This is a genomic window from Avibacterium paragallinarum (assembly GCF_011765605.1).
Lineage (GTDB): Bacteria > Pseudomonadota > Gammaproteobacteria > Enterobacterales > Pasteurellaceae > Avibacterium > Avibacterium paragallinarum.
The window spans coordinates 914,174-1,029,516 of record NZ_CP050316.1 but is presented as its reverse complement, the minus strand read 5'-3'; the positions used below and the strand labels follow the sequence as shown (position 1 = coordinate 1,029,516).

Sequence of the window (115,343 nt, the reverse complement as noted above, 5' to 3'; positions counted from 1 at the left end):
TCAAGTTCTTCTTTTAATTGTTCCGCTCCACGTACTGTCATTGGAATCTGTTGCATAATCAATCCTTGTTCCTTTTCTAACTAAAATAAACCCACAACGAAGTCATACCTCTTCGTTATCACAAATAAAAATTCTACCCTAACCCGAGAAATAATTTTACTCAGAATTAAATCCTCTATATTATTGTTCTTCTATAAAAAAATAGCAACTAAGATGGCTTCTTATATCTAAAATAATAAGGAATTAGATGAAACTCCAACATATTTATTTATATCCAATAAAATCAACACAACCTTACGAAGTTTCTCAGGCTGTTGTTTATCCCCAAGGGCTTAATTTTGATAGAGAATTTATGCTCACTGAACTTGATGGCACATTTATTACAGCAAGAAAAGATGCCCTGCTTTATTCATTTTCGGCTTTCCCTACTCCATCTGGTCTGTATATTCAATACAAAAATTATTCCGATATTCAAGTTGAATATCAAGATTTTCAACAAATCCAGCCCTGTGAAGTATGGCATAATAATTTTCGATCTTTCGTCGCCCCTGAAGAGATTAATCAATGGTTTAGTAAAATCATTGGAAGATCAGTACAATTACGCTGGCTAGGTAAAAACTCACAGCGAACTATAAAACGCTACCCTAATCACCCCCTTTCTTTTGCAGATGGTTATCCGCTATTACTTACGACAGAGTCTTCATTCAATGTAGTTCAACAATCTTGCCCAATTTCAATTTCTGCCCTACAGTTTAGACCTAATATTATTATTGAAGGATTATCACCTTTTGAAGAACAGCAATGGGAAAAAATTCAAATTGGTAATGTTATTTTTTTACATAGTAAACCTTGTGAGCGTTGTACATTGATCACAAGAAATCTACTGGATAAATATCAAATGGAGCCTAAAATGGAGCCATTCAGAACATTGAAAAAAATGAATACAAATGAGCAAGGAATGCCTTTATTTGGAATCAACCTAATTCCACTTAGCACTGGCACCATCAGAAATGGGGATGAGGTAAAAGTTTTATCTTATCGTTAAATTAAGTGCGGTATTTTTCTCAAGTAAAATATCGCTATTTAACTAATAAATCTATCAGAACTAATTTTTTAAATATTTCTCAATCAACTCAGCCATTTGCGTAGCGGGGAAATGGTTTGCTTGCCGTAAGCAATGAACAACGCTTTGTTTGTTTTCATCGGATTGATTTTGGCTCAATTTATATTTGCCTTCAATCTGTTCAATCACAATTTTAAATCCGATAATGCCTCGACATTCTGATTGAATATAGCTCTCTGGGGCATCACTGAGTTGCCAAGGCGGGGTTGTTGTTCAAAGTGATGCGTTTGCTTGGCTAGGATCGCTCTCTTTCGCTTAAATATGGCGATTATCATTCGCCTGTTGCAAAAGCTGGCGGCTTTCTTTGAGGAATTGCTCGGAATAGTCGCCAAACCAGTCGCGAACTTGGTTAAAGGCTTGGGTAAAGCCTTGTTTATCCCCTTGTTCAAAGAATTTGAGGCTTTCTTCATAACTTTGTTTTAAGCTTTCAATCACAGCGAGATTTTCGGGTTTATCCATAATAATATCCGCATACAACGCCCCGTCTTGAGCAAATAAACGCCCAATCATCGCCAATTCTAAGCGATAAATCGGTGAAGACAACGCGAGCAATTTGGCTAAATCCACTGGTTGCTTAGATAAATGCAAACCATTGGCGAAGGTAGCAAAATGGCGTAAGGCTTGAATATAGGTCATACTTTGATCGTGTTCGCTGGCGTCCACTTGGTAGATTTTCGCTCCCCAAATGCTAATTTGATCAAGCAACCACTGATAACGTTCAGGAAAACGCCCATCACAACGCACGACCACTTGTTTTGCCATACTGGCAATATCAGGCCCAAACATTGGGTGCAAGCCCACCACTGCCCCTTTATGCACAGCTAACATTTTAGCCAGCGGAGCTTTTTTCACTGAGGTGAGATCCGTCAGCAACATTTCTTCATTGAGATAAGGGGCTAGACGTTCGATAGTTTCCACCGTATTCACAATCGGCACAGACACAATCACCACATTCGCCCCCGCTAAGATCTGCTCGGCTTTGTCCCAATCGTTTCGCCCTAAATTTTCAACGTGGTAGCCTGAAAGTTGCAAATAACGCCCAAATAGCCCGCCCAGTTTCCCGTTTCCGCCAACAATGACGATTTTTTTGATATGCGGATTGACCGTTTTAAAGCCAAACTGATTTTCACGGCTATAAGACTCTCGCATTAAACGGCGTAGCACATCTTCGATCAAATCAGGGGGAACGCCAAGATTTTCCGCCTCTTGCCGTCTGGCTTGCAACATCGCCGCTTCTCGCTCAGGTACATAAATCGGCAAACCTTGCTGATGCTTAATTTCTCCCACTTTTTTCACCAAAGCAAGCCGTTTGGCAAAGAGATGTAATAATTCGTGATCCAGCTCGTCAATTTCTGTGCGTAATGCGTTTAATGCGTCCACCTGACTGTCCTTATTTCTTTACAGTGATTTTGATTTATTGGCTAATGCGTGCGTCATTTGGCGTAAAAGTTGCTCACTTGTCGCCCAATCAATACAGGCATCGGTGATCGACACGCCATATTGCATTTCGCTCACAGGTTGCTCCGCCGATTGATTGCCCGCGTTAAGATGACTTTCTAACATTACACCAATAATCGACTGATTGCCATTCACAATTTGCTGAATGACATCTTCTGCCACAATCGGCTGGCGACGGTAGTCTTTATTTGAATTGCCGTGGCTACAATCCACCATAATCGCCGCTTCTAGCCCTGCATTTTGTAGCTCTTGCTCCGCTTGTTGCACAAATTCCGCTTGGTAATTCGGTGCTTTGCCGCCGCGTAAAATAATATGCCCGTCAGGGTTGCCTGCCGTATGCAATAAATTCACTTGCCCTTGCTGATTAATGCCGATAAAACTATGTCCCATTGCGGAGGCTTTCATTGCGTTAATCGCGGTGGCGATACTGCCGTCAGTGCCGTTTTTAAAACCCACAGCCATTGATAAGCCTGAGGCTAATTCGCGATGGGTTTGAGATTCCGTGGTTCTCGCCCCAATCGCCGACCAGCTAAATAAATCCGCCATATATTGCGGTGTAATCGGGTCAAGGGCTTCGGTTGCCAGTGGCAAGCCCATTTCTGCCAATTCTAATAATAATTGGCGGGCAATGTGCAAGCCGTGTTCCACATCAAAACTGCCGTCAATTTTTGGATCATTAATCAACCCTTTCCAACCTACGGTAGTGCGGGGCTTTTCAAAATACACCCGCATTACGATGTAGAGCTGGTCTTTCACTTCGTCCGCCAGTGCTTTTAACTTTTTCGCATAATCAATCGCTGCCAAGGGATCGTGAATGGAGCAAGGCCCAATCACCACCAACAAACGCGGATCTTTTTTATGAATGATATTGGCAATATCTCGGCGAGATTGTTCAATTTGCTGACGTAAATGAGCGGGCAGGGGTAATTTGGCTTTTAGCTCGCTTGGCGTGATTAACACTTTTTCATTCACAATATTCACATTATGGATACTATCTTTATGAGCGACATTGTTCATTTTGCTTTCCTATTTGCTTTTTTATGTTTCATTGTTTTTGTTTCATTGTTTTTGTTTCATTGCCTTTACGTCTATTAATTAGAGTGTAAATTTTTATATACAACAAATGTAAGGTATAAATTACACTTAAATTTTCCCAAGTTCAACTTCTTTTTACGCAACGGCAGAAAATTTTTGCCAAATTGGCGGAATGGTTTCAGGCAAATGGAGGGAACGCCCTAGTTCAATCCAACCGCAAGGAAAGTGAAAATCTGACCCTACCGAGCCATAAAGCCCCTGTTCCACTGCCCAACGAGCAAGCAATAACCGCTGATCTTTGGTTTGCCCACAGCCAGCTACCTCAATGGCATCGCCGCCACTTTGTGCAAAATCGGCAATCAATTTTTTAATCCATTTTGTGGTTAAGGTGTAGCGTAACGGGTGTGCTAACACCGCTTGCCCGCCCGCCTGATGAATAACCTCAATAGCAGTGGGAATATCCACCCACTCCGCTTTAACATAGGCAGATTTTCCTTGCGAGAGATACTTTTTAAAGGCTTGATTGATATTGGATACCTTGCCGATTTCCACTAAATAGCGGGCGTAATGGGCTCTGGTTACTTCCCCTTGGGTAAATTTTTTCGCCCCTTCAAAGGCATTTTCAACACCGATCTTAGCCAGTTTTTCGCCAATTTTTACCGCTCTTTCTAAGCGTTTCTCCGCTTGTTGTTGTAAAAGTGCGGTCATTTTTGGGTGCGTTTTTTCAAAATCTAATCCCACAATGTGAATGGCTCGATTTTCCCACTGGGTAGAAATCTCAACGCCATTAATCAGCCGCATTCCCAATCGATCAGCCTGAGCCTGAGCTTCGTCCAAGCCTGAAATGCTATCGTGATCCGTCAAGGCTAACACCGAAACCTGCTGTTCATAGGCACGTTGCACCACTTCACTTGGGCTTAACACCCCGTCTGAAGCGGTGCTGTGGCAATGTAAGTCATAAATTTGATTCATTCTGTTTCCTAAATAAAAAGGGTAATAATCCCGCGTTTTGCTTTTTAAGGGCACTCGATTTCAAAGGAATACCGCATTAGCTTGCTTTGCCGTACTCATTGTAGTGCCAGCGGATCAATGTTGAACCTAAACGACGATAATTTTAACGCTCAAGGCTTTCGTCTAACTGTTTTAGTTCAAATACAATGTAGCAAAGTAAGGGAATGAGCAACACCCTCTGATGTTGAAAACAAGCAACGATAAAAGTGCGGTGCGTTTTTCAAGCGTTTTTCCGCAAAAAATAGGGGCGGACGCATTCGTCCACCCGTTTTATCGCTAAGGTGATTGCGAGAACAAGGCATAATTAAATATGCTTCACTAACTCACGAATTAACGCAGGGCCGTGATAAATCAAGCCCGAATACACTTGCAGAAGCTCTGCCCCTGCGGCGATTTTTTCTTTCGCACTAGCAAGGCTATCAACGCCGCCGCTGCCGATAATCGGGATTTCGCCTTGTAACTCTTGCTGTAGTCTTGCGATGATTTGGGTGCTTTTTTGTTGCAACGGTTTTCCGCTTAGCCCGCCAATTTCTTGAGCGTGTTTAAGCCCTTGCACATTCTCCCTTGCAATGGTCGTGTTGGTGGCGATCACACCGTCAATGTTGTTACGGCGTAAAGTATCGGCGATTTGTACTAGCTCCGCCTCTGTCAAATCGGGGGCAATTTTCACCGCGATCGGCACATATTTGTTATATTGGTTCGCCAAAATCTGCTGACGAGCCTTAATGCTTCGCAACAAATCCTCCAACGCGTCGCCATATTGCAACTGGCGTAAATCAGGCGTGTTGGGCGATGAAATATTCACCGTGATGTAATCCGCATAGTTGTAGGCTTTGTTTAAGCAATAAAGATAATCCTCTTTACCGCGTTCAATGGGGGTAATTTTATTTTTCCCAATGTTGATGCCGATAACCCCGTCAAAGTGCGATTTTTTCACATTTTCAATCACATAATCAATGCCGCGATTATTAAAGCCATTACGATTAATAATCCCCTCCGCTTCAACAAGGCGGAACTGGCGGGGCTTCGGGTTGCCCTCTTGCCCTAAAGGCGTTACTGTTCCTACTTCAATAAAACCAAAGCCCATTGCTCCAAAGCCATCAATGGCTTCGGCGTTTTTATCTGCCCCCGCGGCAAGCCCAATGGGATTTTTAAATTTAATCCCCATAACGGTTTTTGCTTGGCCTTGCGGACAAAGAAAGAGGGTTTTGAAGAGTTGGTTAAAGGGCGGTTTTCCCGCTAATTTTAAGGCTTGAATGGTGAAATTGTGGGCGTTTTCCGCATCAAGGGAAAACAAGGCTTTTCTAATTAAAGGGTACATACTCATTGTCTCTCTGGCTCGTTTATCTCACTGGATAGTTAAACTGCATTGTCGTTTGATTTCAAGATAGGTGTTAGTTTGTCTTATTTTGAATCGAAACAACGGTAAAAAAGTGCGGTAAAAAATTACCGCACTTTTGTTTGCTACATTATTGAAGTGCTTTTTCGATTTTCTCGAATAGATCTCGAGATAAATTTTCCACTTCGCTTAATCGCTCTAAGGCTCGTTTCATCAAAGTTTGACGCTGTGCATCATAACGTTTAAAGCGAATCAACGGTTCAATTAATCTTGATGCCACTTGCGGATTGGTTTCGTTTAGGCGGATTAAAATATCCGTTAAGAACCGATAGCCCGAGCCGTCCGCCATATGGAACGCACGCGGATTTTGCCCCGCAAAGCTACCAATCAACGCACGCACGCGGTTTGGATTGGTAAAGTTAAAACTTGGGTGATCCATTAATTGCACCACATTATGCAAGACTTCCGCATTCGGGCGGGTGGCTTGCAAGGTGAACCATTTATCCATTACCAAGCCATCGTGTTGCCATTTTTGTTCAAAATCACTCAACAATTCCTCACAACAAGGAAGCTGTGCTTTGGTCGCAGCCGTGAGTGCGGCAAGGCAATCTGTCATATTATTGGCATTCATATAATGTTTATACACTAAATTATTGCCTAAATGGGTGTATGCCAAGTAGCTTAAACATAAATTCCGCAAGGCTCGCAACGCAATATCTTGTTGGGTTATTTGGTAACTTTCAAGCTGAATATGCTGATAAATGCGGAATAAATCCCCTTTCAAATGTTCCGCAAGGGTACGCAACATAAATTCACGCACCACGGCGATACCTTCAGGATCGATCGTTTTAAACAGCTCGGCAAATTCGGTTTCTTTCGGCAAGGTGAGAATTAAGGTGGTTAACTCAGGATCTTGTTGATAATTTTCCAGCACTTGATGAAGTGCGGTCAAAATTTCGCTCGAAAATGCCAAGCTTTGCCCTTGCTGATAATTGGATAAGTTACGACGTAACTCGTTATTAAACAGCATTTGTGCTGCGTCCCAACGAATAAAATCATTTTTCGCGAATTTAAGCAAAGTGATGAGCTGTTTTGTGCTGTAATCATAATCCAATTTCACAGGGGCTGAGAAATCGCATAACAGTGCTGGCACGGGGCGAGCATAAAGATTATGAAACTCAAAGGTTTGATGTTGTGCGGTAATATTCAGCACATCGCTCACCACTTCCCCATTATGTTGCAATGACTGCTCAACGCCGTTCTCATCATAAAGGGCAATTTTTAATGGAATATGTAAATTCACTTTTTCCATTTGATCTGCCGTCGCAGGGGTGTTTTGCGAAACCTGTAAACGGTAAATGTGATTGCGTTCATCATAGCTGTCGCTGATGGTTAATTCAGGCGTACCTGATTGGCTATACCAACGGCGGAATTGGGTTAAATCCACGCCTGTGGCTTTTTCCATTGCAAGAATAAAATCTTCACAAGTAGCCGCTTTGCCATCATTTTGAGCAATATATTCCCGCATTCCCGCTTGGAAGCCTTGTTCGCCCAATAAGGTATGCAACATTCTGATCACTTCCGCCCCTTTTTCATACACGGTTACGGTGTAGAAATTATTCATTTCAATCACTTTTTCAGGGCGGATTGGGTGCGACATTGGGCTTGCATCTTCAGCAAATTGCACGGTACGCAAAAATTTCACATTGTTAATACGATTTACGGCACGGGATCCCGTATCAGAAGAAAATTCTTGATCGCGGAATACGGTCAGCCCTTCTTTTAAGCTCAGTTGAAACCAATCGCGACAGGTTACACGGTTGCCTGTCCAGTTATGGAAATATTCGTGTGCGATCACGCTTTCAATCGCCAAATAATCTTCATCTGTGGCGGTTTGTGGGTTGGCTAGCACAAATTTTGAGTTGAAAATATTCAACCCTTTGTTTTCCATTGCACCCATATTGAAGAAATCCACCGCGACGATCATATAAATATCTAAATCATATTCTAGCCCGAAGCGTTCTTCGTCCCACTTCATTGATTTTTTCAGGCTTTGCATCGCCCAATCGGCACGATTTAAGTTGCCACGATCCACATAAAGCTCAAGCAACACTTCACGCCCGCTTTGTGTGGTAAAGGTATCTTGCAACAGATCAAAATCCCCTGCCACTAAGGCAAACAAATAGCTTGGTTTTGGGAACGGATCTTGCCATTCCACCCAATGCCGTCCGTCATCAAGATCACCACTGGCAATACGATTACCATTAGAAAGCAAATAAGGATACTGGGCTTTATTCGCAGTAATTTTCGTGGTGTAACGAGCAAGCACATCAGGGCGATCCAACATATAAGTAATTTGGCGGAAACCCTCCGCTTCGCACTGAGTACATAATGCCTCACCAGATTGATACAGCCCTTGCAATGAGGTATTTTCTGCAGGTTTTAGGTAAGTTGTAATTTCAAGCTGAAATTGATCCGCACTTACGCCCGTTAAGTCTAGCGTTAAACTTTCGCTATCTTGTTGATAATGTTTGAAATCTTCCCCGTTTAAACGAATGGCGGCGAATTGAAAACTGTGTCCGTCTAAACGCAATGTGGTGCTTTCTGGGTTCAAGCGTTGATATTGGCTTTTCGCCGTTACAATGGTCTTTTCAGGATCAAGTTGGAAATCCAAAAAAATATCCGTTACGGTGAAGTCAGGGGTTCGATAATCTTTTCTATATTTTGCTTTAGTCTGCATAATGATACCTAAATTGGACTATTTTTCTTTCCATTGTGCTGGAAAAATAGACGCTTTTAAAGATAAGAAAAACTTCGCTTAGGATATGATTTTTAGCGAAAAGTTGCAAGAAAAACCCATTTCGCCTTATGGGTTTACTGTGGGTTTAACATTCTCATTTTCCCTTAATTATTAATAGGCTTTCAAACTTGGAAAATCATCGCCGCTAAATTTATGAACGATACTACGCATAAAACTAAGCAAACGTTTGCTTGGTGTAAAAATCCTATGCTAGACTATCGCCATTTTTCACAGAAAGGAAGTATTATGCCAAATCAAAATGTTGAAATTGCCATTGTAATGGGATCAAAAAGCGACTGGGCAACAATGCAAGAAGCCGCACAAGTTTTAACCGACTTAAATGTGCCTCACCACGTTGAAATCGTTTCTGCTCACCGAACCCCTGATAAACTCTTCCACTTTGCCGAAACCGCTGAGCAAAAGGGCTACAAAGTCATTATTGCGGGAGCGGGCGGTGCGGCTCATTTACCTGGAATGATCGCAGCAAAAACCCTTGTGCCTGTGTTGGGTGTTCCCGTGAAAAGTGCCACTTTAAATGGTGTGGATAGTCTTTATTCTATCGTGCAAATGCCAAAAGGCATTCCTGTGGGAACATTAGCCATTGGTTCTGCAGGTGCGGTTAATGCGGGATTACTAGCGGCTCAAATTTTAGCACGTTTTAACCCTGAATTGGCTGAGCGTTTACACCAATTCCGCCAAAATCAAACGCAAATGGTGTTGGATAATCCTGATCCTAGATTGGAATAGCCTATTGCGATTCATTATATAAAGTGGGCATTTCCTGTTTAAAACTCAATCTAAACCAAAGGGAAATGCTTATTTTTCTTCTAACTCCATTCCCATTCTACACCCCATATCAGCCCCCGCTTCGCAGGCTTGTGCAAAATAGGCTTTGGCTTTTTGTTGATCTTTTGGTACACCAAACCCCTCTAAATAATAACCGCCCAGTGCGACTAAGGCTAATTCATTACCCTGTTCAGCTGATTTTTTCAGCCATTTTCGTGCTTGCTGATAATCTTGGGCTACGCCGTTGCCTTGATGATACATCATTGCAAGGTCGTATTGTGCGTCTGCCTCGCCTTGCTCTGCAGCGGCTTGAAACCACTTCACGGCTTGGCGATTGTCCTGTTTCCTCCCTTGCCCCTGAGCATACATCAATGCCAAATTATATTGTGCATCTGCCTCTCGTTGCTTTGCGGCTTTTTCAAACCATTTTGCCGCAAGCGCATAATCTTGAGCCACGCCCTCGCCCCGATAATAACTCAACGCCAAAAAGTATTGGGCTTTAGCTAAACCCTGTTCCGCCGCTTTTTGAGTCCATTTAAACGCTTGGAAATCATCTTGTTTTACCCCCTTACCCTCGTGATAAGCATTCGCCAAACTAAACTGGGCTTCCGCTACCCCTTGCTCAGCGGCTTTTGCATACCATTTAGCCGCTTGTTGGAAATCTTGCTTTACTCCCATTCCCTCGTTAAACATCGCAGCCAACATAAATTGTGCCCCACATTGCCTTGTTCTGCCAATGGCGGGAATAATTTCGCTGCCTTGTGCCATTCACCACGATCCGCTGCTTCAAAGGCTTGTTGCAACGGCTCACCGCCTGATAATATAGCTTGCTCAATTAAATCATCATTGAGTTGTGCAAACACAGGAGTTGCTCCCAACACAGTAAAAGACAACAACACCATAGCCAATAAATTTCTACTTAATTTCATCTCGTTTCCTAGTTAATTTTTCCAATGTCTTTCAACGCAATAATCCGCAGCCTTTTCGCCCACTTGCTCCATACTTTGCTCAAATTGCTTAATGGTCATCTCACCTTGATTTAAGCGTTGTTCCAACTGCATTTTATCAAATTCTGTTTGCATTTGTGAAAGCAAACAACCGCACCAAGTAGCTTTTGAAATATCCATCAATTTTGCAAGTTTACCTATTTTGCTTTCATCATCGCTACATTCTTGATAAATGGAATAAGTCATTTCCGCTTTCAACTCAGATCCCCAATTCCCTGCTTGCACTAAAGGGGCGAAAGCAAGGCTTAAAAGTGCGGTTGTTTTTTTCATTGTTTTTCCTCTTGGTTGAATACAAGCTAAAAAGGCTTATTTAACGCCTTTCTCATTCAGCTCTCGATATTATCACAGCCCTTTTGACTCCCTGCATCACAGGCTTCGCCAAAATAGACTTTCGCTTTAGACTGATCGCTTTCCTTTTCGCCTAGCAAGATCAAGATTTTTGGCTCTTTACTCGCCACCATTTCCTCTTCTAATTGCTCAATTTTATCTTTCATTCCTACAACATAAATTTTTAAATTCAATAACATAGCAAAAGGCTTTTTCCTAATTTTTTGCACTATCCCCCTTATATCACATCTAGGTAATATTCATACACAGCATTTACAACAGCAACTCTTAATGTTCCCATTTCTGTAAAATTCACTTTTTCTCCTAAAAAGTCTGCTACCAAATTAATTGATAGCAAAACTTTTTCATTAATATAGTCAGAGATTTTTGCAGTATTTCCAGACTCCCAGTCATCTAAATAATTAATTGGCAAATCTACAAGTGATGAAGTTTCATATAATGCTAATACCTCATCACTTCCATAATTACGTAAACAATATAACTCATAGGAAAGAAAGCGATCCAAACTGTATAATTCATCAGTACTTGTTTCCAAAATATTTCTTTTAATATCATAAGCAATTAAGTAAGCAAGATTACCAAATTGATTTGCCGTTGCATATTGCATTACGGCAAAAACAAACAACTCTTGCTGTTCTTCTACTGATAGCTTTTTTTCTCCGTTAAGACCAATAATTCTGGCTGAAACTTCTGCTTTAGAATGCCCTAAATTGTGTGCTAATTGAAAATATTTTCGAGCTAAACGATAATTCGGAGTGATTTTCCCTACTCCATCTAAATAAATCAAGCCTAAATTATAAGCTGCGGAAGGGTGCTGCTCACAAATTTGCTTAAATAATGCTATCGCCTTATCTAACTGATCACCTTTAGCTAAAGCCTTAACACCCTCATTATATATATTTTTACTGAATCATCTTGATCCGTCCAAATATTTTGAAATAATTTTTTAAACATAATTACTCCTTAAAAATTAAAGTTAGTCTGTTCATTATGATGAAAAATAGATTCTTTATTATATAAATTAAACTGCTGAGAAAAACCTATGGGATCTTCTATAAAATCTTTTACTGATTCATTTTCATAAAGTGATACACATAATGCCAATGTTCTTGCTTGACAACTAAATGATTTTTTAGGGTTAAACTCTATATCACTAAATGCCTCAAATTTACTTTCAAAAAATTTTTCTCTTAAATCCAAATTTCTATCTGAAAATAATACATTCAAATATAACCAGTCATAAAATAGACTTTTAGGTTCTAAAGGATAATTTTTTTGATTAAATGTAAATTTAATTAAATTTCCACTTTTTCTTAAGCGTTCATCTTTCTTAGCCTCTCTTGGCATAATTGTTAATAAATCACGAAAAGGTCCTCCTTTTTCAAAAACTTTACTGCTTTGAAATAGGTTTTCTACAGGATACCCCTTAATATTTTTTAAAAAAAATGCACTAAGTTGTATACCAATATCCTGCTCTGATTTACTTGATGCTTCTAAAATATGAGAAAACCCTTGTTTTCTCGCTTCATTATGCAAACTATTTATTGAGCGTTTTCTTACCTCTCTACTCATTCCCATATGCCAATCAAATGATATTTCACGTTCTATTACACCAATATCATTCCTATTTGGAATAAAAATAGGACGAATTGATTTCCCAATACTTTTATTTTTCATTAATATTTACCCTAAAATAAAATAATACATATTATGATAATTAAAATAATCACACATATCCCTTCAAAACTATCTCCACTTGAATAACTTGATTTGCTATGATTATTTTTTAAACTATCATTTCTACTGGTTTCTCTTGAATAACCTAGCTTACTATAATTAGATCTATTAGCTTTCAAACTATTATCGGTCGTTATTAGCTCCTTTTCCACTTCTTGTGATAGTCTTTCTTTAAACTTGGTTAGTCTATCTGATCTCGCTGTCTGTATTGTTGAACCAATGCCATCACTAACTGAGTTAGTATTAGTAGTTAATAAACTTTTAACTTTAATAGGTTTAGGAGGGTCCGTAATAAGTAAATTTTTATCCTGTTCCAAAGAATTTCCTAAAAGTTCTTTATTTTTAAGTGTGTCTTTTAATTCAATATTCCCATCTAATAATACTGATTCAATAGAAGATAGATATTCCAAAATTTCTTGATAACTTAAAGGTATATTTTGATCTTCTATAATGTATTTGATGTATTCAGGTTCAATAATATCTAAACATTGTACCTCAGCCTGATCTGATGTTGTTTCACAATTTTCTAACTCCATATTCCAGCTACGATGAATATCCTGTGGTTCTCTACCTGATTTTTGATAAGTTATAACATCAGAAAATAGATTTTCCAAGGCTTGCTCCGTTGAAAAGAGCGTTCTTTCCATACTTCGATAGCTCGCTGTAGCAGCATTATGTGGATAAAAAAGACAATTCTTTTTATATAAAATCGCAGGATCAATTAATAACAAGCAAAGATCAACCCCTTGCTTTCTCTTCATATCAAACATCCATTTATTTGGTTTACTAATAGATAAACAAATTGCATTTTTATTTTGATCATAACGAAATGAATCCGTAAAAATAGCAGTATGATCTAATAAATTTCTCGGTTTCAACCCTATACGTTTAATTTCTTTTAAATTTTTTCGAGGAGTAAAATGACATAACCAGCGAATATTTCTTTGTTTAATAATTTCGCTGATTAACAACTGTTGTGGATCTAATATATCTAAATGGTAAAAAAAATTTTTTGCCATATATCTAACCTTATTTATAATAGAAATTGTTATATATAAATTCTGACTAATCTAAATAAGATAATAGGGTAATAGGATAAGAAAAATCCTATTACACATTATTATTCCTTATTTTAATAACTAACTTAAACAGGTTAACTAAGGCTCTTTCTTTGAATCAATGCCTGATACAGAAAACAAAATAAAAAGTAGAACTAAATTAATTAGTGGGACTAATATAATCAATACCCATTTTTTTGATAAGAAAAGATCATTCAATCTTCTAATAGAAAAAGAAAAAAATATATAACTGAATAATAAAAAATAGAAAAAAGAGAAAAAAGTTAGACTTCCTAATATTAAAATACCTAATAAATCATAGCCATATAGCATTTCCCCTAACCGTTCTATAAAAAAGAGAAAACTTATAAATAAAAAAATTGCAATAAAAAGGCAAGGTGTAAAATAAAGGAAATATTTTCCTCTTCCCACTTTTCCATCAAAACTAAAAAGTTGTTCATAAATATTTTCAAATCCTTTATTTGTTAATAATTGTTTAAACATTGTGCTTCCTTATTATTTAGAGAATAGAGAACATAAAAAATTTTCCTTTCGGCAAAGGGTTTTGTTCTCTCTGTAAAGAGAGAACAACAGGGAGTATACTCCCTTGAAATTGTTGAATATTTAACCTAATTTTAAGGGTGGGGAAATGCTAAAAATGGTAATAACAATATCGGTGGGGTAGCCTGTCATTTTAATCGCCTTATAATAAAAAAGTGTTAGAGAGAAGCGATAAAAAATACAAACTATCGAAGGTTAAAATGCCCCCTTCGAGGCAAATGATTATGTCTTGCTAAGGTGGAAAGCTGTTCTCTTTTTACCCTTCAGTTAGGTGCGGAGGGATAAAATGTGAGTGCCTCAATAACGCTGAAACTCACTTTCTCCCCAACGCTGAAATAGTTCTCGCTCAAGCTCGATGCCAAATTGATCGCATAGGCGGTTAATGCTTTGGTTGATGATGTCATCAATGCTTTCAGGGCGATGGTAAAAGGCGGGCATTAAGGGCATTATGGTTGCCCCAATTTCAGCCGCTTGCGTCATTAAACGTAAATGCCCTAAATGTAACGGGGTTTCTCGCACGCAAAGGAAAAGCGGTTTGCGTTCTTTTAAGCACACATCAGCGGCACGGGTAATTAAATCATCGGTATAACTGTGCGCAATCCCCGATAAAGTTTTGATTGAACAAGGTAAAATCACCATTCCTAAAGTGCGGTATGATCCTGAAGAAATTGCCGCACCAATATCCCGCACGTCGTAGGTTTTATCCGCAAGGGCTTTCACCGCTTGAATGCTATAATCCGTTTCTGCCGTGAGGGTTTGTTTGGCAGCATTGCTGATAATCAGGTGGGTTTCGATATTGGTTTGGGATCGCAAAACTTCAAGCAGGCGTACCGCATAAATCGCCCCAGAAGCCCCTGTGATCCCAATAATTAAACGTTGTTTTGTCATTAGCTCTCGTTGTGCATTTCAAGATTGGTTGCGTCTTTTTCACGCTTTTTCTTTGCACTATCATTGCGTAAATCCGCAATTTGGTCAAGATATTCGGCGGTAATATCGCCTGTAATATATTCGCCTGTAAACACAGAACAATCAAAGCCTTTAATTGCTGGATTCTCTTGTTGTACGGATTGAGTAAGAGCATCTAAATCTTGGAAAATCAATTTGTCCACGCCGATGAGCTTCGCGATCTCGTCCACATCCCGTCCATAGGCGATCAGCTCGTGTTTGGTTGGCATATCAATGCCGTACACATTGGGATAGCGAATTTCTGGGGCGGCTGAAGCAAAATAAATTTTCTTCGCTCCCGCAGCTCGTGCCATATCTACAATTTGTTGCGAGGTTGTGCCACGCACAATAGAATCGTCCACTAACAGCACATTTTTCCCTTTAAACTCAGAAGAAATGGTGTTGAGTTTACGGCGTACCGCACTGGCACGTTGAGTTTGCCCTGGCATAATAAAAGTGCGTCCTACATAACGATTTTTTACAAAGCCTTGACGATAAGGTTTGTTTAAAATATGGGCAATGCGTAAGGCAATATCGTTGGAAGTTTCAGGAATGGGGATCACTACATCAATATCTAAATCTTGCCATTCACGGGCGATTTTTTCCCCTAAACGCTCGCCCATATGTACTCTTGCCCCATAGACAGAAACGCCGTCAATGTAAGAATCTGGGCGGGCAAAATAAACATATTCAAAAATACAAGGGTTGAGCTTTGGATTGTCTGCACATTGCTGGGCGTAAAGTTTGCCGTCAAAGGTGATATACACCGCTTCGCCCGGCTGAACATCACGCACAAATTCAAAGCCCACCACATCTAACGCTACGCTTTCAGAGGCAAACATATATTCTGTTTTGCCTTTTTCCTCGCGTTTGCCTAGCACCAATGGGCGAATGCCATTCGGGTCGCGAAAAGCCACCATTCCGTGTCCGATAATCATTGCGATGCAAGCATAAGCCCCACGAATGTCATTGTTCGTAGCTTTAATGGCGTGGAAAATATCTTCGGCGGAAAGGTGTTGGGTGTAAATGTGGTCGAGGTGGTAAGCGAGAATATTAAGTAGCACTTCAGAATCTGAATTGGTATTGACGTGTCTTCTCGCCCGTTCAAATAAGGTTTTCTTCAGCTGTTCCGAATTGGTTAAATTGCCATTATGCACTAAGGTTAGGCCATAAGGCGAATTGACATAAAAGGGCTGAGCCTCTGAAACGCTTGAACTTCCCGCTGTCGGATAACGAACGTGTCCAATCCCTGCATTGCCTTGCAAACGCAACATATGCACTTGTTGGAAAACATCGCTCACCAGCCCATTGGCTTTGCGTAAGCGAAAACGATTTTCATCGTCAATGGTTACAATTCCTGCGGCATCTTGCCCGCGATGTTGCAACACAGTTAAGCCATCATAAATAGCTTGGTTTACTGGACTTTGACCGATAATACCGACAATACCACACATTTCGTGTTATCCCCTATTGAGTTAATGTTGAGTTTAATAAACTGGAATTTTCCTGAATTTTTTGGAAGAACCATTCCACAATAAAACCAAAGTGCGGGATTAATTTTGACTCTTTCCATACATCACTTTGTGCAAAACCTGTAAAGGTATCAACAAAGAATAATAAGGCAGCAACGATGAGGACACCTCGCAACAAACCGAAACAGCCACCTAATACGCGATCCGTGCCTGACAACCCTGTTTTATCCACTAATTGGCTCACAAGATAATTGACCAACGCCCCCATAATTAAGGTTGCAATAAATAAAATGGCAATCGCCGCCCCATTACGCATATAGTTGGATTCAATTTGAGTAAGGAAACTGGCGACATAAGGATAAAAATGATTTGCCACTAAAAAAGCAACCACCCAACTGGCTAAAGACATCACCTCACGCACGAAACCACGCAGTAAGCTGACAATAATAGAAAAGGCAATAATTCCGATAATAATAAAATCTATATAGTTGTTCACAGAAATCATCTCTCAACAAAAAGGAGGATATTTATGACCGCCGTATTCTAGCAAAAAACGAAAACGTTTGCGTAGCATTATTTGCAGTTTTTTATCCTGAGGGTTAAAAAGCGGCGTACTATATCACCCGCCCTCAAGGGGATCAACACACACACCATCACAGAGATTGCCAAAAATCAGCAGGTAAATGCTTCTGGGCTTTGTTTAATAATTGGGCTAAATCTTGATAAGTTGGCTGATCGACTTTAGCAAGCACACAACCCGCTTTTTCTAATTGTGAAAAAATAACTGAAAATTGCACCGCACTTTTCGCAGGCAATGGAGAGCTAGCCCGCTTGCCTAGCCAATATAATCCTTGCAAGGGTAAGCACAAGGCAAAAAGTGCGGTTAAAATGGCGGCGGCAAATGCCATTATCTCCCCATTGGCATAAATCTGTTGCCAAACTAAAGCGAACACGGCGAGAAACGGCATTAGCTTCTGTGCAAATTTTGTCGCTTTAATCACACGGTTTTCAGGGAAAATCATTCCAAGTTTGGGGATTAACGGCCAAGTGTTTAAATAAACCTGCCCTTGTTTAAGTGCGGTAAAAAAATTCATCGTTTTTCCTTTGTTTATGGTTGTCATATTTCCATTATAGTCGATCTCGGTTTCGGACTTCTCGCTTAATTCTTATAAAAATATTTTAATTTTTAATCATTTTTTTGATAAATGTCGCATTTTTTAACATTGAGAATTTATTTTATTTTTTGAAAGGTGTATCCTATGAGGCGTTTAATGACTTTTATCTGTCGCCCGCTTGATAAATTTAGGCGGATTCCTTTTAACTTACTTAAAGATAGGTTACTTATGTCTCAAAAATTAGTTTTAGTCCTAAACTGTGGTAGTTCTTCTCTTAAATTTTCTATCTTAGATGCCGTATCTGGTGAAGAAAAATTATCAGGTTTAGCCGAAGCCTTCCATTTACCTGATGCTCGCATTAAATGGAAATTACACGGTGAAAAAGGCAATGCGGATTTAGGTGCGGGAGCGGCACACAGTGAAGCCCTTGCATTCATTATTAATAATATTTTCCCATTAGATCCTTCACTCAAAGATAATATTGTTGCCATCGGTCATCGTATTGTTCACGGTGGTGAGAAATTCACTTCTTCTGTAATCATCAATGATGAAGTTATTCAAGGGATTAAAGACGCTATCCAATTTGCGCCATTGCACAATCCAGCACATATCATCGGTATTGAAGAAGCGTTCAAAATGTTCCCGCATTTAAAAGATAAAAATGTGGCAGTGTTTGATACCGCATTCCATACCACAATGCCTGAAGAAGCATTCCTTTACGCATTACCTTATTCGCTTTATAAAGAACACGGTGTTCGCCGCTACGGTGCACACGGGACAAGCCATTTCTATGTAAGCCAACAAGCGGCTGAGCGTTTAAACGTACCTGCGGATCAAGTGAATGTAATCACTTGCCATTTAGGTAATGGTGCGTCAGTTGCAGCAGTACGCCACGGCAAATGTATTGATACTTCAATGGGCTTAACACCATTAGAAGGTTTAGTGATGGGAACTCGCTCGGGGGATTTAGATCCCGCGATCATTTTCTACCTACACGATAACCTAGGTATGAGCGTTGAAGAAATTAACACCCTATTAACCAAAAAGTCTGGTTTATTAGGTTTAACAGAAGTAACCAGTGATTGCCGTTATGCGGAAGATAACTACGAAACCGAAGAACCTGCCAAACGTGCTTTAGATGTATTCTGCTACCGTTTAGCAAAATATATTGGTTCATATATGGCGGTTATCGGCGAACGTTTAGATGCCATTGTGTTCACTGGCGGTATCGGTGAAAACTCAGCTCTAGTTCGTGAACAAACCTTAAACCATTTAAAACTTTTCGGCTATCAAATTGATAACGAAAGAAATTTAGCAGCACGTTTCGGCAATGAAGGAATTATTACAACAGATAATTCACCTGTTGCAATGGTAATCCCAACTAACGAAGAATTGGTGATTGCCCAAGATACTGCAAAACTTTGCATCTAATTTTGCAATAAACAGACTGCCGAGTACTTCGGCAGTTTCTTTTTCATTCAGTTTTAACCTTAAGGTTTATTATGTCTCGTACGATTATTCTTATTCCTATCAGTGCTGGTGTAGGTTTAACCAGTGTTAGCCTTGGCTTAATTCGTGCCCTTGAAGAAAAAGGTGCCAAAATCGGTTTTATGAAGCCAATTTCACAGCCTAATACCGGTGAAGATAAGCTTGATCGTAGCACCTCAATTGTTCGCACTAGCACTTCTATTGAAACCGCTGAGCCATTTATGCTTAGCGTAGCTGAAAGTTTAATCGGGCAAAATCAATCTGATGTTTTATTAGAGAAAATTGTTGAAAATCACCAACAGTTGGCTAAAAACAATGAAATTATCATTGTTGAAGGTTTAATCCCAACACGTAAACATAGCTATGCCAACAGCATTAACTATGAAATTGCTCAGGCTTTAGATGCTGAGATTATTTTAGTTGCAGCTCCAGCCACCGAAACGCCTGCGGAATTAAAAGAACGTATAGAAGCAGCGGCTTCACAATTTGGTGGTAAAAATAACAAAAACTTACTGGGTGTTGTGATTAACAAATTCAATGCACCAATTGATGAAACAGGCCGTACTCGTCCAGATCTAAGCGAAATTTTTGATGCTTATCAGCACAGTCACAATAATGTATCAGAGGTTTACAAACTATTTGAACAAAGCCCTATTAAAATCTTAGCTTGCATTCCTTGGAGTGCTGAACTCATTGCTACTCGAGTAATTGATTTAGTCAATCATCTTGGTGCAGCAATTATTAATGAGGGTGAAATTCAATCTCGCCGTATTCGAGGCATCACTTTCTGTGCAAGAACATTACCAAATATGGTTGAGCATTTCCGCACTGGGAGCTTGCTAGTAACCTCGGCAGACCGACCTGATGTGCTTGTGGCTGCTGCCCTCGCTGCAAGTAATGGCATTGAGCTAGGTGGTTTACTTTTAACTGGTGGCTATAAAATTGATAACCAAATCAAAAAACTCTGCCAACCTGCTTTTGAAAACTCAGGCTTACCTATCTTCCGTATTGAAGGCAACACTTGGCAAACAGCATTAACCTTACAAAGCTTTAATCTTGAAGTGCCTGTAGATGATAAAGAGCGTATTGAGAATATCAAACAATACACTAGCCAACAATTTGACGCTGATTTCATTACTTCAATCGTTGCTGCCTCATCTCGCCAACGCCGTTTGTCGCCACCAGCGTTCCGCTTCCAATTAACTGAATTAGCACGACAAGCGAAAAAACGTATCGTCTTACCTGAGGGTGATGAGCCTCGTACCGTAAAAGCTGCCGCACTTTGTGCTGAACGTGGCATTGCAGAATGTGTGTTATTAGCTAACCCTGCAGATGTTCAACGTGTTGCTGAAGCTCAAGGCGTGAAATTAGGTGCTGGGATTACAATTATCGATCCAGCCAGCGTACGTGAAAATTATGTTGATCGTCTTGTCGAATTACGTAAAAACAAAGGAATGACGGAAGAAGCCGCTCGTGAACAATTAGAAGATACCGTGGTTCTTGGTACAATGATGCTCGAAGCAAACGAAGTTGATGGCTTAGTTTCAGGTGCAGTTCATACCACAGCCAATACTATTCGCCCACCAATGCAAATCATCAAAACGGCTCCAGGTAATTCTATTGTTTCTTCTATCTTCTTTATGTTATTGCCTGATCAAGTGCTGGTTTATGGCGATTGTGCGGTAAACCCAGATCCAACGGCAGAACAGCTTGCAGAAATCGCGATTCAATCTGCAGATTCTGCTAAAGCCTTTGGTATTGATCCAAAAGTGGCAATGATTTCCTACTCTACAGGTACATCAGGTAGCGGTGCAGATGTAGAAAAAGTGAAAGAAGCAACCCGACTCGCTCAAGAAAAACGCCCAGATCTGATTATTGACGGTCCATTACAATATGATGCGGCAATTATGGAAGATGTAGCACGTTCTAAAGCACCAAACTCGCCAGTTGCCGGTAAAGCAACGGTGTTTATCTTCCCAGATCTGAATACGGGTAACACCACTTATAAAGCGGTACAACGCTCGGCGGATCTCGTTTCGATTGGTCCTATGCTACAAGGTATGCGTAAACCAGTGAACGATCTTTCTCGCGGTGCATTAGTGGATGATATTGTGTACACCATTGCCTTAACCGCAATCCAAGCAACACAATAAAAACAGCGAAAAAATAGACCGCACTTTGAAATCTGCACAAATTGTGCAGATTTTTAAACTCAGACTAGTCACAAACCTATGATATTTGTCATAGGTTTGTTTTTTATCCCCCACTCATCAGAAATAAAAACACTCTCCTCTTAACCAAGGGGAGAGCGTTTTATCAACAATTTGATTATGCTAAAAACGCAATAAGATTATGCGTAATCAATCATAATAAATATTGTAAGTCATCTTGGCTGATATTGTTCCAGCTTTCGGCGTGCTATTTGGTAACTTACGATAATAAACCTCATAACGATGCTTAGGCTTTCGGTTAATAGTTAATGTCTCCTGATTAAATGAGTAAAAACCTGCCGCTTGATTTCCTGTTGGCTTATTAAAAAAATCACCGTTTGCTATTAAAGGCTGTCTATAAGTTAAATACTGTTTAGTCACTGAATCTTTTACGCTTAATACAGTCTGTGTAGCCATAGTTTCAGATGAATGTAATCGTCCAATCGCCCCAACACGCGGTAGCGTGCCTGTATTTGATGGAGAAAGTGCATCAGTAAAGAGAATATAAGCATTTTTTACACTTCCTCCGGGGCAATTAAGCCCAATATCAAAAGTATTACCTAGCACTTCGTCATTCTCATTAAGTTCTTTTACAGTCACATCCTTTAGTTTAATCGTTTGGTTATTATTTTCCAGTGTGCAAGTTCGGGCAAAACTAAAGGTTGCAGAATCCGCGGAGGTAATTTTTATTATAGAGAATGAATTATATTTATACTCCCTATTATCAGTTTTTTGATAATCCTCTACGGTATTACCTGATGTCGTTTTATCCACACATAACATCGTAATGATTGCCAAAGGCGTGTTTGCCGGAATAGAAATATCCGCTGGCGTTGTATTATAGAGAAAAGTATCTTTTAGCTTTAGTCTTAAATCAAATGTCAATGATTGTCCACGCTCAACAATAGCAAATTGATATGAGCTTGCATCATTAATTGTTACTAGACGATTATTTACTTCCAGTAACCTTCTTTCAAAATACTGACTACTTTTTTCTTGTGTATCAAAATATTTAATTTCTAACCAATATTTATCCACTGGATTCATTACACCAGCACGTTGCCTACAGTAGTTTCCCGCCATTATTTCACCTATATTCCAACGATAAACCACCTCATTATAACCAACACGATGATAATTAACGTTAAAATAACGTTCTTGCTTTGGTGGTACTGTCGATCCTCCAACATCTTTCCCTTCAAATATATAGGCAAAAGAAAATGATGGTTTAAACAAAATCACCAAAGCCATCATCGATATAAACCAATGAATTATTTTCCCTTTCATTTTTTCCCCTTTTAATAAAACTGGCATTGTACTGGCACAATAACAGGCATTGTGTTATCGCTCTCTGGTGGAAGTTGATAATTGATATGGCAACGTGTTTCGCCCCAAGAAAGTTTTAATTCACCACTTTCTGCAATGCCTCGAGTATAGATTGTGCCACCTTGTGCCACCACACCGACTGATTGATTATTTTGATCAAACACTTCTGTACCTAATGGTGGCAAATCTTTTTCATCATTAGTTAATTCAAAGAAGACAACCGCACCTTGCTCTGTTTCAAAATTCACTAATATTGCTTGATTGGCACGCGGAATTACCGATTGTTCTGTGGCTGATAGCTCAACCGTGCTTGGTAGCGAATTCCCATCCAGCCCTACATAGTTAATTGCGTAAGGTTCAATATAAGGCACAATACCGTTACCGAAGTGATCAATTTTATTACCTACCGAACCATTAATTAATGCCCCTTTTGCACCTTTGGCGTGAATAATTGCAAAACTATCGCCTAAATCATTGGATAATGTAATGCCTTTTGGATGAGCCACAACAGCACCAGATGCACCGAATGATATTTGCTGACTGCCTTTATTATCACGGCTCCAAGAAGCACTAAGGCGTGCTTGTGGGCTTGAGTAGTTATTGTTAAAGGAAATATTGCTGTTATCTTTCTGTTTGCTCACTGCAATATTGTAGTTATATTTGCCTTGTTCGCCCAATGACCCATATAACGAAGTTGAGGCGTAATAGCCATTTTCTTTATTATAATTAAGCGTTTGTGAAATATAAGCACTATTAACGCTATTACCTAACGGCAAGGATAATGACAGATAAACTCTTCTATCATTGTTGCCATCACTTGTTTTCCCTTGTGAAAAAGAAAAACTGTAACTGAGTCTTTTATAGCTATTACCATAACCAATTTGGTATTCATTGCGTTTCTCATTGCTATCCCAATAGGTATAGGTGCTACCATTAACATAAACACTTCCCCAATTGTCTTTAAACACTTGGCTGACTGTTACTTGAAATTGATTCTTTGGACGATAATAATATGACGACATATCAATCTCTTGTCTATCAACAAAATCACGATTGTTCGCCAATATCGTATCTTGCAAACTGTAATATTTACGGGATAAATAGCGATATGCTGCCAATGTTACATTTGTATTGGTTGGTTCAATATGGGTGTTATAACTGAAATGAAGGTTATATCCCTTATATTTTTGTTGCGAATCCAAAAGTTTAGCCGTTGAGAATGTTGCATTTCCAGAAAATGCCCCAATAGGCGTATTGACTGCGACACCAATTAATTCTGAATGGTAATTTTTAGCTAAGATTGCACCAAGGTTAAATGTGATATTATTGCTTAATCCATATTGCCAAGTTGCTTGTGCAACATTATCTAAAATTTCATTATTATAACGATAACGCCCCGCACTTAATTGATAACGACTATAACCTGGGCGGATTAATTGTGCAGTAGCAGTATATGGCACTGTAAATGTGCGTTTCTCACCATTCGCTTCTAACACTTCCACCTCAAGATCACCACCATAACCGGTTGGGAATAGGTCATCAATGGAGAAAGCTCCCGCAGGTACAGAAACTTCTCGTAATAGATTACCGCTTTGTCGAACGCTAACAATCGCATTAGTATTGGCAACGCCTCGTATAACTGGTGCATAGTAACGTTCAGAAGCTGCAAGCATTCTATCATCGGATTCTAACTGCACCCCTCGAATTGCGATACTGTCCATTAATCTGCCATTGGTATAAAAATCTCCAATGGTAAATTGACCGCGTAGCAGAGGAACATCGTGTTTAGCATAGGTTGCAATTCGCTGATAGCTCTGTTTTTGTTGATCAGTCCAAGTCTGAGAACCACGATGACGCAATGCCCAACCAAATAAATTAACACCTGCATCAATGCCCAAATAGGTCTGTTGAGCGTTTATATCTGAATATTTATAACGATAATGTGTTGCATCATAACGCACAAAAGCAACGGGAGTGCCATCTTGCCATTGTGCTGGTGAAATATAGCCCTGTGGACGTTGGGTAATTAGAGCCTGTGCGATATTCACATCTAATCGTAATTGCCCTATATCAAAGCTCGCTGTGGCTTCAGGGACGAGTTCAGAGAAAAACTGACAATTTGCCTTCGTTGCTTTAGGCTTATCTGTCAACGCTTCATTTTTTAAATCTAACAACGTAAGTAATGTTTCTGTCGCACATAGTGCGGTACGTTTTTGATTAGGTACATCAGCATATTGAATATTAATACGCCCAAGTAAATTTTCATTCAAATAAACATCTACAGTATATTCACCTGCTGGCACTGCGTTATCATAACTAAAACGTTGAACATCAACATTTTTTCTACTCTCACTGCCAAACAAAAAATCAGAATCGAACTCCACATATTCATTAGCATAAACATAACTAAACCAACTATTTAACAAAATTAATGATAAATAGCTTAGTTTGAATTTTGTTGGTTTGCTGAAAAATTTAGGTTTTATCATATTTATTATTAATATTGCATAGCACTAGTGCCACTTGGCGTTGCACCATAATCGTTAATAACAGTCCAAGTTACGGTGGTTGCTTTAGCTGGAATCGGTTTATTTAATTGAAAAGTGGCTTGTGAAAACGGTGCTATCATATTCGCACTCAGGGTTTCTGCTGTGCCAATTTTCACTTCTGGATAAGTGATGTAATAAGGAGTTGGATTGTCCACAAACAATTGTTTACCCTGCCCACGCCATTTTACTTGTGAATAGGCATCACTCGGCGAAATTGTTAATTCCACTGGGCGGAAAAAAAGTTTGATACGGCTACGCAAAGAAATTTGTAAATAATTTTGATTTTGGTCTTTTGGCTTTGGTGGAATATCTAATACATTTAAATAGAAAATAGATTCACGGTCCTTAGGCAGTGAGGCACCTGTATAGGTAATACGCAGTGTTTGCCCTTTATTTCCATCAATGCGAGAAATCGGCGGTGTAATCACAAAGGGCGTTTTAATTGTTTCTGGTGAAGCTTTCGGATCACCATTATCAATCCAAGCCTGAACTAAAGAAGGATTAGTTCCCGCATTCGTAAGTTGTACACTTACATTCTTCTGATTAGAAGGATAAATCACACGGGTGCCTGTGATAATCACATTGGCTGAAACAGACATTGCCATAAACGCAATAATGATGGTGAAAAAAAATTTCAACATAAGCCCCCCAATAAAACACACAAAAAAGTAAGTAATAAAAAACAATAAGATAATTAAAAAATCGGGCAGGAAATCTGCCCGATAAATAAAAAAGATTATTCGTATGCGATGGTATAATTCACGGTAGATTTCACTTCACCAGCACCAGCTACATCAGTTGCATAATAACGTGCTTTATATTGAAGTTTCGCTTTCCCATTCGGAGAATTTCCAGTAATTGCAACTTTATCTTTATCTTGTGTATATTGATCATATGCTTGAGTAATATCAATCACAGTATCATCTTTATGAAGCAACTGAACAACCACATTTTGAGCAGCATCACCTGGAAAACCACCTGGTTTATTTAGTAGTTTACCATCAGCCGTCACTTTGTCAGCATCATTTGAAAAATAGACAGCTGCTTTACTTGCAAGCTTACTACTTGCTGAAGAACATTCGCTTAGATCAATAGTAAATAATGTAGTACCTGCAGTTTTTCCTGTTGAAGCTAATGCTTTTGTAGAAACTGGTGGTAATTTTACAGTAAGATCACCACTATCTTGCCCATTAATTTTACAAGTCGTATCTAGTACCTTACCTGTAATAGTAATAGTTCCTGAGTTTGTTTGGTCGGCAAATGCTGTTTGAGCAACCCCCAATCCAGCGGCAATTAAAGTTGTTAAAACCAATTTTTTCATTTTTTCAATACTCCTTAAGGATTAAGTAAATTCGCTCGGAGTATACAAAATTTCGGGGGGGGCAAGCATATTTTACAAAAAATATCAATTTATATCGTAAAAATATAAAAAAATAGCATTTTATTGTTAGTTTGCATTTTATTCTCCCCCTAAAAAACAGCAAAAATGAAAAAAGAACCTTTTGCAAAGGCTATTATCAACCTCTTTTTCCTCTTTTAAGAATGTAAAGGATACACTTCATTGGCACAATAAAAAGAGAAAATTTTCTCGACTAGACGCAAAATCGAGAGGACAATCAATTTTGTAGATGAAGAGAAGTTTGGGAAATCGATTAACGCTTGTTATTTCAAATGCCTATTTCAGAGATAACGGTTATTTCATATTCAGCGATTTTATATAACCCCCCTATTACATTAAAGGTCTAACACTTTGTGCTAGACCTATATCTGTCCTCTAAAGCCCATTTAAATAGATTTTTACATAGACTTTTTACTTCTTCAACGCCACAAAAATTATTCAGCCTTTGCTTGCGGGGTCATATCTTGTTCAAATTTTACGGCTTTATCGAACAAATTCACACCGCCTTTCACCCCAAAATCAAGAGTGGTTACGTTATAGGCAATGCTGATATTTTCTTGCTCGAAGCGTTTTTTCAATGCCATTATGGCTTGGCTTTTAGCTTCTAAATAGTCTTCATAAGTAATGAAATCTACCCAGAAACGCACGATGAAATCATAGGTGGAGCTACCAATATCGGTGAAATAAAAGTTGATGTCATTTTTATCAATCACAAAATCCCATTCTTGCATTAATGCCAACGTGGTTTGACGCACTTTTTCTAAATCGTCGCCATAAGAAACCCCTGTGGATAAAATCACGCGACGTTTTTTCAATTTTGAATAGTTGAAAAATTCAGCACTATCAATCAATTGGTTAGGAATCAACGCGGTTTCGCCCTCGATGGTTTCCAGCTCGACGGTTACTAAGCCGATGTTCACCACTTTTCCGATAGAATTATTAATATTTACCCAGTCGCCGATGTCGAAAGGCTGTTCGGATTTAATCAACAAGCCAGAAAAAGCGTTTGACGCAATGTCTTTAAAGGCAAACCCTGCGATAATTCCCACAATCCCTGCTCCAGCAAGTAAGTGAGTGAGAAATGAGACTAAATGCAACACTTGCAAGGCTAAAATCACACCACAAAACCAAATGAGAATTTTCACGCTAATTTCGATGCCCTTTGCCGCACGGCGGTTGGCAGGGAACAGACGGCTGTAAATGCGTAACGCCGTTTTACTCAAAATTTTGGCGAGAAAATAAAATAAAACAAGTAAAATAATAGCTGACACAATGTTAGGAATGAAGCCAATGAGCCAATCTTTCCATTGCGTAAGGGTGTGGGTAACTAAATCGAATGAATTGTTTTCTGTCATAAAATTTCCTATTAATCAAAAGAAAAGCCATCGAAAAAATGGCTCTTTTTACACCGCACTTTTGGCTTAGCGTTTGCGTGCTAACAACCACCAAGTGATGAGAATAAATAATCCGCTTGGCATTAATGCCCCTGCGATCGGTGGCACATTATAAACTAAACTGAGTGGTCCGAAAATCTCATTAACCACATAAAAAAGAAAACCGAAGCAAATACCTGTGAGCATTCTTGCCCCCATTGTTACGCTACGCAATGGCCCAAAAATAAAGGATAACGCCAACAACATCATCACGCCCACAGAAATAGGTTGAAATAGTTTCCGCCAATAAGTCAGTTCAAAGCGTTTTGCGTCTTGCCCCGTTTCTTTCATAAACGCAATGTATTCCGCCAGCCCTGAAATGGATAAGGAAGTCGGGCGGAGAGAAACGATACCTAATTTATCGGGCGTGAGCGTCGTTTGCCAGGTTTCATACAGATAGTTAGTCGTATCAATTTTATCCGTGCCAATTTGAGATTTATTGACTTGATTTAATTGCCAATTCCCGTCCCTAAATTCCGCTTGATTGGCGTGGCTTACTTGGGTTAATTGGCGATTATCATTGAAGTGGTAAATATAGATGTCGTTCAGTTTGACGTTATCGATAATCTGTCTGACATAAATAAAATCATTGCCTTCTTTCGCCCAAACCCCATTTTTCACTGAAAGCATTTCACCGCCTGAAATCGCACGGGTTCGCATATCGCGGGCAAATTGTTCCGTTTGCGGAATGCCCCATTCGCCGATCGCCATTGTGATAATCACGAGCGGAATTGCGGTTTTCATCACCGCAAGCCCGATTTTTAAACGCGAAAAGCCCGAAGCCTGCATTACCACCAATTCACTACGGCTGGCTAAATTTCCTAACGCAATCAACGCCCCCAATAATGCTGCCATTGGGAAAAAGGTTTCAATATCTTTAGGAATGGTGAGAAGCGTAAACAGCCCTGCTTGCAACACATCATATGTTCCCTTTCCTAGGCTACGAAACTGTTCAACAAATTTAATAATCGCCGAAAGCCCCACCAATGTAAGCAACACAGCAAAAATCGCCCCCAAAATGGATTTGCCAATATAACGGTCTAAGGTATTCATCATTATTTTTGTTCCTAACTTTTCTTCCTAGCGACGTTTTTTGAACAACGCATAACGCACTTTATACATCACGGCACTGTTCCAGCTATTGAGCAAAATGCCTAACACAAAAAAGCCTATATTCACCAAAGGAAGCCATAGGCTGGCATCTAATTTCCCCGCAGCCCCTGCGGATTTCAACGAGCTTTGCAATAAAAAATAAATCAAATAGAGCAACAAAGCGGGCAGAATATTCGCAAAACGCCCCTGACGTGGATTAACACGGCTCATCGGCACAGCAATTAATGCCATTAACGGCACGGCTAAAACAAGGGTAATCCGCCAATGTAGTTCCGCTTTTCCCGCAGGCGTTGTATTTGCTAAAAGTTGCTGGAAAGATAAGGTTTCCGCATCATCTTCATCATTGGCTGTCGCTTTATAACCGAGATAGGCTTGATAGCGTTCAAAATCCGTAATGCGGAAATCAGGCAATACCGCACTGCCCTCTACGCGTTGGCTACGATTCAGATTTAACACTTGATCGCCACTCGGCAACGCGGTAATTTCCCCTGAGTCTGCCACAATCACAGAGGGCTTTTGGTTTTTCTTATTTTGCATTTGGAAAACATACACGCCCTCGATGGTGTTATTTTGGACTTTATCAATAAATAACACTTGATCCTTGCTACTTGCTGAGATAAATTGCCCTGCGGCTAACGCCCCCACTGTAGGATTGGCTTTGGCTTCTTTGACAATTTGGCTTTGTTTTTGCAATGCCCAAGGGGAAAGTTCCAGCACGTTATAAGCTGCAAAGCTGGCTGTAACCAATGAAAGCAATAACGCCACTTTCACCAATAATCCCTGCCCTACGCCACAAGCCCGCATTACTGTGATTTCGCTCTCCGCATACAACCGCCCAAAGGTGAGCAACAGAGCAATAAACAAACAGAGTGGTAACATTAATTGTGCCATTGCGGGCATCCCTAATCCCAATAACGAAAGCACTAAATCAGCGGGAACATTACCGTTTGCTGCCGATCCCAGCACTCGAACAAGTTGTTGGCAGAAAAAGATGAGAAGTAAAATGAAAAGAATCGCAGTTTGGCTTTTTAATACTTCTTTGGTTAAATATCTCGTTAAAATCACAGCATTGCCTATCTTGTTTTCACTTGCAATTTTTATCAAAGTCATTTCAAATGGAATGGCGTATAATACCGTATTTTTAACACGATGGCAGTAAATTAGTGAGGAACAAATGAAATATACTGTAAAAAGCACCGCACTTTCTGCGGGAACAGGAAATGGGATCGTCGGCGTTTTTGAAGAAGGTAAACTCTCCCCCACCGCACAAACGCTGGATCAATTAAGCAACGGGGCAATTAGCCAACTGATCGCTTCAGGCGATATGAAGGGCAAGCAAGGCGAAGTGATCACCTTGCATTTACCGAATGCCAATTTCGCACGTCTTTTTGTCGTGGGCTGTGGAAAGCAAGGAGAATTAACCGCTCGCCAATATAAACAGCTGATCAAAACCGCCTTTCAAGCCGTCAAAGCCACCAATGCCGAACAAGTGCATAACTTCTTAACTGAAGTAACCCTTGCCGATCGCGATCTGTATTGGAATGTGCGTTTTGCCATTGAAAGCCTAGAAGAAAGCCTTTACCAATTCGATCAATTCAAAAGCAAAAAAGCAGATAGCACAACCGCACTGCAAGAAGTGGTTTTTGTCGTGAATGACGCTCAGAAAACCCAAGCCGAAAATGCCGTAAAACAAGGGCAAGCGGTAGCATTAGGGGTTCGCCTCGCTAAAGATGTGGCAAACTGCCCGCCGAATGTGTGCAACCCTGCCTATTTAGCGGAGAAAGCGAAAAAACTCGAACAAAAATCACCGCACTTACGCACCACCATCATCGGCGAAAAAGAAATGGCAGAATTGGGAATGAACGCCTATCTCGCCGTTTCGCAAGGCAGCCACAACGAAGCTCAGCTTTCCATTATGGAATACCGCAATCACCCAGACCCGAATGCGAAGCCCATCGTTCTCGTAGGGAAAGGCTTGACCTTTGACGCGGGCGGCATTTCCCTAAAACCAGCCGACAGTATGGACGAAATGAAATACGATATGGGCGGAGCGGCTTCCGTTTACGGCGTGATGAATGCCTTAGCTGAATTGGAATTGCCATTAAATGTGATCGGCGTACTCGCGGGCTGCGAAAACTTGCCTGACGGCAATGCTTACCGTCCAGGTGATATTCTCACCACAATGTCAGGCTTAACCGTTGAAGTGCTGAACACCGATGCGGAAGGCCGTTTGGTGCTGTGCGACACCCTCACCTATGTGGAACGTTTTGACCCCGCATTAGTGATCGATGTAGCCACCCTCACAGGGGCGTGCGTGGTGGCACTAGGGCAACATAACAGCGGGCTAATGTCGCCAAATGATGCCTTAGCCAACCAATTATTATCCGCCGCCGAGCAAAGTGCTGATAAAGCGTGGCGTTTGCCATTAAGTGAAGAGTACCAAGAGCAATTAAAATCGCCATTTGCCGATCTCGCTAACATCGGCGGACGCTGGGGCGGTGCGATTACTGCAGGTGAATTTTTATCCAACTTCACCAAAAACTACACTTGGGCACACCTAGACATCGCTGGCACGGCTTGGCTTCAAGGAGCAAATAAAGGGGCAACAGGACGACCTGTAAACCTCCTCACCCAATTCTTACTCAATCAAGTCAAATAATCTCGATAATAAAGAATTTATATCACTATCAAAGGTCTAGCTTAAAACTAGACCTTTAATAAAAATAGCTTAACCAAATTTAGAACATATACGTCAAACGCAAATTAAATGAACGCGGATTACCGGGCATTGAATCAGAACGCCAATAAGTTTTATTAAATAAATTTGATACCGCAAAGGTGATATTAACAGGATTAAGATTATCCCCCACCATCGCATCAACCCGCGTAAAACTTGGTAGAATTGTCTGTTGGTTACCATTAAAATAATAACGTTTTCCTAAATGGGTTACTCCTGTTTCTAAATAGAGTTTTTCTGTTGGCACATAACGCACAAACAGGTTACTCGTGAAATTCCCCGTATTATTTAAAGTGCGGTCATTTTTCGTGGAAAATTTAATCTCATAAATAAGAACTCCTTTCATTACCAACTAATGCCAGATATTTTATGGATAATTTCATCACGCCAGCAAACAATAATTATTTTCATTTATATAATAGAGAAAATTTCTATATAATCCCCGCATCTTTAACCTCCAACCAACATACAAATGAGCAAAGCAACAGCAAAATGGATGCGGATTTTGCATCGCTATTTCGGATTTCTACTTCTTGTTATTATGGCTATTTATGCTTTTACTGGCATTGTCCTCATCTATCGAGATACCACGATCTTCAAACACTCAGTTTATATTGAAAAAACCATTGCCCCGCAATTAAATACGGAGCAGCTAAAACAAAAGTTACGGATTAAAAATTTAACGATTATCGATGAAAAAAATGATGTGATGTATTTTGAGCAAGGTGAATATCACCTCAAAACTGGTGAAGCAAAATATTATTCAATGGAATATCCCACTTGGTTAGCCGAACTTAACCGCTTACATTTGGAAAATTCACAATACAAATATTCGTGGTTAAGCACGCTATTTGGCGTGGTACTGTTTTTCTTTTGCGTTAGTTCCCTATGGTTCATTCCTGGCTCAAGAAAAATGCTAAAACGCAGTCTCTATTTTATTTTGGCTGGTGCAATAATGGCGGCTATTGTCATTTTGACAGATTAAAGAAAAATGAAAGTGCGGTACAAAATAAGGCGATTTTTCACCTTATTTTTCTTCTGATTGAATTTCTTTAGAAAAAGCTTGTAATCCTTGAGCATTCCCCAACTTCATCATAGCTTGCATAGCTTGAGTTGGGGTGTGGATCAACTTGTTCATTAATTTGTAGCTTAATTCTTGCAAAATTTGCTCCGCACTTTCCCCTTGCTGTAAGGCACTCAAGGCTTTTTCAAGCATTTCTTGGCGGGTTTGTTCCGCCTCTTCGCGATAACGGCGAATTAAATCGGAAAACTGGTGAATTTTAAGCCATTCAAAAAAGGCCTGATTTTCTTCGTCAATAATCTGTTCTGCTTCAGCGGAAGCCTGTTCCCGCTGGGTGAGATTACGCTGAATGATATTTTGCAAATCATCAACGGTGTAATGATAAACACTTTCCACTTCGCCTGCACTTTCTTCTACATCACGCGGTACGGCAATATCAACAATTAGCATTGGATTATAGCAACGCTTTTTCTGTGCGTGCTGCACCATTGCCTGGCTGATTAAGGTGTTTGGGCTGCCTGTTGAGCTGATCACAATATCCGCTTGATTTAAGCCCTCTTGAATCTCATTTAGCCCTATCACACGAATTTTCTGTGCCGATCCCAATTTTTCTACAAGTTGTTCAGCACGAGCAAGTGTACGATTGGCAATGGTTAAGCTTTTCACGCCGTGACGTAATAAATGACGTGCTACCAATTCAATGGTTTCTCCAGCCCCAACTAACAAAATATTAAGCTGGCGTAGGCTATCAAAAATTTGGCGAGCCAAAGTACAAGCCGTATAAGCCACAGAGATCGCATTTTCACCAATACGGGTTTCTGTTCGCACCCGTTTCGCCGTAGAAAAAGTTTTTTGGAATAAGCGAGAAAGCTGGCCTGAAATCGCCCCTTGATGTTGCTGATAATAATCTTCACTTAGCTGATAAGCTTGCTTCACTTGCCCTAAAATTTGTGGCTCACCCAATACAAGAGAATCCAATCCGCACGCGACACGCATTAAATGTTGCGTAGCGAACTGATTTTGTTTGACGTAAAGGCTGTGATTGAGTTCTTCTTTGTCGATGTGATGCATTTCGCTCAGCCAATCAATACATTGGCGTTGCCATTGGGCATCATCTTGTGGAGAAATGGCTTTATTATGAAAATACACTTCCGTGCGGTTGCAGGTGGACAAAATCACCGCACTGTCTGCCAAAGCAGATTGCTCAATTTGTTGCAATGCCTGCTGACGCTTTTCATCAGAAAACGCCACTTTTTCACGCAATGACACAGAAGCGGTTTTATGGTTAATGCCTAAAACAAGAATTGTCATAAATTAATTGAAATTTGACCGCACTTTCGGTCAAGCCCCCACAAAATAAAAAGAAAGAAAATAAAAACTTGCTCATTCTAAGCAATTATTTCCCCTTGAGCAAATCGGATTGCCCTTTCCTAGCAAAAAGCAAAACTTTTGTTTAATTTAACCCTGATCTTTCAATTTTCGCCATTGGGTAAATTGGGTTAAATTTTCCGCCTGTAAAAAAGGATTAATCCGTTTTTCTAATGCTAAGGTAGTGGGCAAACTCGGTTGATTCTGTTGGCGTAATGTTGCAATTTTTCTCGTATAATCGGTTAGAAAGTCAGACGAGCCTAACAGGTTCTCAGCAAATTTTAAATTGCTTAAGGTATATTCGTGCGCAGGGCAAACAATGGTGCTATCAGGCAAGGCTTTGAGCCGTTGGAGCGAATCAAACATTTGTGCGTAATTCCCTGTAAACACGCGTCCGCAACCGCCCGAAAATAAAGTATCACCACAAAATAAATGACCGTCCACCACAAAACTCACGTGATTTTCCGTGTGACCGCCCGAGGGCAGCACTTGGATTTGATAATGCGTGGTGTGAATTTCCCCTTCATTAATAATTTGCGTTGTGCCCAAGTCTGCGGTTTCTTGTGGGCCAAAAACTGGGACATTAGGATAATGCTGTTTAAATTCTGCCAAGCCGCCAACGTGATCTTGATGCTTATGAGTAAGCAGCACCGCTTCCACTTCAAGCTGATGTTGCTGTAAATAAGCAAGCAAAGGCGCGCTTTCTGCGATGTCGATCACAATTACAGGTAAATTTTCTCGTGCATACAGCCAAATATAGTTATCATCAAGGGCTGGAATGGGAACTAACATATTGATCCTTATTAAAAATGAAGTGGAATATTCTCGGCAATCCTAAAATGGACGCCCCGTTAAGTTGGCAACAACTGCCACAAGGTGAGCGTTATTGTAGCCTAATTGGGCAATATTTAACAAAGCACTTTGCACGGCAGGCTGGGGATTATTGTTTAAAATTGGGTTCGTTAAGTGGTGAGATAGCTTATTACCCTTGCGATCACCAAATTATTGTGAGCGAAAAAATTCCGCAAAATTTGACCGCACTTTCACAATGTCCACACATTGATTTAGTACAAGCACAGGCCACTGCACTGCCTTTTGTCGATGAATGTTTCTCCGCCTGCTTACTCACACACGGCTTACATTTCACCGCTGATCCGCACCAAGTGTTACGCGAAGTTACCCGTACACTCAACCAAGAAGGGATCTTATTTCTTTCGTTATTTAATCCACTTAGCCTATTTTCCTTTAAACAACATTTGCCTTTTGGCACAAATAAATTACCGTTTAAACCTTATTTTGCCAGTCGGATTGTGGATTGGCTGAGCCTGCTCAATTTCGATCTGCTCGATCAGCAATGTTTATCCTTGCAAGGAAAACCCCATTATTTTGGCGAAATGATGATCATTGTGGCACAAAAACGCACGTTGCCAATGACCTTAAATCCCCAAACATCGCCCTTTTCCCCTGTTCTCAATCCTGCTACGGCTTTTCGCCAAGCCGCCAAAGCGGAAAGGCTCATCAAAGACACGCCATTGAAATAACGAACTGGTTTTGCTTTTTAGCACGATTTCCCCTTGCTGAATAGGCGAAACTTGCCTATTATGCACGGCTCAAAACAAGTGGTATTTCCCCATTGGAGAATATGAAATGACAGAACAAACCTTTATTCCCGGCAAAGATGCCGCCCTTGAAGACAGCATTGCAAAATTTCAGCAAAAATTGACCGCACTTGGCTTTGATATTGAAGAAGCCTCGTGGCTTAATCCCGTGCCGAATGTTTGGTCTGTGCATATTCGTGATAAAGATTGCCCGCAATGCTTCACTAACGGTAAAGGGGCGAGCAAAAAAGCCGCGCTGGCTTCTGCCTTAGGGGAATATTTTGAACGCCTTTCCACGAACTATTTCTTTGCCGACTATTACCTTGGGCAAGCACTTGCCAATGCACCTTTTGTACATTATCCCAATGAAAAATGGTTTGAAATTGAAGATGAAACCGAACTGCCCGAAGGCATTTTAGATGAGCATTTATTGGCTTATTATGATCCCAATGGCGAATTAACGCCGGATTTATTGATCGATCTCCAATCGGGCAATGCAGAACGTGGCATTGTGGCAATGCCTTATGTGCGTCAATCGGATAACCAAAGGGTGTATATTCCACAAAGCATTATCGCTAATCTTTATGTTTCCAATGGAATGTCTGCAGGCAACAGCTTGTTTGAAGCGCGTGTGCAAGGACTTTCAGAAGTGTTTGAGCGTTATGTGAAAAACAAAATCATTGCAGAGGCCATTAGCTTGCCGCTTATTCCGCAAGATGTAATGCAGCGCTACCCTGCGGTGCAAAAAGCCATTGCCACCCTTGAGCAAGAAGGCTTTCCAATTCTCGCTTACGATGCGTCCTTAGGGGGAAAATATCCTGTAATCTGTGTGGTGTTGCTCAATCCACAAAATGGCACTTGCTTTGCCTCTTTCGGCGCGCACCCTAATTTTGGCGTGGCATTGGAACGTACGGTAACCGAATTATTACAAGGCCGTAGTCTGAAAGATCTTGATGTGTTCACACCGCCCTCTTTCAATAATGATGATGTGGCGGAACACGCCAATTTGGAAACGCATTTTATTGATTCAAGCGGTTTAATATCTTGGGATTTATTCAAACAAGAGAGCGATTATCCTTTTGTTGACTGGGATTTTTCTGGCACAACGGAGCAAGAATATCAAAATCTGATGGCGATTTTCCAAGCTCTCAATCAAGAAGTCTATATTATGGATTATCAGCATCTCGGCGTTTACGCTTGCCGCATTATTGTGCCGGGAATGTCGGATATTTACCCTGCGGACGATTTAATTTACGCCAATAATAATATGGGAATGGATTGGCGTGAAATTTTGCTTGATTTACCACACTTCCATCACGATCAAGACACTTATCAAGAATTGCTTGATGAGCTTGACGAACAAGGCATTGATGATGCCACTCGTGTACGCGAATTTATTGGTATCGTGCCACCACCAAAATCGGGCTGGACAACCTTACGCATTGGTGAACTCAAAGCAATGCTCTATCTTGCTACACAAGATTTAGAAAATGCCTTAGATTGGGCAAACTGGACGCTAAATATGAATCAATCCGTGTTTACCCCAGAGCGTGCGAATTATTACCGCTGTTTAGTAAACAGCCTAGAATTATTCCTTGATGAAAACCGCGATCCCGCTCAATATCGTGCGGTATTTGAGAAAATGTATGGCAAAAGTGCGGTGGAATTTGCTTGGAATGCCATTCAAGGTGGCAATCCGTTCTATGATTTATTGGCTGATGATGAGCATTTACAACAATTCCACGCACATCAAAAATTACTCAACGCCTATCATAAATTGCAAAAAGCCAAAGCAGACTACTGGCAAAGTGCGGTTTAAGATAAAATAGAAAATAAGGCGTGCAACCGCCGCCTTACTTATCCAATGTATTTTTTTGTGATCTGTGCCAAAGAAATAAATTGAGATTAAGGTTATGATACCAAAGGTTCTTTTCTTACCATAAGGAGTTTTTTATGCAAAATTGGACACCCGAAATGTGGCAACCTGCCCTAATTGGTTTAGTAGTAGGTTTTGTCCTCGCTTATTTATTATTACGCTTTACTAAGGATTCAGTGAAAAAACAAGTGAAAACGGAAGCTGAATTACAAAAAGTAAAATCCGAATTGGATCAACAAAAACAACATTTGGAAAAACATTTTTCTGAAAGTGCAGATTTATTGAAAACCCTCGCGCAGGATTATCAAAAACTGTATCAACATTTAGCGACCTCTTCTGTTCAGCTATTACCTCAATTAGAAAATAAATCGTTATTTGAGAACCAACTCGAACAAAAAAAACCAGAAGAAACTACCACAGAAGCCGGAAACAGCTCTGAAGAAAATGCCCCAAGAGATTATTCTGAAGGATCTTCAGGTATCTTAAAAGCCGAAAAATAGTCCTTAATGATTTCCTAACCCTTTGAAAAACGGTGAGTTTTAAAACAACTCGCCGTTTTTATTGTCCGCTAATTTCAAGAATATATAAAACCCATTAAACGAATCAGATTTTTAGTGTAAAATACGAGCCATTCTCAATTAAAAAGATGTAAGGATAATTCTATGGCATACACCACTTTCTCACAAACCAAAAACGATCAGCTCAAAGAACCAATGTTCTTCGGGCAAAATGTCAACGTTGCACGTTACGATCAACAAAAATACGAAACCTTTGAAAAACTAATAGAAAAGCAACTTTCTTTCTTCTGGCGTCCCGAAGAAGTGGACGTGTCGCAAGATCGCATTGACTATGCCGCCCTACCCGAACACGAAAAACATATTTTTATCAGTAACTTAAAGTATCAAACTCTGCTTGATTCCATTCAAGGTCGTAGCCCAAATGTGGCGCTATTGCCATTGGTTTCTATTCCTGAACTGGAAACGTGGATCGAAACTTGGACATTCTCTGAAACCATTCACAGCCGCTCATATACGCATATTATTCGTAATATCGTCAATGATCCGTCTATCGTTTTTGATGATATCGTAACTAACGAAGAAATCATCAAACGCGCAAAAGACATCTCCGCCTATTATGATGATTTAATCCGCGACAGCCAGCTTTATAGCCTTTATGGTGAAGGCACTTACACCGTGGATGGCAAAGAATGTGTCGTCACCCTGCGCAATCTAAAAAAACAACTTTACCTCTGCTTAATGAGCGTAAACGCCTTAGAAGCCATTCGTTTTTATGTTTCCTTTGCTTGCTCTTTCGCCTTTGCGGAACGGAAACTAATGGAAGGCAACGCCAAAATCATCAAATTTATCGCCCGCGATGAAGCACTACACTTAACGGGAACACAGCACATTCTAAACATTATGGCAGCAGGGCAAGATGATCCTGAAATGGCTGAAATTGCCGAAGAATGTAAGCAAGAAGCCTATGAACTTTTCCTAGCTGCCGCGGAACAAGAGAAAGAATGGGCTGATTATTTATTTAAAGATGGTTCAATGATTGGCTTAAATAAAGATATTTTGGTGCAATATGTAGAATACATCACCAATATCCGTATGCAAGCAGTCGGCTTACCATTGCCATTTGAAGCACGCTCAAACCCAATCCCTTGGATCAACGCGTGGTTGGTGTCGGACAATGTACAAGTCGCCCCGCAAGAAGTAGAAGTGAGTTCTTACCTCGTTGGGCAAATTGACGCCAAAGTGGATACCAATGATTTTGGTGATTTTGATCTGTAAGAATTTGCCTAAAATCAGGGGCTAATCTAGTAGCCCCTTTTTATTGCATAATTTCAGTGAGTAACTCTTTAGAAATAGGCACTAATCCCAACTCAAATCCAAAGGGTTTGAATACTTGATTTATGGTTTCAACGCTGTAATTTCCTTTGTCATTTTCTATATTAGAAAGGGTTTGACGTGAAACCTTAACCACCTTCATATATTGTTGCTGATTAACGCCAAGCATTTCTATGCGTAATTTACGCAGTGCCTGTCCTTGCGTCATTTTACCTAATAACAACGCTTTGATAATTCTATTTCTAACATTATTACGTTCAGTTGTAGAAATCGTTGCACCAACTTTAGACGCATTTTTTCTTGTTATCATTACACAAGCCCCCATGCTTTTAGTTTTTCTGGCAAATAATCAAATCCAATGGAGGGATGATCTAAAATAGCTTGTGGCACACCGCGTTGTGCTAAGCGTGATTTTAAATCCACTAACCTTATTGCGAGTTGTTGTAGTTCTGTAAGCAACAAACTCGGTTCAATAAGGTCAGACAATGACTCTGCAATTAAATCAAATCGATATTCACCTGCAAATTCTTGTGGCAAACTCCCTTTTCGATTCCACGTTGTTGAACGGATAATCCCCTCAGGATCAGCACGCATTGGTGCAAAATCATAAATTGGTGCAAGCCAGATTTTTTGTTCATCTCGCAAAAAAGCCATATTTCTACCGTGATTATCACTATTCCCAAAGGCAATATTCAGTAAATCTCGTTTAACCCACTCAAGGACAAAATGTTGCTGATCAAATTCCAAATTTGAAGCAGAAATTATTTTTATTAATTGACGAATTGTCACTTCGTGTTCTAATGTTCCACCTTGTTTTTGTAACATTGAATAAACAGACTCTAAAGCCAAACGGTTGTATTTTCCCTCTTTCTTTGTAATATCGAAACGTGGCAACCAAAGCGATGGATAACGCTCGCCTTCTTCAAGGCACATATGGTGAATATCGATAGTATCAAAACCTAATTCAGCTACTTCTTGATAATAATGAAATTCCGCACGCAAAATATCACAATCAATGGGTGAATAACGTCCACGAGGATATTTTACTAAATAACTAATATCTTGATCTTTTCCATCTTGCAGATTATCAATCCAAACTTTACCATTATGACGTTTTAATAATAGTTTAGGTGCTTCACCGCCAGCACCTGTTGCACCGCCCACCATAGCACCGCTTTGATTAGCATATTCAAGAAAATCACTTTGGCGATCTTTGACTTTTTCAATATCAAAATAACGTACTTCTGTTTTTTGAGGCGTCGCTTCCTTTATACGTAAATTTCCCACTGGTGAAATCGCACCATATTTCAATAATCGGTAATTTTGTTCAGATTCAGGTAAATGCTTAATATCTAAACTTTCAATCCAATAACGACGACTTGCTCCAGCTGGGGCAATATCACCAATGCAAGACCACAATGTTTTTCGATTTTCAATAAAAATATGGACAGGGTAATTAATTGAAACTGCACGAGAGCCTTCTTGCCCGAAATACTGCGTAATATAATCGGGAAAATAAACAAGATTGGATAGTTGATAGGTTTCCTTTTCAAAATGAAGCTCAGCCATATCCCGCCATTCTTGATCAATATAAGTCTGAAGTGTTAATTTTTCCATTTGCGTGATATATCAAACAAATTTTAGTTAAACAGTTATTATTTGAATGATATACCAATCAAAAGCAATTTAGCAAATAAATCAGACAAAACACCGCACTTATAATTCCAACTCCAAATCACTTTCCACTTGGCAGCAGCAAAGTAGCACTTCGTTTTCATTTACAAAAGCAAGTGGTGGTTCATTATAGCCGACTTTACCACTCTTTATTTTTGTGCGACAAGCACCGCAATAGCCAGAACGGCATTGATATTCAGGATAAATACCGTTGATTTCTAATTTTTGGAGTAACGACATTTCGTTGTGATGTTCAAGGGTGATTTTTTGTTTTAATAGGGTAATTTTCATTTTTTTATAAAAGTGAAATATAAAAATAACATTTTTTTGTAAATAACGAATTTTGCTTGTCGAGAAACTTACTTTCTTTTGCGTTCTTAATGAGAAGTAAGAGAAAAATTTTTCTGGCTAAATTTCGTTTTTCTTTGCAAGTAATAATGTATTTCGCTCGTTGAGCGACTTCCTTTCTTTTGCATTTCCCGAATGGAAGGAAGTAAAATTTTTTGTTTCATCGTTAAATCGCATTTTTCTTTGAAATAACTAACGGATTTCGCTCGTTGAGCGACTTCCTTTCTTTTACATTCCCAAAAGAAAGGAAGCAAAGAAAAGGGAACCCCGATCAAACCACTTTTTCCTCATTCCAACAAAATTTTCTTAACGAAAAGTAAGCCCATACTCGCTACGCTGCGTTCAGGCGTTACTTTTCTAAAAATTTTATTTCCATTCGGGCGGGTTTGGACGGGGAATGCTAGATTAAATGTTAAAGTGTGGTGGAAATTTTTAAGCTTTTAAGATTGTGTAAAAGCATCACCATTTCTTTGCACCTTATAAAATAGAAAAATAAAACAAACTTCCTCTTTTTTATATAAATTTTGAAAAAATCTTAATAAGTGAAAAGATTAACTCCCCGTGTAAATTGCCTTCATTTCTAACAAATTTTTAGAAAAGTAATGCCGAGCGAGAGCTTAGCGAACATCAGACTTACTTTTTGTTAAAAACATTTATTAAAAATAATATAAAAACAAATTTTCTGCTTTTGCTATATAGATTTCAAATAAAAACGAGCATTAGCAGAGAGCTTCTTTCCCCGTGTAAACTGCCTTCATTTTTAACAAATTTTTAGATAAAGTAATGCCGAGCGAGAGCGTAGCAAACATCAGGCTTACTTTTCGTGAAGAACATTTATTAAAAATAATATAAAAACAAATTTTTTGCTTTTGCTATATAGATTTTAAATAAAAACAAGCATTAGCAGAGAGCTTCTTTCCCCGTGTAAATTGCCTTCATTTTTAACAAATTTTTAGAAAAGTAACGCCGAGCGAGAGCATAGCGAACATCAGGCTTACTTTTTGTGAAGAAAATTTGTTAAAAATGAAGATCAGCAATTTAGTCGGGGTGCTTTTTTCTTTGCCTACTTTCTTTTGAGCAAGCAAAAGAAAGTAGGTCGCTCAACGAGCGAAACCCATTATCAATCCCAAAGAAAAAAACAATCAATAAAGTGCGGTCATTTCCTACAGAATTTTAAAAATTAGAAAATTCCCACCGCACTTTTAATTCAACAAATCTTAAAGTTCATTCAAACTCAACACGTCCGTCATATCAAATAAGCCTTTTTCTTTTTCGCCTAGCCATTTTGCGGCACGCACTGCACCATTTGCGAAGGTCATTCGGCTTGAGGCTTTGTGGGAGATTTCGACCCGTTCGCCAATATCGGCGAACCAGACGCTATGTTCGCCTACCACATCACTGGCTCGAATGGTAGAAAAGCCGATTTCATCGCGTTTGCGTTCACCTGTGATGCCTTCGCGGCAGAATACGCCGTGAGTTTTTAAATCACGTCCTAAGGTTTTGGCAATATGCTCGCCCATTGATAAAGCTGTGCCTGATGGTGCGTCCACTTTGTGGCGGTGATGTGCTTCGATAATTTCAATATCGCAATAATCGCCCATCACTTTGGCAGCTTTTTCTAATAATTTGAATACTAAATTTACGCCAACACTGTAATTTGAGGCAAAAACGATCGCGATGTTTTCTGCGGCATTGTCAATCGCAGCTTTGCCTGCGTCATCAAAGCCCGTTGTGCCGATCACCATTTTTTTCTGATGTTGTACACAAAAATCAAGGTGAGCCAATGTGCCTTCTGGGCGGGTGAAATCAATGATTAAGTCAAAACGATCTTTTTCTGCGTTCAAATCATCTGAAACGATGATGCCAAGTTGTCCGATGCCTGCCAATTCCCCTGCATCAGCTCCCACCAATGATGAGCCTTTACGCTCAAAGGCTGCCCCTAATTCGATACTCTCTGCGTTATGCACGGCTTGAATAAGTTGGCGCCCCATTCTGCCACCTGCACCAACAACGGCAATTTTTAATGTCATATTCCACGCTCCTGTTATGCTGTAAGACAAATAATTGTGGATAGCCCTGAATAAATGAGTTCTCCACCAAAAAAGACGAAAACAATCCCAGCTAAATTATCAATGTAGCGATTATAGCGGTTGTAAAATGTGCGTACGATTTTGCGGGAAAAGAAAAACACAATCAAGGTGAAATAAAGAAAGGTTTCTAATGCTAATAGCACGATAACCAATACAATTTCGGTATTTCCAGAGATATTCGCCATAAGTCCTGACAACACACTACTGAAAAACACAATCACTTTCGCATTGCTCACATTAATCAACAGCCCTTTCATCACTTCACGGAAAATTGAGCTATGTTTAGCTTTAGTTTGAGTAAAGTCAGCAAGCTGGGCGTTTTCGGTTACGCGGAGCATTTTTATTCCACAATAGGCTAAATAGCTACCACCTAAGCACATAATGATATATTGCACCAAATTATTTGTGCGGTTAATCATCGCCAACCCAAAAATCACCACAGCCGACCAAAATAAAATGCCTAGTGCGATGCCAAATGCCCCCGCTACGGCATTGCGATGGGTATCGCTCGCCGCTTTACGGCTGACATAGAAAAAATCGGGTCCTGGGCTTAATAAGCCCGCAAGATTCATTAATAACACTGTCCACATTGGCGAAATCCTTAAAATAAATACACAATGCCTTTGATGACGATAATGCTATAAATCGCAGCAAGCACATCATCAATCATAATGCCAAATCCGCTTTCCAATTTACGATCAAAATAGCGGATCGGGTAAGGCTTCAAAATATCAAAAACACGGAAAATCACAAAGCCCAAGCTACACCACAACCAATTCACTTCAGGCAGTACACTTAGCACCATAAAAATGCCGACAAATTCGTCCCACACGATTGCTCCGTGATCGTGCACGCCCATATCCTCAGCGGTTTTCTGGCAAATCCAGCAACCTGCGATAAAACAAAGTGCGGTCAAAAAAAGGAATAGATTTTGCGAAATACCTTGCAATAGCAATCCGCCAAGCAAGGTGGCAGCAAGGCTGCCCCACGTTCCCGGTGCGGGGCGAAGTAAGCCTGAGCCTAGCCCGACAGCAAGCAAATGAACAGGGTTAGTTAAACGAAGGCGATGACGGGGATCTCGAGTTTGCGTTTTTTCTTGCATAATCTTTATTTAAAATGATCAAATCCTGAAGTGTGGGCGATTTCCACCTCTTGCCCATCACGTTGAAAAATAATGCGTTTTTTCGCTGAAGCTCGCCAAGCTCGAATCTGTCCGATACAAGTATAATTGACGCCAATGTGCTTTAAATGCTGATCTAATTTCTCACGCTGGCGATCTGGCACGGTGAAGCAAAGTTCGTAATCCTCTCCGCCCGTAAGAGCAAATTGCTCTGCCTGCGGTAAGCCAAAGGTCTTTACCAACGCCTCAGAAAGCGGCAATTTATCCAAATGAATCACCGCACTGCATTCACTGCGTTGCAAAATATGCCCGAGATCGGCGATTAAACCGTCTGAAATGTCAATAGCAGCACTAGCAAGGGAGGACACCGCTAATTCTAGCCCGAGCAACACGCGTGGCGTTGGGCGAAGGTGGCGTTGAATGAGGTAATTGCGGAAAAAATCGCGTTCATTTTGTACCGCACTTTTCGCATCTGAAGCAAGTACAGGCTGAGCCGTTCCGAGTAAAAACGCCAAGCCCGCCGCACTGTCGCCCAATGATCCCGAAACGTAAATCCAATCCCCCACATTGGCACTGTGGCGACACAAGGCTTTGCCTTTGGGAATGATCCCCTGAGCGGTAATGCTAATCACGTGCAACGCCCCTTTGGTGGTGTCGCCGCCGATAAGCTCCACATTGTAATGATCCATCACCTCAAAAAGGCTTTGGCTAAAGACACTCAGCCATTGGTGATCAATATGTGACAAGGTGAGGGCAAGGGAAAACCACGCGGGTTCAGCCCCCATTGCGGCAAGATCGCTCAGGTTTGTCGCGGCGGCTTTGTAAGCCAAATCAGCGGGAGAAATGGAGGGCAGAAAATGGGTATTTTCCACCATTGTATCGGTGGTGATGGCGATCCGCTGATTTTGTCGATGTTCAGTAATCGCACAATCATCGCCAATCGCCAAAATCACATCTCGGCGAGAAGGACGCTTTGAGGCAGTGAAATACCGCTTAATCAGATCAAATTCACCACTGCTCATTGCTTTCCTTCCTTGAAAAACCTGAATTATTTACGCGACAACGCGGGTGCAACTTTATCTAGCACGCCGTTCACATAGCGATGGCTATCGTCAGCCCCGAACACTTTCGCCACTTCAATGGCTTCGTTGATTACCACTTTGTAAGGCACATCAAGCTCAAAACGCAATTCATACACGGCTAAGCGTAAAATCGCACGCTCGATCGGGTCTAATTCTTCAAGGCTACGATCCAAATACGGGGCAACGCTGGCTTCTACGGCATCAATATTTTCCGCCGTTTGACGTAGCAATTTGCGGAAATAAGGCATATCTACGCCATTCATATCCTGCTCGCTAACAAAGGCGAGTTCCACTTCGCCAATAGGGTTTTGCGAAAGATGCCAAGAATACAAGGCTTGCACCGCACATTCTCTTGCACGACGGCGTGGGCTAGGTTTCTTTACTTTATCGTTCATCATTTGCTCAGCCATTATTACGCATTATCAATTTGGGCTAATAGGTTAATCATTTCGAGAGCAACCAACGCGGCTTCTGCTCCTTTATTGCCCGCTTTTGTGCCTGCACGTTCAATGGCTTGCTCGATGTTTTCAGTGGTCAGTACACCAAATGCCACCGGGATTTCTGCCTGCATTGCCACTTGACCTAAACCGCTACTGGCTTCCCCTGCCACATATTCAAAATGAGCTGTGCCGCCACGAATCACCGTGCCGAGTGCCACAATCGCGTCATATTTTTTACTTTCCGCTAAACGGCGAGCCACTAATGGTAATTCATACGCCCCTGGTGCACGCACGAGGGTGATGTTTTCCTCTTTCACTTGCCCAGCACGTTTTAAGGCATCTAATGCCCCTTCAAGCAAACTTTCATTAATAAAACTGTTAAAACGAGCAATAGCAACTGCCACTTTGGCTTCTGGAGCCGCAATTACGCCTTCTAATACTTTCATAAAAAATCCTATTCTCTTTTCTCTTAATAAATTGGTGGGGGATTTTATCATAAAAAATAGCCTTAGTAATCCGCTTTTATCGCCTACCAAGTGATCTCATTTTGCAAACCCGCCCATTTTTGTAAACAAATAAAAACACTATGTAAAAATATAATTACAACACAAAAAAAGTGCGGTAAAATCTACCGCACTTTTATTTCACTCATCACATAGGAAGAAACAATGCAAAATAAAACCTTTGGCAGTGCCTTGTTGGTTGCGGGAACAACCATTGGGGCGGGAATGCTCGCAATGCCCCTCACTTCCGCAGAAATGGGCTTCAGCTACACCTTAGCCCTGTTATTCATTCTGTGGATTTTACTTTCTTACAGTGCGTTACTTTTCGTTGAAGTTTACCAAAAAGCCGAACGCAAAGACGCTGGGATCGCCACCCTTGCCGAGCAATATTTCGGGCTAACGGGTCGCGTCCTTGCTACCCTCTCTTTGGTTGTGTTTATGTATGCCATTTTGTCCGCTTATGTTACGGGCGGCGGCTCATTATTAGCGGGGCTATTGCCGTTTTTAGGCGACAACGCGACCTCCGTTTCTATCGTCCTCTTTACGGTTGTGCTAGGCGTATTTATCGTTATCAGCACAGGGGCCGTCGATGGCTTAACTCGCCTGCTTTTCATCATCAAACTAATCGCCTTCGTGCTTGTGCTGGGAATGATGTTGCCATTGGTCAGCAGCGATAATCTGCTCGCAATGCCACTGAAAGATTTCTTAATTGTGTCAGCCAGCCCCGTGTTCTTCACCTCATTTGGCTTCCACGTGATTATTCCGAGCATTAACAAATACTTAGATGGCGATATTAAACGCTTACGCATCGCCATTATTGGCGGGACAGCGATCCCATTGGTCGCCTATATTTTATGGCAACTCGCCACCCACGGCGTTTTCCCGCAATCGGAATTTGTTACCATTATTAACACCGATCCAACCTTGAACGGCTTAATTAATGCCACATACCAAGCGACTGGCAGCTCAATAATTAGCGGTGCGGTGCGGACATTCTCCACACTAGCATTGGTAACCTCATTCCTTGGCGTAGCGTTGTCTTTATTTGACTGCTTAGATGATCTGTTAAAACGCATCAATATCAAAGCCAACCGCATTCAACTAGGCTTATTAACCTTTTTACCGCCTCTCGCCTTCGCCCTTTTCTACCCTGACGGCTTTATCGCGGCACTAGGCTATGCGGGGCAAATGTTCACCTTCTACGGCTTAGTGTTGCCAGTGGGTATGGCTTGGCGTGCAAGAAAAATCTATCCAAACCTGCCTTACCGTGTTCTTGGCGGCAACCTCAGCTTACTCATCGCTTTATTATTAGGTGTATTGATTATGAACGTGCCATTTTTAATTAAAGCAGGCTATCTACCCAATGTAATTGGTTAAACAAAAATGAGGAGGCAAACTTTTGCCTCCTATCAAGAATATTGACCTCCTACCAAATATATTGAATACCTATCTAATCTCTAAATTTCTCCTCAAACAGCAAATAACATCTATTCGTGATATGTTCTTTCATATTATTTTTACAAAATAATGTTACAATTAGTTCGTTATAATTTAGCAAACTCTCTCTAAATTTTATAACCTATAGGATTTATATAAGGAAAAAATATGAATAAAATCAAAATGACATTTACAACCTCTAGAACTTTTGCTCACGATCTTGTTTCTGAGCTTTTAACTATCGGTGCTCTATCTGCGGAAGAAACGAAAATAAAAGGTGAAGATTCCGCAGAAGTCACTGCTGAATTTACAGATACTGTGGAAGTTGCTGATGTTATTGCAGCCTTAGCTGAATCAGGAATTACTAATATTCCTTATACTGTAGAGTAATAGTCATTTTTAACTAATTCAAATGATTACTAACTTTCATAAGGTTTAGTGATTTAAAGTATTACAAAAGCTAAGTTCAGTCCAATGAAACTTAGCTTTTTCTAATCTTTATATTTAATGACCTATCCTAATTAACCTTATCCTTAAGGTAATTGAATTTGTTTCACTATACCGCAATGAGCAGCATTATATTCAATCTCTACTATGGTTGCAGGATAGAAATTAGCCGTATTTTTACCACATAATTCACGAACAATATCACCAACAAGAGGTAAATGAGAAATAATAAGAATATGTTTAACTCCCTCTTGAGAAAGTACGTCAAGATAATCTTTCACCACGCTCGCATCACCATAAGGCGTAATTCCAGACCACGTTTCAAATTTGCTATTTAATTGATTTTTATAAGCAAGATCAATTTGCTCAAAGGTTTCTTGAGCCCTAATATAAGGACTTACTAGCACTTTATCTAATTCACTGCAAAATGATTGCAACCATTGACCCTGTTGATAAGATTGCGATTTACCTTTTTCAGTCAATTGTCTCAATTTATCTGAAGAAGCCATTGATTTAGCCTCACCGTGCCGCATTACAAAAATTTTCATATGACTACTCTATTTATTTTCAAATAAAAGAAGCGAAAAAAATCGCTTCTTTTTCCTACCGCACTTTTAATTTGCACGCACTGCGTCAGCGATCTCTTCTGCACATTGCTGAGCAAGCGTGCCGTCTTCACATTCCACCATTACGCGAATAAGTGGTTCTGTGCCTGATTTTCTGAGCAAAATACGCCCTTTACCCGCAAGGCGTTGTTCCACTTGTTCCGCTACGGCTTTCACTTGTTCACTCTCAAGCGGATTGTTGCCGCCCGCGAACCGAACATTAATCAGCACTTGAGGGAAAAGTTGCACCGCACTTGCCAATTCGTGAAGGGATAAACGATGTTCAACCATTGCAGCTAACACCGCTAAAGAGGCAACAATGCCGTCGCCCGTGGTATTTTTATCCGCAATGATGATATGCCCTGAGTTTTCACCGCCGAGCAACCAGCCTTTTTCCTGCATTTTTTCTAATACATAGCGGTCGCCCACATTGGCACGCACGAAAGGAATGGCTAATTCTTTCAATGCCAATTCAAGACGCATATTACTCATTAACGTACCAACCACGCCGCCTTTTAATTTGCCTGCACGCAAAGCTTCGCGGGCAATAATGAACAGGGCTTGGTCGCCGTCCACTTTATTACCAAGGTGATCCACTAAGATTAAGCGGTCGCCATCGCCGTCATAAGCTAAACCAATATCTGCTTTGGTTTCTAACACTTTGTCTTGTAAGGCTTTAATGTCGGTCGCGCCACATTTTTCATTGATATTCATTCCATTTGGCTGCGTACCAATTTCGATTACTTCTGCGCCTAGTTCACGCATTACATTCGGGGCAATGTGATAGGTTGCGCCGTTCGCGCAGTCCACTACGATTTTGTAATTTTCTAAGCTTAAATGGGCTGGGAAGGTGCTTTTACAAAATTCAATATAACGCCCTGCCGCATCGTTAATACGGCTTGCACGTCCAAGTTGTGCGGATTCCACACAATCCATTGGCTGTTCTAACATTGCTTCAATGGCTTCTTCTACATCATCAGGCAATTTTGTACCTTGGGTGGAGAAAAATTTGATCCCGTTATCATAATAAGGGTTATGGGAAGCGGAAATCACAATGCCTGCTTCTGCACGGAAAGTGCGGGTTAAATAAGCAATAGCAGGGGTTGGCATTGGCCCTGTAAAGGCGGCTGAAAGCCCTGCTGCGGCTAAACCAGCTTCAAGGGCAGATTCCAACATATAGCCCGAAATGCGGGTATCTTTACCAATTAATACAGTGCCGTAACCCTGCGTTGCTAGCACTTTTCCTGCTGCCCAACCGAGTTTAAGGACGAAATCAGGGGTAATCGGTGAAGTTCCTACTTTTCCACGCACACCATCAGTGCCAAAATATTTGCGTTCTGCCATTTGTATTCCTTTTTATGTTTTATCGTTAAAAATCATTACGTTGATTGACGTTATTATGCCATTTGCGTGGCTTGCCAAATTTTTAATGCGTCTGCCGTGGGCGCAACATCGTGTACACGCACAATTTTTGCGCCATTGAACACTGCAATTAATGCGGCGGCAACACTGCCTACAATACGCTCATCAACAGGTTTATCTAACACCGCGCCAATCATTGATTTGCGCGAAATACCTGCTAATACTGGATAATCTTGGGTAAATTTTGCTAGTTGTTGCAATAATTGGTAATTATGTTGCACGGTTTTACCAAAGCAAAAACCCAGATCCCAAATAATGTTTTCCTTTTTCATTCCTGCCGCTAAACAAACTGCGGTGTGATTTTCGAGAAAATTTAGCACCTCTTGCACCACATCATCATAATGCGGATTCTGCTGCATTGTGCGAGGCTGCCCTTGCATATGCATTATGCAAGTGGGTAAACCTAATTGCACAGCAGTTTGCAAGGCATTTGGCTCTGTCAAAGCCCGAATATCATTGATGAGATCCATTCCCACTTTCGCACTTTCTGCCATTACCTCCGCTTTTGAGGTATCCACAGAAATCCAGCAATCAAAACGCATTCTCACCGCTTCAACGATGGGAACAACACGTGCCAATTCCTGTTCAAGTGTAACTTCTTCCGCCATTGGTCGGGTTGATTCCCCGCCAATATCAATGATCGTCGCACCTTCATTGAGCATTTTTTCAACTTGGAATAATGCGTTATCCTTTTGAAAAAATCGCCCACTGTCAGAAAATGAGTCTGGTGTCACATTCAAAATCCCCATAATTTGGGGCTGAGATAAAGAAAGGATTTTATTATTTGCTTGTAACTTCATCATTTTTTTCACGCAATAAAAGTGCGGTCAATTATAGCGGAATATTTGGCTAAACAAAATACACAGGATTTCTTATCGTAAAAGAAGATGATATTGCTTATACTAGTGAAGCTTATGAAACTAGAAGGAGCCATCTCAATGAAAAAAACATTTCTCACACTGAGCGTTAGTGCCGTTTTATTGCTTTCTGCCTGCAATGATAAAGACAATGTCAAAATTGAACCTAAAGCTGCGACACAAACGCAAGTAGCAACAGAACAAAAAGCTGAATTTCCCGCTTTAAATGTGAAAACTGTTGATATTTTTAACAAAGGAGAAACCATTGAAATACCCTCAAACAATGGTGAAAAAGAACAAGCTAGCCTGTTCACTTATGCAAATCTCGCGGAAACACAAGTACCTTGGCTTAACCAATTACTTCTTAATACACAATACAAGCAAGGCATAAATTATTTAAAGCATCTTAATCAAATCAATGAAACGCAAGAATCACAACCAGAAGTATTGCCCACAACCCTCAGTAAAGCCAATCTGACGCAGCTTTTTACTCTTATTCATCAGCGTTCTCTTGAGGTTGCAAAGAAAAATGGAAACCGCGGAATGGAATTTGCTGTGCAAACGACTTATCTTGGGCAAAAAAATAATTGGGTAGGATTTCATAATACGATTTATTCCTATGAAGGGGGGGCTCACGGGATAGAAATATCAGAATATCTTAATATTGATGTAGATAAGCAATCCCTTGTTACTTTAGATCAACTGATAGATAAAAAAGATCAACCTGCTATCCTAAACGCACTATGGAAAGTCTACGATGATCTCAGCAAAGAGGCTAATTTTAATACAAATTATATAGAGAAAGCCGATTTTTATATTTCGCCCGATTTTTATTTTGATCAAGACGGCGTGAACTTCGTTTATCAGCCTTATGCTCTATTCCCCTACGCTTTCGGTGAAATTACCCTAACGTTACCTTGGGAGCAAGAGGAAGCAGAATTGATAAAATTTGAGTGGTAATGACAATATAAAAAATGTGCCTCATTTGAGGCACAATTAGGAAAGCAAAATATGACCACTATTGGCTATTAGAATAGCACTTATCTTATGCTTCAATAGCATATCTCCTCTAAGAAAAAATGCAAAAAGGAATATCTAAATTTGTGACTAACATCTCAAAATTTGATAAATACTAAGTAATAAAAAGCATTTACTCAACAGCATATTCTTCAATAACAACGGGTAAAGTAAAAATTCTACCAAGACGAGAAATTAAAACATTTACTGTAGTATTCGGTTTAGTATTGCTGATGACATTCATCATTTGTGCGGGTGATTGTGCTTTCACATCGCCAAATTGCAACATAATATCTCCAGCTTGTAACCCCGCTTTTGCTGCTGGACTATTTTCCATTATACTCGTGATTTCAATACCTTTTGTTTTTCCACTTTGTCCATCATTAAAAAGGACATCCGTCTGAATACCTAGAAAACCGCGTATCACTCGCCCATCACGAATAATTTTTTTCATAACATCGTTTGCAAGATCAATAGGAATAGCAAAATTCAACCCTTCAGCAATTTCATTGGCATTTTTACCGAGGCTTAACGTGCTAATCCCAACCAATTCCCCCAAAGAATTAATCAAAGCACCACCTGAATTTCCACGATTAATAGATGCATCTGTTTGAATAAAATTTTGACGTCCCATATAATCCCCTACAGCATTACGCCCCAAGGCACTAATAATCCCCTGTGATACGCTTTGCCCTAAATTATAAGGATTACCAATAGCCAGTACTACATCACCAACGTGTAGTTTACGCTTGGTATTCGGAATAGTTGCTAAATTATCAGCACGGATTTTTAACACTGCAAGATCTGTCAAGCTATCAGAACCAATCAAACTTGCTTCAAAAATACGTCCATTTTGCATCGCGACCACAATTTGATCCGCATTTTGAATAACATGTTTATTAGTGAGAATATACCCCTCTCTTGCCATTATCACGCCAGAACCTAAACTCGTTGTTTCTGAATGATTATTGGTAGCAGAAAAAGATTGACTATACACATTCACCACTGCGGGAGATGCTATACGCACGGCATCTTTAAAAGAAAAAATGTCTTTTTGGAATAAAGCTCCTCCTTGATTAAAAAAGGGTATCACAAACAAGATGAAAGCTGCCGCAACTAAACCAATAAAGATAGATTGGATTATTTTTTTTAACATTAAAACTCCCATTTTATTCATTTTTTGGATGATAGATTAGTTTTAAATCATCGCCAATCGGTGTAACAGATTGTAATGTCCAATGCGGAGCATCAGCAAGTTTATGTAAATGAGGCAAGTGACAAAGCCCCTTGCCTTGATCTCCTAATAATTTTGGAGCAATGTAAACGATCAATTCATCCACCCATTTCGCCTCAATTAATGCCCCAGCTAACCCTGAGCCAGCTTCAACCCACAAGGTGTTAATTTGCTGTTCTGATAAGTACTTTAAAAGTGCGGTGAAAAAATCTGGTGTTTTTTCAATTTGAATAGATTGACAAAATTCAGGGAATGCGGATAAATCCCGTTCTTGATACCCCACCAACCATACAGGGGTAGGTTGTTGAAATAATTGACATTCTGGCGTAACGCGATGTTGGCTATCTAAAATAATCCGCACTGGCTGGCGAAGTGCTGTATCGGGATATTGTTGTTGCACTTCAGCGGGAAGCTGTGTCCAACGCACATTCAGCATTGGATTATCCATTAGCACGGTTTCACTGGTCGATAAAATCGCACTCGCACTCGCACGATATTGTTGAACATCTTGGCGAGCCAATTCCCCAGTAATCCATTTACTTTCGCCATTTGCCATTGCGGTGCGACCATCAAGGCTCATCGCCATTTTGAGTTGCACAAAGGGGCGGTTATGCCGCATTCGGGTTAAAAAGCCTTGATTGAGCAATTCCGCTTTTTCAGCCAATAAGCCCACCGCAGTTTCAACGCCCGCTTGTTGTAACATTGCCAACCCACGCCCTGCCACTTGAGGGTTCGGATCAGTCATTGCGGCGATCACTTTCGCCACACCTGCTTCAATTAATCCTTTCGCACAAGGTGGTGTGCGACCAAAATGGGAACAAGGCTCAAGGGTAACGTAAGCAGTTGCCCCCCGTGCATTTTCCCCCGCTTCACGCAATGCCATTACTTCCGCGTGCGGTTCCCCCGCTTTCAAGTGAAAACCTTTGCCAATGACCCCGCCATTTTTCACTAACACACAGCCAACGGAAGGATTTGGCGTGGTGGTAAAACGCCCTAATTTGGCAAGATCCAGTGCCATTTGCATAAATTCGTGATCTCGCTGAGTAAATTTCTCTTGCATATTAATCCTTCAGTTTCTCAATTTCTTTGCTAAATTCATTGATGTTATCAAAACTTAGATAAACAGAAGCAAAACGAATATAGGCAACTTTATCTAATTTTTTCAAGGCACTCATCGCCAATCGCCCCACCAATTCGCTTGGTACTTCCCGCTCGCCTGTGGCTCTCAACTGGTGAATTATATGGCTGATGGCTTTTTCCACATCATCAGCACTCACGGGACGTTTTTCAAGGGCGTGTAAAATGCCGCGGCGTAATTTTTCTTCGTGAAATGGCTCGCGGGATTGATCGCTTTTAATAATTTTCGGAATCACTAATTCCGCACTTTCAAAGGTGGTAAAACGCTCGTGGCATTTACCACATTCGCGACGGCGGCGAACTTGGAAACCATCAGAAACCAAGCGGCTATCGATCACTTTTGTTTCTTCGGTCGAACAAAAAGGACAACGCATAACACCTCTATTTTCTCGCTTCCCCTTTCATTTTTGCATAATCAAAAAGGGATTGGCATTCATTATAAAAATAGGTGTAGTTTAACAAAATTTACCTTAATTTACGATCTCTTTCAGTGAATGCTCACTCATTCGAGAATAATGAGCCAGATCAATTTTTTATTGACAAGATATTGCTTAGTCAAACTTTATTTCCTACTATATTACTCAACTATTTTGACCTTTGGAGAACATAATGAAAAACGAACTCATCTGCTACAAAAAAATGCCCGTGTGGAATAAAGACAGCCTGCCAAAAATGTTCCAAGAAAAACACAACACCAAAGTCGGCACTTGGGGGAAAATCACCGTCTTGCAAGGCAAACTCAAATTTTTTGTTTTAACGGAAGAAGGTGAAGTGATGAGCGAGCATATTTTTACCGCTCAAGATGACACGCCTTTCGTTGAGCCACAAGTTTGGCATCGTGTCGAAGCCGCCTCTGAGGATTTAGAATGCTACTTGGAATTTTATTGCAAAAAAGAAGATTATTTCAGTAAAAAATACAATATGACCCCAACCCATTCCGAAGTAAAAAGTGCGGTGGAAATTATCCCGCCTTGCAAAGTATTAGATCTCGGCTGTGGACAGGGGCGTAATTCGCTCTTTTTAAGCCTGCTCGGTTATGAGGTAACCGCTTGGGATCATAATGAAAATAGCCTTGCTTTCCTCACCAGCACCGCGGAGAAAGAAACGCTAAAAATTCAGACCGCACTTTATAATATTAATACTGCCAATATCCAAGAAAATTACGATTTTATTCTTTCTACGGTGGTCTTTATGTTCCTTGATCGCAATGCCATTCCTGCGATTATCGAAAATATGCAAGCCCACACCAACGCGGGCGGTTATAATTTAATTGTCGCCGCAATGAGTACCGATGATGTGCCTTGCCCGCTGCCGTTTTCTTTCACGTTCAAAGAGGGCGAACTAAAACATTATTACCAAGGCTGGGAACTCATTAAATATCAAGAAGAAATGGGCGAACTGCACAAAACCGATGAAAACGGCAACCGCATCAAAATGAAATTTGTGACGATGTTGGCGAAGAAAAAATAAATATTACACAATATGCTAAAAAACGAGGCGGATCCTCATATTCGCCTTGTTTTTCCCTCTTTATGTCTATTTCACTTTAATAATTAAATGTCTTTAACTACCTATATAGATAAATACAAAAAATAATTTTATTTTACCCGTCAATATCTTCTCTTGATAAAAATTTCCCCCACGACACAACCTGACGCACGGATTTTTCATTGTGCTATTAAAATAATGCTCAACTTAACAAACAGAGAGGGATTTTAATGGAAAATCAATATGATTTAGAAAGCAACGTTATCGATGGGCAAGGGAAGCAGGCGAGATTGAAAAAACTGTTGCGTCAGCTTAATCAGGGAATGCACGAGCGGGAGCATATTCTTGCGGTGAGTTTGTTGGCAGCGATTGCTGGGCATAACACCTTTCTTTATGGCCCACCAGGGACGGCGAAAAGTTTGATTTCTCGCCGTTTAGCCTGTGCTTTTGAAAGCAAAAATTATTTTGAATGTTTAATGAACCGCTTCACCACCCCTGAAGAGATTTTTGGCCCGATTTCGCTTAAAGCGTTAAAAGAGGACAATTATGTACGGCAGATTGAAGGCTATTTACCCACCGCGGATTTTGCTTTTTTAGATGAAATTTGGAAATCTAGCCCTGCGATTTTGAACAATTTGCTCACAATTATTAATGAACATTTATTCAAAAATGGCAGCGATCGCATTGATGTGCCGTTGAAATCTTTAATTGCAGCATCTAATGAAATTCCTGAAGAAAATCAAGGCTTAGAAGCACTTTATGATCGCTTTATTGTACGTATGCTCGTGCCACCTATTCAAAACAATGCCACTTTCAACCAACTGCTCAATAGCAAGCCGAGTGCAGAAAAATTGTATCTCGATCAAGATCTGATTATTAGCAATCACGAAATGCAGCAATGGAGGCAGCAAATTCAAGAAGTGCAACTCAGCGAAGAAACCCTTGAGGCGATTCAACAAATTCGCCAGCGGTTGAACCAAGCAGAGCAAGAGAAAAAGAAAAAAGCGTCTAAAACAAAGAAAGGCACGGCAGAAACTGCTACCACTGAAGAAAACACAGAAGAAGAGAAAGAAGAAACTCCATCTATCTATGTATCTGACCGCCGTTGGCAACGAGCCGCAATGTTATTAAAAGCCTCTGCCTTTTGTAATGATCGCACAGAAACCAATTTTACCGATTTGTTTTTGCTCAAATATTGTTTATGGACAACGCCAGAAAATCGGGAATATATTGCGGAGGTTGTTGATGGGGTTATTACTAAACCATTTGAAATGGATTATATTCAACACTTTAATTTAAACCAATTAGAGCAAAAAATTTCAGAATTATATTATTATCAAGAAAATATTTATCATACCGTAACGTTGAACGATGGTAAGGAATATTATGCTTTTACTATCCAATCAGTCAATAATGATAGTATAGATCTTCTTACTAAACAAAGATTTTATAATGATATTAATCTAGATGCCGTGGGAGATATTCTTTTTTACATTCCAGCCAATGAAAAAAATAATGCTCTTTTCCACCCTATCGATCACTCAGGAAAGGAAGTAAAAAATTGTTATATAAAAAAGCTTGATGTAGATATGTTTTCTGTTCGTTCTGTAAGAAATGGTATTTTTACAATAAGAACCCCTATTCTTTTTTACCCCAGCGTCCTATTTAATAAAAATTCTCCAAAAATATTACAAACAGAAAAAGAGTTAATTTTAGCAAAAAGTCTAAATGAAAAGATAAAAATGCTAAATATTAAAATCAATACAGAATTAAACACAATAAAAATAAAAAATAATAACAAAAATCTTTTTTTATCTAAACAAGAAAAAAGGATAAGTCTAATACCATTTAAAGATAATGAAAAAGATCTAAAAATTGCACAATTGGAATTAGAGCGAATTGCGGAACTTCGACCAATTCAATATAGAGAATGCTAAAACGATTATCCTGAGGGAAAAAAATGAAATCTTCACAATATCAGAAAAAAAGACAAACGTATTTGACTATTTTAGAAGATGAATCAAATGCAGAAGAATTATTCAAATCATATCAATCATTTTGTCAAGATATGGCAATTCATTTTGATTCAGAATTTTGGCAGAAAAAACTACAAACCGAAAAAAACGATCTTTTTTGTGATTTTGCTAGATTTAAATGGAAAAATGATTTGCAAAAAATAGATACGCTTTATCAAGATTTCAAAGCGAGTATTTATAGTGATATAGGAGAAGAAAAAAATAATTCATCTGAACTTAATAAAAAAATAGATGAACAATTCTTGTCTGAATATAAAAAATTACAAAAGGAAAATCCATTTAAAGACTATTATCATAAAATTTCACATTATGAAAACAATACGAATCCTATAAATTCTAAAGATGAAAATAAACAAGATACAGATAATTCGTTTACTACTCAGCTTCTAGACGAATATAAAGTCTTTTGTAAGGCTAATGATCTTCCCTTTGATGCTCTATTTTTTGAAAAAAAGATAAACTCAGGGAAGGAACAAAAAACGATCTATGATTACCTTCTGCAACGATGGAAAAAAGAACTTGATAAGGTGGAATATAAATGGCAACAAGAAAAAATATCTTTAAATATTAAATCATTTAAAGAAAAATTAAACCTTTCTATATGCTCTTTGTTGGGTATTGGCGATAATATCGGTAATCTCACTCCACAGGATACTGAATTTTTAAAGATACTAAATACTCAATTAAAAAAGGTGAAAAAACTCAAAGAGATCCTTGATTTATTGGGACGTGCCTTTGGTAAAAACAATGCGACTAAAACCAAAAAAGAAATAGAAAATACTGAACAGCTTAGTCCCGTCATTGATTATCGAGCAAAAGAAGAAATAGTAGGGCTTTATTTAGGCAAAGAGCTAGAAAATATTTTACCTGCTGAATTAGCATTATTAAATAATGAAGAAAGTGCGGCGTTATTTGACCTTAAATTTTTAGAAAATAAATTAATGTGCTTTCAACAACAAGGGATTACTTTTGCTACGCAAAGCCAAACAACGCCTAAAGAGATGTCTGAAGATGAACGTACAGGTCCAATGATTTTATGTGTCGATACTAGTGCGTCAATGAGGGGCGATCCCGAAAATATTGCTAAAGCGATAGCACTTTATCTAGGTCAAGAAGCCAAAGCACAAAAACGAGCTTATTTTATTATTAACTTTTCTAGTCAGATTGAAACTTATGAACAAACAGAAAAAAAATCAATCAATGATCTGATTCATTTTCTTTGTAATTCATTCCACGGCGGCACCGATGTTGAACCTGCGTTAGAATGTGCATTAGATTTATTACAACAAGAAAACTATGAAAAAGCAGATATCTTAGTCATTTCTGATTTTGAAATAGATGAATTTAGCCCAGAAATGCAAAATGAAATTGCCGAACAAAAACAAAAGAAAACCAAATTTAATGCCTTAGTGATATCAGCATGTAATTCATTTGGTATTTCAGGTTATGAGCAATTTTATCAACACTCACCACTTTCTTTTTTCGATAACCAATGGCAATACTCCCCAACAACAGGCGAAATTGTTGATCTTATCAAGCCAACTTCATCGCCATAGCCGAAGAAAAAAGATAAAAACCGCCCTAACGGCGGTTTTTTTTGCTTTAAATCCTGCTTACCCCTTTCACAACGCCCAAAACTAATTCGCAAAACTCGTAAATTAATTCACCTCAAGGGTTTTAATCGCCTTTAATAAGGTGTCATTAATTCGACTTTGCCAGCCTTTCCCTGTCGCCTTAAACGCCGCGATCACTTCGGGCGAAAGACGTAAGCTCACCGCTTGTTTGGTTGGGGCTTTTTGTTTGCCTCTACTTTTCTTTATGGCTTCAGTATGCTCAAAAACCATTTTAGTGAAAGCAGCTGGCATAACTTCTGCCACAGGGCGAAATTGTGCCAATTCTTCGTCTGTTAATGGAATATCATTAAATTCATTTTCTACTTTCGACATAACGCTTAACCTCTCTCTTATTTGCCTTTCTAAAGCTGATCACTCTCACACCTTGTTCTATTGGCGTAACACAAGCCATATGTACTCGGTCATCAATTAAACCTAACGCAATATAACGAGGCTCTGGATAATTAAAACGAAGATCTTGCCAAATTAGTGCGGTTATCCAATCAAATTTCACCATCTTCGTAAAAGGTAAGCCACGTTCTTTCTCATTTTTTAATGATTTATTCGGATCAATTTCAATTTTCATTTTGAGCTTCCGTTCATCTATTCAAATTAATTGTATATACAAAATAGTAAAGTGGCAATCTTTTTAATGCTCTTTGATTAGAAAAATAAAAAAATTTTCCCTCGCGACACAACCTGACGCACGGATTTTTCATTGCTCAATTAGAATAATGCCAAGATTAAGAAACAAAGGAGCATTTCAATGGAAAACGAGAACTTTAACGACGATCCACTCAAAGAAGTACTTGAAAAAATTAGAGAAGCCACTGAACCTTGCACAGCAACAAAAGTCGCCATCTTCGCAGGTAAAACAGCACTTTTTGCAGGTATCGCCTACGCTGGCTATTGTCTATACGACTATTTTTGTTCTTCTGAATAATGGTAAAAATAAGAGGGAGCTATACTCCCTCTTAGATTGCTGATAAAGCTCATAGCCTAGCACAAGCCGTGCTAGGTTCGTCAAGTTTAGCCCCACTGGGGCTGAATAGAAAAGTCGCAGAGCGACTTAAATTAAGTAACCCTATACGACTCGTATAGGGGGGGGCAATGCTCTGAGAGGGAGCTATCTACTCCCTCTAATGGTTTAACCAAGACATATCACTTTTAGCTTACCAAGCTAAGCCTTTTGATCGTGAATGAAGATTACTCTTCCCCCAACAATTTCAACTCTCGGTTTTTCACTTGGTTTTTCAGGATTTCAGTGAATTCTGCCACGGTAAATGTGCCTAAATCTGCACCTTTACGGGTACGCACGGCAATTTTGCCTTCGGCAATTTCTTTATCACCACAGACCAACATATAAGGTACACGTTTTAAAGTGTGTTCGCGGATTTTAAAGCCGATTTTTTCGTTGCGTAAATCGGCTTTGGCACGCAAGCCTGCGTCAGAAAGAGCTTTCACTACGTCTTTTACATAATCTGCTTGACTGTCGGTAATGTTCATCACCACCGCTTGGGTTGGGGCAAGCCAAGGTGGGAAGAAACCTGCGTAATCTTCGGTGATAATGCCGATAAAACGCTCTAATGACCCTAAAATCGCACGGTGGATCATCACTGGCGTTCTGCGGTCATTATCTTCCGCCACATAAGAGGCATTTAAGCGACCTGGTAAGGCGAAATCAAGCTGGATTGTGCCACATTGCCATTCACGATCGAGGCTATCACGCAAGGCAAATTCAATTTTCGGTCCATAGAATGCCCCTTCGCCCTCTTGGATTTCGTATTCTAAGCCATTGTGTTTTAAGGCATTGGCTAAACCCTGTTCTGCTCTGTCCCACATTTCATCAGAACCGATGCGTTTTTCTGGGCGGGTGGAAAGTTTTACTTGAATATTGTTGAAACCAAAGGTGCTGTAAATATCGTACACCATACGGATACAACTGGTTACTTCGCTTTCAATTTGATCTTCTGTACAGAAAATATGTGCGTCATCTTGAGTAAAACCGCGTACACGCATTAAACCGTGCAATGAACCTGATGGCTCGTTACGGTGGCACGAACCAAATTCCGCCATACGAATTGGCAGATCACGATACGATTTCAAGCCTTGGTTGAAAATTTGCACGTGTCCTGGGCAGTTCATCGGTTTAATGGCATATTCACGATTTTCTGATGAAGTCGTGAACATTAAATCACCGTAGTTTTGCCAATGCCCTGTTTTTTCCCACAGAACGCGATCCATCATAAATGGGCCTTTCACTTCTTGATAATCATACTCTTTCAATTTAGTACGCACGAAGGTTTCTAGCTCACGGAAAATCGTCCAACCATCATTGTGCCAGAACACCATACCCGGTGCTTCTTCTTGCATATGATAAAGATCAAGGGCTTTACCAATTTTACGGTGATCGCGTTTTGCTGCTTCTTCTAAACGTTGCAAATAGGCCGCCAATTGTTTTTTATCTGCCCACGCTGTGCCGTAAATACGCTGTAACATCTTGTTTTTGCTGTCGCCACGCCAGTATGCACCCGCCACTTTTTGTAATTTAAAGTTATGGCAGAAACGCATATTTGGCACGTGCGGCCCACGGCACATATCAATATATTCTTGATGATGATAAAGCGCTGGCGTTGCGGTTTTTTCGATATTCTCATCTAAAATCGCCATTTTGTACGGCTCGCCACGCTGTTCAAACGTATCTCTTGCTTCTTGCCAACTTACTCGTTTTTTCACCACGTCATAGTTGGTTTTTGCCAGCTCGTGCATTCTTTTTTCAATGGCATCAAGATCTTCTTGCGTTAAAGAGCGGTCTAAATCCACGTCATAATAAAAGCCGTTTTCGATAGTTGGCCCGATTGCCATTTTCACATCAGGGAAAAGCTGTTTAATGGCGTGTCCTAATAAATGCGCACAAGAGTGGCGAATAATTTCTAATCCGTCCTCGTCTTTTGCGGTGATGATTTCTAACGTTGCATCATCTTCGATCAAATCGCAGGCATCACGGCGTTCACCGTTCACACGCCCCGCGATAGTGGCTTTAGCTAGCCCCGCACCAATATCTTGTGCCACGTCAAGCACGCTAACGGGTTTGTCGAATTGGCGTTGTGAGCCATCGGGTAAAGTAATAATTGGCATATAAAATCCTTATACAGTGGTTACCCATACGAGAGGTAACTTGTTGATAAAATTAAAAAAATGAAGTAAAAAAGCACCGCACTTTTTATACCTACAATGTATTGCCCAGCACGGCACTTTGGTGAACTTCGTTGGTCTAAAATGAATAGGCGATCATACGCTATTTTGTCGTGAAAACCAACGTTCTTTACGCTTAAACAGCTTTATCGAAATATAATTCCACTTGAGATAATTTTGCCATTGTTTCCACATAGGCTTTTACTTTCGGCGGGAAATTCAGCCCTTTCACGCAAGTGAGATTACGCAACATTGGGAAAAGCAAAATGTCTTCCATAGAAAGCTGATCATTCACACCATTTTCTGACAAAATTAAATACTCAAGTGCGGTGAAATCTTGCTGTAATTTTTCGATATATTGGGCGGAATTTGCCAGATTTTCGGCGAAAGCACCAATACTTTCCGTTTTCTTTTTAACGAAATAATCCACCGCACTTTGGGTAGCAAATTCAGGTAAGCCTAATTTCACAAAACGCGGTAATAAAAGATGATTATAATAACGGCTCACTGCCTGTATCCACGCTTGAAGATCGCTACGCACCTCATCATCTGGCAACAACAGATCACCATAATTTTGATCCACATAATGCACAATGTCTAAACTTTCTGGCATTGCCGTGCCGTCCTCTTTGATCAAAATCGGTGCCATTTTTTTGCCGATAAGCGAAACGGGCGTAGTTTCATCATCACTCAACAATACCACCTTTTCCACTGGTATATTTTTTAAACCCAAAATTGTTTTAAGACATAAAAACCAATATAAATCATACCATTATGTTTTTTGTTGTCTTAATTTGGTTACTAAAATGGTTACTATAATGAAATGCATCCAGTTAATTATGATCAATAAATGATCTTTTCGAACTCTTGATTCAACTGCTGATAAATTATACTAAATTTTACAAAAAGGTTAAATCTCAAGTTATTTGAGAGTTTTTCTGGTGTAGTCTTGAGGAACAATATTGATTGAGTCAAGATTCTTCTGTATTTTAGTTCTTAGTTCAATCAATGTTTAATCCTTGTAACCATTAATCAGCCATAATATTCTTCATATTATTAATTTAATCATTAATATCTGATATGGGATGATATTTTGTTACTAGATAATTAAATCAAATAATATATTCATTATTATCTGATATGGTTTAAAACTTTGTTACTAATAATAGAGAGGTTAATATGTTTAATCAGAAAATTTATACGCTAGATGATTTTAATAACAGTTTACAACATCGAATAAAATAGACAGACTGCTTTGGTGATGGTGTATGGTTAAACCCCAAAGATGTTGCTCTGAAACACAAGTATATTCAATTTAATGATTTATTCATCAAGTTTATGGTATTCGATTTAGATCGTAAGAATTCAGCAATGGACTGGGAGTTGGTTGGGCTGCCGTCGCCGAATATTATTGTACAAAATAAAGAAAATGGTCGGTGTCATTATATTTATGCACTTGAAACACCTATTTGCAATACGCAAAATGCACGAATAAAGCCAATTGTTTATTTTAAGAAAATACAAAAAGCTTATTCCGACAAGTTGGGATAGGACAAACATTATGTTGGTGTATTCACAAAAAATCCAAATTCCGATTTCTGGCGGACATTTGTGTTCAATGTACCAGCATATAGTTTAGATTATTTGGCAGACTTCGTTAATTTATCTGATAATCCAATATTTCACTATAATGATGATGTTGCTGAGGGCAGAAACTGTGATTTGTTTAATCAGATTAAACGCATTGGTTATCGAGAAGTACTACAATTTAAGCAATCAGATAAAAAGTTATATCAATTTAATCAATATTTGTTATCTTTGTTAGAAAGTTTAAACCAAAATCAACATCCACCTTTGCCATATCGTGAGTTAAAAGGTATCGCTAAAAGTGCTGCACGCTGGATTTGGGAACGATTTAGCCAATCACAATTTAGCCAGATTCAATCTAGTAGATCTAAAAAGCGGTGGAAAAATCAACAAGAGAAAAAGAAATTATTGATAGAGACATTTGATAAAAATAAGCCTAATTTATCGTTAAAACAAATTGCTCAACAATTTGGTGTTAGTTTAAGCACAATCCATCGTTGGGCGAAAGAATTTGAGTGGGGTTCAGAAACAGATTCAGGGTTAAAATATCAACAGATTACAAGCCTTAGAAATCAAGGATTAAAATGGCGTGAAATAGCTGAAAGATTGTCAATTACTGAAGGCAATGCTAAAATGTGTTTTAAACGTCATAAACCATAAGTAAATAAGCCATCAAATTTTGATGGCTTATTTTTTTATACTTTGCAACTATCAAGATAGCTTAAAATCTATGATTCAGGAATGCGAATTTGTCGTCCGATTTTAATTGCAATTAATTTTCCTGACTCAATTAGACGCAAGATTGTAGAACGACTAACACGGAAGCGCTCTTGTAATTCTTGAATAGTGAAATAGTAATCGATATTGTCTTGAAGTAACATATAAACCTCTCTTGTTTAATGAATTTAAAAAGAGGCTAACACGAATTTTTATTAAGATAACTTCAAATTGATAACTTTTTTAATTTTTCTTGCAAGTAAATGTTTGGCTCGTAAATCACGTTGAAACATTCTGAGCAAGAAAATAAGCTCTTCATATTCTAGTTTTTGCAATAAAGCTTCAAGTAGAGCTGAGGTATCTGAATCAGAGTGTGGTGGAACTCTAGGTAACCTTTTCATCATCTTTTATCCTTGTGTACACATTTTATAATTATATAAATTATTTATGTGATCTAAAAAGCCCCTAAATGAATCATAGGGGCTTTTTAAAATAAAGAATGATTTACCCCATTGGGTATGATAAAAAGATCAGCTAGGGATCATTTGGAGCATTTTTACTATGAGATTATTGCTACTTGAAAAACTGTGCCAAAGGTATTGATGTTGTACACCAATTTCCACAATCAGGACCACTTTCTTCATCTGCCTCATTAACATAATAGATTACAATAATCACACTATGAAGATCTTTATTTTTTTTAACATTTGTTAAATTTTGCTTTGTATTCACAATATTGGATAGTAGAAATAATCTATTTCATTTAGGAATTCCTATTCAAATCTTGCATTTAAATGTGGTAATTGGTTTGTTTTAATTTGGCATTCTCGAATACCATAAATAGCATCATTTAATTCAGCACCAAAATCAGCTACATATTCAATCATACAGCGGTCAAAGTTGTTAATATATTTTTCAGCTCTGCCAGGATAATATTTTGCTCCCCAACGTCCTGTAACGTGGTAGTTTGATGTATTTTTAACCGTTACTTCTATTTTAACTTGATCGGTCAATTCTTTACTATCTTCAGGAGTTGCCTTTTCAAGAACAGCATATTTGAAAACAGATAGATATTTTGATGATTGGAGTTGAGTATTAGTATTTTGAGTTTTATTACCTTGTGCTTTACTATTTTTAACTTGATTATTCTGTTTAGATGATGAAGTTTGCTTTGGTGCAATCAGTTCTTCACAATCAGCATAAGGCTGAATATATTGCATTATCTTTCCCTGATTACATAATTGAAACCAACGTTGAGTTAATTTTATTTTTTCTTCACCAGTGGCAGTTTCAAGTTTTGTTCTAACCTTTACTTGTTCTAAATCCCAAGCAATTAAATCATTAAAATTATTTGCAAAAGAGCTTGATGAGAACATAATAGCTAGAGAAGCAAATATGATAGCAGACGATGATATTTTCATAAAATTTATCCTGTTAGCCTTTGATATATTTTTTCATTTGTTCTTCCGCATTATGTTGATGAATTGCATTTGCAACCAAGCGTGGTACACAAATTCTATCAACAGGTTGGAATATTGTACCTAATGATTTTGCAACCACAATCGCACAAGGGATACCAATGATAGAAATCATAGAGAGAAGAATTTGTAAGCAGCTTATTAGTACTAAAGGTAAACCAATAATAGGAATGTAGATAATTTTTAATAAAAATCCATACACTTTCCAGATTTTATTTTGTTCAATATCTGTATCTGATTTTTTAATCATTTCATATTGGAATGGTAATAGTAGAAATTTGGAATACTGAATCAATCCCAAACCAATAGGTGCTCCAATAATAGTTAAGGTTAGAATAGATCCAAATATAAAACAGAATAATGATGTCAAAAATCCACAAAATGGAATATGCCATAATACATTTGCTAGTGCTCGCATAAAGTTATTCCTAAAATGACGTTATAATTATGATGATTTTAATTATTTGAATTTTTCTCCAAATTTTTTAGAGTTCTTTTATTAGTAATTACTGAATATACATTCACACCTAAAGATAAAATTAATATCAGAAGAATTACTAAAAGAATAATAGTAATTCCAATTAAACGACCTTCTAGCATAAATTTTCCTTATAGTTTACTTAGATTAATAGTATCATGATTTTACAATCATACAGTCATTATAATGAAAAAAGGCTTGTCATCTAGCAACAAACTGTGTAAATTGAAACCACTATTAGTGTTTATAAGACATCAAATTTGTGGGTAAAAATGAATATTAACGAAAAGATCCGAAAGTTAAGGGAAGCAAAAGATTGGTCACAAGAGCAAATGGCAGATAGAATGCATATGTCGCTCAATGGTTATGCCAAGATTGAGCGTGGTGAAACAAAGCTATATTTAGATAAACTAGAGCAAATAGCTCAAGTTTTAGACATTGATTTTGTTGAGCTGATTTCATCAGGTGAGAAAAATGTCTTTTTGCAAATTAATGAGAATTCACATTTAGGGTCATCATTTCAAGGTAACAATGAAACATCATTGATGATAGAAATTGAAAAATTAAAGTTATCTTTAGCACATAGCCAACAACTTTTGGAAGAAAAAGAAACACTATTACAAAAATTATTAGAACAAAAAGATAGTGAAATAAAGGCATTAAAAGAGATGATTGAGATTTTAAAAGGTAAAGCATAGAAATATAGGGCTACAATTTAATAGCCCTATTACATCATCTAAATGCTTTTTTTGATACAATCTTCAACAAAATCCCCCCAATCATTCATTAGAGGTTTACGCTGTTCAAGAAAGGTTGAACGATTATAAGCATTCCGTACTTGGTTTGAACTGCGGTGTGATAAACAAGCCTCAATGATTTCAACATTCACATTAATAAATTTTTCACTCAAATAAGTGTTGCCGATTGAACGTAAACCGTGAGAGGTTAATTTACCCTTATATCCCATTTGTTTAATGGTGTTATTTGCAACTTGTGAACCAATCGGTTGTGAAGGTTTCTTCATACTTTGGAAAATATAAGGACTGCGACCAGTTATTTTTTGCAATTTATGTAAAATTTTGATCGCTTGTTTGGATAACGGAATGGTAAATTCTCGTTTCATTTTCATTCGTTCAGCTGGTATGTTCCACAATGATTGTTCAAAATCAATTTCAGCCCATTGAGCATTAGCAGCCTCTTTGGGCCTTGCCATTGTTAGTAATGAAAATTCAATCAATGACTTAATCACCAAATCAGCGTGTGAATCACGCAATGTCGCAAAAAATTCAGGTAAATCTTCTGGACGAATTGTTGGGTGATGTGTTGATTTAGCTTTGGTAAAAGTGTCAGCAATATCAGCACATTTGTTAAATTCAATAATGCCACGATTGACAGCAAATCTCATAATTTCATTGATTGTTTGCAATAAAGATATGCCAGTAGCCTTGACACCACGTTGGAATAAAGGGGCTACCATTTCAGTCACTTGTAGTGGTTTGATTAGAGAAATGGGCACATCAGCTAATTCAGGAAAGGCATAAAGTTGCAATCTACGCCAATGGTTGTTTAGTGTTGCCGATTTGATTTCAGCAGATTTCTTTTGTTTCCATTGTTCAGCAACAGCCAAAAAAGTATTTTTTGCTGATTGTAATTTGTCTTGTTTTTGAGATTTGATGTGTTCTTGTGGATCAATATCATCAGCCAGTAGTTTCTTATATTCATCTCGTAATGAACGAGCTTTTGATAAACCAACAGTTGGGTACATACCCAGTGACATTTTTGTTCTTTTTTTAGTCATTGGGTGATAATAGTTGAAACGCCAAGATTTTGAACCTGTTGTTGAAATCAATAAAAACAGTCCGCCACCATCAGTTAATGTATAGGGTTTATCTCGTATTTTTGCTTTTTTGATTTCAGTATCAACAAGTTGATGAACCTTTTTGGCCATAAACCACCTCATATAATCAGCTCAAAATATAGACACAAATCAGATTTTGGTAACCACGAAATTTAGTTTCACTGTTCTTAGATACCAATATGGTTACTAAAAACCTGAATTATAGTGATATATTCTGAATTATAATAGGTTACTAAAATCGTGTAAATCCTTTGATAATAAAGGGATTTAGATATATCTTGATACACTATGGAATATATGAGAAATTTTTAAACCAAAAATCATTCTAGCACGCACGCAAAATGGGCAATGATCATAAACGTATAATTTCATTTTTTCTCCTCAATAAATGGACTTTCACTCATTTCTCACACCTTACCGCAAATTTTTCCATCCGAAAATAAAAAACTTGAAGTTCATCACAGATTATTTTGCCAATTTCCTTTACCATTAAAGTGCAATTCAAGTTGAATATGGGGGACTTATGTGGAAATCAATTTCTCAAGTTTTAGCCGAACATCTTGGTGCATATTATTTTATCAAGCAAAAACGCAAAGTGCATACTGGCGAAATGCACGAAGCTTGGATTATTGATGATGGAATCCAGCCCGTTTTTGTTAAAATTAATGAAAAATCCTACCGCTCTATGTTTCGTGCCGAAGCCGATCAGCTGGAATTACTAGCCAAAACAGGGACGATTCAAGTACCGCAAGTTTACGGCGTAGGCTGTTCACAAAACCACAGTTTTCTACTGCTAGAAGCCCTTCCATTCAGCGAACCTAACGAACAATCAATGGCACAATTTGGCTCGCAATTAGCCAACTTGCACCAATGGAGCAATGCCGAGCATTACGGACTCGATTTTGACACTTGGCTTGGACCAGTTTATCAGCCAAATGGTTGGTCAGATAATTGGGCAAAATTTTTCAGCGAACAACGCATTGGCTGGCAATTACAGATCTGTAAAGAGAAAGGGCTAGAATTTGCTAATATTGATGAACTGGTTTCATTAGTCGCCCACCGTTTAGCCAAGCATCAACCTAGACCGTCCTTATTGCACGGCAATCTTTGGATTGAAAACTGTGCGATGATAAATCACCAACCATTCATCTACGATCCCGCCTGCTACTGGGGTGATCGTGAATGTGATCTCGCCTTTAGCAAATTATTCCAACCTTTCCCCGAAAAATTCTATCAAAATTACCACCGCACTTTTCCGCTTGACGAAGGCCATCCACAACGAAAAAAAATTTATCAGCTTTATTACTTATTGAATTTTAGTCATCGATTTTTTGGGCATTATGTTGATTTAACAACAAGTGTAATTAAGCAAATATTATTAAAAAAAGAATAATTTCTATTTTTTATTACTTACTCAAAATTAACTAATTTACACTCAAACCACTTCTTTAGAAATTGTTCAGGGTTAATTTCATTAATATCATTTTGATAAAATAGAATATTTACTTTTTCTGATATTGGTTTCCAATGAGTAAAGTTTGTCTTATCTTCACTATAAATTCCGATGATAGGTTTATTAAAACCTGACGCTATATGGACACTTGATGTATCTGGGGAAATTAATTGATCACAATATTTAATAAGCGATATAGTATGAAAAATATTTTGTGTATTATGAACAAATACATTTTTAAATTCTTTTGCTATTGTTCTTAATTTATTAGTAACCTCTGGGTAACTTAGAATAATAATATGTTTATCTAAAATGATTGAGGTAATATATTGTAAAATTTGTTTTATTCGTTCGTCAGAAAACTTCCTTGAACTTGATGCTCCGTAAAAATTTATCGCAATATAATTTCTTATTTGATTAGTCTGTAAAAAATATTTAATTTCTTCATCTTCTACTTTAGTATTTGGGATGTCATATTTTATATTATCAATAGTAATCCCTATTTTTTCCAATGCTTTTCTATATACCTCAGAAAAGTGTATATCTTGTTGAGATAGATTTAGGTTAAATAACTTATAATCTTCTTTATGAAATCCAAAATAATTTTTTGCTTTAATCAAGCGTAATAGGAGTAAATCACGATTACGTATCATAATGGTAGGATCGATAACTAGATCATAATGTTCTTTTCTAAGTTTTAACCCACACTTTATATAATCAAAAATATTCTTTTTCTTAACAAAATATAATTGATCAATATAGGGATTTTGCTCAAATAGATAAGCATTTTGCTTCGTACATACCACACCAATTTTAATCGTTGGATTAAAACGCTTTATTTCTCGGAATGCAAACGAACTCACAATGTAGTCTCCTATTTTCCCATCTTGTCTAAGAAAAAGGATACTCATTGGCAGGTTATCAGAAAAATTATCTGAACTTTTTTTATCGAGTAAAAGCTTTCCGGCCTTTAATCGTAATTCTCTTAAGATATTTTTAATATTACTCATAACGATTTTCTATTTCATCTATTTCTGAATGTAAATCAGTAAAAATACAAGGGGGTTCTATTCCATAGGCTATTATTCCTGTTATCTGAATCCCTCCGGTCAGAAAATCTGATGGCATTCTAATTGGATAAGCAACATCTAGTAATTTTTTAGCTCCTTTTTGAGTAATGAAATATCCCACAGTTCCAATTATTGTACGACGAGATTTTTTAGATGGAGTTCTATATCTCGCTAATCGATAACGTTCAGGTAAAGATCGCATAAAAGGATATACTTTGGCTTTACCATGAAATAAAAATAAAATTTCTCCTTTAGCCGGTAGTTTATCCAATGCTGACAAAATCAATTCTCTAAAATTATGTGATATAATAGCATCATCTTCAAAAATAATTGCTTGTGGAATATTATTCTTTATCATATGCTCATATAAAGAGATATGACTTTTTGCACAGCCTATTTCTCCTAAAGTTAGCTTTTTTGCATTATAGTTCTCAGGATAAAAATTAAAATCCACTTCCTTTAATTCTGCTTCACCCAAATACTTCCCATAAACAGCATCAAAAAACTCAAACTCTAATCCTAAGCTATGCAATCTCTTACTAATAACTTCCCTTCTTGGAGAATTTTTTAAACTAATAATGAATATTGGTGGTAATGTTTGTTTGTTTGTTTGTTGTTTGTTTGTTTGTTTGTTTGTTTGTTTGTTTGTTTGTTTAGCATTATAGTCACCTATTTCTTAATTACAAAAACTATCTTATTAAATAGAATTTTTTTGAGCTTTAATTTTATCTTCAATAACAGACTTTACCAACATTTTAAAATTATACTTAATACAATCTTCAGAAAAAAATCTGAAGATGTGATTTTATATTCTCTTTATAAATACTAAGTTTATCCTGACCATTTAATAGTTTAAATATCTTATAATCGTTGGATTAAAACGCTTTATTTCTCGGAATGCAAAAGAACTTACAATATAGCTCCCCGATCTACCCATCTTGCGAAGAAAAAGAATACTGGCTAGCTGGCAAATTATCTACAATTTTTTTATCAAGTAAAAGCTTTCCGACTTTTAATCTCAATTTTCTTAATTGCTCTTTCATACTATATATTACTCATACCGATTTTCTATTTTATCAATCTCAGAGTCATTACTTCCAAATACACAAGGAGGTTCAATGCCATAGGCTTTTATTCCTGTTAATTGAAGCAACCCTGTCAAGAAATCAGCCGGCATTCTAATTGGATAAGCCTGCTTTAACAATTTTTTCGCCCCATTTAAAGTAATCAAATAAGCCGTGGTCTTAATAATACAACGTTTAGATTTTCTAGATGGAGAACGATATCTAGCTAAACGATAACGTTCTGGTAAACTACGCATTAAAGGCCATACTTTCGCTTTGCCATGATCTAAAAATAAAATTTCTTTAGATGACGAAAGTTTTTTTAAAGCCGCTCTTAAAATATCTTCAAAATAAAGTGATACAATTGCATCATCTTCAAGAATAATTGCTTCAGAAATGTTGTTTTTTACAATATGTTCATAGAGCTTAATATGGCTCATAGCACATCCTATTTCACCTAATGTGAGTGGCTTTAATGAATTATACTCTTTCGAGTAAAAAGAAAAATCAACCTTAGCTAAATCATTCTCCTCTAATTCTTTTCCATACACTGCATCAAAAAATTCAAAGCTGAGTCCTAAACTTAATAATCGGGCAGAAATAAACTCTCTTCGTGAAGAATGTTTTAAACTAATTACAAATATCGGTGGTATCGTTCGTTCGTTCGTTCGTTCGTTCGTTCGTTCGTTCGTTCAGCATTATAGCCTCCTATTTTTTGATAATAAAAACCTATTTTATATATTTATATTGATTTATATAAAACCTGGGGATTTCAAATTTCATTTACTTCAAATCTAAAAATCTTTCCCTCAATTGCTGCAGCTGATCCCGCACTGCGGCGGCTTTTTCAAATTCCAGATCTTGGGCGTGTTTGTACATTTGTTGTTCCAGTTTTTTAACTTGTTGCTGAAATTCCTTGGCGTTGAGCGGTTGGTAAAGTGCGGTCGGTTCTGACACTGTTTTTTGTTTTTGTTTGCTTTTCGCTTTGTTATTTGTTGCACCTTGTCCAATGTCGAGCAATTCGCCCACTTTTTTGTTTAATGCCTGCGGTACAATGCCCTGCTCTGCATTATATTTCATTTGTTTTTCGCGGCGGCGGTTGGTTTCTGTGATGGCTTTTTCCATTGATTTGGTGATGTGATCTGCATACAAAATGGCTTTACCATTAAGATTTCTCGCCGCACGCCCAATGGTTTGGATTAGCGAGCGTTCGGAACGCAAGAAGCCTTCTTTATCCGCATCTAAAATGGCAACAAGGGACACTTCGGGAATATCCAGCCCTTCCCGCAATAAGTTAATTCCCACTAGCACGTCGAATTCCCCTAAGCGGAGATCGCGGATAATTTCAACTCGTTCCACCGTGTCAATATCGGAATGCAAATAACGCACACGCACGCCGTGTTCTTCAAGGTAATCCGTGAGATCTTCCGCCATTCGTTTGGTGAGCGTGGTAACTAAAACCCGTTCATTTTTATCCGCTCTTTGTTTTGCTTCAGAAAGCAAATCATCAACTTGAATGGCAACAGGGCGAATTTCAATTACAGGATCAAGCAAGCCCGTTGGTCGCACCACTTGATCGATAATTTCACTGCCCGATTTTTCTAATTCGTAAGGGCCCGGCGTGGCAGAAACATAAATCGTTTGCGGTGCTAAGCGTTCAAATTCTTCAAATTTTAATGGGCGGTTATCCAGTGCTGATGGTAAGCGGAAGCCATATTCCACTAACGTTTCTTTGCGTGAGCGGTCGCCACGGTACATTCCGCCGATTTGGGGAATGGTAACGTGCGATTCATCAATAATCAGTAAGCCATCAAGAGGCAAATAATCAAACAAGGTTGGTGGCGGATCGCCCTCCTTACGTCCCGATAAATAGCGGGAGTAATTTTCAATTCCTGAACAGTAGCCTAGCTCGTTCATCATTTCAATATCAAACAATGTTCGTTGTGTGATACGTTGTTCTTCTAATAATTTATTTTCTTTGATGAAATATTCTCGCCGTTTAGCCAGCTCAATTTTAATTTGATCAATAGCTTCTAAAATCCGTTCACGAGGGGTGACATAATGCGTTTTCGGGTAGATCGTGTAGCGTGGCACAGCACCAAAATTTGCTCCAGTCAGCGGATCAAATAAGCTGAGCCGTTCGATTTCGTCATCAAATAATTCAATGCGAATAGCTTGGTTATCCGATTCCGCAGGAAATATATCAATAATTTCACCACGTACGCGGAATGTTCCTCGTTGGAAAGCTTGATCATTACGGGTATATTGCAACTCCGCCAGTTTTGCCAAAATTTGACGCTGATTAATAATCGCTCCTGTTTGCAAATGCAACATCATTTTGAGGTAGCTATCCGGATCACCCAATCCATAAATAGCAGACACTGAGGCAACAACGATGGTATCGCGGCGTTCTAAAAAAGATTTCGTGGCAGACAATCGCATTTGTTCAATTTGATCATTAACTGAAGCATCTTTTTCAATAAAGGTATCACTACTCGGTACATAGGCTTCAGGCTGGTAATAATCATAATACGACACAAAATATTCCACCGCATTTTCAGGAAAGAAAGCTTTCATTTCTGCATAAAGTTGAGCGGCAAGGGTTTTATTTGGAGCAAGTAACATTGCTGGACGGTTTAATTTTGCAATCACGTTGGCGATTGTGAACGTTTTTCCTGACCCCGTTACACCAAGTAGGGTTTGATGTGCTAAACCAGCATTAAGATTTTCACAGAGCATTTCGATCGCCTGTGGTTGATCACCTGAAGGTGAAAAATCAGAATGGAGAATAAAAGGTTTGCCCTTAATTTTGTTACTCATAAAAAATGCCTTGTCCCAAAAGTGCGGTTAATTTTAGCATAGTTTTTTGCTTTTTGCTCAGAGTAAAAATTCAAGTTTTACACAGACTTATATTTGTCAAGATTGAAATAGCAAAAAATACATATTTTTTTTGAAAATTTTTCTAGATTTTTTATAACTCATTGATAAATATCATAATGTTATTTTACAATCAATTTTATATCCAATACTAAAAATACCAGTTTTTACAAGGGATTGACGCATTTTTCAAATAAAAACTCACAGACTTATCCACAGGCTCTGTGGATATAAAAAAAGAACATAATTTTTCAAAAATTTTTTCATTCGCCTGTTGACAATGTAATGCGAGATCATTATCATCTGCGACCAATTCCTTGTGATACAGAATTATTCCTCCTTAGTTCAGTCGGTAGAACGGCGGACTGTTAATCCGTATGTCGCTGGTTCAAGTCCAGCAGGAGGAGCCAAATTTCTCTTTTTGGTGGTTTTTATTTGTCTCCTTTTATAAAAGCTATTGAATACCAAAAGAGTTTAAAGCCCATATCCTCCTTATGGGCTTTTATTTTTTCTAAAATTCGCAATTCATTGTGTATAACCGCTAAAATAGGTGGTAATACAATCTACATTTTATATTTATAGGATATACAAATGCTTTTATCGATTCTCGCCATTGTTGTGGGATTACTCATCTTAGTTTGGAGTGCCGATCGCTTTATCGACGGAGCAGCCTCTCTTGCTCGCTATTTAGGAATGTCGCCTTTATTGATTGGCATCGTGATTATTGGCTTTGGCACGTCCGCCCCTGAAATTATGGTTTCTGCCCTCTCCGCCTTAAACCATAACCCCGGCATCGCCTTAGGAAACGCCTACGGCTCTAACATTACCAATATCGCTTTAATTCTCGGCTTAACCGCAATGATTAAGCCAATTATGGTCAATTCGCAAGTGCTAAAAAAAGAATTGCCCGTCTTAATGCTGGTTACCTTACTTTCTGCCTTATTAATTTATGATACCACGATTTCTCGCCTTGACGCACTGATTTTATTGACGGCGTTCACGCTCTATATGGGCTGGACAATTTGGCAAGGGAGAAAACAACCAAGTGACAGCCTCGAGCAAGACATTACAGAAGAATTGCAAGAAAAACCACAAATGCCATTGAAAACCGCCTTATTTTGGCTTGTTATCGGGCTTCTATTATTAATGGGAAGTTCTCAGCTTTTAGTTTGGGGAGCAGTAAACATCGCCACATATTTAGGTGTGAGCGATTTAATCATCGGTTTAACCATTGTTGCCATCGGCACGTCCTTACCCGAATTAGCCGCTTCCATTATGGCTGCCAAAAAGAGCGAGCTAGATCTTGCAGTGGGAAATATCATCGGCTCAAACCTATTTAACACCCTTGCGGTTGTCGGTATCGCTGGGGCTATCAGCCCGATTACAGCCACGCCAGAAGTATTTAATCGTGATATGTTAGTGATGATCGCCTTAACCGCCCTGCTCTTTTTCTTCGGCTACGGCTTCAAAAACAACAACGGAAAAATCAACCGCATTGAAGGACTAATATTGTTTTTATGCTATGTGGCTTATAATTCTCTACTAATTTACACCGCACTTTAATTTTTTAAATATCGGCAAAAGGGGCAAATTTTCCCCTATATTATCCCCCCTCTATCCCCCAAATAACACTGCACCACCTTGTACAGGCAAGGTGGTGCCATAAAACAGAGTCACGGCGAAAAAGATCACCACAAAACCCGCAATAAATTTTACGATAATGTCAGCATAGGGCATTTTCCCCATCGAAAAATACCAACGCCCTAATTTTACTGCACTTTGGCGGGCGTATTGCACGATCAAAGCAAACAAAGAAAGAGTGATTCCCGTTCCCAATGCCATTGCCATTGCGGCAGCCACGCCCCATTCATACAGATTGAGCATATAAGAAAGAAAGAGAATAAAAATTGCCCCTGAGCAAGGCCGCACGCCAATCGCCAATACCACTAATAAACGAGATTTAAAGGTAGTAGCGTAATCGAGTTGCTGTGAATTGGGGAGATGTTGGTGTCCACAGCGACAAGATGAATGATGCTGGCAAGAAGATTGAGAGAGGGAAAGATCCTCCCTTTTGAGGGGGTATTTTGCCATTGGTTTGATTGCGTGAATTTTTACCTCAGAAATCGTTTTTTTATTTTGTCGAAATTCGCGATAAAATCTGACCGCACTTTGATAAATCCAGTAACTCCCGAGCAAAAACATTAATAGAAATGCCGAGCGTTCAAGCCAAAGCTGGCTCAATTTGAAGTAATTGGAGGAAAGGCGTAGCCCAACCACAATAATTGAGGTGGCTAACACTGCAACGATACCTTGCATTAGCGAGGCCGATAAGGTGAGTTTAACGCTGGTTTTCAATTTGGATTGATGTGTAGATAAATAACTGGCAATCACAAATTTGCCGTGTCCGGGGCCCAACGCGTGTAAAACGCCGTAAAGAAAACTCATCGCAATCAGCCCAATCCCTGCTTGTACGGGGCGTTGTGCAATTTGGCGAAGAGAGCTAGAAATGCTCTGATTAAACAGCTTTTGCCATTCGATAGTTTGTGCGAATAAGTATGGAAACAGAAAATAGCTGGCAACAATCAGTATCGCCAAAAGCAATATGAGTTTATAAGATCGAGTTAATTGCATAGAATTTCGACTTTTTGGCTGAAAATTTGTCCTAAAGAGCGGTCTTCATCACGCTGATTGCGATCTAAAGATGCAGCATATTGACGCATTTTTTCATCGACATTGGATTCAATTACTTTGCCTTGACATTGCGACGGAAGGGCTGAAAAATCCACCGCACTTTGTGGTTTATGGGGTTGTTTATGAGCTTCAGGGTAACTCATCGCGACAAAATAAGTGGGATCATAAGTGCTTAATTCAAAACGATTATTTTTTAATAGCTGCGGTTTGGAAAGTAAAAAATCAAAATAATATATCACTTGCGAACCGTTTGATTTCATTCCATAGTTTTGTGGTTGTGCTTGATATTTAATTTTTTTCTTATCTTTATCAAAGAGATAACTAAAATAATGCTCGTTCACAATATTTTTCATCGCTTCATCAACGAGCTTTTGCTTCTGTGCTGGCTCGCGTGATTGATTGAGATCGTAAATAATGCTGGCAGAGCTGGGTTCATCAAGTGTCCATTGCATTGAAAATCCAATAAGTTGCCCCTCTTGCACTAACACTTTGTTTTGCATATCAATAAAGGCGTGCGGGTGGGCAACGCTCAGCAGCGGGATAAACCACAGCAAGCCTAAGCTTTTCTTTAACATAGCTTTCAAAATCTAGTTCTTAAAATATATTGGATATAAAATATGAAAAATAGTTCACTTTTAAACCTGATGTTTCATCAAAACATAAGTATTTTTATGATATACATCAAAAAATGTAAAGTCATTATTTATTTGTCTATGTATTATGAGTAGTATACATCACATCAAGTAATGTGATAACTTGATATTCATAAAGTTCCTAAATAAAATAATCAAAATAAATAGCTAAACTACTTTCCTACCTCCCTTTTGGGAGGTTTTTTTTCGCTTTCAATTCGCCAAAAGGCAAAATCTCAAGTAAAATAGACCGCACTTTTTATAGCTAAGAGAACAATTTATGTCATCACAATTTGTTTATACGATGCACCGTGTCGGTAAGGTTGTCCCGCCGAAACGTCATATTTTAAAAGATATTTCCCTAAGCTTTTTCCCTGGTGCCAAAATTGGTGTGCTGGGGTTAAATGGTGCAGGAAAATCCACCCTACTCCGCATTATGGCTGGCGTGGATAAAGAATTCGAGGGCGAAGCACGTCCACAGCCCGGCATTAAAATTGGCTATCTTCCACAAGAACCTAAACTTGATCCACAACAAACCGTGCGTGAAGCGGTAGAAGAAGCCGTTGCGGAAGTGAAAAATGCCTTAACCCGATTAGATGAAGTCTATGCACTTTATGCTGATCCTGATGCGGATTTTGATAAACTTGCCGCAGAACAAGCAAAACTAGAAGCCATTATTCAAGCACACGACGGGCATAATTTGGATAACCAACTGGAGCGTGCCGCTGATGCCTTGCGTTTACCAGATTGGGACGCAAAAATCGAGCATCTTTCAGGGGGCGAACGCCGCCGTGTGGCACTTTGCCGCTTATTGCTCGAAAAACCCGATATGCTGTTACTCGATGAACCAACCAACCACTTAGATGCCGAATCTGTAGCTTGGTTAGAGCGTTTCTTACACGATTATGAAGGCACGGTGGTGGCAATCACTCACGATCGCTACTTCCTTGATAACGTGGCAGGCTGGATCTTAGAACTCGACCGTGGCGAAGGCATTCCTTGGGAAGGCAACTATTCTTCTTGGTTAGAGCAAAAAGAAAAACGCCTAGCCCAAGAAGCAGCGGCGGAATCGGCTCGTCAAAAATCCATTGAAAAAGAATTAGAATGGGTTCGCCAAAATCCAAAAGGTCGCCAAGCGAAAAGCAAAGCGCGTATGGCTCGCTTTGAAGAATTAAACAGTGGCGAATACCAAAAACGTAATGAAACCAATGAGTTATTTATCCCACCTGGCCCACGTTTAGGGGATAAAGTGATCGAAGTGGCGAATTTAAGCAAATCTTATGGCGATCGCACGCTCATTGATGATTTATCTTTCAGCATTCCAAAAGGGGCGATTGTTGGTATTATCGGGGCAAACGGGGCTGGGAAATCCACCCTTTTCCGTATGCTTTCGGGGCAAGAGCAACCTGATAACGGCAGCATCACCCTTGGCGACACCGTGATACTTTCTTCAGTGGATCAGTTCCGTGATGAAATGGACGACAGCAAAACCGTATGGGAAGAAGTTTCACACGGACAAGATATTTTGCGTATTGGCAACTTTGAAATCCCAAGCCGTGCTTATGTCGGACGCTTCAACTTCAAAGGTGTCGATCAACAAAAACGCGTTGGTGAGCTTTCAGGTGGGGAACGTGGACGTTTACATTTAGCTAAGCTATTGCAAGCGGGCGGTAACGTTTTACTACTGGACGAACCAACCAACGACCTTGATGTGGAAACCTTGCGTGCCTTAGAAAATGCGATCTTAGAATTCCCTGGTTGTGCGATGGTGATTTCCCACGACCGCTGGTTCTTAGACCGTATCGCCACCCATATTTTGGACTACGGCGATGAAGGCAAAGTCACTTTCTACGAGGGCAACTTCTCAGACTATGAAGAATGGAAAAAGAAAACCTTCGGTGCAGAAGCTACTCAGCCACATCGTATTAAATATAAACGTATTGCGAAGTAACCAATCAAAAAAACTGAACACTTCGTTACTTTTTAGATAGTAAACCAAAAGAGCGGTAATTTTTCACCGCTCTTTCAATTTCATAAAATTTCACTCACTCTTTCAAAGATTGAAGCCCCTTAATCCTATTGCCAGCGATAAAACCACTTTAAATGTTTTATTCAATTTTATTAAGACAACTTCATATTGCAAAAGCGATGCTGATTTCAGCATTTATGTCTTTATATTGCTCTTTTTCTTAAATTAAGAGAGAGATATTTACTAGACCATTATCACCAAGCTAAGAAATCCCTCTACTCTTTCATTTTATTTTGCAGCCAATTCAATCAACTTCAATGTTAATTCACAAGACTTTACAAAAGCTGGAATAGGCAGAAACTCAAAACGGGAATGAAAGTTATGTGCACCAGTGAAATAATTAGGGGTGGTGATACCTTTCACAGATAGAGCAGCCCCATCTGTACCGCCACGCATAGGGATCACGTTGGGTTCTACATTGATCTGTTCCATTGCATTAAATAGTAAATCAATGGATCGGCGATCTTCACCTAAACTATTGGCGATATTGCCATAAATATCAGAAATTGTGCAATTTATTACCGCTCTTGGATAACGCTGTTGAATTTGTTGTACCGCTTGTTCGATGAAAGCTTTGCGTTGCTCAAACTGGGCTTTATCAAAATCTCGAATAGCAATGCTAAGCTCAGCTTGACTTTGGTTTGCTTCAAAATGATTAAACCACCAGTAGCCTTCTTTATTTTCTGTACATTCTGGGGTTTGGCTGCGATCAAACAAGGCGATGAAATCTTGTGCAACTAGAATAGGATTAATCAGCACATTCTTTGCCGACATTGGGTGCGCACTGACGCCTTGAATGGTTATGCTGGCAGAAGCGGCGTTAAAGTTTTCATATACTACTTCGCCTAGCTCGCAGCAATCAATGGTGTAGGCGAACTGTGGCTTAAATTTGTTAAGATCCAATAACTTCGCACCACGTAATCCAATTTCTTCATCAGGCACAAAAGCGATATAAATATCCCCTGTGGCAATATTATTCTGCTTAATCATTGAAAGTGCGGTCATAATATTGGCAATTGCCGCTTTGTTATCTGCACCTAACACACTCGTGCCATCACTAAAAATGATCTCTTGCCCTTGGTAAGGCAAAATTTCAGGGTGTTCAGCAACTTTCAACCAAATATTTTTCTCCGCATTAAGTTGCAAATCCTGTCCGTTAAAGGTTTGAATTTGCGGTGTGATATGAGGAGATAACGCAACATCTACGGTATCCATATGAGCACAAAAACCGATGGCAGTGGCATTCGTTTTAGTGCCTTTCAAAACGCCTGTTACGTTGGCGTGTTGGTCAATTTCAACCTCTTGCACGCCTAATTCTTGCAATTCTTTCGCCAATAGCTTTGCCATTTCCCATTGTCCTTGGCTACTCGGCACAGTGGAATTGTTTGCATCACTTTGACTGCTAATCGCAAGATAACGAAAAAAACGATCAATTAATTGTTGTTGCATAATGCCTCCCTCTTTTCACTATGCTTTTGGATATGTGTAGCCGCTATCAAAACCGAGCGGAATGCCTAAGCCCCAGAATAAATATAACACAAGGGTTAACACAATAAATAAGCCGATGGTATATGGAATCATCATTGAACAAAGTGTTCCCACGCCAGTATTTTTACAATAACGCTGACAATAAGAAATCAATAATGGATAGAAAGCAAACATTGGCGTTGAAACATTCATTACCGAATCACTAATTCTAAATGCGGCTTGGGTTAATTCGGGTGAAATATTCACTGACATTAGCATTGGCACGAGAATTGGCGACAAAATTGCCCATTTTGATGTGGCGGACGTGATAATAATATTTAGCAATAAAGTTAATACTAACACGCCAAACACAGTGATACCCGCAGGCATTTGCAAGGCTTTCAAAAATTCAGCACCGGATAAGGCAATCAATGTGCCGATTCCTGAACGGTTAAAAGAATACAAAAATTGTGCACAGAAAAAGGAAAACACAATAAATGGTACAAGGGTATAAGTGATTTTCTCCATTGCTTTAGTGACTGTGCGAGTATCTTTAAATGTGCCTGCAATAATGCCGTGAACCAAAGAAGGCACAGCAAAGAAAATCAGCAATAATGGCACAATCATTTGCATAATCGGCGATTTTGGACTAGTCAATGAACCATCTGACGCTCTCAATAACGAGTTTTCAGGATACGCCAATAAAAACAATCCCACCACCATTAACAACAGCATCAACGATGCCCAGCGAAAGGCTTTTAAGTCTTGTGCAGTTGGTGGGTTAATTGTGGTGTCTTTGCTATCTAAATCCTTATCAATAGGCATTGTGCGTTTTAAATGTGGATCGATAATTTTATCTGTAATATACCAGCAGGTTAATATCACAAAGAATGTGCTACCTAGACTAACAAAATAATTACACAGCACATTCACATCATAGCTCGGATCTAAAATGCGTGCGGCACTTTGTGTGAAACTCTGCATAATAGGATCAATAATCGAAGGTGTAAAACTGGCGGAAAAGCCTCCCGCTAAGCCAGCAAATGAAGCTGCAATTCCTGCTAAAGGATGTTTACCTACGGAATAGAAAATCAATGCAGAAATAGGCATTAAAATCACATAAGCAGAATCTGCTGCAAGATGAGCGAATACAGAAATGATAATTACAGCTGGTGTAACTATTTTCTTTGGAATAATACTTAACGCACGGCTCAAACCAACATTAATAAAACCACTCGCTTCAGCAATGCCAATGCCAAAAGTTGCAACAATAGTAATACCCAAGGGTGGAAAATTCACAAAGTTTTTGGTGAGTGATGAGAAAAAGGTTGCAATTTCAGAAGATTGGAAAAGATTAGTGATTTGAATCGGTGTTTTTTGAATAGGGTGGATATAATCAAAATGAAAATAAGAAAGCCCCCAAGAAAGCAACCAACATACAATTAACGCATAAATAAACAACATTGTAATGTCAGGTAATTTATTGCCGATATATTCAATTTTTTGTAGCCAATTTCGTCTTTGCATATCAATTTCTGCCATAAATTTCTCCTGAATATAGATGATAAAATCTCTTTGATTATAGGCGTGCTTTTTTGCTAAGTAAATCTCAATACCAATGAAAAAGAGGTATGTTTATTTTCTACACTGCACAGAATCCCGCCAAATTAATTTAGGTTCTAGCAAAATAGCTTGTTCGCTTTTATGGGGGTTTTTAATACGTTCTAACAGCGTTTCCACCGCAAGTTTGCCTAATTCGGCTTTAGGTTGGTGAATGGTGGTGAGCGGTGGGGCGAGATATTGGGCAAGGGTAATATCATCATAGCCAATCACAGAAAGATCTTGCGGAATACGCAAACCATTTTGCCACGCCACTTGATAAACACCTACCGCAATCGTGTCGCTACACGCAAACACAGCCGTAGGTCGTTTGCCCGCTTGTAACAACTTTTTCATTCCTTCCACGCCACCTTCAAAATCAAAATGGCTTTCGATAATCCATTCATCACGAATGGCTAACTGATATTCGTTTAAGGCTTTTTTATAGCCTTGCAAACGATTTCGTGCGAGGGATTTATTCAGATTTCCTGTGATAATCGCAATCTCTTTATGCCCTTGCTCAATTAAGCATTTTGTCGCAAGATATGCACCAAGTTCAGAATTTTCATAAATTTTATCCGCACTTAATGCTGTTGGCCACCAGTCCATAATCACCATTGGCAAGGCAACATCAAGCTGTTTAAGAAAAGAATGACGGCTATCAGAATACATTAACAACAAGCCGTCCACCTGTTTTTGAATCAGCGTTTGAATATTTTTCTCTAAACGTTCTTCATTGCCATCTAGGCTTGAAATAATCAGATTATAATCGTGCTGATTACAATATTGCTCAACGCCACTCACCACTTCCGCAAAAAAAGGGTTGTTGGTTGCGGTAACCAACATTCCCAAGGTTTTGGTTTGCTTGATTTTCAAACTTCTCGCCAAGGCGGAAGGGCGATAATTAAGCTCTTTGACAACCTTCATTATACGTTCTCGCATTGCTTCGCTCACATAGCCCGTGTTATTAATCACGTGCGACACGGTGGAGGTGGAAACCTGCGCAATGCGTGCAATGTCTTTCATTGTTGCCATAATGACTTCTCAAGTTATTATCAGTAAATATTTGCCATTCTATTGAGTCTGAGCCAAAAAATCGAGCGTTTCTTGCCGAGTAGGAATGGAGGTTTGTGCGCCCAAACGGGTAACACTTATCGCTGCGGCGGCTTGGGCAAAATGAATGGCTTGATTTAACGATTTGCCCTCCAATAATGCCGTCATCAACGCGCCATTAAAGGTATCCCCAGCGGCGGTAGTATCTGTTGCCTGCACTACAAAGCCCTGCACGATTTCTTGTTGATTTTGATGGCTGACGAAAACCCCTTTCGCACCTAAGGTAATCAATACCATTTCCACCCCTTTTTGATGAAAAACTTGCGCAGATTGCACCGCACTTTGGTAATCCACCACTTTCACGCCTGTAAGAATTTCCGCTTCTGTTTCATTTGGCGTAATCATTGTTAGCTGCCCCAACAATTCATCTGGCAGTGGCTGTGCAGGTGCGGGATTTAACACCACTTGTTTACCTGCTTGTTTCGCTAACTTCGCCGCACACAGCACGCCCTCCAAGGGGGTTTCTAATTGCATCAGCAAGGCATCGCTCTGCTCAATCATATGAGCGAAAGACTGCACCCTATCAGCATTCAAATATGCATTCGCCCCCGCGGAAATCACAATGCTATTTTCGCCGCTGTCTGCCACTTGAATCATTGCGATCCCTGTGCGAGCCTGTGTGACTTCAGAAATGGCCGCCGTATTCATTCCCGCTTGCGCGAAAGATTTTTTCATCTCCCGCCCAATATCGTCATTTCCTACACAAGCGATAAAATTCACCTTCGCCCCCAAGCGAGCTGCTGCCACCGCTTGATTTGCCCCCTTTCCGCCGTACACCACTTGATAATTACGTCCCGACAAGGTTTCCCCCGGCTGTGGAAAATGTGACACTTGAATAAGATGATCTGCGTTAATACTACCGAGAATGGTTAGGGTTGAATTGTTCATAAATATAATTCTCTTATATACCGTTATTGTTCAATGAATAAAATGCCAAAATCATAGGTTTTGGCATCTTTTATTATAGTGTTAAGCCAATACTACACCACCTAAACCAATGAATAATCCCGCTATTGTAGCACTAAGTAAATTTGCTAAAGAACCAGCAATAACCGCTTTAATCCCTAAACGAGCTATATCAGATCGACGATTAGGAGCCAATCCACCAATTCCCCCAATAAGAACTGCGATAGAACCAAAATTGGCAAATCCACATAATGCAAAAGTAATAATCGCCTTTGTTTTCTCCGTTAAAACCACAGGGGGTTCATTACCTAAATAAGCAGAAAATTCAGAATAACCAACAAATTCATTAACAGTGAGTTTTATGCCTATCATTTGCCCAGCAATTTCAGCTTCGTTCCAAGAAACCCCCATTACCCATGCCAGAGGTTTAAAAATCCATCCTAAAATCATTCCTAATGTTAAGTCTGGCATATTGAACCACGCACCAATGCCGCCCAACATACCGTTAATTAAAGCAATCAAAGCAATAAACGCAATTAACATTGCCCCGATGCTTAGAGCCATATTCATTCCTGCACTTGCCCCATTAGCAACTGCCTCTAAAATATTACTTGGTTTTTCTAATGAAATATTTTCTCCCACATCAGAAAACTGTTCCGTTTGTGGATACATTATTTTAGCAAAAAGTAATCCTGCTGGAGCTGCCATAAAAGAGGCTGCAATCAGGTATGTAAGAGGTACGCCTAATCCCATATATCCTGCCATAACCGAACCAGAAATTGAAGCTAGTCCACCACACATAACGGCAAAAAGCTCAGACTCAGTCATTTTACTAATATATGGTTTTACTACTAACGGTGCCTCCGTTTGCCCAACAAAAATATTAGCGGCAGCCGACATAGATTCAGCTTTTGATGTAGCTAAAATTTTTTGCAGTGTTCCACCAATTAATTTTATTATCCACTGCATAATACCAATATAATAAAGCAAAGAAATTAAAGCTGAAAAAAACACAATAATAGGCAACACCCGAATAGCAAAAATGAATCCTTCATTACCAAATGCTTTAAATGCACTATCTGTTGCTAGTCCACCAAAGAGAAATTCAACACCGATATTTCCAAAAGAAATAACTTTACTGACTGCATTTGACATAACTAACAGCATGTCTCTACCGATAGGTACATACAAAATAAATGCACCTATAGAAATTTGGATTATCAACGCTCCTAATACTGTTCTAATCCTAATCGCTTTGCGATTATTTGATAATGCATAGGCAATACTTAAAAGCACAATGATACCTAGAAAACTCGTTAATGTATTCATAGTTCATCCTCATGATTTAATTAGGTTGAATAAATAACAGCATAGCGAAACGTTTCGTTTGGATATAAAAAGGATAGATCAAAATATATTTATCTTGAATATAAATATATTCAAAATGTGATACCTATCACATATTTCACAGAACGTTATTGTATTTAATAAAAACATTTGTGATCTATTTCTCATTTTTAGTATTTTTTTATTTATTCTTTAGGCAAAATCTTTAAACTTAATATCGAAACGTTTCGTTTAGGATAACTATATTGACATTCTATGTAATTTTTAAAGGAGCAAACAATGCGTAAAAAAATTATTCTTGATTGTGACCCAGGTCATGACGATGCCATTGCGATGTTGTTAGCCTATGGTAATCCTGAAATTGAACTACTCGCAGTAACAACTGTCGTGGGAAACCAAACCCTAGAAAAAGTTTCGCATAATGCCTTAGCTATTGCCGAAATTGCTAAAATGGTTAATGTTCCTATTGCAAAAGGGGCAGATCGTCCACTAATTAGAGAAGTTGAAGTTGCAGCTTGCATTCATGGGGAGTCTGGATTAGATGGTCCTACACTTCCTACTTCAACAAAAAGTTTTCATGACTCTCATGCTGTTCATCTGATTATTGACTTAATCATGTCTCATCCACCTAAGACCATTACCTTAGTACCTACAGGCGGATTAACCAATATTGCACTAGCTGCCCGTCTAGAGCCGAGAATTATTGATCGAGTCAAAGAAGTCGTTTTAATGGGGGGAGGTTATCACACAGGAAATTGGAGTGCTGTAGCAGAATTTAATATTAAAATTGATCCTGAAGCAGCCCATATTGTATTTAGTGCTGGCTGGAATGTGACAATGGTTGGACTGGATCTTACACATCAAGCATTAGCAACACCTGATGTCATACAACGCATTGCTGAAATTGGAACAAAGCCTGCAAAATTCGTAGTAGAACTACTGGAATTTTTTGGCAAAATGTATAAGAAATCGCAAGGCTTTGATTACCCTCCCGTTCACGATCCTTGTGCTGTCGCCTATGTTATTAATCCTGAACTGATTGAAACAAGAAAAGTACCTGTTCATATTGAATTAACAGGTACACATACATTAGGAATGACCGTTGCCGATTTTCGATATCCTCCTAAACCTTGCAATACACAAGTTGCAACTCAACTTAATCGTGAAGGTTTTTGGGATTTAGTGATTAATGCAATCAACAATTTAGATAAGTAAATTTTTAGTTATTTATCATAATGCTTCTCAAGAATTCTTTCTTGCAGGAGCATTATTTTTTTATAGAAAGCACGCCGTAAAAAATAGAGAAAATTTCCACCGCACTTTGTTTTTTACGAAAAGGTAAATTTTAATAAGAATGAGGATCAGTTTAAAAAAATCTAGTCATTTACTCTTTTTTTGTCATTTCCCAAAAATCATACCATGCTTACGAACAATTTTTTATTTTCTTTGTCTTAGGCAAAACAACAAACATACTTTCAGTAATGAAAGAAAATAGAGATAGGTCCCTTTAAAAATTGAGATCTGTTCTTATTTTAAAATGACACTTAGTAACGAAATGGAGAAATGAAGTGAAAAGAAAACATTTTTTATTAACCAGTATCGCTCTTGGCTTAACTGTGCTTGGCACTTCGGTGAACGCAACAGCGACATTTCCCCCACCAAGTACGCTTTCTGGCACGCCAACTTTAGCACCAATGCTAGAGCAAGTTCTACCTAGCGTCGTATCTATTGCAGTGGAAGGAAAACAAAAATCACGCTTCCAAAATGATGATCTTCCTGAAGAATTCAAATTTTTCTTCGGACCAGATATTTTTAAGAACAACGCTCCACGTAATTTCAAAGGGCTTGGCTCTGGTGTGATTATCAATGCTGAAAAAGGTTATGTACTGACTAATAATCATGTTATTGACGAGGCTGACAAAATTACTGTCAAACTGCAGGATGGTCGTGAATTTAAAGCCAAATTAGTAGGTGCAGATGAACTTTCTGATATTGCCTTAATTCAGCTAGAAGATCCGAAAAATCTTACTGAAATTAAGATCGCTGATTCAGATAAACTACGAGTAGGTGATTACACCGTCGCTGTTGGGAATCCCTTTGGTTTAGGCCAAACTGTTACCTCTGGTATCGTTTCCGCATTAGGACGTTCTACAGGTTCAGAAAAAGGTAGCTATGAAAACTATATTCAAACTGATGCTGCGGTAAACCAAGGTAATTCAGGAGGGCCATTATTGAATCTTAATGGTGAATTGATTGGAATCAATACAGCAATTATTTCACCAAGTGGTGGTAATGCGGGGATCGCTTTTGCTATTCCAAGCAATATGGCAAATAGTTTAGCTAAGCAGATTCTCGAATTTGGTGAAGTCCGACGCGGATTATTGGGGATAAAGGGAACTGAGCTGAATGCTGATTTAGCCAAAGCCCTTAAGATCGATGCTCAACAGGGTGCATTTGTGAGTGAGGTTTTACCCGATTCCGCTGCAGAAAAAGCAGGATTACGAGCCGGAGATGTGATTACTGCCATTAACGGACAAAAACTTTCCAGTTTCTCTGAATTGCGAGCTAAAATTGCAACTACGGGAGCAGGTCAAAAAGTAAAATTAACTTATTTGCGTGATGGTAAGTCTAACACTACCTCTGTTATCTTACAGCAAGATGAGCAAGCTAATACCACTATCAACAATTTACTCCCTGCTTTAGAGGGTATTGAATTAAGTAACTATAATGTTAAAGGAAAAAAAGGGGTTGAAATTAGTAAAATCAAAGAAAAATCCTTGGCTCAGCGTTTAGGTTTAAAAGAGGGAGATGTGATCATTGGCGTGAACCGTACGCCAATTGAAAATTTAGAGCAACTGCGTAAAGCTCTGAAAGACGCAAGTTCAACTATCGCTTTAAATGTTTTAAGAGGAAAAAATAATTTCTATTTATTAATACAATAAGTTGTTATTGTCCAACATAGGCTTGATCATAAAAAATCAAGCCTTTATTATTTCTATGTAAATTGACTTTTTCTCTTTAGGTCTATATTTTATACGAGAATTTTCTTTAAAATAACAGGAGCTATATTATGCAATCTCGTCTAATTATGGAAAACACCCGACAAGACTCGGTTTTAGCCTCTAACAAAGTCTTACGCAATACTTATTTTTTGCTAGCTTTAACGCTTAGCTTTTCTGCTTTGGTTGCCTATATTGCAATGTATTTGGATGTCGCCCCATTGCATGTAGGCGTTTTATTAATTGGTTTCTATGGTTTACTATTTCTTAATAGTGCGTTAGAAAATAGTGCGTGGGGCATCCTATCTACCTTTGCGTTAACTGGTTTTATGGGGTATTCTTTAGGGCCAATTTTGAATATGTATGTTGGAGCAGGTCTAGGTGATTTGATCATCATTGCCTTTACTGGCACAGCTGCAGTGTTTTTTGCTTGTTCTTTCTATGTGTTGAGTACAAAAAAAGATATGTCTTTCCTTTCTGGTCTCATATTCACGTTATTTATTGTACTCCTAGTAGGAATGGTTGCTAGCTTCTTCTTAAAAACACCTGCATTACACATTGCATTGAGTTCGCTCTTTATTGTATTTTCCAGTATGGGAATTTTATACCAAACGAGTAGCATTATTCATGGTGGAGAAACGAATTATATTAGAGCAACTGTTAGTCTTTATGTTTCTATTTATAATATATTTGTAAGTCTATTAAACTTACTTGGTATTCTACGTAATGATTAGATAAATATCATAGGTTAAACGCCCTTTTAAGGGCGTTTGTATGTTATTTAGGGAGAAATAATGACACTTCAAATAAATGGGCAGCTGATCGAAACAGATAATGAAGGGTATCTACTAAATATTGAACAATGGAACTCTGACGTCGCCTTAGCCATTGCCAAACAAGAAAAAATTGAACTCTCTGAAGCACACTGGGAAATTATTTATTTTGTACGTAATTTCTATGAAGATTATCACACATCTCCCTCTATCCGAATGTTAGTGAAAGCGGTTTCCCAAAAATTTGGTGAAGATAAAGGAAATAGTAGATATCTACAACGCTTATTTCCTGAAGGACCAGCTAAACAAGCAACAAAGCTTGCGGGATTACCTAAACCTGCAAAATGTTTATGACATCATTTGATAATCATTTTTATTTACAAGTTAATTATTCCCTTTTATAATGAACACACGTATATTCAAGAGATAAAAGAGGACTTATGTCAAAACTATTATTCAATTTCATCATAGCCAGTTTCCTTCTATTTAGTCAGATTAGTTATGCAAAATTTAAAGTGATTACGACATTTACAATTATCCAAGATATCGCTCAAAATATTGCTGGAAATGCTGCTGAAGTGCAATCAATAACTAAACCCGGTGCAGAAATTCATGGTTACGAACCAACGCCTAAAGATATAGTGAAGGTTCAATCTGCTGATCTCGTATTATGGAATGGATTAAATTTAGAACGTTGGTTCGAACAGTTTTTCCAAAATGTTCAAGATAAGCCTGCTATTATTGTCACAGAAGGTATTCAACCTATTTTTCTTACAGAAAATGATAATAAAGAAATACCCAATCCTCATGCTTGGATGTCTCCATCTAATGCTTTAATTTATATTGAAAATATTAAAAATGCTTTAATTAAATATAATCCTGAAAATGCCGAAGTTTATCGTCAAAATGCTGAGAACTATACTAAGCAGATTCTCTCTTTAGATAAGCAATTACGTCCAAGATTGGAGGCAATTCCTCAAAACCAACGTTGGCTTGCTACTTCAGAAGGGGCATTTAGCTATTTGGCTCAGGATTATGGTTTTAAAGAGGTTTATTTATGGCCAATTAATGCCGAGCAACAAGGTACACCACAACAAGTCCGTAAAATGATAGATTTAATTCATAAAAATAACATTCCTGTTATCTTTAGTGAGAGTACAATTTCACCAAAACCAGCCCAACAAATTGCTAAAGAAACAAATATACATTATGGCGGGCAACTTTATGTTGATTCTTTGTCAGATAAGAATGGTCCTGTCCCAACTTATCTTGATTTACTTAATACAACCATTATCACTATAATTAAAGGATTCGGGAAAAATGACAAATAATCCCCCAACCATTTTGGTAGAAGATGTCAGCGTTCGTTATAATAATGGTCATACCGCAATTCATAATATTTCTTTCCAATTAAGTGGAGGCACTACCTGTGCCTTAGTTGGTATAAATGGTAGCGGGAAATCTACTTTATTTAAAAGTTTAATGGGATTAATTATCCCTCAATCAGGAAAAATTTCTCTATGCCATCAACCAATAAAAAAGGCTTTAAAACAAAATATCATTGCTTATGTTCCTCAGAGTGAAGAGGTAGATTGGCAGTTCCCTGTTTCTGTTTATGATGTTATTATGATGGGACGCTATGGCTATATGAATTTCCTAAGAATTCCTTCACAATTAGATAAGAAAGAAGTCTTACAAGCGATGGAGCGATTAAAAATATCTCACCTCGCCCAACGTCAAATAGGTGAATTATCGGGCGGTCAAAAAAAACGCGTTTTTCTTGCCCGAGCTCTAGCCCAAAAAAGTAAAATAATTTTATTAGATGAACCTTTCACCGGCGTCGATGTTCAAACAGAAAATGAAATTATGGTGCTATTGACTGAATTACGAAAATCTGGATATTTAATTTTAGTATCAACCCATAATTTAGGTTCAATACCTGATTATTGTGATCAAGTAATAATGATTAATCGTACGATTCTAGCACAAGGAAATACGAAAACGACTTTTACACAGAAAAATTTAGAATTGGTTTTTGGTGGCTCATTACGAAATATAAAACTACTTGGGCAAGATTTACATAATGATAACGATGATAGAGCGGTAACGGTATTAACTGATGATGAACTACCTGCTGTGTTTTATGGACAAACGAAAAATGATCCTCCACTCCCCACCATTAGAGAGCGTTCACTCAATATAGCTAATGGAAAAAAATAATGCTCAGTTTACTATTAGAACCATTTAATTATAACTATATGATGAAGGCTTTCCTGCTAAGTGCATTAATAGGTGGTCTTTGTGCTTTTTTATCAGCCTATTTAATGTTAAAAGGCTGGTCATTAATTGGCGATGCCCTTTCTCATTCGGTTGTACCAGGTGTTGCTATTGCTTACGCATTTTCTTTCCCTTATGCTATAGGTGCTTTTTTGTCTGGAATTTTGGCCGCACTTGCTATTTTATGGGTTAAAGCTTTATCAAATTTACGGCAAGATGCTGTTATTGGTTTTATATTTACAACATTTTTTGCATTAGGCTTATTTATTATTTCTTTAAACCCTACCTCAATTAATGTTAATGAGATTATTTTAGGTAATATATTGGGAATTTCAGATGAGGATCTTTTACAAATCATAATAATGATCATCTTTTGTTTTCTACTTCTTTTCCTATTTTGGAAAGACTTACTATTAGTCTTTTTTGATGAAATACAAGCGACTGCCGTTGGATTATCTCCTTTCTATTATAAGCTACTTTTTTTTACACTACTAAGTGCAAGTATTGTTGCAGCACTACAAACAGTAGGGGCAATTTTAGTCATTGCAATGGTAATCACACCAGGTGCTACCGCTTTTTTACTTACCGACAAATTTAAAACTCTCGTCATCATTGCCGTTATACTAGGAATACTAACAAACTTATTTGGTGTTTATTTTAGCTATTTCTTAGATTGTTCTACTGGAGGAATAATTATTTGTTTTCAAACAATACTTTTTCTCCTCAGCTTTCTATTTTCTCCTAAATATGGTCTTCTACGAAAAAAATATTCACCTTACAAGGAGATAAAAAATGATTAGTTTTATTAATTGGTTTATAGAACCCTTAAGCTATTCTTTTATGCAAAATGCCCTATTTATGGCTCTAATTATTGCGATTATTTGTGCAGTACTTTCTTGCTATTTAATATTAAAAGGCTGGTCATTAATAGGAGACGCTATTTCGCACTCTGTTCTACCAGGAATTGTGCTAGCCTATTTATTTAAAATTCCTCTTATTATTGGGGCGTTACTATCAGGATTATTTTGTGCATTCAGTATTGGATATTTAAAAGAAAACAGCCGAATTAAGGAAGATACCGCTATAGGAATTGTGTTCTCTGGAATGTTCTCATTTGGTTTGGTTCTATTTAGTAAAGTAGATACGGAGCAACATCTTTCTCACATATTATTTGGAAATTTATTGGGTGTGTCTCCTCAAGCATTAATACAAACGCTATTGATTTCCAGTATAATTTTTTTGATTATTATGCTCAGAAAAAAGGACTTCCTGCTTTATTGTTTTGATCCCAGTCATACCCGCATAGTAGGTCTTGCCCACAAAGTTCTACATTATAGTTTATTATGCTTATTGGCTTTAACAATTATTACGACTATGCAAATGGTCGGTATCATTTTGGTCACAGCAATGCTAATTGCTCCAGGTATTACTGCCTATATAGTTACTAAAAATTTTAATAAAATGCTATTGATAGCTATCTCTACAGCAAGTCTAACCAGCTTTTTAGGCATAATAATCAGCTATCATATAAATTCATCAACGGCTCCGACTATTGTATTATTACAGTCTCTGTGCTTTATACTAGCTTTAAGCTATAACAAATTGCTAAACTCTAGATAAATCCTAAAATAACCGAAGCTATGTTAAATTTCACTCACTTGAATTAACATCCACCAATGCTTGCTTGATTGGACGACAAAAAAAGTCGTAATCCACTAAAAAAGCATCATGCCCATAATCAGAAGATAATTCACTATAGTGCAGATCTACTCCCGCATTTTCCAACATTATTTTGCTCTTCCTTACATCAACGATCTTGAATAACTGATCATTAATCACACCAATCAAACTATAACGGGCTTTAATACGAGAAAGGGCCTGTCCTATATTTTCATAACCTAATGCTGGATCATATAAATCTAATGCTCTTAATAAATATAAATAACTATTTGCATCAAATCTCTCTAAAAACTTCTGCCCCTGATAACTTAAATAAGACTCAACTTGGAAATAATCTCCCCAAAAATTTCCCTCTGATTTTACCGCTCGCCCAAAAGCTTTCTCAAGCTGAATATCAGTACGATATGTTAGCATTCCGAGCATTCTTGCAACAGCCAAACCTTGCAAAGGCGGCTTTCCATCATAATAATTACCATTATTAAAATGAGGATCGGTAATAATAGCCTGACGCATAACGTGATTAAAGCCAATCGCTTCAGAACTAAGATATAAAGATGAGCAGAGATTAATTACATTATCAATAAAGTCTGGATAATCAATTGCCCACTGTGTAGCCTGCATTCCCCCAAAAGACCCTCCAATAACAGCATACAAATGAGGAATATCTAAATATTTTAAGAGTGCTCGTTGAACTCTAACAATATCTTGAACAACAATATGTGGGAACTGACTTCCATAAGGTTTTTGTGTTTCTATATTGATAGATGCGGGCCCTGTTGTTCCCCTGCAACCTCCCAATACATTGGAGCAAATAAAAAAATAGCGAGAGGTGTCTAAAGCAAGCCCATCTCCCATAAAATTTTCCCACCATCCTCTTTGATCAGGAGATTTAGCACAAGGCTCAGCATCTCCTGTCAAGGCGTGGCAAATTAAAATTGCATTTGTTTTATCTTTATTAAGCACACCATAGGTTTGATAAGCAACTTCAATTTGCTTAAGTTGCCCCCCTAAAATTAAATCTAAAGGAGAGTGAGTAAACAACGTTGCTTTCTGTACTGCCATTACCTATCCTATCTAAATCATATAAAAAAATACTTCAACAAATAAACTACTGTCCAACCGGCTTATTGTCAAGAAATTTTAGACATCTAAACATCTAGACGTATTTTAAAATAAATTTGCTTGAGTTTACTACTATTTTTTATTATCTTTAACCAAGATGATGAAAAAAAATATGAATATTATACTTGTTCCCTTTTTTAATATGCATTTTTCTCCTTATTGGATAAAAAAAATATTCAAGTACGGCTTACTCACACTTTTATTTTTAAGCTCTATATTAATTATCCTTGATCAAGGAATCGCACTTTACGTCCATAAACATATTTATACAGATATTACAAAACTACCTCATCGCCCCTATGGCTTACTTCTTGGAACCTCAAAATATCGCACTAAAAATACACCTAACTTATTTTATTCTTACCGTTTATTAGCTGCCGATACTCTTTTCAAACAAAAGAAAATAGATTACATATTATTAAGTGGAGATAATAGAACAATTGAATACAATGAGCCGCGTATGATGCTGAAAGATTTAAAAAAAATGGGCATTTCAGAAAAATTTATGTATATGGATTACGCTGGATTCCGTACTTTAGACTCAGTTATCAGAGCATCTCGGGTATTTAAAGCTAACTCATTAACAATCATCACCCAGCGTTTTCATTGTGAAAGGGCATTATTTATCGCAAGATATTATGATATTGATGCAATTTGTTTTGCCGCTGATTCCCCTAATCAGTATATTTTAGTTCGATTAAGAGAACTCTTTGCTCGCACTAGAGTAATATTAGATCTTCTTTTTGAAAAAAAACCGCACTTTCTTGGGGAAGCAGAACCCCTACCTCCCCCTATAAAAATCGACTAACAATGACGAAAAATTAAACGCCTCAAAATTTTACTCGAGGCATTTTCCAAATGTTCTTTATGATTGAGCTGTTTAAGCACTAATACTAATAATCGATCAGCAATTTGCTTATGATCTTGCACCGCACATAATACTTTGTTTTCTAAAAACTCAAGCATTTCGTGATTACCAAATGTTGCAATAACCAAAGAAGACGGAATATCTCTCTTATGCTTTAATGCCAAAAAAACACCTTGTAACAGCGTTAAAGAAGTAACAAATAATGCATCAGGCATCGAATTAGCAGCAAGCCACTTAGCAAAAGTCTGTGACGCTGATTCTCTATGAAACTGTGTTGTATAAAGATATTCTACCGCACTAAATTTACTTTCATTCAAAGCTTGACGGAATCCTGCTTCCCTATCCTGACTTGTTGGTAAATCTGGTAACGCCCCAAAAAATAAAATTTTACGATACTTTTTTAACTCCAATAAATTTTGTGTCAGGCTATAAGCATCTTTTTTATTATCTGAAAATACATTAATAATATTCTTACCGCTAATTTTCCTATCAAATCCAAAAACAGGAATATTACTCTCTTGATAGAACAAATTACTCTCAGGCAAAACACTTGAAACAATCAAAGCATCGATTTTACGCTGAAAAAGATGCCTCGCACATTCAATCTCGTTATCAGGGTTATCATTTGAACAAGCTATTAACAATTGATAACCCCTAGCACGAAAAAGCTGTTCTAAACGATGAGCAATTCTTGCATAGCTCATATTCTCAAAATCAGGAATAATCAAACCAATCGCATTACTCTTTCCAGCTCTCAACCCCGCCGCCATTATATTAGGTCTAAAATCATATTCCTTTATTAAAGATTCCACTTTTTCAATGGTTTTGTCACTTACTCTATATTGCTTCGCTTTTCCATTTATTACATAACTAACTGTCGTTCTTGATACACCTGCAAGTTTTGCCAATTCATCTAGTTTCACAATAACTCCTTTTAATGTGTGAAATTTTTAAAGGAATTATACCCTGAATTTTGTATTTATTTAGGTTGAAAGCACCAAAACTTGATCTGCTTCGCAAAATAATTTGCCTAAGATAAATAAAAAAAGCTGAGTTACCCCAACTTTTTCATAATTTAAATTATTTATTTAGATATTGACGGCGAGCAATCACCGCTTCAGATAAATTCTGCAACACCTTCTCAGAATCTTCCCAACCAATACAAGCATCCGTGATGCTTTGCCCATAAACCAAGTCTTGACCTTCTATGAGATCTTGACGACCTTCTACCAAATGGCTTTCAATCATAACACCAAAGATTTTCTGTGATCCCTGTGAAATTTGTTGGCATACATCTGCACACACATCTAACTGTTTTTTAAACTGCTTACTGCTATTTGCGTGGCTAAAATCTACCATCACGTGAGGAATGCGTCCTGTTTTTTCGATATTCCCGCAAATTTCTTCCACATCTTTTGCACTATAATTAGGTCCATTATCACCACCTCGTAAAATAATATGGCAATCGGCATTACCTTTTGTAGAAACAATCGCAGAATGACCAAATTTTGTTACAGAAAGAAAATAATGTGGAGCTTCTGCAGCACCAATCGCATCAAGGGCAATTTTCACACCGCCGTTTGTCGCATTCTTAAATCCTACGGCACAAGATAGCCCAGAAGCTAACTCTCGGTGAACTTGAGATTCCGTTGTTCTTGCCCCGATCGCCCCCCAGCTCATAAAATCTGCAACATATTGAGGCGTGATCATATCTAAAAACTCGCCCGCCGTAGGGACTTCTAAATCATTAATATCTAATAATAATTTACGTGCAATGCGTAAACCATCATTTAACGCATAGGTATTATTCAAATAAGGATCGTTAATCAACCCTTTCCACCCCACTGTCGTACGCGGTTTTTCAAAATAAACCCGCATAATAATTTGCAACGTATCACGATATTTTTCTCGCATTGCTTTAATTCGTTGAGCATATTCTAAAGCAGATTGAGGATCGTGAATTGAGCAAGGCCCAATCACAACCAATAAGCGATCATCTTTGCGATGAATAATATTATGCGTTTCTTTACGTGCCTGCTTAACGGTTTTCTCTGCAGTCTCCGTTGCTGGATATTTTTCGATCAAGGCGATTGGGGGGAGAACCTGCTCTACCTTACCAATTCGCGTATCATCATTTGCAATATAAATGTCATTTTTGCTTTTAGTCATACATCACTCTCTACATCTTGTTTGTATTTATCTTCTTCGCCTTGCATTGCGAATACATATTATGCGTGCAATGTAGCACGCATTTTTGTACTGGTAAACTAGTTTAAAAATATTTTTAACTTTTTATCAATGATTGCTTAAAACTTGTGCTGGCTGCAATCGCACTGCACGACTTGCAGGATACAAACTTGCCATCAAACTTAGCACTAAGGCAACAGCAAATACAATCATCATATCTTGCCAATGCAATTCACTTGGTAAAAAATCCACGAAATATACGCCATCAGAAAGCAATTTTCTGCCAATCAAAAACTCAATGCCTTTAATTAATTGAGTTAAATTCAATGCGGTAATACAGCCAAGCATTAAGCCTATCAAGCACCCTTTCATTCCAGCTAACAAGCCATACCAAATAAAAATCTGCTGGATAAAGCGATCATTTGCACCCAATGTTCGCATAATCGCAATATCCCCTTGCTTATCTTTCACTGCCATAATTAAGGTAGAAACAATATTAAAGCACGCGACCCCTATCACTAATACCATCGCTAAATACATCACCGTACGAATAAGTTGAATATCGCGATACATATAACCGAATTGACTAATCCAATTATGGGCTGATAAAAATTGTGGGTAATTCTGCAAGGTTGAGTATCCCATTTGTTGCACCTGAAAAGGATCTCGCACTTTTAATTCAACCCCCGTTGCTTCCTCTGTGGAATAATCCAAGAATTGCTGTGCCATCGCTAAGGGGATTAAGGCATAACTATGATCGAGCTGTCCATCAAGGCGTAAAATCCCCGTGATTTGCATACGCTCTCGTCTTGGTTGAATAAAATTATTTGTACCATCGGATTGTGAAATCAGCAACGTTACCCAATCCCCTTCTTTAACCTCAAGATCTTTGGCGATACCAGAACCTAGTATAAGCCCTCCTTCACGAGAAAAATTCTGCCAGCCATCGCCAAGCACGAATTGTCCTAAAGCACTCACTTGATCCTGCTGATTAGCGTCAACACCTTTAACCTGTACGACTTTCAATTTCGTTCCATTTTCTATCAATGCAGTAAAATTTACAAAAGGCGAGCTTGCTAGCACTTCGGGATCTTGTTTTAAAAGTGCGGTCAAATTTTGCCAATTTTTTATCGGTGTACTTTCACCTTGCCCTGAATACGCAGAAATCTCAATATGTGGAACAACCGCCAAAATGCGTTTATTCAGCTCACGTTCAAAACCGTTCATCGCACTTAATCCCACAATCAACACCATAACACCAAGGGCGATACCAAAGGTAGAAAACATTGAAATCAATGACACTAAGCGATTTTTTTGCTTACCTCGCTGATAACGCCAACTAATAAAAAAAGGTGCATTCATCTAGCTCTCTCCACGCAAAATGCCATCTTGCATCACCATTCGGCGGGAAAGTTTTTCCGCCAGTTGTAGATCGTGAGTTACCAATAAAAATGCGATTTTTTGCTCTTGGTTTAATTTTAGAATCAGTTCAAAAATACTTTCTGTTGTTTTACGGTCTAAATTTCCAGTGGGTTCGTCAGCCAACACCAAAGCGGGGTTATTCACCAATGCACGGGCAATGGCAACACGCTGACGCTCGCCGCCAGACAAGGCAGAAGGGCGGTGCTTAATGCGATGTGATAATCCAACTTCACCAAGCATTTTCTCCGCACGGTCTTGTGCTTCACTACGATTTTGTTTACCGATTAACATCGGCAGCATCACATTTTCTAATGCGGTAAAATCAGCCATTAAATGATGAAATTGATAAACAAAACCTAAGTGCTGATTGCGTAATTTGGCTAATTCATTCGCACTGGCTTTTTGTAAAGACTGCCCTTTTAGGAACACTTCACCGCTACTTGGCTGATCTAGCCCACCTAGGGTGTGCAATAATGTACTTTTTCCAGATCCCGAGCTGCCCACAATCGCAACTAACTCTCCCTCGGCCATTGAAAAACTCACCTCTTTCAACACTTGGGTTTGGTTTTCACCTTCTTGGTAAACTTTGCTTAAACCTTGGCAACTCAGTAAGATTTTATTATCAATCATTCTTTCTCATTTCTTCAATTTAGTTAAAAACGTGGCAAAAAAACACCGCACTTATCATTCATAACGCAATGCTTCAGCGGGTTCGATTTGTGCTGCTCGATAGGCGGGGTAAATGGTTGAGCCTAATGAAAATAACAATGATATGCCCACAATCATTATAAGCTGAGACAAGTTGAGTTCTGTTGGCAAAATGATATTTTCAGGATTAAACCACGCCATAATGCGATCTAAATTTAATGTTGTTAATACGCCAAGCATTGTACCGACTAACGTCCCACTTAGTCCCACTAATAGCCCTTGCCAGATAAACAGATTACGAACCTCAGATTTATTTAGCCCTTGAGTTTGTAAAATCGCAATTTCTCCTTGTTTATCCACCACCATTAAACTAAGCGAGGTGATAATATTAGAAATAGCGACCACAATAATCAGGCTAATCAGTAATCCCATCATATTTTTTTCCATTTTCACCGCTTGGAAAAACTCGCCTTTTTGGCTACGCCAATCACTAATTAGCCATTTATTGGATGGAAAATATTGCGGTAATTCAGTGATGTCAAAAGGATCTTTTAAAAATAAACGGTAGCCCTGCATTTGATCAGACGGAATTCGCATCAACCGCCCAATATCGGAAAGATTGGCAAACATCTCATTAGTATCATTCTGCCCAGCGGAAAAATAAATATCGCTAATCGTAAATAAACGCTGCACAGGTACGCGGCCGAAAGGGGTATATTGGCTGTTCTCTGTTATCATTAAACGAACTTTATCACCAATTTGTAAATGCAGTTTTTCTGCAAGTTGTGAGCCGACAATGAGCTTAAACTCTCCTTCGGGTAATACTTGCTCAAAGGATTGCGTTGCGAAATTCTGCAATAAAGGATCATCAGAAAAACGGGCAATCCCAATCACTTGCCCCGCACTGACGCCTTGTGGTGCTTGCAAAATCACATTCGTAGTATTAATGGGAACCACGTTTTGCACAAATGTAGGCATACTAGGAATAGGTTCTGAGTGAGATAGATGCCCCGCTAATGGCATAATAATGGCGTGCGGTATGCTAGAAAGTACTTGTTTTTTTTGCTGATTTTCAAGACCATTCATAACTGAAAGTACGATAATCAATGCCATAATACCTAGCACAATGCCCATCATCGCAAGATTGGTAACTAACCGTCCAAAACGATCAGCACTTTTGGCACGCCAATAACGAAAGGCGATAAATAAGGAAATTGGAACACTCATCATTAATAGTTAAGGGTTAGCAATAATCATATTCCCCAACCTCTACTATGTTGGGGAGAGGGAATAACGGAATACATTATTTACCCATTGCCACAAAATCTTCAATATTTTGCGTGACTTTTTTCACCAAAATTTCCACCGCACCATCAGAAGCCCAAGCGACATGTGGCGTGATAATTAAATTAGGTAAACGCGTTGCCGCTTGAATAAGTGGGTTATCTTTTTCTGGCGGCTCTTTTACTAAAACATCCAGTGCAGCGGCCGCAATCGTCCCGCTCTCTAAGGCTTCGAGCAGTGCTTGCTCGTCAATTAAAGGCCCACGACCAGTATTAATTAAATACGCCGTTGGCTTCATCAATTTCAACGTTTGAGCATTAATTAAGTTTGTCGTTTCTGGAGTTAAAGGGCAATGTAGCGTAATAATATCCGCTTCTTGCAATACTTGCTCAAAAGGTAAATACCCATCACGTATTGTTGATGCCCCTTTGCGTTCAGCATAAAGCACATTCATTCCGAGTGCTTCCGCTAAGCGTCCTATTTCTGCACCAAGATTTCCCTTTCCTACCACACCTAATGTGGAGCCTCTAATATCGGTGATCGGGTAATCAAAATAACAAAACTGCTTGCTCTCTGCCCATTTCGCACTAAGTTGATCTTTATACCAATTCATTAAACTATGCTTTAAGGCAAAAATTAACCCTAACACATGCTCAGGGACAGTCACTGATGAATAACCCGTCACATTTTTTACTTCAATACCAAGTTCTTTCGCCGCAATAAGATCTACATTATTTGTTCCTGTTGCCGTCAATGCAATTAATTTTAATTTGGGAAGTTGTTGCATTATTTCACGATTAAAGACCACTTTACTGGTAATGACAATATCTGCGTCTTTTGCTCGTTCAACAGTTTGCTCTGGCGACGTATATTCATATTCTACCCATTGATGCTCAAAATTCGGATGGGGAATAGGAATATGTTTTGGAATTGCCGTACTATCAAGAAAAACAATTTTCATATAAAAGCCCCGTATAAAATAAAATTTAAAATGCAGTAAAATTATACTGCACTTTATTGCTAAAGACTCTCATCAGCTAATTAGCTGTATCAATCTCATCAAAAGATTTAACAAGCTCATCAATTGCTTTCATTTGAGAAACAAATGCTTCTAATTTATTTAATGGTAAGGCAGATGGCCCATCACATTTTGCCTTCAATGGTTCAGGATGAGCTTCAATAAATAGTCCAGCCAATCCTACCGCTAAGCCCGCTCTTGCTAGTTCGGAAACTTGTTCACGGCGACCTCCAGAAGCAGCCCCCAACGGATCTCTACATTGTAATGAATGGGTAACATCAAAAATAACAGGACATCCTTTAGAAACTTTCTTCATTACATTGAATCCCAGCATATCGACAATTAAGTTGTCATAACCAAAACTTGTGCCACGATCACACAAAATAATTTGGTTATTTCCACACTCTTCTATTTTTTCTACGATATTTCCCATTTGACTCGGACTCAAAAATTGTGGTTTCTTTACATTAATGACCGCTCCAGTGCGTGCCATTGCTTCAACAAGATCAGTTTGCCGAGCTAGAAACGCGGGTAGTTGAATAATATCAACCACTTCAGCAACTGGCTGACATTGATAGCTCTCATGTACATCTGTAATAATTTTAACATTAAATGTTTCTTTCAATTCTTGAAAAATTTTAAGCCCCTCATCCATTCCAGGTCCTCGAAAAGAATGAATTGATGAACGATTTGCTTTATCAAAAGATGCCTTAAAAATATATGGAACATTCAATTTTTGCGTTACTTCAATATATTGTTCGCATACTTTCATCGCCATATCTCGACTTTCTAATACATTCATACCTCCAAAAAGCACAAATGGTTTATTATTAGCAATCTCAATATTCCCCAAGGTGATCAATTTATTTTTCATACTCATTTCTCTATTTTTAATGAATGGATTCTTTTTTTGCTTTTTCCTGTTCTTCAGCATCTTTTTCTATAAGAGGTAACTGTTCCTTCAACATTTTAGAGAACGAATCATTAGGTCTTTTTTCAATAAAAGTTTCAAGATCTTTAAGCGCCTCTTTAAAAAGTCCAAATTGTATTTTTAGAATTCCTCTATCACGAATCTCATCTAAAGAATCAGGGTAACGATGCAGAATATTTTCTACATAGGCTAATGCCTTTTCATTGAGGCTTTCTCTCATCAAAGCATTTTTGGCTAACTGTCCATAACGCATTTCTAATTCTTCTTCATCTTGTTTTCCTAATAAAGGAACAGAAATTTGAACCTTTTCTCCATAATAGACTTTATAAGTGTATTCAATATATTGATCGGAAACTTGACGACCAGTCCAAGGATCAAAAAATAAAGGTTTACTATTTACTTCAGCTTTTAGCATTATATTGACCGGAAAATCAACCGCATAGAGAGGAAGATCCAATTTTTCAGCAAGATAGAGCAAAATCCCCCCGATAGAAACAGCTACACCTCTACGAGTGGCTAAAATATCTGGTAAATAATAATTCGAATGCTCAAAAACATTGTTAAAATCAATTTGAAACCCCCAATCATTATAAACAAGATCAATAAGTTTTCTTATTTTGTTCTCATCATCTTTTTGTGAAGAAATTTCCTTTTTCGCTTGAGTCAAAAATTCCCCCATTACAGAATGGATACTCCCTAATTCTCTTTGTTGATCATTTCCTGTTACAATATAAAAATTGAGCATTTCATTATAAATTGCACTACGATTTGTATCCATTAACGATTTTCTCCTATTAATTGAGCCAATGTTACACGTTCATTATGACTATAATCTTTTATAGTAACAATATTACGCCAAAAATCTGTTTGAAAAAAAGACCGCACTTTATTTCCTTGCTGCCAGCCATGCTCTACCAATAACCAGCCATTTGCCTTTAAATATGCAGGTGCGTTAATAATAATATGTCGCAAATCAGCATATCCTTCATCGTTAGATACAAGAGCCGTCAAGGGTTCGAAACGCACATCTCCAATAGTTAGATGTAAATCTTCTTTATCAATATAAGGTGGATTACTAACGATTATATCGAAAGATTGCCCTTTCAAATGTTCAAACCAATTACTTTGATGAAAATACACATTTTCAATATTATTATACCTCGCATTATTTTCAGCTAACTTAACTGCATTATCAACCAAATCCACGCCTATAACCGAATATTTAATTAAATTTTGGAAGCCAGATCGCAATTCTTTTGCTAAAGCAAGTGCTATAGCACCTGTCCCCGTGCCTAAATCCAAAATTGTCAATGTACCATCAAAGTTTTTTGATGTTACGCATTTCTTAATGCAATCTAATGCATTTTCAATCAATATTTCCGTTTCACTACGTGGTATCAATGTATCTGGCGTTGTCATAAGATCAAGTGTCCAAAAAGGCTGACAACCTAAAATATAAGCCATTGGTTCGCCATTTGCTCTTCTTTCAAGTAAAGCGGTGAGTTTGATAAGTAAATGCTTAGGTAATGTAGTATCAGAAAATGCCAAAATAAAAGAACGAGAATGCCCTGTTACAAACTCTAGTAGCAGCATTGCATCTACTTTAGCATTCATAAACGGATCAGCCGTCTTGTTTTTATCTAATTTAGATACAGCCAAACTGATCCAATCAGCATAATTCATTATTAATACCCTAATATCGAATGTATAAAAGTCTTTATAAAAATAAAAGACTGAATTGCTTATAAGCAACATCAGTCCTTTACCACACAAAAATAAAGATTAGTTATTTGAATTATCCTGTTTTACTGAATTTTCAGTATCCTTATTTTTTACACCATCAACTTTCGCTGTTTTCATCTCCTCATCCCAACCAGCCGGCGGTGTAACCGGCTCACGATTCATCAATTGTTTGATCTGCTCTTCTTCAATGGTTTCATATTTCACTAACGCATCTTTCATTGCGTGTAAAATATCCATATTGTCAATTAATAGCTGTCTTGCACGCTCGTAGTTACGAGTAACAATCGCACGCACTTCTTCATCAATAAGATGTGCTGTTTCATCAGACATATGTTTCGCTTTCGCCATTGAGCGTCCTAAGAACACTTCACCTTCATCTTCAGAATAAAGAATTGGCCCTAATTTATCAGAGAAGCCCCACTGGGTAACCATATTACGCGCAATATTTGTTGCGACTTTAATATCATTTGATGCGCCGGTAGAAATATTTTCTTCACCGTAAATCAAATCTTCCGCTAAACGCCCTGCATAAAGGGTGGAAAGTTTACTTTCTAATTGTTTTTGGCTAATGCTTACTTGATCCCCTTCTGGTAAGAAGAAGGTTACCCCTAAAGCACGCCCGCGCGGAATAATGGTGACTTTATGTACTGGATCGTGTTCTGGCACTAAATAACCCACAATGGCGTGTCCTGCTTCGTGATAAGCGGTGGATTCTTTTTGCTTATCCGTCATAATCATTGTGCGGCGTTCAGGCCCCATATTGATTTTATCTTTCGCTTTTTCAAACTCAAGCATTGAAACCAATGGCTTGTTCATTCGTGCAGCAAATAATGCAGCCTCATTCACAAGGTTAGCCAAATCAGCACCTGAATAACCTGGTGTGCCACGCGCAAGGGTCATCGCATTCACATCTGGTGCCACCGGCACTTTACGCATATGCACTTTTAAGATTTGCTCACGCCCTAATACATCTGGCAAGCCCACTACCACTTGACGGTCAAAACGACCTGGACGCGTTAACGCAGGATCAAGCACATCTGGACGGTTGGTTGCAGCGATCACAATCACCCCTTCATTGCCCTCAAAACCGTCCATTTCCACTAACATTTGGTTAAGGGTTTGTTCACGCTCATCGTGTCCACCACCAAGGCCTGCACCACGTTGGCGACCCACTGCATCAATTTCATCAATAAAAATCAAGCAAGGCGCATTTTTCTTCGCTTGTTCAAACATATCACGCACGCGAGAAGCCCCCACGCCGACAAACATTTCTACGAAGTCAGAACCTGAAATAGTGAAAAATGGCACTTTTGCTTCACCTGCAATAGCTTTGGCTAATAGGGTTTTACCTGTTCCCGGTGGACCAACCATTAAAATCCCTTTTGGAATTTTACCGCCCAATTTTTGGAATTTGCTTGGATCACGCAAGAAATCAACGATTTCACCCACTTCTTCTTTGGCTTCATCACAGCCTGCTACATCAGCAAAGGTGGTTTTAATTTGCTCTTTGGTAAGCATTTTGGCACGGCTTTTACCAAAGCTCATCGCCTTGCCGCCACCGCCTTGCATTTGGCGCATAAAGAAGAACCATACGCCAACAAGCAATAACATTGGGAACCAAGAAATTAAAATTTGCGATAAAATACCACGTCTTTCTGGCAACGTTCCTTCTACTTTTACCTTTTTATTTAATAAATCATTCAATAATTTATCGTCATAAATTGGCATTACGGTTGAATATTTTGAACCATCAGATTTAGTAACTTGTAATTCGTTCTCTTCAAATCGCACTTGGCGTACTTGATCATTACCCACATCAGTAATAAAGGTGGTGTAATCGGTAAGATTACCATTCGAACTACCGCTAAAGCCCTGATATGCAGACATCATAACTACTGCAATCACAATCCATAGGACTAAGTTTTTGACCATATCTTTCAAGGTTTGACCTCGTTTTTCTAAGTTAATAATTTGTTACAAGATTACTACATTCATTCCAAAATGAGAAGTTATTGAATTTATAGTTAATATTTGTAACCCGTTGCCACAATATACACCTCACGAGAACGCCCACGAGATGCTTCAGGTTTACGCACTTTAACGACACTAAACAGAGAACGAATTTCTCTTAAATATTCATCAAAGCCCTCACCTTGGAAAACTTTCACAACGAAACTGCCTTTGTGCGCCAATACTTGTTTACACATATCCAAAGCCAGTTCCACTAAATACATTGCACGAGGAATGTCCACTGATGGCATACCACTAAAATTTGGCGCCATATCCGACATTACCACATCAACTTTTGCCTCGCCTACGCGTTCTAGCAAAGCATTCAATACATTTTCTTCACGGAAATCCCCTTGCAGGAAATCAACCCCCACAATAGGATCCATTTCTAAAATATCACAAGCTATCACACGCCCTTTGCCACCAATTTGGCTTACCACATATTGCGACCAGCCACCCGGTGCAGCTCCCAGATCCACCACAGTCATACCCGGTTTAAATAACCGATCCGTTTGCTGAATTTCATCAAGCTTAAAATATGCCCGCGAACGCAGCTTTTGTTTATGTGCTTTTTGCACAAACGGATCTTTAAAATGCTCATTCAACCAACGCGTTGAACTTGCTGAACGTTTTTTCTTTCCCATTATTTCTTAATTTTAGCTTATACCGTACACATTGATATAAGGTCAAAAACACTAAATTTCAAGTTATGAATAATTTTAACATAAAACAACCACAGACTCATATAACTCCCTACCTATGCAATAAAAAGAAGGAATATCTTGGCCCAAACTTTGTTGCGAACTAAGAAGCCTGCAGAATTTATAGACAATTATCAATAAATAAAGTGCGGTACGATTTCTTGATAAAAATATATCACATTGATAAATGTGATGAATTATCCCTATTCTTTGTATGATGAAAAAATGCATAAATATGCGGTAAAATTTGGCTAATCATATTAAGTTGTTGAATAGGAATACCTATTTCAGATTGGGACACTTTATCTTCCGTATTCTCATTAAGTTGATGTAATGCCTGTTGAATGTTACTTAGTAATTTATCAAATACCGCCGCAGATAAAGACTCAATATGCTCTAAAGCATAAATTAATTTCTTGGCAATCGGATAAAACTCAGCCCAAAAATCACTATTATATGAAATATGTTTGATATTTTCTCGATATGCTCCTAACGCTGAAATATAACTCAATAACGAATAATTTAGCTTCAAGATCTCAAATCCACTTTGTAAATAGTCTTGATATTTTTCTGGATTACTATTCATATTTGACATTATTGTACTCAACGCCATTGCATACTCGTGTGCTTTCCTACGGGCAATCCGATACTGTAAACCATCGCACTTTCCAAATTGCAACTGACTTACAATATAAAGCAGGTATTTCCCATCACTCCGTATCGCTTGATGACTTACTTTATTTAATTGTAAATATTTCCAATCTGGCCAAAAATAAGACACGGCGATCCAAGAAATAAACGCCCCTACAAGCGTATCGATCAAGCGTGAATACATCGCAGAATGAATATCAATGCCTATGATATTAAAACTAATCAAGACTTGTAATGTGATAAAAAAAGTAGAAAAGCTATAATTATTGCTACGAAAAAAGAAAAAGAGTGTGCTGGTTGCCACAACTAGACCCATTTGTAGAACTAAAGTCGGCTGAGTATAGGGCAATAAAGAGCCTATAACCACCCCCAAAATAGTCCCAATAATCCGCTGCTTTAAACGTAATTTTGTTGCTGCATAGTTAGGCTGGCATACAAACACAGCAGTAAGCAAAATCCAATAACCCCGATCAAGCTGTAAAAATTCAACAATAGTGCAACAAGTAAAAACAACAATTGAAAGACGCACAGCGTGCCTAAATAGTTGAGAGTCAAAGCTGAAATGACTACGTATCATTAACCAAATATTTCTTATTCCATTAATATCATCATTATCTTGTATTCTTACCCATTTATGATGCTTAGCCATTTCTGAAGGTGTCTGCGACAAATGACGTAATTGCCAATCAACACCTTGTAGATTACTAATCAAGGTTTTCATCGCCGTTTGATTAAAATTTTCATTATGGTGCGTTTCTAAATAATGTTCAAAAGATTGATTAACACCAGATATTGCTCGCTCTAAGCGAGAATTATAAATATAGGCAGTATTATGTTGTAAACTTTGAGCAAAATCACGACAAGCCTGTGCTTGTAATTCTAATAACCGCTGAATTCTAAAAATAAGATCTGTATTTTTTAGCTGACGAGCCAAAACTTGATAATCAAAGTAACTTGAATTTGCCCTCTCATGAATATCTTGAGCAGAAAAATAATAATTGATCATCTGTGTTGTGCGAATATGACGTGCTTGTCCTCGAATGCGATAAAAAAGTGCGGTTCGACAAGCATTAAAGGCATCAACTAACTGACTATTTTTCATCGCTAATAGGATTTGTTTGCTTTCAAGTTGTTCAATATCATCAGGATCAAAAAAAGCAGCTTTTGCTTCTAAATATTCTGCCAGCATCAAAAAAGATTTTGCTACCGCCTCTTGTACTGGTCGATTAGGAAAAAAAAGATATACAATGATAGCCGTTACGCTATATAGCAAAGTGCCCGATAAAATAAGTAATGAATTCATATACCAAACAGATTCCTGCTGGTAAGTCAGCGTTGTATAAAGTGCAACAACTAGTGTGCCAAAAGAAATTGTATTATAACGTTGCCCCACTGCTCCAATCATTGTAAAAACAAATGTTAGCATCGTCATAAGAAGAGTAAATGCCACGCCATTACCTAAAGTGAGTTGTACACTTAAGGTAGAAATCGAAAATGCGATTAACGTATAAAAAATATTTTTGACTCTTCCCGTTAAGCCATTATCTAAATCAGCCAAACCACCTGCAATAATTCCTAGAACTAATGGCATACTTTGTTGAGATATATTTAACATCCACACCGAGAATGTTGCAATATTTACCGCAATAAACACCGGGATTGTCGCAATGACTTTCGCATTTAACCAATTATTCATCTTTACATACCTAAACAACGCATTGGCAAGCTTTACTTATTTTAGTCGTTCTTTTAAATAACCATCATAGTTAGGGATACAAATATCCGTTTCCTGGTGAAATAGCTCGGAATAAATTATAAAATCAGCACTTGCAACATTCATTGCTACAGGAATATTCCAAACGGTTGCAATTCGCATTAACGCTTTTACATCAGGATCATGCGGTACTGCATTCATCGGATCCCAAAAGAAAATTAAAATATCTATTTTTTTCTCCGCAATAAGTGCCCCCAATTGTTGATCTCCGCCCATTGGTCCACTTAACAAGGCATTCACGGTTAAATTCACTTCTGTCTGAATTAAATTTCCCGTTGTACCCGTTGCATAAAGAAAATGCTTCTCAAGTAAAGCGCGGTGTTTTTTACACCAGTTTATTAATTTTTCTTTACAATGATCGTGAGCAACAAGTGCTATATTTTTATGTTTAGAAAGCTGTCTAATCATCTTCTCCTCCGAATAAAAAAGTGAGCATAAAGCCCACTTTTCTTAGATAACAATATTCTTTTATTTCTGTTTAGTTGCCCAATTTAAGAAACGTTTCTGCGTCTCTTTATCGGCCTGTTGGAACCAATATTGTAATTGCTGTTCCACAACATTCTCTCCCTGAACCGTAATTTTTCCTTTTTGAGCTTTTGCCATTGTCGGAACAACTGATGGCATCATATTCACAGCAAACGAAGACACCGCTGCAACAGCACCAGATGCGTTATATTCAGAAAGATTATCAATCAAATTTAAGCCTGGTAAAAAACCTTCTTGTTTTAACTTATCTAGTTTAAAAGGAATTGCCTGACCAGAAACCGTTTTCAAATAAATCACTGGGTGATCATTATAATCTGCCGCCTCACGATCATTTTCAATATGCGGGGCAGAAATGACTAAATCATCTGAATGGCCTTGGAAAGTTACAATAATTGGGTCGGATTCAAATAAAGAACGCTCTGAACCACCAGTTCTGATCACTTCACTCACACGTACTACAACTTGATGAAGCTGAGACTCACTCGCATTGAAAGAGTTTGTTGATTTTAATAAAGATTTACTGGCTTTTTGTCCATCGATAGCTAAAAAATCAACATTAGACGAACTCGTTACAACACCTGCAAAACTTGTTGTACTGGTTAATAATAATGCGGTAGCTAATGCCGCAAAACGAAATTTCATATTAGCTCCTTCCATATAAGGGATAATGTTCTAAGATACCTTAAGAAAATAAGGTTCGGTGAATATGCTATTCTAATTTAGTAAAAATGGAAATAGAAAAAAGCATTTTTACATAAATTTATGATTTAAATTAAAATACAATGCCATTTCATTTACAAATAAACTTCCATTATGACAAATATCAAATCCCCCTATCAATATTCACCACTTCCTTAACGCCGCACTATCACTTTCTCTATGCTCAACCCAACGTTCGCCGTTTTCTGTTTGTTCTTTTTTCCAAAATGGGGCTTTGCTTTTGAGGAAATCCATAATAAATTCATTGGCTTGGTAGGCTTCACCACGGTGTGGTGAACTCACTGCCACGAGAACAATTTCATCGCCCGTATGCAATAGCCCGACACGGTGAATTACGGCGATGCGTAATAATTGCCAACGCTGACAGGCTTCCTCCACGATTTCGCGTAAGGCTTTTTCTGTCATTGCAGGATAATGCTCCAAAAAGAGGCTAGAAACGTTGTCGCCTAAATTCATTTCTCGCACTTTACCCACAAAAATCACTGCAGCCCCAACAGAATGCGGTTCAGCCACCCAACGATAAACGGCATTTTGGTCGAAAGGTGCGCTTTGCACTGCGATTTGAATGTCTGCCATTTTATCCCCCAGTTACCGGTGGGAAGAATGCCACTTCATCGCCATTTTGCACCGCACTTTCAAGGCTGGCGAGGGTTTGGTTAATGGCAACGAGCAGTTTCTCTTTATCTAATGCCAATGCCCATTTTTCCCCTCTAGCACTCAAATGTTGGCGTAACGCTTCCGCATTGGCGAAAGGTTCGTTCACGTCAATACTATCAACACCGATCAATTCGCGAGTTTGTGCGAAAAATAATACTTTTATCATTGCTGTTGTCCTGCTAAAAAATGCCCCGATTTACCACCGCACTTTTCTAAAAGGCGGATATGCTCAATCACGATGTCTTTTTGTACCGCTTTACACATATCATAAATAGTCAATGCCGCAACGCTCACGGCGGTGAGAGCTTCCATTTCAACCCCTGTTTTGCCCGTTAATTTGCACAGACTTTCGATGCGAACTTGGTTGCTTTCAGGCAAAGCGGTCAAAGACACTTCCACCTTTGAGAGCAATAAAGGGTGGCAAAGGGGGATTAAATCCCAAGTGCGTTTTGCCGCTTGAATTCCCGCAATACGGGCGGTGGCGAACACATCGCCTTTGTGATGTTGCCCCGATAAAATCATTTGCAACGTGGCTTCGGACATTGAAACCAAGGCTTCCGCTCGGGCTTCTCGCACCGTATCTTGCTTGGAGGAAACGTCCACCATATTGGCTTCGCCATTGTTATTGATATGAGTGAATTTAGTCATAATTCTTCCTTTGATTAACCGCCAATACTGGCAAGGTGATTTCGCACGCCACTGTCGCCTTGATGTAAAAAATGATGTTCTCGTTTACCTTGCAAAGCGGAAAAAATGCGTGCTTCTAATTGGGCTTGTTGATCGTCATTTTGCAATAAATCCCGCAATTCAATACCCTCTTCGCCAAATAAGCAAAGGTGCAATTTACCTTTTGCGGAAACTCTTAGGCGGTTGCAACTGGCACAAAAATTTTTTTCATAAGGCATTATCAAGCCGATTTCCCCTTGATAATCAGGGTGTTTGAACACTTTGGCAGGGCCGTCTAAATAAGAACGAGTTTGAAGCTGCCAGCCCGCTGCCAACAGTTTATCCGCGAGGATTTGCCCCGAAAGATGATATTGCTGAAAAAATTGATCCATTTCGCCCGTTTGCATTAATTCAATAAAACGCATTTGGATCGGACGGTGTTTGATCCACGCAAGGAATGCCTCAAATTCGTGATCGTTCAGGTTTTTCATCAACACGGCATTCACTTTTACCTTTTCATACCCCACTTCAAAAGCCCGTTCAATGCCTTGCATTATGTCGGCAAATTTATCAATGCCCGTAATGCGTTGAAACATTTTGGGATCAAGGCTATCTACGCTGACGTTAATGGAAGTAATCCCCGCGTTTCGCCAAGCCGCTACCTCTTTTGCCATACGATAACCGTTGGTGGTGAGGGCGATCTGTTTAATATTTTCTGTTTGACGCAGGGTTTCCACAATAGGCAAAAAATCTTTCCGCAAGGTGGGTTCACCGCCTGTAATGCGGATTTTTTCCGTCCCTAAATGGCTGAACGCTCGTACCAAACGGCGAATTTCATTTAAAGTCAGAAAG

Annotated in this window: 116 protein-coding genes, 1 tRNA gene and 1 pseudogene (2 of these 118 running past the window's edge); 33 read left to right on the top strand and 85 right to left on the bottom strand. The window is 38.6% G+C overall.

All coding sequences use genetic code 11. The annotated features are described in order from the left end of the window. Positions 1–56, bottom strand: the beginning of a protein-coding gene (greA, locus tag HBL79_RS05015) for a transcription elongation factor GreA (protein WP_035684768.1). 421 nt of this gene lie to the left of the window's left edge; 56 of the gene's 477 nt are visible here — the first part of the coding sequence; its start codon is at positions 54–56; the stop codon falls past the left edge of the window. 191 nt (positions 57–247) lie between these two features. Here greA and HBL79_RS05010 point away from each other — a divergent pair, with 191 nt between their 5' ends. Further along, positions 248–1,045: an MOSC domain-containing protein gene (locus tag HBL79_RS05010; RefSeq protein ID WP_035684770.1), complete on the top strand. Its 798-nt coding sequence runs from the start codon at positions 248–250 to the stop codon at positions 1,043–1,045. 60 nt (positions 1,046–1,105) lie between these two features. On the opposite strand, the gene HBL79_RS05005 is transcribed toward HBL79_RS05010, so the two are convergent. The 6 genes from HBL79_RS05005 to pepN form a co-directional block, all read right to left on the bottom strand. Next, positions 1,106–1,252 carry a hypothetical protein gene (locus HBL79_RS05005; protein WP_017806553.1) on the bottom strand — a complete coding sequence of 49 codons (147 nt, stop codon included), beginning with the start codon at positions 1,250–1,252 and terminating at the stop codon, positions 1,106–1,108. A gap of 126 nt (positions 1,253–1,378) precedes the next feature. Continuing rightward, positions 1,379–2,503, bottom strand: a complete 1,125-nt coding sequence (gene tyrA / locus HBL79_RS05000; protein ID WP_035684778.1) for a bifunctional chorismate mutase/prephenate dehydrogenase — start codon at positions 2,501–2,503, stop codon at positions 1,379–1,381. A gap of 18 nt (positions 2,504–2,521) precedes the next feature. Then, on the bottom strand, positions 2,522–3,598 hold the full coding sequence (locus HBL79_RS04995) for a 3-deoxy-7-phosphoheptulonate synthase (protein WP_035684781.1): 1,077 nt from the start codon (positions 3,596–3,598) through the stop codon (positions 2,522–2,524). Between the two features lie 153 nt (positions 3,599–3,751). Next, positions 3,752–4,588, bottom strand: coding sequence for an RNase RNM (gene rnm / locus HBL79_RS04990; protein ID WP_035684783.1), 837 nt, complete (start codon positions 4,586–4,588; stop codon positions 3,752–3,754). Between the two features lie 343 nt (positions 4,589–4,931). Further along, complete coding sequence (gene pyrD, locus HBL79_RS04985) at positions 4,932–5,948, bottom strand: quinone-dependent dihydroorotate dehydrogenase (RefSeq protein ID WP_017806548.1); 1,017 nt, start codon at positions 5,946–5,948, stop codon at positions 4,932–4,934. A gap of 148 nt (positions 5,949–6,096) precedes the next feature. Next, positions 6,097–8,706 (bottom strand): aminopeptidase N, encoded by a 2,610-nt coding sequence (gene pepN / locus HBL79_RS04980; RefSeq protein ID WP_046097393.1) that lies wholly within the window; start codon positions 8,704–8,706, stop codon positions 6,097–6,099. 306 nt (positions 8,707–9,012) lie between these two features. Between pepN and purE the strand changes: the two genes are divergently transcribed. After that, entirely contained in the window at positions 9,013–9,513 is a 501-nt protein-coding gene (gene purE / locus HBL79_RS04975; protein WP_017806546.1) for a 5-(carboxyamino)imidazole ribonucleotide mutase, read from the top strand. A gap of 69 nt (positions 9,514–9,582) precedes the next feature. Here the strand turns inward: purE and HBL79_RS04970 are convergent, their stop codons facing one another. From HBL79_RS04970 to yfbV, 12 genes are all read right to left on the bottom strand, one after another. Next, entirely contained in the window at positions 9,583–10,257 is a 675-nt protein-coding gene (locus HBL79_RS04970) for a tetratricopeptide repeat protein (protein WP_021724325.1), read from the bottom strand. Next, positions 10,221–10,481, bottom strand: a complete 261-nt coding sequence (locus HBL79_RS04965; RefSeq protein ID WP_017806543.1) for a hypothetical protein — start codon at positions 10,479–10,481, stop codon at positions 10,221–10,223. Before HBL79_RS04965 ends, HBL79_RS04970 begins: the two co-directional genes overlap by 37 nt. Before the next feature lie 12 nt (positions 10,482–10,493). Then, complete coding sequence (locus HBL79_RS04960) at positions 10,494–10,829, bottom strand: hypothetical protein (protein WP_035684788.1); 336 nt, start codon at positions 10,827–10,829, stop codon at positions 10,494–10,496. A gap of 56 nt (positions 10,830–10,885) precedes the next feature. Next, entirely contained in the window at positions 10,886–11,086 is a 201-nt protein-coding gene (locus tag HBL79_RS04955; RefSeq protein WP_035684790.1) for a hypothetical protein, read from the bottom strand. A 38-nt stretch (positions 11,087–11,124) separates the two neighbouring features. After that, complete coding sequence (locus HBL79_RS04950) at positions 11,125–11,694, bottom strand: hypothetical protein (RefSeq protein WP_167316913.1); 570 nt, start codon at positions 11,692–11,694, stop codon at positions 11,125–11,127. Positions 11,695–11,870: 176 nt separating this feature from the next. Then, entirely contained in the window at positions 11,871–12,584 is a 714-nt protein-coding gene (locus HBL79_RS04945; protein WP_035684800.1) for a DarT1-associated NADAR antitoxin family protein, read from the bottom strand. Between the two features lie 11 nt (positions 12,585–12,595). Continuing rightward, the gene (locus HBL79_RS04940) at positions 12,596–13,663 is read right to left on the bottom strand and encodes a DarT ssDNA thymidine ADP-ribosyltransferase family protein (protein ID WP_052716799.1); all 1,068 of its coding nucleotides are present in this window, start codon (positions 13,661–13,663) and stop codon (positions 12,596–12,598) included. A gap of 138 nt (positions 13,664–13,801) precedes the next feature. Next, a complete protein-coding gene (locus tag HBL79_RS04935; RefSeq protein WP_035684803.1) occupies positions 13,802–14,206 on the bottom strand; it encodes a DUF805 domain-containing protein in 405 nt (134 codons plus the stop codon). 354 nt (positions 14,207–14,560) lie between these two features. Continuing rightward, entirely contained in the window at positions 14,561–15,151 is a 591-nt protein-coding gene (locus tag HBL79_RS04930) for a UbiX family flavin prenyltransferase (RefSeq protein ID WP_035684814.1), read from the bottom strand. Further along, the gene (gene purF / locus HBL79_RS04925; RefSeq protein ID WP_035684816.1) at positions 15,151–16,662 is read right to left on the bottom strand and encodes an amidophosphoribosyltransferase; all 1,512 of its coding nucleotides are present in this window, start codon (positions 16,660–16,662) and stop codon (positions 15,151–15,153) included. Before purF ends, HBL79_RS04930 begins: the two co-directional genes overlap by 1 nt. Positions 16,663–16,675: 13 nt before the next feature. After that, the gene (locus tag HBL79_RS04920) at positions 16,676–17,185 is read right to left on the bottom strand and encodes a CvpA family protein (RefSeq protein WP_035684818.1); all 510 of its coding nucleotides are present in this window, start codon (positions 17,183–17,185) and stop codon (positions 16,676–16,678) included. A gap of 148 nt (positions 17,186–17,333) precedes the next feature. Next, positions 17,334–17,774, bottom strand: coding sequence for a terminus macrodomain insulation protein YfbV (gene yfbV / locus HBL79_RS04915; RefSeq protein WP_035684821.1), 441 nt, complete (start codon positions 17,772–17,774; stop codon positions 17,334–17,336). Positions 17,775–18,023: 249 nt separating this feature from the next. On the opposite strand from yfbV, the gene HBL79_RS04910 reads away from it, so the two are divergent. Further along, positions 18,024–19,226 (top strand): acetate kinase, encoded by a 1,203-nt coding sequence (locus tag HBL79_RS04910; protein ID WP_046097391.1) that lies wholly within the window; start codon positions 18,024–18,026, stop codon positions 19,224–19,226. A gap of 71 nt (positions 19,227–19,297) precedes the next feature. Then, on the top strand, positions 19,298–21,436 hold the full coding sequence (gene pta, locus HBL79_RS04905; protein WP_035684828.1) for a phosphate acetyltransferase: 2,139 nt from the start codon (positions 19,298–19,300) through the stop codon (positions 21,434–21,436). Between the two features lie 207 nt (positions 21,437–21,643). Here pta and HBL79_RS04900 read toward each other — a convergent pair whose 3' ends face one another. From HBL79_RS04900 to lptF, 7 genes are all read right to left on the bottom strand, one after another. Then, positions 21,644–22,807 (bottom strand): fimbrial protein, encoded by a 1,164-nt coding sequence (locus tag HBL79_RS04900; protein ID WP_244300931.1) that lies wholly within the window; start codon positions 22,805–22,807, stop codon positions 21,644–21,646. After that, positions 22,792–25,308, bottom strand: coding sequence for a fimbria/pilus outer membrane usher protein (locus HBL79_RS04895; RefSeq protein ID WP_035684832.1), 2,517 nt, complete (start codon positions 25,306–25,308; stop codon positions 22,792–22,794). Before HBL79_RS04895 ends, HBL79_RS04900 begins: the two co-directional genes overlap by 16 nt. 8 nt (positions 25,309–25,316) lie before the next feature. Beyond that, entirely contained in the window at positions 25,317–26,009 is a 693-nt protein-coding gene (locus tag HBL79_RS04890) for a fimbria/pilus periplasmic chaperone (RefSeq protein WP_035684835.1), read from the bottom strand. A gap of 95 nt (positions 26,010–26,104) precedes the next feature. Beyond that, positions 26,105–26,689, bottom strand: a complete 585-nt coding sequence (locus HBL79_RS04885) for a fimbrial protein (protein WP_035684837.1) — start codon at positions 26,687–26,689, stop codon at positions 26,105–26,107. 512 nt (positions 26,690–27,201) lie between these two features. Next, positions 27,202–28,122, bottom strand: a complete 921-nt coding sequence (locus HBL79_RS04880; RefSeq protein WP_051128060.1) for a mechanosensitive ion channel family protein — start codon at positions 28,120–28,122, stop codon at positions 27,202–27,204. A 66-nt stretch (positions 28,123–28,188) separates the two neighbouring features. Beyond that, on the bottom strand, positions 28,189–29,256 hold the full coding sequence (gene lptG / locus HBL79_RS04875; protein WP_035684839.1) for an LPS export ABC transporter permease LptG: 1,068 nt from the start codon (positions 29,254–29,256) through the stop codon (positions 28,189–28,191). Between the two features lie 24 nt (positions 29,257–29,280). Next, positions 29,281–30,378, bottom strand: coding sequence for an LPS export ABC transporter permease LptF (lptF, locus tag HBL79_RS04870; protein ID WP_206537112.1), 1,098 nt, complete (start codon positions 30,376–30,378; stop codon positions 29,281–29,283). Positions 30,379–30,487: 109 nt separating this feature from the next. Here lptF and HBL79_RS04865 point away from each other — a divergent pair, with 109 nt between their 5' ends. Further along, positions 30,488–31,972, top strand: a complete 1,485-nt coding sequence (locus tag HBL79_RS04865) for a leucyl aminopeptidase (protein ID WP_035684840.1) — start codon at positions 30,488–30,490, stop codon at positions 31,970–31,972. A 79-nt stretch (positions 31,973–32,051) separates the two neighbouring features. Here the strand turns inward: HBL79_RS04865 and HBL79_RS04860 are convergent, their stop codons facing one another. After that, positions 32,052–32,396 carry a TonB-dependent receptor gene (locus HBL79_RS04860; RefSeq protein WP_046097390.1) on the bottom strand — a complete coding sequence of 115 codons (345 nt, stop codon included), beginning with the start codon at positions 32,394–32,396 and terminating at the stop codon, positions 32,052–32,054. A 126-nt stretch (positions 32,397–32,522) separates the two neighbouring features. Here HBL79_RS04860 and HBL79_RS04855 point away from each other — a divergent pair, with 126 nt between their 5' ends. Next, positions 32,523–33,035, top strand: a complete 513-nt coding sequence (locus tag HBL79_RS04855) for a PepSY domain-containing protein (RefSeq protein ID WP_035684842.1) — start codon at positions 32,523–32,525, stop codon at positions 33,033–33,035. A 42-nt stretch (positions 33,036–33,077) separates the two neighbouring features. Here the strand turns inward: HBL79_RS04855 and hemA are convergent, their stop codons facing one another. Beyond that, positions 33,078–34,382, bottom strand: coding sequence for a glutamyl-tRNA reductase (gene hemA / locus HBL79_RS04850; protein WP_035684844.1), 1,305 nt, complete (start codon positions 34,380–34,382; stop codon positions 33,078–33,080). A 147-nt stretch (positions 34,383–34,529) separates the two neighbouring features. Next, positions 34,530–35,231: a hydroxyacylglutathione hydrolase gene (gloB, locus tag HBL79_RS04845; RefSeq protein ID WP_046097389.1), complete on the bottom strand. Its 702-nt coding sequence runs from the start codon at positions 35,229–35,231 to the stop codon at positions 34,530–34,532. Between the two features lie 17 nt (positions 35,232–35,248). Here gloB and HBL79_RS04840 point away from each other — a divergent pair, with 17 nt between their 5' ends. From HBL79_RS04840 to nrdB, 4 genes are all read left to right on the top strand, one after another. Further along, the gene (locus HBL79_RS04840) at positions 35,249–35,980 is read left to right on the top strand and encodes a class I SAM-dependent methyltransferase (protein ID WP_035684848.1); all 732 of its coding nucleotides are present in this window, start codon (positions 35,249–35,251) and stop codon (positions 35,978–35,980) included. A 106-nt stretch (positions 35,981–36,086) separates the two neighbouring features. After that, positions 36,087–37,856, top strand: a complete 1,770-nt coding sequence (gene ycaO, locus HBL79_RS04835; RefSeq protein ID WP_035684851.1) for a 30S ribosomal protein S12 methylthiotransferase accessory factor YcaO — start codon at positions 36,087–36,089, stop codon at positions 37,854–37,856. 134 nt (positions 37,857–37,990) lie between these two features. Then, positions 37,991–38,413, top strand: coding sequence for a Z-ring associated ZapG family protein (locus HBL79_RS04830; RefSeq protein WP_035684853.1), 423 nt, complete (start codon positions 37,991–37,993; stop codon positions 38,411–38,413). Positions 38,414–38,575: 162 nt separating this feature from the next. Then, positions 38,576–39,706, top strand: a complete 1,131-nt coding sequence (gene nrdB / locus HBL79_RS04825) for a class Ia ribonucleoside-diphosphate reductase subunit beta (RefSeq protein WP_035684855.1) — start codon at positions 38,576–38,578, stop codon at positions 39,704–39,706. 40 nt (positions 39,707–39,746) lie between these two features. Here the strand turns inward: nrdB and HBL79_RS04820 are convergent, their stop codons facing one another. The 9 genes from HBL79_RS04820 to ribH all read right to left on the bottom strand — a co-directional run bounded on the left by HBL79_RS04820 (position 39,747) and on the right by ribH (position 46,963). Continuing rightward, positions 39,747–40,073, bottom strand: a complete 327-nt coding sequence (locus tag HBL79_RS04820) for a helix-turn-helix transcriptional regulator (protein WP_081637498.1) — start codon at positions 40,071–40,073, stop codon at positions 39,747–39,749. Then, positions 40,073–41,380: a type II toxin-antitoxin system HipA family toxin gene (locus HBL79_RS04815; RefSeq protein WP_035684858.1), complete on the bottom strand. Its 1,308-nt coding sequence runs from the start codon at positions 41,378–41,380 to the stop codon at positions 40,073–40,075. The genes HBL79_RS04820 and HBL79_RS04815 overlap by 1 nt, the downstream gene beginning before the upstream one ends. Positions 41,381–41,479: 99 nt before the next feature. Then, positions 41,480–41,728 (bottom strand): class I ribonucleotide reductase maintenance protein YfaE, encoded by a 249-nt coding sequence (gene yfaE, locus HBL79_RS04810; protein WP_035684861.1) that lies wholly within the window; start codon positions 41,726–41,728, stop codon positions 41,480–41,482. Between the two features lie 1,274 nt (positions 41,729–43,002). Further along, the gene (dapB, locus tag HBL79_RS04805) at positions 43,003–43,815 is read right to left on the bottom strand and encodes a 4-hydroxy-tetrahydrodipicolinate reductase (RefSeq protein ID WP_035684866.1); all 813 of its coding nucleotides are present in this window, start codon (positions 43,813–43,815) and stop codon (positions 43,003–43,005) included. A 14-nt stretch (positions 43,816–43,829) separates the two neighbouring features. Next, the gene (locus HBL79_RS04800; RefSeq protein ID WP_035684869.1) at positions 43,830–44,465 is read right to left on the bottom strand and encodes a LysE family transporter; all 636 of its coding nucleotides are present in this window, start codon (positions 44,463–44,465) and stop codon (positions 43,830–43,832) included. An 11-nt stretch (positions 44,466–44,476) separates the two neighbouring features. Further along, on the bottom strand, positions 44,477–44,977 hold the full coding sequence (locus tag HBL79_RS04795) for a phosphatidylglycerophosphatase A family protein (protein ID WP_017806513.1): 501 nt from the start codon (positions 44,975–44,977) through the stop codon (positions 44,477–44,479). 5 nt (positions 44,978–44,982) lie between these two features. Then, positions 44,983–46,017: a thiamine-phosphate kinase gene (gene thiL, locus HBL79_RS04790; RefSeq protein ID WP_035684872.1), complete on the bottom strand. Its 1,035-nt coding sequence runs from the start codon at positions 46,015–46,017 to the stop codon at positions 44,983–44,985. 26 nt (positions 46,018–46,043) lie between these two features. Further along, a complete protein-coding gene (gene nusB, locus HBL79_RS04785) occupies positions 46,044–46,472 on the bottom strand; it encodes a transcription antitermination factor NusB (RefSeq protein WP_370539165.1) in 429 nt (142 codons plus the stop codon). 17 nt (positions 46,473–46,489) lie between these two features. Continuing rightward, positions 46,490–46,963 (bottom strand): 6,7-dimethyl-8-ribityllumazine synthase, encoded by a 474-nt coding sequence (gene ribH, locus HBL79_RS04780; protein WP_035684877.1) that lies wholly within the window; start codon positions 46,961–46,963, stop codon positions 46,490–46,492. Positions 46,964–47,185: 222 nt separating this feature from the next. On the opposite strand from ribH, the gene HBL79_RS04775 reads away from it, so the two are divergent. Next, positions 47,186–48,397: an aromatic amino acid transport family protein gene (locus HBL79_RS04775; RefSeq protein ID WP_035684880.1), complete on the top strand. Its 1,212-nt coding sequence runs from the start codon at positions 47,186–47,188 to the stop codon at positions 48,395–48,397. Positions 48,398–48,625: 228 nt separating this feature from the next. Beyond that, positions 48,626–48,847 (top strand): hypothetical protein, encoded by a 222-nt coding sequence (locus HBL79_RS04770; RefSeq protein ID WP_017806508.1) that lies wholly within the window; start codon positions 48,626–48,628, stop codon positions 48,845–48,847. A gap of 143 nt (positions 48,848–48,990) precedes the next feature. Here the strand turns inward: HBL79_RS04770 and sixA are convergent, their stop codons facing one another. The 3 genes from sixA to folP all read right to left on the bottom strand — a co-directional run bounded on the left by sixA (position 48,991) and on the right by folP (position 51,731). After that, complete coding sequence (gene sixA, locus HBL79_RS04765; protein ID WP_035684882.1) at positions 48,991–49,452, bottom strand: phosphohistidine phosphatase SixA; 462 nt, start codon at positions 49,450–49,452, stop codon at positions 48,991–48,993. Between the two features lie 66 nt (positions 49,453–49,518). Continuing rightward, positions 49,519–50,853 carry a phosphoglucosamine mutase gene (gene glmM, locus HBL79_RS04760; protein ID WP_046097388.1) on the bottom strand — a complete coding sequence of 445 codons (1,335 nt, stop codon included), beginning with the start codon at positions 50,851–50,853 and terminating at the stop codon, positions 49,519–49,521. Between the two features lie 53 nt (positions 50,854–50,906). Next, complete coding sequence (folP, locus tag HBL79_RS04755) at positions 50,907–51,731, bottom strand: dihydropteroate synthase (protein WP_035684887.1); 825 nt, start codon at positions 51,729–51,731, stop codon at positions 50,907–50,909. 138 nt (positions 51,732–51,869) lie between these two features. Between folP and HBL79_RS04750 the strand changes: the two genes are divergently transcribed. Further along, positions 51,870–52,748: an RsiV family protein gene (locus tag HBL79_RS04750; RefSeq protein ID WP_035684890.1), complete on the top strand. Its 879-nt coding sequence runs from the start codon at positions 51,870–51,872 to the stop codon at positions 52,746–52,748. A gap of 190 nt (positions 52,749–52,938) precedes the next feature. Here HBL79_RS04750 and degS read toward each other — a convergent pair whose 3' ends face one another. Genes degS through nrdR form a run of 3 tightly spaced genes read right to left on the bottom strand, consistent with a single transcriptional unit; the run spans position 52,939 to position 55,550 of the window. Continuing rightward, positions 52,939–53,961 (bottom strand): outer membrane-stress sensor serine endopeptidase DegS, encoded by a 1,023-nt coding sequence (gene degS, locus HBL79_RS04745; protein ID WP_035685250.1) that lies wholly within the window; start codon positions 53,959–53,961, stop codon positions 52,939–52,941. A gap of 13 nt (positions 53,962–53,974) precedes the next feature. Then, positions 53,975–55,099, bottom strand: coding sequence for a bifunctional diaminohydroxyphosphoribosylaminopyrimidine deaminase/5-amino-6-(5-phosphoribosylamino)uracil reductase RibD (ribD, locus tag HBL79_RS04740; protein WP_035684892.1), 1,125 nt, complete (start codon positions 55,097–55,099; stop codon positions 53,975–53,977). 1 nt (position 55,100) lies between these two features. Then, positions 55,101–55,550, bottom strand: coding sequence for a transcriptional regulator NrdR (nrdR, locus tag HBL79_RS04735; protein WP_017806501.1), 450 nt, complete (start codon positions 55,548–55,550; stop codon positions 55,101–55,103). Between the two features lie 235 nt (positions 55,551–55,785). Between nrdR and tehB the strand changes: the two genes are divergently transcribed. From tehB to HBL79_RS04720, 3 genes are all read left to right on the top strand, one after another. Beyond that, positions 55,786–56,646, top strand: coding sequence for an SAM-dependent methyltransferase TehB (tehB, locus tag HBL79_RS04730; protein ID WP_046097387.1), 861 nt, complete (start codon positions 55,786–55,788; stop codon positions 56,644–56,646). A gap of 248 nt (positions 56,647–56,894) precedes the next feature. Further along, the gene (locus tag HBL79_RS04725; protein WP_233570719.1) at positions 56,895–58,601 is read left to right on the top strand and encodes an AAA family ATPase; all 1,707 of its coding nucleotides are present in this window, start codon (positions 56,895–56,897) and stop codon (positions 58,599–58,601) included. A gap of 23 nt (positions 58,602–58,624) precedes the next feature. After that, entirely contained in the window at positions 58,625–60,256 is a 1,632-nt protein-coding gene (locus HBL79_RS04720) for a VWA domain-containing protein (RefSeq protein WP_035684895.1), read from the top strand. 102 nt (positions 60,257–60,358) lie between these two features. On the opposite strand, the gene HBL79_RS04715 is transcribed toward HBL79_RS04720, so the two are convergent. Next, positions 60,359–60,646, bottom strand: coding sequence for a BrnA antitoxin family protein (locus HBL79_RS04715; protein ID WP_035684898.1), 288 nt, complete (start codon positions 60,644–60,646; stop codon positions 60,359–60,361). Continuing rightward, complete coding sequence (locus HBL79_RS04710; protein WP_035684900.1) at positions 60,627–60,899, bottom strand: BrnT family toxin; 273 nt, start codon at positions 60,897–60,899, stop codon at positions 60,627–60,629. The genes HBL79_RS04715 and HBL79_RS04710 overlap by 20 nt, the downstream gene beginning before the upstream one ends. 180 nt (positions 60,900–61,079) lie before the next feature. Between HBL79_RS04710 and HBL79_RS04705 the strand changes: the two genes are divergently transcribed. Next, complete coding sequence (locus HBL79_RS04705; protein ID WP_156127769.1) at positions 61,080–61,256, top strand: hypothetical protein; 177 nt, start codon at positions 61,080–61,082, stop codon at positions 61,254–61,256. Positions 61,257–61,519: 263 nt separating this feature from the next. On the opposite strand, the gene thrS is transcribed toward HBL79_RS04705, so the two are convergent. After that, on the bottom strand, positions 61,520–63,451 hold the full coding sequence (gene thrS, locus HBL79_RS04700; protein WP_035684902.1) for a threonine--tRNA ligase: 1,932 nt from the start codon (positions 63,449–63,451) through the stop codon (positions 61,520–61,522). A 193-nt stretch (positions 63,452–63,644) separates the two neighbouring features. Further along, a complete protein-coding gene (gene grxB / locus HBL79_RS04695) occupies positions 63,645–64,202 on the bottom strand; it encodes a glutaredoxin 2 (protein ID WP_051128063.1) in 558 nt (185 codons plus the stop codon). A gap of 599 nt (positions 64,203–64,801) precedes the next feature. Here grxB and HBL79_RS12455 point away from each other — a divergent pair. Further along, complete coding sequence (locus HBL79_RS12455; RefSeq protein WP_325048922.1) at positions 64,802–65,059, top strand: replication initiation protein; 258 nt, start codon at positions 64,802–64,804, stop codon at positions 65,057–65,059. A 60-nt stretch (positions 65,060–65,119) separates the two neighbouring features. Further along, complete coding sequence (locus tag HBL79_RS04690; RefSeq protein ID WP_233570718.1) at positions 65,120–65,755, top strand: helix-turn-helix domain-containing protein; 636 nt, start codon at positions 65,120–65,122, stop codon at positions 65,753–65,755. A gap of 68 nt (positions 65,756–65,823) precedes the next feature. On the opposite strand, the gene HBL79_RS04685 is transcribed toward HBL79_RS04690, so the two are convergent. The 5 genes from HBL79_RS04685 to HBL79_RS04665 form a co-directional block, all read right to left on the bottom strand. Beyond that, a complete protein-coding gene (locus tag HBL79_RS04685) occupies positions 65,824–65,976 on the bottom strand; it encodes a helix-turn-helix domain-containing protein (protein WP_081637501.1) in 153 nt (50 codons plus the stop codon). 51 nt (positions 65,977–66,027) lie between these two features. Then, positions 66,028–66,216: a hypothetical protein gene (locus HBL79_RS04680; protein WP_035684911.1), complete on the bottom strand. Its 189-nt coding sequence runs from the start codon at positions 66,214–66,216 to the stop codon at positions 66,028–66,030. 369 nt (positions 66,217–66,585) lie between these two features. Next, entirely contained in the window at positions 66,586–67,233 is a 648-nt protein-coding gene (locus tag HBL79_RS04675) for a hypothetical protein (RefSeq protein WP_124994822.1), read from the bottom strand. A gap of 13 nt (positions 67,234–67,246) precedes the next feature. Then, positions 67,247–67,708 (bottom strand): YccF domain-containing protein, encoded by a 462-nt coding sequence (locus HBL79_RS04670; protein ID WP_035684917.1) that lies wholly within the window; start codon positions 67,706–67,708, stop codon positions 67,247–67,249. A gap of 38 nt (positions 67,709–67,746) precedes the next feature. After that, the gene (locus tag HBL79_RS04665; RefSeq protein WP_156127767.1) at positions 67,747–67,890 is read right to left on the bottom strand and encodes a hypothetical protein; all 144 of its coding nucleotides are present in this window, start codon (positions 67,888–67,890) and stop codon (positions 67,747–67,749) included. Between the two features lie 150 nt (positions 67,891–68,040). Here HBL79_RS04665 and HBL79_RS04660 point away from each other — a divergent pair, with 150 nt between their 5' ends. Beyond that, positions 68,041–68,466: a helix-turn-helix domain-containing protein gene (locus HBL79_RS04660; RefSeq protein ID WP_035684920.1), complete on the top strand. Its 426-nt coding sequence runs from the start codon at positions 68,041–68,043 to the stop codon at positions 68,464–68,466. Between the two features lie 38 nt (positions 68,467–68,504). Here the strand turns inward: HBL79_RS04660 and HBL79_RS04655 are convergent, their stop codons facing one another. Together HBL79_RS04655 and HBL79_RS04650 are read right to left on the bottom strand one after the other, a co-directional pair. After that, positions 68,505–69,716 (bottom strand): tyrosine-type recombinase/integrase, encoded by a 1,212-nt coding sequence (locus HBL79_RS04655; protein WP_035684922.1) that lies wholly within the window; start codon positions 69,714–69,716, stop codon positions 68,505–68,507. Positions 69,717–69,932: 216 nt separating this feature from the next. After that, positions 69,933–69,998, bottom strand: a pseudogene (locus HBL79_RS04650) (glutaredoxin); the annotation flags it as partial. A 151-nt stretch (positions 69,999–70,149) separates the two neighbouring features. Here HBL79_RS04650 and HBL79_RS04645 point away from each other — a divergent pair. Next, positions 70,150–71,019 carry a fructosamine kinase family protein gene (locus HBL79_RS04645; RefSeq protein ID WP_035684924.1) on the top strand — a complete coding sequence of 290 codons (870 nt, stop codon included), beginning with the start codon at positions 70,150–70,152 and terminating at the stop codon, positions 71,017–71,019. Between the two features lie 17 nt (positions 71,020–71,036). On the opposite strand, the gene HBL79_RS04640 is transcribed toward HBL79_RS04645, so the two are convergent. The 4 genes from HBL79_RS04640 to uvrB all read right to left on the bottom strand — a co-directional run bounded on the left by HBL79_RS04640 (position 71,037) and on the right by uvrB (position 76,033). Beyond that, positions 71,037–72,089 (bottom strand): glycosyltransferase family 9 protein, encoded by a 1,053-nt coding sequence (locus HBL79_RS04640; RefSeq protein ID WP_035684927.1) that lies wholly within the window; start codon positions 72,087–72,089, stop codon positions 71,037–71,039. Beyond that, positions 72,082–72,735 carry a glycosyltransferase family 25 protein gene (locus HBL79_RS04635; protein ID WP_035685259.1) on the bottom strand — a complete coding sequence of 218 codons (654 nt, stop codon included), beginning with the start codon at positions 72,733–72,735 and terminating at the stop codon, positions 72,082–72,084. Before HBL79_RS04635 ends, HBL79_RS04640 begins: the two co-directional genes overlap by 8 nt. Before the next feature lie 465 nt (positions 72,736–73,200). Further along, positions 73,201–73,866: a glycosyltransferase family 25 protein gene (locus HBL79_RS04630; protein WP_035684930.1), complete on the bottom strand. Its 666-nt coding sequence runs from the start codon at positions 73,864–73,866 to the stop codon at positions 73,201–73,203. 130 nt (positions 73,867–73,996) lie between these two features. Then, positions 73,997–76,033: an excinuclease ABC subunit UvrB gene (uvrB, locus tag HBL79_RS04625; protein ID WP_035684933.1), complete on the bottom strand. Its 2,037-nt coding sequence runs from the start codon at positions 76,031–76,033 to the stop codon at positions 73,997–73,999. A gap of 391 nt (positions 76,034–76,424) precedes the next feature. On the opposite strand from uvrB, the gene HBL79_RS04620 reads away from it, so the two are divergent. After that, a tRNA-Asn gene (locus HBL79_RS04620) sits at positions 76,425–76,500 on the top strand. 181 nt (positions 76,501–76,681) lie between these two features. Continuing rightward, positions 76,682–77,653 carry a calcium/sodium antiporter gene (locus tag HBL79_RS04615; protein WP_035684939.1) on the top strand — a complete coding sequence of 324 codons (972 nt, stop codon included), beginning with the start codon at positions 76,682–76,684 and terminating at the stop codon, positions 77,651–77,653. A gap of 51 nt (positions 77,654–77,704) precedes the next feature. Here the strand turns inward: HBL79_RS04615 and zevB are convergent, their stop codons facing one another. Further along, positions 77,705–78,721 carry a zinc transporter permease subunit ZevB gene (zevB, locus tag HBL79_RS04610; RefSeq protein ID WP_035684942.1) on the bottom strand — a complete coding sequence of 339 codons (1,017 nt, stop codon included), beginning with the start codon at positions 78,719–78,721 and terminating at the stop codon, positions 77,705–77,707. Further along, complete coding sequence (gene zevA, locus HBL79_RS04605) at positions 78,712–79,356, bottom strand: zinc transporter binding subunit ZevA (RefSeq protein ID WP_081637502.1); 645 nt, start codon at positions 79,354–79,356, stop codon at positions 78,712–78,714. The genes zevB and zevA overlap by 10 nt, the downstream gene beginning before the upstream one ends. 337 nt (positions 79,357–79,693) lie before the next feature. Between zevA and ettA the strand changes: the two genes are divergently transcribed. Beyond that, positions 79,694–81,364 carry an energy-dependent translational throttle protein EttA gene (gene ettA / locus HBL79_RS04600; protein ID WP_035684946.1) on the top strand — a complete coding sequence of 557 codons (1,671 nt, stop codon included), beginning with the start codon at positions 79,694–79,696 and terminating at the stop codon, positions 81,362–81,364. 306 nt (positions 81,365–81,670) lie between these two features. Here ettA and pepT read toward each other — a convergent pair whose 3' ends face one another. From pepT to HBL79_RS04575, 5 genes are all read right to left on the bottom strand, one after another. After that, complete coding sequence (pepT, locus tag HBL79_RS04595; RefSeq protein ID WP_035684947.1) at positions 81,671–82,891, bottom strand: peptidase T; 1,221 nt, start codon at positions 82,889–82,891, stop codon at positions 81,671–81,673. Between the two features lie 18 nt (positions 82,892–82,909). After that, positions 82,910–84,451 (bottom strand): AbgT family transporter, encoded by a 1,542-nt coding sequence (locus tag HBL79_RS04590; RefSeq protein WP_035684949.1) that lies wholly within the window; start codon positions 84,449–84,451, stop codon positions 82,910–82,912. A gap of 93 nt (positions 84,452–84,544) precedes the next feature. After that, a complete protein-coding gene (locus HBL79_RS04585; protein WP_035684951.1) occupies positions 84,545–85,543 on the bottom strand; it encodes a substrate-binding domain-containing protein in 999 nt (332 codons plus the stop codon). A 39-nt stretch (positions 85,544–85,582) separates the two neighbouring features. Beyond that, positions 85,583–86,509: a ribokinase gene (gene rbsK / locus HBL79_RS04580; protein WP_035684953.1), complete on the bottom strand. Its 927-nt coding sequence runs from the start codon at positions 86,507–86,509 to the stop codon at positions 85,583–85,585. 81 nt (positions 86,510–86,590) lie between these two features. Beyond that, entirely contained in the window at positions 86,591–87,856 is a 1,266-nt protein-coding gene (locus HBL79_RS04575; RefSeq protein ID WP_035684956.1) for a NupC/NupG family nucleoside CNT transporter, read from the bottom strand. A gap of 297 nt (positions 87,857–88,153) precedes the next feature. On the opposite strand from HBL79_RS04575, the gene uriH reads away from it, so the two are divergent. The 8 genes from uriH (at position 88,154) to HBL79_RS04535 (ending at position 95,543) form a co-directional block, all read left to right on the top strand. After that, a complete protein-coding gene (gene uriH, locus HBL79_RS04570) occupies positions 88,154–89,089 on the top strand; it encodes a uridine-preferring nucleoside hydrolase UriH (RefSeq protein WP_035684959.1) in 936 nt (311 codons plus the stop codon). A 353-nt stretch (positions 89,090–89,442) separates the two neighbouring features. Continuing rightward, positions 89,443–90,816 (top strand): Do family serine endopeptidase, encoded by a 1,374-nt coding sequence (locus HBL79_RS04565; RefSeq protein ID WP_035684961.1) that lies wholly within the window; start codon positions 89,443–89,445, stop codon positions 90,814–90,816. A gap of 128 nt (positions 90,817–90,944) precedes the next feature. Further along, positions 90,945–91,607 (top strand): Bax inhibitor-1/YccA family protein, encoded by a 663-nt coding sequence (locus tag HBL79_RS04560; RefSeq protein ID WP_035684962.1) that lies wholly within the window; start codon positions 90,945–90,947, stop codon positions 91,605–91,607. 60 nt (positions 91,608–91,667) lie between these two features. Continuing rightward, complete coding sequence (locus HBL79_RS04555) at positions 91,668–92,000, top strand: TusE/DsrC/DsvC family sulfur relay protein (protein WP_017807381.1); 333 nt, start codon at positions 91,668–91,670, stop codon at positions 91,998–92,000. An 86-nt stretch (positions 92,001–92,086) separates the two neighbouring features. Continuing rightward, positions 92,087–92,977: a metal ABC transporter substrate-binding protein gene (locus HBL79_RS04550; protein WP_035684964.1), complete on the top strand. Its 891-nt coding sequence runs from the start codon at positions 92,087–92,089 to the stop codon at positions 92,975–92,977. After that, the gene (locus HBL79_RS04545; protein WP_035684966.1) at positions 92,967–93,866 is read left to right on the top strand and encodes an ATP-binding cassette domain-containing protein; all 900 of its coding nucleotides are present in this window, start codon (positions 92,967–92,969) and stop codon (positions 93,864–93,866) included. Before HBL79_RS04550 ends, HBL79_RS04545 begins: the two co-directional genes overlap by 11 nt. Continuing rightward, positions 93,866–94,723 carry a metal ABC transporter permease gene (locus HBL79_RS04540; protein ID WP_035684968.1) on the top strand — a complete coding sequence of 286 codons (858 nt, stop codon included), beginning with the start codon at positions 93,866–93,868 and terminating at the stop codon, positions 94,721–94,723. Before HBL79_RS04545 ends, HBL79_RS04540 begins: the two co-directional genes overlap by 1 nt. Beyond that, complete coding sequence (locus HBL79_RS04535) at positions 94,716–95,543, top strand: metal ABC transporter permease (RefSeq protein WP_046097385.1); 828 nt, start codon at positions 94,716–94,718, stop codon at positions 95,541–95,543. The genes HBL79_RS04540 and HBL79_RS04535 overlap by 8 nt, the downstream gene beginning before the upstream one ends. 30 nt (positions 95,544–95,573) lie before the next feature. Here HBL79_RS04535 and metX read toward each other — a convergent pair whose 3' ends face one another. Next, on the bottom strand, positions 95,574–96,665 hold the full coding sequence (gene metX, locus HBL79_RS04530) for a homoserine O-acetyltransferase MetX (protein WP_035684972.1): 1,092 nt from the start codon (positions 96,663–96,665) through the stop codon (positions 95,574–95,576). A 172-nt stretch (positions 96,666–96,837) separates the two neighbouring features. Here metX and HBL79_RS04525 point away from each other — a divergent pair, with 172 nt between their 5' ends. Next, entirely contained in the window at positions 96,838–97,533 is a 696-nt protein-coding gene (locus HBL79_RS04525) for a SanA/YdcF family protein (RefSeq protein WP_046097384.1), read from the top strand. On the opposite strand, the gene cra is transcribed toward HBL79_RS04525, so the two are convergent. The 18 genes from cra to moaA all read right to left on the bottom strand — a co-directional run. Then, positions 97,530–98,516 (bottom strand): catabolite repressor/activator, encoded by a 987-nt coding sequence (cra, locus tag HBL79_RS04520; protein ID WP_017807388.1) that lies wholly within the window; start codon positions 98,514–98,516, stop codon positions 97,530–97,532. The genes HBL79_RS04525 and cra overlap by 4 nt on opposite strands. 157 nt (positions 98,517–98,673) lie before the next feature. Continuing rightward, positions 98,674–99,762 carry a 3-deoxy-7-phosphoheptulonate synthase AroG gene (gene aroG, locus HBL79_RS04515; RefSeq protein WP_035684974.1) on the bottom strand — a complete coding sequence of 363 codons (1,089 nt, stop codon included), beginning with the start codon at positions 99,760–99,762 and terminating at the stop codon, positions 98,674–98,676. Positions 99,763–99,888: 126 nt separating this feature from the next. Next, a complete protein-coding gene (gene lolE / locus HBL79_RS04510) occupies positions 99,889–101,142 on the bottom strand; it encodes a lipoprotein-releasing ABC transporter permease subunit LolE (RefSeq protein ID WP_035684976.1) in 1,254 nt (417 codons plus the stop codon). Further along, positions 101,143–101,832, bottom strand: coding sequence for a lipoprotein-releasing ABC transporter ATP-binding protein LolD (lolD, locus tag HBL79_RS04505; protein ID WP_035684978.1), 690 nt, complete (start codon positions 101,830–101,832; stop codon positions 101,143–101,145). Between the two features lie 54 nt (positions 101,833–101,886). After that, positions 101,887–103,077: a lipoprotein-releasing ABC transporter permease subunit gene (locus tag HBL79_RS04500; RefSeq protein WP_035685264.1), complete on the bottom strand. Its 1,191-nt coding sequence runs from the start codon at positions 103,075–103,077 to the stop codon at positions 101,887–101,889. Between the two features lie 76 nt (positions 103,078–103,153). Next, positions 103,154–104,095, bottom strand: coding sequence for a 2-hydroxyacid dehydrogenase (locus tag HBL79_RS04495; protein ID WP_035684980.1), 942 nt, complete (start codon positions 104,093–104,095; stop codon positions 103,154–103,156). Positions 104,096–104,171: 76 nt separating this feature from the next. Next, complete coding sequence (kdsA, locus tag HBL79_RS04490; protein ID WP_017807394.1) at positions 104,172–105,026, bottom strand: 3-deoxy-8-phosphooctulonate synthase; 855 nt, start codon at positions 105,024–105,026, stop codon at positions 104,172–104,174. Positions 105,027–105,042: 16 nt separating this feature from the next. Further along, positions 105,043–105,861 carry a SirB1 family protein gene (locus HBL79_RS04485; protein ID WP_046097383.1) on the bottom strand — a complete coding sequence of 273 codons (819 nt, stop codon included), beginning with the start codon at positions 105,859–105,861 and terminating at the stop codon, positions 105,043–105,045. Further along, a complete protein-coding gene (prmC, locus tag HBL79_RS04480) occupies positions 105,861–106,766 on the bottom strand; it encodes a peptide chain release factor N(5)-glutamine methyltransferase (protein WP_017807396.1) in 906 nt (301 codons plus the stop codon). The genes HBL79_RS04485 and prmC overlap by 1 nt, the downstream gene beginning before the upstream one ends. A gap of 99 nt (positions 106,767–106,865) precedes the next feature. Next, positions 106,866–108,758 (bottom strand): ATP-dependent zinc metalloprotease FtsH, encoded by a 1,893-nt coding sequence (gene ftsH / locus HBL79_RS04475; protein ID WP_035685270.1) that lies wholly within the window; start codon positions 108,756–108,758, stop codon positions 106,866–106,868. Between the two features lie 92 nt (positions 108,759–108,850). After that, complete coding sequence (gene rlmE / locus HBL79_RS04470) at positions 108,851–109,480, bottom strand: 23S rRNA (uridine(2552)-2'-O)-methyltransferase RlmE (RefSeq protein ID WP_035684982.1); 630 nt, start codon at positions 109,478–109,480, stop codon at positions 108,851–108,853. A gap of 232 nt (positions 109,481–109,712) precedes the next feature. Beyond that, the gene (gene yccS, locus HBL79_RS04465; protein WP_046097382.1) at positions 109,713–111,884 is read right to left on the bottom strand and encodes a YccS family putative transporter; all 2,172 of its coding nucleotides are present in this window, start codon (positions 111,882–111,884) and stop codon (positions 109,713–109,715) included. A 36-nt stretch (positions 111,885–111,920) separates the two neighbouring features. After that, positions 111,921–112,370 (bottom strand): methylglyoxal synthase, encoded by a 450-nt coding sequence (gene mgsA / locus HBL79_RS04460; RefSeq protein WP_017807593.1) that lies wholly within the window; start codon positions 112,368–112,370, stop codon positions 111,921–111,923. Between the two features lie 60 nt (positions 112,371–112,430). Then, positions 112,431–113,090: a curli polymerization inhibitor CsgI-related protein gene (locus tag HBL79_RS04455; protein ID WP_017806275.1), complete on the bottom strand. Its 660-nt coding sequence runs from the start codon at positions 113,088–113,090 to the stop codon at positions 112,431–112,433. A 201-nt stretch (positions 113,091–113,291) separates the two neighbouring features. Beyond that, on the bottom strand, positions 113,292–113,744 hold the full coding sequence (gene moaE / locus HBL79_RS04450; RefSeq protein WP_035684984.1) for a molybdopterin synthase catalytic subunit MoaE: 453 nt from the start codon (positions 113,742–113,744) through the stop codon (positions 113,292–113,294). A 1-nt stretch (position 113,745) separates the two neighbouring features. Continuing rightward, the gene (gene moaD / locus HBL79_RS04445; RefSeq protein WP_017806273.1) at positions 113,746–113,991 is read right to left on the bottom strand and encodes a molybdopterin synthase sulfur carrier subunit; all 246 of its coding nucleotides are present in this window, start codon (positions 113,989–113,991) and stop codon (positions 113,746–113,748) included. After that, positions 113,988–114,473, bottom strand: a complete 486-nt coding sequence (gene moaC / locus HBL79_RS04440) for a cyclic pyranopterin monophosphate synthase MoaC (RefSeq protein WP_035684987.1) — start codon at positions 114,471–114,473, stop codon at positions 113,988–113,990. The genes moaD and moaC overlap by 4 nt, the downstream gene beginning before the upstream one ends. Positions 114,474–114,487: 14 nt before the next feature. Continuing rightward, positions 114,488–115,343, bottom strand: partial view of a GTP 3',8-cyclase MoaA gene (moaA, locus tag HBL79_RS04435; RefSeq protein WP_035684989.1) — the 3' portion only. Its footprint extends 158 nt past the window's final position; the window shows 856 of its 1,014 coding nt (coding positions 159–1,014); its start codon lies off the right edge, out of view — the gene reads right to left on this strand; it ends in the stop codon at positions 114,488–114,490.

Bases quoted from the DNA above. Each gene is read 5' to 3' on its own strand.
- HBL79_RS04795 (WP_017806513.1), bottom strand. From the start codon at position 44,977: ATGCAAGAAAAAACGCAAACTCGAGATCCCCGTCATCGCCTTCGTTTA.
- gloB (WP_046097389.1), bottom strand. From the start codon at position 35,231: ATGTTAGTTCCCATTCCAGCCCTTGATGATAACTATATTTGGCTGTAT.
- HBL79_RS04920 (WP_035684818.1), bottom strand. From the start codon at position 17,185: ATGATTTCTGTGAACAACTATATAGATTTTATTATTATCGGAATTATT.
- nusB (WP_370539165.1), bottom strand. From the start codon at position 46,472: ATGAACGATAAAGTAAAGAAACCTAGCCCACGCCGTCGTGCAAGAGAA.
- HBL79_RS04930 (WP_035684814.1), bottom strand. From the start codon at position 15,151: ATGACAAAACAACGTTTAATTATTGGGATCACAGGGGCTTCTGGGGCG.
- aroG (WP_035684974.1), bottom strand. From the start codon at position 99,762: ATGACTAAAAGCAAAAATGACATTTATATTGCAAATGATGATACGCGA.
- yfbV (WP_035684821.1), bottom strand. From the start codon at position 17,774: ATGAATTTTTTTACCGCACTTAAACAAGGGCAGGTTTATTTAAACACT.
- sixA (WP_035684882.1), bottom strand. From the start codon at position 49,452: ATGAAAATTTTTGTAATGCGGCACGGTGAGGCTAAATCAATGGCTTCT.
- ycaO (WP_035684851.1), top strand. From the start codon at position 36,087: ATGACAGAACAAACCTTTATTCCCGGCAAAGATGCCGCCCTTGAAGAC.
- HBL79_RS04960 (WP_035684788.1), bottom strand. From the start codon at position 10,829: ATGAAAAAAACAACCGCACTTTTAAGCCTTGCTTTCGCCCCTTTAGTG.
- mgsA (WP_017807593.1), bottom strand. From the start codon at position 112,370: ATGATTAGACAGCTTTCTAAACATAAAAATATAGCACTTGTTGCTCAC.
- HBL79_RS04940 (WP_052716799.1), bottom strand. From the start codon at position 13,663: ATGGCAAAAAATTTTTTTTACCATTTAGATATATTAGATCCACAACAG.
- uvrB (WP_035684933.1), bottom strand. From the start codon at position 76,033: ATGAGTAACAAAATTAAGGGCAAACCTTTTATTCTCCATTCTGATTTT.
- yccS (WP_046097382.1), bottom strand. From the start codon at position 111,884: ATGAATAATTGGTTAAATGCGAAAGTCATTGCGACAATCCCGGTGTTT.
- HBL79_RS04725 (WP_233570719.1), top strand. From the start codon at position 56,895: ATGGAAAATCAATATGATTTAGAAAGCAACGTTATCGATGGGCAAGGG.
- thrS (WP_035684902.1), bottom strand. From the start codon at position 63,451: ATGCCAATTATTACTTTACCCGATGGCTCACAACGCCAATTCGACAAA.
- yfaE (WP_035684861.1), bottom strand. From the start codon at position 41,728: ATGAAAATTACCCTATTAAAACAAAAAATCACCCTTGAACATCACAAC.
- ftsH (WP_035685270.1), bottom strand. From the start codon at position 108,758: ATGGTCAAAAACTTAGTCCTATGGATTGTGATTGCAGTAGTTATGATG.
- HBL79_RS04770 (WP_017806508.1), top strand. From the start codon at position 48,626: ATGAATAAAATCAAAATGACATTTACAACCTCTAGAACTTTTGCTCAC.
- HBL79_RS04705 (WP_156127769.1), top strand. From the start codon at position 61,080: ATGGAAAACGAGAACTTTAACGACGATCCACTCAAAGAAGTACTTGAA.
- ettA (WP_035684946.1), top strand. From the start codon at position 79,694: ATGTCATCACAATTTGTTTATACGATGCACCGTGTCGGTAAGGTTGTC.
- degS (WP_035685250.1), bottom strand. From the start codon at position 53,961: ATGTTAAAAAAAATAATCCAATCTATCTTTATTGGTTTAGTTGCGGCA.
- HBL79_RS04800 (WP_035684869.1), bottom strand. From the start codon at position 44,465: ATGTGGACAGTGTTATTAATGAATCTTGCGGGCTTATTAAGCCCAGGA.
- HBL79_RS04710 (WP_035684900.1), bottom strand. From the start codon at position 60,899: ATGAAAATTGAAATTGATCCGAATAAATCATTAAAAAATGAGAAAGAA.
- nrdR (WP_017806501.1), bottom strand. From the start codon at position 55,550: ATGCGTTGTCCTTTTTGTTCGACCGAAGAAACAAAAGTGATCGATAGC.
- HBL79_RS04900 (WP_244300931.1), bottom strand. From the start codon at position 22,807: ATGCCAGTTTTATTAAAAGGGGAAAAAATGAAAGGGAAAATAATTCAT.
- lolD (WP_035684978.1), bottom strand. From the start codon at position 101,832: ATGATTGATAATAAAATCTTACTGAGTTGCCAAGGTTTAAGCAAAGTT.
- zevA (WP_081637502.1), bottom strand. From the start codon at position 79,356: ATGTTAAAGAAAAGCTTAGGCTTGCTGTGGTTTATCCCGCTGCTGAGC.
- HBL79_RS04890 (WP_035684835.1), bottom strand. From the start codon at position 26,009: ATGTTGAAATTTTTTTTCACCATCATTATTGCGTTTATGGCAATGTCT.
- prmC (WP_017807396.1), bottom strand. From the start codon at position 106,766: ATGAATTATGCTGATTGGATCAGTTTGGCTGTATCTAAATTAGATAAA.
- HBL79_RS04675 (WP_124994822.1), bottom strand. From the start codon at position 67,233: ATGAAAATATCATCGTCTGCTATCATATTTGCTTCTCTAGCTATTATG.
- HBL79_RS04670 (WP_035684917.1), bottom strand. From the start codon at position 67,708: ATGCGAGCACTAGCAAATGTATTATGGCATATTCCATTTTGTGGATTT.
- hemA (WP_035684844.1), bottom strand. From the start codon at position 34,382: ATGACAATTCTTGTTTTAGGCATTAACCATAAAACCGCTTCTGTGTCA.
- pta (WP_035684828.1), top strand. From the start codon at position 19,298: ATGTCTCGTACGATTATTCTTATTCCTATCAGTGCTGGTGTAGGTTTA.
- ribD (WP_035684892.1), bottom strand. From the start codon at position 55,099: ATGCAAGAGAAATTTACTCAGCGAGATCACGAATTTATGCAAATGGCA.
- HBL79_RS04880 (WP_051128060.1), bottom strand. From the start codon at position 28,122: ATGACAGAAAACAATTCATTCGATTTAGTTACCCACACCCTTACGCAA.
- pyrD (WP_017806548.1), bottom strand. From the start codon at position 5,948: ATGTACCCTTTAATTAGAAAAGCCTTGTTTTCCCTTGATGCGGAAAAC.
- HBL79_RS04550 (WP_035684964.1), top strand. From the start codon at position 92,087: ATGTCAAAACTATTATTCAATTTCATCATAGCCAGTTTCCTTCTATTT.
- HBL79_RS04895 (WP_035684832.1), bottom strand. From the start codon at position 25,308: ATGATAAAACCTAAATTTTTCAGCAAACCAACAAAATTCAAACTAAGC.
- lolE (WP_035684976.1), bottom strand. From the start codon at position 101,142: ATGAATGCACCTTTTTTTATTAGTTGGCGTTATCAGCGAGGTAAGCAA.
- HBL79_RS04535 (WP_046097385.1), top strand. From the start codon at position 94,716: ATGATTAGTTTTATTAATTGGTTTATAGAACCCTTAAGCTATTCTTTT.
- HBL79_RS04840 (WP_035684848.1), top strand. From the start codon at position 35,249: ATGAAGTGGAATATTCTCGGCAATCCTAAAATGGACGCCCCGTTAAGT.
- HBL79_RS04855 (WP_035684842.1), top strand. From the start codon at position 32,523: ATGAGCAAAGCAACAGCAAAATGGATGCGGATTTTGCATCGCTATTTC.
- HBL79_RS04665 (WP_156127767.1), bottom strand. From the start codon at position 67,890: ATGCTAGAAGGTCGTTTAATTGGAATTACTATTATTCTTTTAGTAATT.
- HBL79_RS04820 (WP_081637498.1), bottom strand. From the start codon at position 40,073: ATGATAACAAGAAAAAATGCGTCTAAAGTTGGTGCAACGATTTCTACA.
- pepN (WP_046097393.1), bottom strand. From the start codon at position 8,706: ATGCAGACTAAAGCAAAATATAGAAAAGATTATCGAACCCCTGACTTC.
- zevB (WP_035684942.1), bottom strand. From the start codon at position 78,721: ATGCAATTAACTCGATCTTATAAACTCATATTGCTTTTGGCGATACTG.
- HBL79_RS04545 (WP_035684966.1), top strand. From the start codon at position 92,967: ATGACAAATAATCCCCCAACCATTTTGGTAGAAGATGTCAGCGTTCGT.
- HBL79_RS04555 (WP_017807381.1), top strand. From the start codon at position 91,668: ATGACACTTCAAATAAATGGGCAGCTGATCGAAACAGATAATGAAGGG.
- HBL79_RS04495 (WP_035684980.1), bottom strand. From the start codon at position 104,095: ATGAAAATTGTTTTTCTTGATAGTACGGCAATTCCAAAACATATTCCT.
- rlmE (WP_035684982.1), bottom strand. From the start codon at position 109,480: ATGGGAAAGAAAAAACGTTCAGCAAGTTCAACGCGTTGGTTGAATGAG.
- HBL79_RS04750 (WP_035684890.1), top strand. From the start codon at position 51,870: ATGAAAAAAACATTTCTCACACTGAGCGTTAGTGCCGTTTTATTGCTT.
- HBL79_RS04935 (WP_035684803.1), bottom strand. From the start codon at position 14,206: ATGTTTAAACAATTATTAACAAATAAAGGATTTGAAAATATTTATGAA.
- HBL79_RS04945 (WP_035684800.1), bottom strand. From the start codon at position 12,584: ATGAAAAATAAAAGTATTGGGAAATCAATTCGTCCTATTTTTATTCCA.
- tehB (WP_046097387.1), top strand. From the start codon at position 55,786: ATGAAAAACGAACTCATCTGCTACAAAAAAATGCCCGTGTGGAATAAA.
- HBL79_RS04640 (WP_035684927.1), bottom strand. From the start codon at position 72,089: ATGAGTAATATTAAAAATATCTTAAGAGAATTACGATTAAAGGCCGGA.
- ribH (WP_035684877.1), bottom strand. From the start codon at position 46,963: ATGAAAGTATTAGAAGGCGTAATTGCGGCTCCAGAAGCCAAAGTGGCA.
- moaD (WP_017806273.1), bottom strand. From the start codon at position 113,991: ATGATAAAAGTATTATTTTTCGCACAAACTCGCGAATTGATCGGTGTT.
- HBL79_RS04645 (WP_035684924.1), top strand. From the start codon at position 70,150: ATGTGGAAATCAATTTCTCAAGTTTTAGCCGAACATCTTGGTGCATAT.
- HBL79_RS04685 (WP_081637501.1), bottom strand. From the start codon at position 65,976: ATGTTACTTCAAGACAATATCGATTACTATTTCACTATTCAAGAATTA.
- moaE (WP_035684984.1), bottom strand. From the start codon at position 113,744: ATGGCAGACATTCAAATCGCAGTGCAAAGCGCACCTTTCGACCAAAAT.
- HBL79_RS04995 (WP_035684781.1), bottom strand. From the start codon at position 3,598: ATGAACAATGTCGCTCATAAAGATAGTATCCATAATGTGAATATTGTG.
- glmM (WP_046097388.1), bottom strand. From the start codon at position 50,853: ATGGCAGAACGCAAATATTTTGGCACTGATGGTGTGCGTGGAAAAGTA.
- folP (WP_035684887.1), bottom strand. From the start codon at position 51,731: ATGAAGTTACAAGCAAATAATAAAATCCTTTCTTTATCTCAGCCCCAA.
- dapB (WP_035684866.1), bottom strand. From the start codon at position 43,815: ATGACATTAAAAATTGCCGTTGTTGGTGCAGGTGGCAGAATGGGGCGC.
- HBL79_RS04485 (WP_046097383.1), bottom strand. From the start codon at position 105,861: ATGGATACAAATCGTAGTGCAATTTATAATGAAATGCTCAATTTTTAT.
- HBL79_RS04680 (WP_035684911.1), bottom strand. From the start codon at position 66,216: ATGATGAAAAGGTTACCTAGAGTTCCACCACACTCTGATTCAGATACC.
- HBL79_RS04500 (WP_035685264.1), bottom strand. From the start codon at position 103,077: ATGAGTGTTCCAATTTCCTTATTTATCGCCTTTCGTTATTGGCGTGCC.
- HBL79_RS04815 (WP_035684858.1), bottom strand. From the start codon at position 41,380: ATGGAAAAATTAACACTTCAGACTTATATTGATCAAGAATGGCGGGAT.
- HBL79_RS04720 (WP_035684895.1), top strand. From the start codon at position 58,625: ATGAAATCTTCACAATATCAGAAAAAAAGACAAACGTATTTGACTATT.
- HBL79_RS04860 (WP_046097390.1), bottom strand. From the start codon at position 32,396: ATGAAAGGAGTTCTTATTTATGAGATTAAATTTTCCACGAAAAATGAC.
- uriH (WP_035684959.1), top strand. From the start codon at position 88,154: ATGCGTAAAAAAATTATTCTTGATTGTGACCCAGGTCATGACGATGCC.
- HBL79_RS04965 (WP_017806543.1), bottom strand. From the start codon at position 10,481: ATGAAATTAAGTAGAAATTTATTGGCTATGGTGTTGTTGTCTTTTACT.
- HBL79_RS04830 (WP_035684853.1), top strand. From the start codon at position 37,991: ATGCAAAATTGGACACCCGAAATGTGGCAACCTGCCCTAATTGGTTTA.
- HBL79_RS04660 (WP_035684920.1), top strand. From the start codon at position 68,041: ATGAATATTAACGAAAAGATCCGAAAGTTAAGGGAAGCAAAAGATTGG.
- HBL79_RS04885 (WP_035684837.1), bottom strand. From the start codon at position 26,689: ATGAAAAAATTGGTTTTAACAACTTTAATTGCCGCTGGATTGGGGGTT.
- HBL79_RS04585 (WP_035684951.1), bottom strand. From the start codon at position 85,543: ATGGCAACAATGAAAGACATTGCACGCATTGCGCAGGTTTCCACCTCC.
- HBL79_RS04455 (WP_017806275.1), bottom strand. From the start codon at position 113,090: ATGAAATTTCGTTTTGCGGCATTAGCTACCGCATTATTATTAACCAGT.
- HBL79_RS04540 (WP_035684968.1), top strand. From the start codon at position 93,866: ATGCTCAGTTTACTATTAGAACCATTTAATTATAACTATATGATGAAG.
- pepT (WP_035684947.1), bottom strand. From the start codon at position 82,891: ATGCAACAACAATTAATTGATCGTTTTTTTCGTTATCTTGCGATTAGC.
- rnm (WP_035684783.1), bottom strand. From the start codon at position 4,588: ATGAATCAAATTTATGACTTACATTGCCACAGCACCGCTTCAGACGGG.
- HBL79_RS04615 (WP_035684939.1), top strand. From the start codon at position 76,682: ATGCTTTTATCGATTCTCGCCATTGTTGTGGGATTACTCATCTTAGTT.
- HBL79_RS04655 (WP_035684922.1), bottom strand. From the start codon at position 69,716: ATGGCCAAAAAGGTTCATCAACTTGTTGATACTGAAATCAAAAAAGCA.
- HBL79_RS04590 (WP_035684949.1), bottom strand. From the start codon at position 84,451: ATGGCAGAAATTGATATGCAAAGACGAAATTGGCTACAAAAAATTGAA.
- rbsK (WP_035684953.1), bottom strand. From the start codon at position 86,509: ATGAACAATTCAACCCTAACCATTCTCGGTAGTATTAACGCAGATCAT.
- kdsA (WP_017807394.1), bottom strand. From the start codon at position 105,026: ATGAAAAATAAATTGATCACCTTGGGGAATATTGAGATTGCTAATAAT.
- HBL79_RS04560 (WP_035684962.1), top strand. From the start codon at position 90,945: ATGCAATCTCGTCTAATTATGGAAAACACCCGACAAGACTCGGTTTTA.
- lptG (WP_035684839.1), bottom strand. From the start codon at position 29,256: ATGATGAATACCTTAGACCGTTATATTGGCAAATCCATTTTGGGGGCG.
- HBL79_RS04575 (WP_035684956.1), bottom strand. From the start codon at position 87,856: ATGAATACATTAACGAGTTTTCTAGGTATCATTGTGCTTTTAAGTATT.
- HBL79_RS04775 (WP_035684880.1), top strand. From the start codon at position 47,186: ATGCAAAATAAAACCTTTGGCAGTGCCTTGTTGGTTGCGGGAACAACC.
- HBL79_RS04970 (WP_021724325.1), bottom strand. From the start codon at position 10,257: ATGTTGGCTGCGATGTTTAACGAGGGAATGGGAGTAAAGCAAGATTTC.
- purE (WP_017806546.1), top strand. From the start codon at position 9,013: ATGCCAAATCAAAATGTTGAAATTGCCATTGTAATGGGATCAAAAAGC.
- HBL79_RS05010 (WP_035684770.1), top strand. From the start codon at position 248: ATGAAACTCCAACATATTTATTTATATCCAATAAAATCAACACAACCT.
- HBL79_RS04910 (WP_046097391.1), top strand. From the start codon at position 18,024: ATGTCTCAAAAATTAGTTTTAGTCCTAAACTGTGGTAGTTCTTCTCTT.
- purF (WP_035684816.1), bottom strand. From the start codon at position 16,662: ATGTGTGGTATTGTCGGTATTATCGGTCAAAGTCCAGTAAACCAAGCT.
- HBL79_RS04525 (WP_046097384.1), top strand. From the start codon at position 96,838: ATGAATATTATACTTGTTCCCTTTTTTAATATGCATTTTTCTCCTTAT.
- HBL79_RS04865 (WP_035684840.1), top strand. From the start codon at position 30,488: ATGAAATATACTGTAAAAAGCACCGCACTTTCTGCGGGAACAGGAAAT.
- moaC (WP_035684987.1), bottom strand. From the start codon at position 114,473: ATGACTAAATTCACTCATATCAATAACAATGGCGAAGCCAATATGGTG.
- HBL79_RS04955 (WP_035684790.1), bottom strand. From the start codon at position 11,086: ATGTTATTGAATTTAAAAATTTATGTTGTAGGAATGAAAGATAAAATT.
- nrdB (WP_035684855.1), top strand. From the start codon at position 38,576: ATGGCATACACCACTTTCTCACAAACCAAAAACGATCAGCTCAAAGAA.
- metX (WP_035684972.1), bottom strand. From the start codon at position 96,665: ATGGCAGTACAGAAAGCAACGTTGTTTACTCACTCTCCTTTAGATTTA.
- thiL (WP_035684872.1), bottom strand. From the start codon at position 46,017: ATGAGCAGTGGTGAATTTGATCTGATTAAGCGGTATTTCACTGCCTCA.
- HBL79_RS04715 (WP_035684898.1), bottom strand. From the start codon at position 60,646: ATGTCGAAAGTAGAAAATGAATTTAATGATATTCCATTAACAGACGAA.